This window comes from Parashewanella spongiae (assembly GCF_004358345.1).
Classification (GTDB): Bacteria; Pseudomonadota; Gammaproteobacteria; order Enterobacterales; family Shewanellaceae; genus Parashewanella; species Parashewanella spongiae.
Window position 1 is genome coordinate 5,190,438 of sequence record NZ_CP037952.1, and the last position, 115,343, is coordinate 5,305,780.

101 protein-coding genes and 1 pseudogene (2 of these 102 cut by a window edge) are annotated in these 115,343 nt (G+C 41.0%); 28 read left to right on the forward strand and 74 right to left on the reverse strand.

Going from position 1 to position 115,343, the window contains the following annotated elements; genetic code table 11:
- Positions 1 to 862: the 5' portion of a reverse transcriptase domain-containing protein gene (locus E2I05_RS20590; RefSeq protein WP_133309826.1), read on the reverse strand. The gene continues 125 nt to the left of window position 1, outside the view; 862 of the gene's 987 nt are visible here — the first part of the coding sequence; the start codon lies at positions 860 to 862; the stop codon falls past the left edge of the window.
- A gap of 1,031 nt (positions 863 to 1,893) precedes the next feature.
- Here E2I05_RS20590 and E2I05_RS22710 point away from each other — a divergent pair.
- The 3 genes and pseudogenes from E2I05_RS22710 to E2I05_RS20610 all read left to right on the forward strand — a co-directional run bounded on the left by E2I05_RS22710 (position 1,894) and on the right by E2I05_RS20610 (position 3,678).
- Positions 1,894 to 3,020, forward strand: a pseudogene (locus tag E2I05_RS22710) (ISAzo13 family transposase).
- 26 nt (positions 3,021 to 3,046) lie between these two features.
- Complete coding sequence (locus E2I05_RS20605; protein WP_165905479.1) at positions 3,047 to 3,400, forward strand: hypothetical protein; 354 nt, start codon at positions 3,047 to 3,049, stop codon at positions 3,398 to 3,400.
- Entirely contained in the window at positions 3,400 to 3,678 is a 279-nt protein-coding gene (locus E2I05_RS20610; RefSeq protein WP_121853489.1) for a hypothetical protein, read from the forward strand. Before E2I05_RS20605 ends, E2I05_RS20610 begins: the two co-directional genes overlap by 1 nt.
- Before the next feature lie 993 nt (positions 3,679 to 4,671).
- On the opposite strand, the gene groL is transcribed toward E2I05_RS20610, so the two are convergent.
- Positions 4,672 to 6,321, reverse strand: a complete 1,650-nt coding sequence (gene groL, locus E2I05_RS20615; RefSeq protein ID WP_121853490.1) for a chaperonin GroEL — start codon at positions 6,319 to 6,321, stop codon at positions 4,672 to 4,674.
- 58 nt (positions 6,322 to 6,379) lie between these two features.
- The gene (locus tag E2I05_RS20620; protein ID WP_121853491.1) at positions 6,380 to 6,670 is read right to left on the reverse strand and encodes a co-chaperone GroES; all 291 of its coding nucleotides are present in this window, start codon (positions 6,668 to 6,670) and stop codon (positions 6,380 to 6,382) included.
- Between the two features lie 772 nt (positions 6,671 to 7,442).
- On the opposite strand from E2I05_RS20620, the gene E2I05_RS20625 reads away from it, so the two are divergent.
- A complete protein-coding gene (locus E2I05_RS20625; protein WP_121853492.1) occupies positions 7,443 to 8,780 on the forward strand; it encodes an MATE family efflux transporter in 1,338 nt (445 codons plus the stop codon).
- Positions 8,781 to 9,895: 1,115 nt separating this feature from the next.
- Here E2I05_RS20625 and E2I05_RS20630 read toward each other — a convergent pair.
- The 5 genes from E2I05_RS20630 to pheA all read right to left on the reverse strand — a co-directional run bounded on the left by E2I05_RS20630 (position 9,896) and on the right by pheA (position 19,279).
- Entirely contained in the window at positions 9,896 to 12,304 is a 2,409-nt protein-coding gene (locus tag E2I05_RS20630; RefSeq protein WP_121853494.1) for a zinc-dependent metalloprotease, read from the reverse strand.
- 108 nt (positions 12,305 to 12,412) lie between these two features.
- Positions 12,413 to 16,111: a response regulator gene (locus E2I05_RS20635; RefSeq protein ID WP_121853495.1), complete on the reverse strand. Its 3,699-nt coding sequence runs from the start codon at positions 16,109 to 16,111 to the stop codon at positions 12,413 to 12,415.
- A gap of 221 nt (positions 16,112 to 16,332) precedes the next feature.
- Entirely contained in the window at positions 16,333 to 17,733 is a 1,401-nt protein-coding gene (locus E2I05_RS20640; protein WP_121853496.1) for a PhoH family protein, read from the reverse strand.
- Positions 17,734 to 17,916: 183 nt separating this feature from the next.
- Positions 17,917 to 18,369 (reverse strand): helix-turn-helix domain-containing protein, encoded by a 453-nt coding sequence (locus E2I05_RS20645; protein WP_207805281.1) that lies wholly within the window; start codon positions 18,367 to 18,369, stop codon positions 17,917 to 17,919.
- A 67-nt stretch (positions 18,370 to 18,436) separates the two neighbouring features.
- Positions 18,437 to 19,279, reverse strand: a complete 843-nt coding sequence (gene pheA, locus E2I05_RS20650; protein ID WP_121853498.1) for a prephenate dehydratase — start codon at positions 19,277 to 19,279, stop codon at positions 18,437 to 18,439.
- 339 nt (positions 19,280 to 19,618) lie between these two features.
- Between pheA and rapA the strand changes: the two genes are divergently transcribed.
- The 4 genes from rapA (at position 19,619) to E2I05_RS20670 (ending at position 26,573) form a co-directional block, all read left to right on the forward strand.
- Positions 19,619 to 22,576, forward strand: coding sequence for an RNA polymerase-associated protein RapA (rapA, locus tag E2I05_RS20655; protein WP_121853499.1), 2,958 nt, complete (start codon positions 19,619 to 19,621; stop codon positions 22,574 to 22,576).
- Between the two features lie 1,100 nt (positions 22,577 to 23,676).
- On the forward strand, positions 23,677 to 23,877 hold the full coding sequence (locus E2I05_RS20660; RefSeq protein WP_121853500.1) for a hypothetical protein: 201 nt from the start codon (positions 23,677 to 23,679) through the stop codon (positions 23,875 to 23,877).
- Positions 23,878 to 24,579: 702 nt separating this feature from the next.
- A complete protein-coding gene (locus E2I05_RS20665; RefSeq protein ID WP_121853501.1) occupies positions 24,580 to 25,575 on the forward strand; it encodes a response regulator in 996 nt (331 codons plus the stop codon).
- A gap of 14 nt (positions 25,576 to 25,589) precedes the next feature.
- The gene (locus tag E2I05_RS20670) at positions 25,590 to 26,573 is read left to right on the forward strand and encodes a sensor domain-containing diguanylate cyclase (protein WP_121853502.1); all 984 of its coding nucleotides are present in this window, start codon (positions 25,590 to 25,592) and stop codon (positions 26,571 to 26,573) included.
- A 327-nt stretch (positions 26,574 to 26,900) separates the two neighbouring features.
- On the opposite strand, the gene rraB is transcribed toward E2I05_RS20670, so the two are convergent.
- Positions 26,901 to 27,290, reverse strand: coding sequence for a ribonuclease E inhibitor RraB (rraB, locus tag E2I05_RS20675; protein WP_121853503.1), 390 nt, complete (start codon positions 27,288 to 27,290; stop codon positions 26,901 to 26,903).
- Between the two features lie 757 nt (positions 27,291 to 28,047).
- Positions 28,048 to 28,776, reverse strand: a complete 729-nt coding sequence (locus tag E2I05_RS20680) for a 1-acylglycerol-3-phosphate O-acyltransferase (RefSeq protein WP_121853504.1) — start codon at positions 28,774 to 28,776, stop codon at positions 28,048 to 28,050.
- 431 nt (positions 28,777 to 29,207) lie between these two features.
- Here E2I05_RS20680 and E2I05_RS20685 point away from each other — a divergent pair, with 431 nt between their 5' ends.
- Positions 29,208 to 30,230 (forward strand): hypothetical protein, encoded by a 1,023-nt coding sequence (locus E2I05_RS20685; RefSeq protein WP_121853505.1) that lies wholly within the window; start codon positions 29,208 to 29,210, stop codon positions 30,228 to 30,230.
- 311 nt (positions 30,231 to 30,541) lie between these two features.
- Here the strand turns inward: E2I05_RS20685 and norR are convergent, their stop codons facing one another.
- Positions 30,542 to 32,089, reverse strand: a complete 1,548-nt coding sequence (norR, locus tag E2I05_RS20690; RefSeq protein WP_121853507.1) for a nitric oxide reductase transcriptional regulator NorR — start codon at positions 32,087 to 32,089, stop codon at positions 30,542 to 30,544.
- 191 nt (positions 32,090 to 32,280) lie between these two features.
- Positions 32,281 to 34,539, reverse strand: coding sequence for a nitric-oxide reductase large subunit (locus tag E2I05_RS20695; protein WP_121853508.1), 2,259 nt, complete (start codon positions 34,537 to 34,539; stop codon positions 32,281 to 32,283).
- A gap of 264 nt (positions 34,540 to 34,803) precedes the next feature.
- On the opposite strand from E2I05_RS20695, the gene E2I05_RS20700 reads away from it, so the two are divergent.
- The 3 genes from E2I05_RS20700 (at position 34,804) to E2I05_RS20710 (ending at position 38,066) form a co-directional block, all read left to right on the forward strand.
- Positions 34,804 to 35,124: a PH domain-containing protein gene (locus E2I05_RS20700; RefSeq protein WP_121853506.1), complete on the forward strand. Its 321-nt coding sequence runs from the start codon at positions 34,804 to 34,806 to the stop codon at positions 35,122 to 35,124.
- A 601-nt stretch (positions 35,125 to 35,725) separates the two neighbouring features.
- A complete protein-coding gene (locus tag E2I05_RS20705; protein WP_133309449.1) occupies positions 35,726 to 36,859 on the forward strand; it encodes an IS110 family RNA-guided transposase in 1,134 nt (377 codons plus the stop codon).
- Between the two features lie 697 nt (positions 36,860 to 37,556).
- On the forward strand, positions 37,557 to 38,066 hold the full coding sequence (locus tag E2I05_RS20710; protein WP_121853781.1) for a hypothetical protein: 510 nt from the start codon (positions 37,557 to 37,559) through the stop codon (positions 38,064 to 38,066).
- 163 nt (positions 38,067 to 38,229) lie between these two features.
- Here the strand turns inward: E2I05_RS20710 and E2I05_RS20715 are convergent, their stop codons facing one another.
- From E2I05_RS20715 to E2I05_RS20785, 15 genes are all read right to left on the reverse strand, one after another.
- Positions 38,230 to 38,832: a hypothetical protein gene (locus E2I05_RS20715; protein ID WP_121853782.1), complete on the reverse strand. Its 603-nt coding sequence runs from the start codon at positions 38,830 to 38,832 to the stop codon at positions 38,230 to 38,232.
- A gap of 459 nt (positions 38,833 to 39,291) precedes the next feature.
- The gene (locus E2I05_RS20720) at positions 39,292 to 39,894 is read right to left on the reverse strand and encodes a hypothetical protein (RefSeq protein ID WP_121853783.1); all 603 of its coding nucleotides are present in this window, start codon (positions 39,892 to 39,894) and stop codon (positions 39,292 to 39,294) included.
- A gap of 425 nt (positions 39,895 to 40,319) precedes the next feature.
- Positions 40,320 to 41,696, reverse strand: a complete 1,377-nt coding sequence (gene yegD, locus E2I05_RS20725; protein ID WP_121853784.1) for a molecular chaperone — start codon at positions 41,694 to 41,696, stop codon at positions 40,320 to 40,322.
- Positions 41,697 to 42,116: 420 nt separating this feature from the next.
- The gene (locus E2I05_RS20730; protein ID WP_243641084.1) at positions 42,117 to 43,829 is read right to left on the reverse strand and encodes a GMC family oxidoreductase; all 1,713 of its coding nucleotides are present in this window, start codon (positions 43,827 to 43,829) and stop codon (positions 42,117 to 42,119) included.
- Positions 43,829 to 44,494, reverse strand: coding sequence for a gluconate 2-dehydrogenase subunit 3 family protein (locus E2I05_RS20735; protein ID WP_165905496.1), 666 nt, complete (start codon positions 44,492 to 44,494; stop codon positions 43,829 to 43,831). The genes E2I05_RS20730 and E2I05_RS20735 overlap by 1 nt, the downstream gene beginning before the upstream one ends.
- Positions 44,494 to 44,985: a TlpA family protein disulfide reductase gene (locus E2I05_RS20740; RefSeq protein ID WP_165905497.1), complete on the reverse strand. Its 492-nt coding sequence runs from the start codon at positions 44,983 to 44,985 to the stop codon at positions 44,494 to 44,496. The genes E2I05_RS20735 and E2I05_RS20740 overlap by 1 nt, the downstream gene beginning before the upstream one ends.
- Positions 44,986 to 45,182: 197 nt before the next feature.
- Entirely contained in the window at positions 45,183 to 46,817 is a 1,635-nt protein-coding gene (locus E2I05_RS20745) for a lactonase family protein (protein WP_121853787.1), read from the reverse strand.
- Between the two features lie 798 nt (positions 46,818 to 47,615).
- A complete protein-coding gene (locus E2I05_RS20750; protein WP_133309828.1) occupies positions 47,616 to 49,115 on the reverse strand; it encodes a beta-propeller fold lactonase family protein in 1,500 nt (499 codons plus the stop codon).
- 330 nt (positions 49,116 to 49,445) lie between these two features.
- Positions 49,446 to 50,216 carry a metal ABC transporter permease gene (locus E2I05_RS20755; RefSeq protein ID WP_121853789.1) on the reverse strand — a complete coding sequence of 257 codons (771 nt, stop codon included), beginning with the start codon at positions 50,214 to 50,216 and terminating at the stop codon, positions 49,446 to 49,448.
- Positions 50,213 to 51,115 (reverse strand): metal ABC transporter solute-binding protein, Zn/Mn family, encoded by a 903-nt coding sequence (locus E2I05_RS20760; RefSeq protein WP_165905498.1) that lies wholly within the window; start codon positions 51,113 to 51,115, stop codon positions 50,213 to 50,215. The genes E2I05_RS20755 and E2I05_RS20760 overlap by 4 nt, the downstream gene beginning before the upstream one ends.
- Entirely contained in the window at positions 51,099 to 52,325 is a 1,227-nt protein-coding gene (locus E2I05_RS20765) for a hypothetical protein (protein ID WP_121853790.1), read from the reverse strand. The genes E2I05_RS20760 and E2I05_RS20765 overlap by 17 nt, the downstream gene beginning before the upstream one ends.
- A 250-nt stretch (positions 52,326 to 52,575) precedes the next feature.
- Entirely contained in the window at positions 52,576 to 52,812 is a 237-nt protein-coding gene (locus E2I05_RS22870; RefSeq protein ID WP_243641085.1) for an ABC-type zinc uptake system zinc chaperone, read from the reverse strand.
- A gap of 684 nt (positions 52,813 to 53,496) precedes the next feature.
- On the reverse strand, positions 53,497 to 56,553 hold the full coding sequence (locus E2I05_RS20775) for an efflux RND transporter permease subunit (RefSeq protein WP_121853792.1): 3,057 nt from the start codon (positions 56,551 to 56,553) through the stop codon (positions 53,497 to 53,499).
- Positions 56,554 to 56,555: 2 nt separating this feature from the next.
- Positions 56,556 to 57,677: an efflux RND transporter periplasmic adaptor subunit gene (locus E2I05_RS20780; RefSeq protein ID WP_121853793.1), complete on the reverse strand. Its 1,122-nt coding sequence runs from the start codon at positions 57,675 to 57,677 to the stop codon at positions 56,556 to 56,558.
- Positions 57,678 to 57,763: 86 nt separating this feature from the next.
- Complete coding sequence (locus E2I05_RS20785) at positions 57,764 to 58,483, reverse strand: TetR/AcrR family transcriptional regulator (RefSeq protein ID WP_121853794.1); 720 nt, start codon at positions 58,481 to 58,483, stop codon at positions 57,764 to 57,766.
- 525 nt (positions 58,484 to 59,008) lie between these two features.
- On the opposite strand from E2I05_RS20785, the gene E2I05_RS20790 reads away from it, so the two are divergent.
- A complete protein-coding gene (locus E2I05_RS20790) occupies positions 59,009 to 59,668 on the forward strand; it encodes a DUF3313 domain-containing protein (protein ID WP_170179660.1) in 660 nt (219 codons plus the stop codon).
- Between the two features lie 93 nt (positions 59,669 to 59,761).
- Here the strand turns inward: E2I05_RS20790 and E2I05_RS20795 are convergent, their stop codons facing one another.
- The 9 genes from E2I05_RS20795 to E2I05_RS20825 form a co-directional block, all read right to left on the reverse strand.
- A complete protein-coding gene (locus E2I05_RS20795) occupies positions 59,762 to 60,097 on the reverse strand; it encodes a hypothetical protein (RefSeq protein WP_121853796.1) in 336 nt (111 codons plus the stop codon).
- Between the two features lie 3 nt (positions 60,098 to 60,100).
- Entirely contained in the window at positions 60,101 to 62,368 is a 2,268-nt protein-coding gene (locus E2I05_RS20800) for a YgiQ family radical SAM protein (RefSeq protein ID WP_121853797.1), read from the reverse strand.
- Between the two features lie 478 nt (positions 62,369 to 62,846).
- A complete protein-coding gene (gene mog, locus E2I05_RS20805; RefSeq protein ID WP_121853798.1) occupies positions 62,847 to 63,380 on the reverse strand; it encodes a molybdopterin adenylyltransferase in 534 nt (177 codons plus the stop codon).
- Between the two features lie 102 nt (positions 63,381 to 63,482).
- The gene (locus tag E2I05_RS20810; protein WP_121853799.1) at positions 63,483 to 64,532 is read right to left on the reverse strand and encodes a hypothetical protein; all 1,050 of its coding nucleotides are present in this window, start codon (positions 64,530 to 64,532) and stop codon (positions 63,483 to 63,485) included.
- 160 nt (positions 64,533 to 64,692) lie between these two features.
- On the reverse strand, positions 64,693 to 65,760 hold the full coding sequence (locus E2I05_RS20815; RefSeq protein ID WP_133309863.1) for an IS91 family transposase: 1,068 nt from the start codon (positions 65,758 to 65,760) through the stop codon (positions 64,693 to 64,695).
- Positions 65,760 to 65,984: a tyrosine-type recombinase/integrase gene (locus E2I05_RS22715; protein WP_244935404.1), complete on the reverse strand. Its 225-nt coding sequence runs from the start codon at positions 65,982 to 65,984 to the stop codon at positions 65,760 to 65,762. The genes E2I05_RS20815 and E2I05_RS22715 overlap by 1 nt, the downstream gene beginning before the upstream one ends.
- Entirely contained in the window at positions 65,920 to 66,648 is a 729-nt protein-coding gene (locus tag E2I05_RS20820; protein ID WP_244935405.1) for a site-specific integrase, read from the reverse strand. The genes E2I05_RS22715 and E2I05_RS20820 overlap by 65 nt, the downstream gene beginning before the upstream one ends.
- Positions 66,649 to 66,704: 56 nt before the next feature.
- Positions 66,705 to 66,881: a hypothetical protein gene (locus E2I05_RS22175; protein ID WP_165905582.1), complete on the reverse strand. Its 177-nt coding sequence runs from the start codon at positions 66,879 to 66,881 to the stop codon at positions 66,705 to 66,707.
- 79 nt (positions 66,882 to 66,960) lie between these two features.
- Positions 66,961 to 67,164: a hypothetical protein gene (locus tag E2I05_RS20825; protein WP_121855135.1), complete on the reverse strand. Its 204-nt coding sequence runs from the start codon at positions 67,162 to 67,164 to the stop codon at positions 66,961 to 66,963.
- Between the two features lie 477 nt (positions 67,165 to 67,641).
- On the opposite strand from E2I05_RS20825, the gene E2I05_RS20830 reads away from it, so the two are divergent.
- Positions 67,642 to 68,148 (forward strand): hypothetical protein, encoded by a 507-nt coding sequence (locus tag E2I05_RS20830; RefSeq protein ID WP_121855134.1) that lies wholly within the window; start codon positions 67,642 to 67,644, stop codon positions 68,146 to 68,148.
- 82 nt (positions 68,149 to 68,230) lie between these two features.
- On the opposite strand, the gene rlmF is transcribed toward E2I05_RS20830, so the two are convergent.
- Together rlmF and E2I05_RS20840 are read right to left on the reverse strand one after the other, a co-directional pair.
- The gene (gene rlmF / locus E2I05_RS20835; protein WP_121855133.1) at positions 68,231 to 69,184 is read right to left on the reverse strand and encodes a 23S rRNA (adenine(1618)-N(6))-methyltransferase RlmF; all 954 of its coding nucleotides are present in this window, start codon (positions 69,182 to 69,184) and stop codon (positions 68,231 to 68,233) included.
- 348 nt (positions 69,185 to 69,532) lie between these two features.
- The gene (locus tag E2I05_RS20840) at positions 69,533 to 70,552 is read right to left on the reverse strand and encodes a hypothetical protein (protein ID WP_121855132.1); all 1,020 of its coding nucleotides are present in this window, start codon (positions 70,550 to 70,552) and stop codon (positions 69,533 to 69,535) included.
- A 632-nt stretch (positions 70,553 to 71,184) separates the two neighbouring features.
- Between E2I05_RS20840 and E2I05_RS20845 the strand changes: the two genes are divergently transcribed.
- On the forward strand, positions 71,185 to 72,273 hold the full coding sequence (locus E2I05_RS20845; protein WP_121855131.1) for a death domain-containing protein: 1,089 nt from the start codon (positions 71,185 to 71,187) through the stop codon (positions 72,271 to 72,273).
- Between the two features lie 486 nt (positions 72,274 to 72,759).
- Here the strand turns inward: E2I05_RS20845 and E2I05_RS20850 are convergent, their stop codons facing one another.
- Positions 72,760 to 76,014 (reverse strand): pentatricopeptide repeat-containing protein, encoded by a 3,255-nt coding sequence (locus tag E2I05_RS20850; protein WP_133309829.1) that lies wholly within the window; start codon positions 76,012 to 76,014, stop codon positions 72,760 to 72,762.
- A gap of 294 nt (positions 76,015 to 76,308) precedes the next feature.
- Positions 76,309 to 77,493, reverse strand: coding sequence for a BaiN/RdsA family NAD(P)/FAD-dependent oxidoreductase (locus tag E2I05_RS20855; RefSeq protein ID WP_121854674.1), 1,185 nt, complete (start codon positions 77,491 to 77,493; stop codon positions 76,309 to 76,311).
- Positions 77,494 to 77,595: 102 nt separating this feature from the next.
- Between E2I05_RS20855 and E2I05_RS20860 the strand changes: the two genes are divergently transcribed.
- Positions 77,596 to 80,922, forward strand: coding sequence for a hypothetical protein (locus tag E2I05_RS20860; RefSeq protein WP_121854673.1), 3,327 nt, complete (start codon positions 77,596 to 77,598; stop codon positions 80,920 to 80,922).
- A gap of 49 nt (positions 80,923 to 80,971) precedes the next feature.
- Here the strand turns inward: E2I05_RS20860 and gpsA are convergent, their stop codons facing one another.
- The 3 genes from gpsA to E2I05_RS20875 all read right to left on the reverse strand — a co-directional run bounded on the left by gpsA (position 80,972) and on the right by E2I05_RS20875 (position 83,222).
- Positions 80,972 to 81,985, reverse strand: a complete 1,014-nt coding sequence (gene gpsA / locus E2I05_RS20865; RefSeq protein ID WP_121854672.1) for an NAD(P)H-dependent glycerol-3-phosphate dehydrogenase — start codon at positions 81,983 to 81,985, stop codon at positions 80,972 to 80,974.
- Between the two features lie 3 nt (positions 81,986 to 81,988).
- On the reverse strand, positions 81,989 to 82,489 hold the full coding sequence (gene secB / locus E2I05_RS20870) for a protein-export chaperone SecB (RefSeq protein ID WP_121854671.1): 501 nt from the start codon (positions 82,487 to 82,489) through the stop codon (positions 81,989 to 81,991).
- A 298-nt stretch (positions 82,490 to 82,787) separates the two neighbouring features.
- Entirely contained in the window at positions 82,788 to 83,222 is a 435-nt protein-coding gene (locus E2I05_RS20875; protein WP_121854670.1) for a rhodanese-like domain-containing protein, read from the reverse strand.
- 809 nt (positions 83,223 to 84,031) lie between these two features.
- Between E2I05_RS20875 and gpmM the strand changes: the two genes are divergently transcribed.
- The 4 genes from gpmM (at position 84,032) to E2I05_RS20895 (ending at position 88,779) form a co-directional block, all read left to right on the forward strand.
- Positions 84,032 to 85,564 carry a 2,3-bisphosphoglycerate-independent phosphoglycerate mutase gene (gene gpmM, locus E2I05_RS20880; RefSeq protein WP_121854669.1) on the forward strand — a complete coding sequence of 511 codons (1,533 nt, stop codon included), beginning with the start codon at positions 84,032 to 84,034 and terminating at the stop codon, positions 85,562 to 85,564.
- Positions 85,565 to 85,687: 123 nt separating this feature from the next.
- A complete protein-coding gene (locus tag E2I05_RS20885; RefSeq protein WP_121854675.1) occupies positions 85,688 to 86,827 on the forward strand; it encodes a murein hydrolase activator EnvC family protein in 1,140 nt (379 codons plus the stop codon).
- Between the two features lie 29 nt (positions 86,828 to 86,856).
- Positions 86,857 to 88,032 (forward strand): S41 family peptidase, encoded by a 1,176-nt coding sequence (locus E2I05_RS20890; RefSeq protein ID WP_121854668.1) that lies wholly within the window; start codon positions 86,857 to 86,859, stop codon positions 88,030 to 88,032.
- A gap of 6 nt (positions 88,033 to 88,038) precedes the next feature.
- Complete coding sequence (locus E2I05_RS20895) at positions 88,039 to 88,779, forward strand: divergent polysaccharide deacetylase family protein (protein WP_121854667.1); 741 nt, start codon at positions 88,039 to 88,041, stop codon at positions 88,777 to 88,779.
- A 3-nt stretch (positions 88,780 to 88,782) separates the two neighbouring features.
- On the opposite strand, the gene E2I05_RS20900 is transcribed toward E2I05_RS20895, so the two are convergent.
- A complete protein-coding gene (locus tag E2I05_RS20900) occupies positions 88,783 to 89,034 on the reverse strand; it encodes a YkgJ family cysteine cluster protein (protein WP_121854666.1) in 252 nt (83 codons plus the stop codon).
- A gap of 951 nt (positions 89,035 to 89,985) precedes the next feature.
- Between E2I05_RS20900 and E2I05_RS20905 the strand changes: the two genes are divergently transcribed.
- Entirely contained in the window at positions 89,986 to 91,053 is a 1,068-nt protein-coding gene (locus E2I05_RS20905) for an IS4 family transposase (RefSeq protein WP_133309830.1), read from the forward strand.
- Positions 91,054 to 91,132: 79 nt separating this feature from the next.
- Here E2I05_RS20905 and E2I05_RS20910 read toward each other — a convergent pair whose 3' ends face one another.
- The 4 genes from E2I05_RS20910 to E2I05_RS20925 form a co-directional block, all read right to left on the reverse strand.
- Positions 91,133 to 91,765, reverse strand: coding sequence for a class I SAM-dependent methyltransferase (locus E2I05_RS20910; protein ID WP_121855086.1), 633 nt, complete (start codon positions 91,763 to 91,765; stop codon positions 91,133 to 91,135).
- A gap of 425 nt (positions 91,766 to 92,190) precedes the next feature.
- Positions 92,191 to 92,703: a DUF4124 domain-containing protein gene (locus E2I05_RS20915; RefSeq protein ID WP_165905573.1), complete on the reverse strand. Its 513-nt coding sequence runs from the start codon at positions 92,701 to 92,703 to the stop codon at positions 92,191 to 92,193.
- A gap of 128 nt (positions 92,704 to 92,831) precedes the next feature.
- Positions 92,832 to 93,989, reverse strand: a complete 1,158-nt coding sequence (locus tag E2I05_RS20920; RefSeq protein WP_121855088.1) for an iron-containing alcohol dehydrogenase — start codon at positions 93,987 to 93,989, stop codon at positions 92,832 to 92,834.
- Position 93,990: 1 nt separating this feature from the next.
- Positions 93,991 to 94,707 carry a hypothetical protein gene (locus E2I05_RS20925; RefSeq protein WP_121855089.1) on the reverse strand — a complete coding sequence of 239 codons (717 nt, stop codon included), beginning with the start codon at positions 94,705 to 94,707 and terminating at the stop codon, positions 93,991 to 93,993.
- 556 nt (positions 94,708 to 95,263) lie between these two features.
- On the opposite strand from E2I05_RS20925, the gene E2I05_RS20930 reads away from it, so the two are divergent.
- The gene (locus tag E2I05_RS20930; RefSeq protein ID WP_165905574.1) at positions 95,264 to 95,890 is read left to right on the forward strand and encodes an energy transducer TonB; all 627 of its coding nucleotides are present in this window, start codon (positions 95,264 to 95,266) and stop codon (positions 95,888 to 95,890) included.
- Between the two features lie 168 nt (positions 95,891 to 96,058).
- Here the strand turns inward: E2I05_RS20930 and E2I05_RS20935 are convergent, their stop codons facing one another.
- The gene (locus tag E2I05_RS20935; RefSeq protein WP_121855091.1) at positions 96,059 to 96,400 is read right to left on the reverse strand and encodes a group II intron maturase-specific domain-containing protein; all 342 of its coding nucleotides are present in this window, start codon (positions 96,398 to 96,400) and stop codon (positions 96,059 to 96,061) included.
- A 318-nt stretch (positions 96,401 to 96,718) separates the two neighbouring features.
- On the opposite strand from E2I05_RS20935, the gene E2I05_RS20940 reads away from it, so the two are divergent.
- Complete coding sequence (locus E2I05_RS20940) at positions 96,719 to 97,192, forward strand: IS110 family transposase (protein WP_133309831.1); 474 nt, start codon at positions 96,719 to 96,721, stop codon at positions 97,190 to 97,192.
- A gap of 105 nt (positions 97,193 to 97,297) precedes the next feature.
- Positions 97,298 to 97,909 (forward strand): transposase, encoded by a 612-nt coding sequence (locus E2I05_RS20945; RefSeq protein ID WP_133309832.1) that lies wholly within the window; start codon positions 97,298 to 97,300, stop codon positions 97,907 to 97,909.
- Positions 97,910 to 98,377: 468 nt separating this feature from the next.
- Here E2I05_RS20945 and E2I05_RS20950 read toward each other — a convergent pair whose 3' ends face one another.
- Positions 98,378 to 99,304, reverse strand: a complete 927-nt coding sequence (locus E2I05_RS20950; protein WP_121855178.1) for a hypothetical protein — start codon at positions 99,302 to 99,304, stop codon at positions 98,378 to 98,380.
- A gap of 339 nt (positions 99,305 to 99,643) precedes the next feature.
- Here E2I05_RS20950 and E2I05_RS20955 point away from each other — a divergent pair, with 339 nt between their 5' ends.
- The 4 genes from E2I05_RS20955 (at position 99,644) to E2I05_RS20965 (ending at position 103,819) form a co-directional block, all read left to right on the forward strand.
- Positions 99,644 to 102,064, forward strand: a complete 2,421-nt coding sequence (locus E2I05_RS20955; protein WP_121855177.1) for a penicillin acylase family protein — start codon at positions 99,644 to 99,646, stop codon at positions 102,062 to 102,064.
- 557 nt (positions 102,065 to 102,621) lie between these two features.
- The gene (locus tag E2I05_RS22815; protein ID WP_279387048.1) at positions 102,622 to 102,750 is read left to right on the forward strand and encodes a hypothetical protein; all 129 of its coding nucleotides are present in this window, start codon (positions 102,622 to 102,624) and stop codon (positions 102,748 to 102,750) included.
- On the forward strand, positions 102,747 to 103,448 hold the full coding sequence (locus E2I05_RS20960) for an IS110 family transposase (RefSeq protein WP_170179661.1): 702 nt from the start codon (positions 102,747 to 102,749) through the stop codon (positions 103,446 to 103,448). Before E2I05_RS22815 ends, E2I05_RS20960 begins: the two co-directional genes overlap by 4 nt.
- Positions 103,379 to 103,819, forward strand: coding sequence for a transposase (locus tag E2I05_RS20965; RefSeq protein WP_170179662.1), 441 nt, complete (start codon positions 103,379 to 103,381; stop codon positions 103,817 to 103,819). The genes E2I05_RS20960 and E2I05_RS20965 overlap by 70 nt, the downstream gene beginning before the upstream one ends.
- Positions 103,820 to 104,243: 424 nt before the next feature.
- Here E2I05_RS20965 and rplQ read toward each other — a convergent pair whose 3' ends face one another.
- The 24 genes from rplQ to rplB form a co-directional block, all read right to left on the reverse strand.
- Positions 104,244 to 104,639, reverse strand: coding sequence for a 50S ribosomal protein L17 (rplQ, locus tag E2I05_RS20970; protein WP_121853359.1), 396 nt, complete (start codon positions 104,637 to 104,639; stop codon positions 104,244 to 104,246).
- Between the two features lie 42 nt (positions 104,640 to 104,681).
- On the reverse strand, positions 104,682 to 105,671 hold the full coding sequence (locus E2I05_RS20975) for a DNA-directed RNA polymerase subunit alpha (protein WP_121853358.1): 990 nt from the start codon (positions 105,669 to 105,671) through the stop codon (positions 104,682 to 104,684).
- A 24-nt stretch (positions 105,672 to 105,695) separates the two neighbouring features.
- Positions 105,696 to 106,316 (reverse strand): 30S ribosomal protein S4, encoded by a 621-nt coding sequence (rpsD, locus tag E2I05_RS20980; protein ID WP_121853357.1) that lies wholly within the window; start codon positions 106,314 to 106,316, stop codon positions 105,696 to 105,698.
- Between the two features lie 32 nt (positions 106,317 to 106,348).
- A complete protein-coding gene (rpsK, locus tag E2I05_RS20985; protein ID WP_025823496.1) occupies positions 106,349 to 106,741 on the reverse strand; it encodes a 30S ribosomal protein S11 in 393 nt (130 codons plus the stop codon).
- 15 nt (positions 106,742 to 106,756) lie between these two features.
- Positions 106,757 to 107,113 (reverse strand): 30S ribosomal protein S13, encoded by a 357-nt coding sequence (gene rpsM / locus E2I05_RS20990; protein WP_121853356.1) that lies wholly within the window; start codon positions 107,111 to 107,113, stop codon positions 106,757 to 106,759.
- A gap of 125 nt (positions 107,114 to 107,238) precedes the next feature.
- Positions 107,239 to 107,352, reverse strand: a complete 114-nt coding sequence (gene rpmJ / locus E2I05_RS20995) for a 50S ribosomal protein L36 (protein WP_006083579.1) — start codon at positions 107,350 to 107,352, stop codon at positions 107,239 to 107,241.
- A 21-nt stretch (positions 107,353 to 107,373) separates the two neighbouring features.
- Positions 107,374 to 108,714: a preprotein translocase subunit SecY gene (gene secY / locus E2I05_RS21000; protein ID WP_121853355.1), complete on the reverse strand. Its 1,341-nt coding sequence runs from the start codon at positions 108,712 to 108,714 to the stop codon at positions 107,374 to 107,376.
- Positions 108,715 to 108,721: 7 nt separating this feature from the next.
- The gene (rplO, locus tag E2I05_RS21005) at positions 108,722 to 109,156 is read right to left on the reverse strand and encodes a 50S ribosomal protein L15 (protein WP_121853354.1); all 435 of its coding nucleotides are present in this window, start codon (positions 109,154 to 109,156) and stop codon (positions 108,722 to 108,724) included.
- Position 109,157: 1 nt separating this feature from the next.
- Positions 109,158 to 109,340: a 50S ribosomal protein L30 gene (rpmD, locus tag E2I05_RS21010; protein WP_121853353.1), complete on the reverse strand. Its 183-nt coding sequence runs from the start codon at positions 109,338 to 109,340 to the stop codon at positions 109,158 to 109,160.
- Between the two features lie 6 nt (positions 109,341 to 109,346).
- The gene (rpsE, locus tag E2I05_RS21015; protein WP_121853352.1) at positions 109,347 to 109,850 is read right to left on the reverse strand and encodes a 30S ribosomal protein S5; all 504 of its coding nucleotides are present in this window, start codon (positions 109,848 to 109,850) and stop codon (positions 109,347 to 109,349) included.
- Between the two features lie 13 nt (positions 109,851 to 109,863).
- Positions 109,864 to 110,214: a 50S ribosomal protein L18 gene (rplR, locus tag E2I05_RS21020; RefSeq protein ID WP_121853351.1), complete on the reverse strand. Its 351-nt coding sequence runs from the start codon at positions 110,212 to 110,214 to the stop codon at positions 109,864 to 109,866.
- A gap of 10 nt (positions 110,215 to 110,224) precedes the next feature.
- Positions 110,225 to 110,758 carry a 50S ribosomal protein L6 gene (rplF, locus tag E2I05_RS21025; RefSeq protein ID WP_121853350.1) on the reverse strand — a complete coding sequence of 178 codons (534 nt, stop codon included), beginning with the start codon at positions 110,756 to 110,758 and terminating at the stop codon, positions 110,225 to 110,227.
- A 10-nt stretch (positions 110,759 to 110,768) separates the two neighbouring features.
- Positions 110,769 to 111,161, reverse strand: a complete 393-nt coding sequence (gene rpsH / locus E2I05_RS21030) for a 30S ribosomal protein S8 (RefSeq protein WP_121853349.1) — start codon at positions 111,159 to 111,161, stop codon at positions 110,769 to 110,771.
- Between the two features lie 24 nt (positions 111,162 to 111,185).
- Positions 111,186 to 111,491: a 30S ribosomal protein S14 gene (rpsN, locus tag E2I05_RS21035; protein ID WP_121853348.1), complete on the reverse strand. Its 306-nt coding sequence runs from the start codon at positions 111,489 to 111,491 to the stop codon at positions 111,186 to 111,188.
- 10 nt (positions 111,492 to 111,501) lie between these two features.
- Positions 111,502 to 112,041 carry a 50S ribosomal protein L5 gene (gene rplE / locus E2I05_RS21040; protein ID WP_121853347.1) on the reverse strand — a complete coding sequence of 180 codons (540 nt, stop codon included), beginning with the start codon at positions 112,039 to 112,041 and terminating at the stop codon, positions 111,502 to 111,504.
- Positions 112,042 to 112,053: 12 nt separating this feature from the next.
- The gene (gene rplX, locus E2I05_RS21045; protein ID WP_121853346.1) at positions 112,054 to 112,368 is read right to left on the reverse strand and encodes a 50S ribosomal protein L24; all 315 of its coding nucleotides are present in this window, start codon (positions 112,366 to 112,368) and stop codon (positions 112,054 to 112,056) included.
- Positions 112,369 to 112,379: 11 nt separating this feature from the next.
- Positions 112,380 to 112,748, reverse strand: a complete 369-nt coding sequence (rplN, locus tag E2I05_RS21050; protein ID WP_121853345.1) for a 50S ribosomal protein L14 — start codon at positions 112,746 to 112,748, stop codon at positions 112,380 to 112,382.
- A 178-nt stretch (positions 112,749 to 112,926) separates the two neighbouring features.
- A complete protein-coding gene (gene rpsQ / locus E2I05_RS21055) occupies positions 112,927 to 113,175 on the reverse strand; it encodes a 30S ribosomal protein S17 (protein WP_121853344.1) in 249 nt (82 codons plus the stop codon).
- Entirely contained in the window at positions 113,175 to 113,366 is a 192-nt protein-coding gene (rpmC, locus tag E2I05_RS21060; protein WP_121853343.1) for a 50S ribosomal protein L29, read from the reverse strand. The genes rpsQ and rpmC overlap by 1 nt, the downstream gene beginning before the upstream one ends.
- Entirely contained in the window at positions 113,366 to 113,776 is a 411-nt protein-coding gene (gene rplP, locus E2I05_RS21065; protein WP_121853342.1) for a 50S ribosomal protein L16, read from the reverse strand. Before rplP ends, rpmC begins: the two co-directional genes overlap by 1 nt.
- Before the next feature lie 11 nt (positions 113,777 to 113,787).
- Entirely contained in the window at positions 113,788 to 114,477 is a 690-nt protein-coding gene (gene rpsC / locus E2I05_RS21070; RefSeq protein WP_121853341.1) for a 30S ribosomal protein S3, read from the reverse strand.
- A gap of 9 nt (positions 114,478 to 114,486) precedes the next feature.
- Positions 114,487 to 114,819, reverse strand: coding sequence for a 50S ribosomal protein L22 (rplV, locus tag E2I05_RS21075; RefSeq protein ID WP_121853340.1), 333 nt, complete (start codon positions 114,817 to 114,819; stop codon positions 114,487 to 114,489).
- 15 nt (positions 114,820 to 114,834) lie between these two features.
- A complete protein-coding gene (rpsS, locus tag E2I05_RS21080; RefSeq protein WP_025011962.1) occupies positions 114,835 to 115,113 on the reverse strand; it encodes a 30S ribosomal protein S19 in 279 nt (92 codons plus the stop codon).
- A gap of 14 nt (positions 115,114 to 115,127) precedes the next feature.
- On the reverse strand, positions 115,128 to 115,343 hold the 3' portion of the coding sequence (gene rplB / locus E2I05_RS21085) for a 50S ribosomal protein L2 (RefSeq protein WP_121853339.1). It continues 609 nt past the right edge of the window; only the last 216 of its 825 coding nucleotides appear in the window; its start codon lies off the right edge, out of view; the stop codon is at positions 115,128 to 115,130.

Here is a 115,343-nt window from a genome sequence, read left to right on the forward strand (position 1 = left end):
TTAGCTTCAGACCTTCATCACTTAATTGCTGTGTTATCCAGTCCAGTTGCTCTTGTGTGTAGGTTTGCTTATGAAGTACAACAAAATCATCTGCATAGGTAACAATTTTACACAGTGTTTTTTCGTGTATTTTCAAACAGAAATCGTTGAGATAGATGTTAGCCAGTAGTGGAGAGATAACTCCGCCTTGTGGAGTGCCACATCGGCTTGCTTCTATTCGCCATTTTCTGTTGACCGTCTCTACGCTGATGGGCGCTTTGATAAAGCTTTTCAGTAAACTCAGAAAGCTGCTGTCGCTTATTCGCCTTTCTACTTTTGCCATCAACTTAGCGTGCGGGATGGTATCGAAATAGGCACTCAAGTCAGCATCGAGTACGTGCTGGTAGCCTTGTTTTAGGCTCATTTCAATGACTTTTACCGCTTGCTGGGCGCTTCGACATGGACGGTAGCCATAACTGTGTTCATGTAAATGAGGTTCGTAGACGGGTTGCATCACTATTGTCATCGCCATTTGCACAATTCTGTCACTGATTATCGGGATCCCAAGTTTCCGCGTTTTGCCGTTGTCTTTGAGTATTTCTACTCGTTTGACTGGGCTAGGTCGATAGTTTTTCTGTTGTAATTGAGTTTGAATTTCTTTTAACAGCGCAACGACTTTCTTTTGCTGCTCTAGATAACTGAATGTGATGCCATCAATTCCTGCTCCGCCTTTATTGGCTTTGCATCGTCGATAGGCTTCTTCGAGTATATCTAGGCGACTGAGTTTATCGTACAAGCTGTAAAATCGAAGCTCCGAGTTAAGCTTTGAGCGTAAGTAAAGTTTTCGCTGTAATATTCTGATATTTACTGGAGTGTTAGCCATATGGCAATTTCACCTCAAAAGTTACGTTAAAAAACGGGTGTAACACTGAGCCCCTTCCCTGATGTAAAGTTATGTTGTCTTCACGGTTAACGGTACTATGGGCTCATCCGACTGCCTGAGCGCCCTATCTGAAATTTCGGTTTACCTTATATTCGGATAGTGCAAGTCACTACCTTCCAACACTCAGGCTCTCCCACGTTCACTTTATTTCCTTCAATACATGCCACTTCATATTACGCCGGAAGATCAAACAGATGCATTTACCAGTTGCTTCTCTGTTTGTGTCAGGGTTCGTCAACTAGGAAAGACTCCCCATCTTCATTTTTTGATTTACGACGCTTAACTGAATTCGCTTGATGCTGCGGCCTACATTGCATCTCAACCTTTATTCAAGGCCTTTGTCACAGGGCTTCATGTCATAGCGGTTACCCATTATGCATGCCCGTCAGATTTCGGGATGAACTGGTAATTATCCCGTCAGGTACGTTTCAACCTGATGGACTTATTATAAATAATAACGTTGCTGTCTCTGGTTTATGGCCATGTAATCGCTTGGCTGCGTATACGTTGAGACAAATCCCGCAACAGAATAAAGCGCTTCGTGGCGCTCCCTAGAAAAATCAGTTGGTGGCGTTCTTAAACGCAGAGAAAATTTTCGATGACAAGGCGTGACTTGAAGTAAGTAGTGGTTCTACTTATAAAAGTTAACAACGCAGCAAGCGGTAATTTTAGCCAGTTTACGAACGTCAAGCATTCACTCAATGGATGAATACACTTTATGGCTTTTATGGTTGAACTTGAGTTAGTTATCTTACTTCTATGCGTCCAACTGATTTTTCTAGGTTTATCTGTTCAAGGCGTAAGCCGTGAAGCTTAGGGATGCTGTGACTTAGGTTATACCGACGTATAATCCAAACAGAGTAATTTACGGTTGCAGCCAAATGTCTACTTCAATTTACCTTTCAAGTGAGTCCAAAAGGATAATTAAACTTGCATCCAGTAAACTTCATGGGATGGAGAAAAGAGTTTTTATGGCCGAAGTATCCAAAACCTTCTGCTGTGGGAGTCCACGCTTAACTGAAACAGAATTTGGCTGGTGTCGAAAGGCTGTTGCGCTTGGGCTTCATGAACAAGAAACGGGCTTCGAGTGTTTCGGACACTATGACGGAAAACCTCGAAGTGAAGTGAGTCAGCCTCAATTAGAAATAGATATTAGAGCGTTAGTAGATCCTGAATCGCAAGCCGACCCGAAGTTTAAAAATACGTTTGTGTATACCCGAATTACAGCGAAAGGCGTCAGAAAAAAGTTAATTGAAGAAAAAGGCTGGCTACCTGAAGAATTACCTAAAGAAAGAACCATTAACGACATATTAAATCGACTGGGATACAGACTTCGACGAGTCCAAAAAACTAAACCCCAAAAAAAATTCCTCAAACAGACGCTATCTTTGAAAACGTAAACAAAATCAATAAAGAAACAACCGGTAATAAAAAAGTCATCCGTATTAGTATCGACTGTAAAGCGACAGTTAATGTTGGTGAGTATTCCCGTTACGGTAAATCTCGTAGTGCTGATGCTGTTCAAGCGTTGGATCATGATATGGAAATAAAAAAGAAAATGATCCCGTTCGGAATTCTTAACCTCGACAATGATCAACTTCATGTTTTTTATGGCAACTCAAATAAAACAAGTGACTTCATTTGTGACGCACTTGAATGGTGGTGGGATTCAGTTAAAAGTGAAAATCTAGAAGTGGAAGAACTCATTATTTTTTCAGATAATGGTCCTGAAAATAGTGGCTGTCGTACTCAATACCTGTTTAGATTAGTAGCGTTTAGTGAACAATCGAAACTCAAGATTCGAAACGTCTACTACCCGCCATACCACAGTAAGTACAACCCGATAGAACGAGTCTGGTCATCGTTAGAGAGACATTGGAATGGCACATTACTTAGTACAGCCAAAACGGTAATAGAATGGACAAAAACAATGACATGGAAAGCGATGAGCCCAGTAGTCAATTTAATTGATAAAATTTACTCAAAAGGAGTCAAGCTCAATAACAAAGAAAAAGAAGAGCTGGAAAGTAAAATAGTCAGAAATAGTGAATTACCAAAGTGGGATCTTACAATCACTCCAATTGCGGTAGATTTTTAAATGCTAGATCCCTAATAGCACCTCATTTGTCATTAAAGGCCAATCAAATCACCTGCCTGAATTTGCTGACAGCCTGTGCTGAAATGGAGCGTTATGCCGAAGCCAAATCATTGGTATTGAACGATACAGATACAGACAGTTTAATGCAACAATGGGGCATCAAGCCTAATGTTGCCATTTACAATGCCTTTATTAAAGTATGTATAAAGGCTAAGAAATTTGACACTGAAATATGGTATTTAGAAAAAATAATGAACGAATGTAACATGAGTACTCCTTCACAAGTACATGCTCAACTTGCGCCGCTTGAAAAAGATAATTTCGCAAACATGATTGGTAAAGGGATAACACAAGGAATATATAAAAAAATGTTGGTTTAATGAATCATTGTATAGATTTACATATGGATAAAATCTTCGAAGGACATTCAGGCGATGGTACACATATTCGAGGTGTTCCATTAGCTTTCGCAAGATTATTATTTTGTTACCACAAAAAAAACAATGAACCCAAGATAACATCGATCATAACTGGATACCATGGCAATAATACGTTAAAAAATGGAATGATAAGTTTTCTCAAAGATGAATTTAGACTTGAGTTTATCGAGGATAAATTCAACTCAGGAATGATAGTATTGAGCGAGTATAGCCATTAACTTGATACTCGCGAGCACACTTTTTAGTATGATCGCATCATAGAACAACGACAATATTATAATGTTAACTGCATTTTTATTTAACCTGAATAAATCGGTTGGGAGCGTTCATATACGCAGAAAAAATTACTGATAGCAAAGCATGAATAGCAGCAAGTAGTGGTTACCGACATACAAAACTGTCGTTATTACATTGCTACGTTGAGATAATTTTGTGAAGTATTCTTTATAAACCAAAGTTTGTGCATACAAGCTCCCGAAGGGCAAGGCTAAAGGTTTCCATTACTGCGTTGCACGTTCTTGAATTATCCCGCCAAAAGACTAAGTGCGTTGAACGCCAGTTTTGTATGGCGGCCGTAGGGAATATAGTACTTCGAACATGCGCCTTGTACTGAAAACCTTTATTTCTTGCTGAGTGAGAGATTAACCTAAACGTTCATGATAGGCATAGATGTCATATGCGATTACTTTGGCTACTATTTTTCTATCACCCTACACCATGAAAATTGTATTCGCTGAGATTTGAAGATTATTTCCAACCTAAAGCTAAAAACGAAGTAATTTTTAGCTTTTATGCTTTCACTAACAGGCTTGGGAATAGGTGTTAGCGGCTATTTTCACGGTAAAACATCAGTTGAACGCTGAGTATATGAGTAACTGTTTGAGTCAATAAGATGACTTTATCATCATGGCTTTCACCCAATGAGTGAAGTGCTCTACGCTCACAAGCTTGCTAAAATGGCTGCTATCTGCGTTGTAACTTTTGCAAGTAGAATAACTACTTGCTGCAAGCTACGCCTTACTATCAGCCACTTTTTCTACGCTTGAGAACGCAGTCAACTGATGTTTTTAGGATTAATTACTGTAATTGGTATTAGATATCCATTTTCGCAGATGTCACGAGAAATCATGTTTATCCGTAACAAAAGAAAAACCGCAATCATAGACTACGGCTTTTCTTTTGAAACAGTAAACTAGGTTAGTTTAGGCCTATCACATCATGCCGCCCATTCCGCCCATTCCGCCCATTCCACTCATATCAGGTGCGCCGCCGGCTGGAGCTTCTTGCTCTTCTTCAGTTACCATCGCTTCTGTTGTGATCATAAGACCAGCAATTGATGAAGCAAACTGTAACGCACTACGAGTCACTTTAGTTGGGTCAAGAATACCCATTTCTAGCATATCGCCGTATGTGTCGTTGCCCGCATTGTAACCATAGTTACCACTGCCGTTCTTCACATTGTTGGCAACCACTGACGCTTCTTCACCAGCGTTATCCGCAATTTGGCGAAGTGGCGCTTCCATTGCACGTAGTGCGATTTCAACACCGTGTCTTTGATCTTCGTTCGAAACGTCGACGTTGCCAATCTTAGACGCCACACGAATAAGCGCGACACCACCACCAGAAACCACACCCTCTTCAACCGCTGCACGAGTCGCGTGAAGTGCATCTTCTACTAGTGCTTTCTTCTCTTTCATCTCGATTTCAGTAGCTGCGCCTACTTTAATTACTGCAACTCCACCAGCCAATTTCGCCATACGCTCTTGCAATTTTTCTTTGTCGTAATCAGAAGTTGACTCTTCAACTTGTTGCTTGATTTGTGTAACGCGAGCATTGATTTGCGCTTCTTCTCCTGTACCATCAATAATGGTTGTATTGTCTTTCGTGATAACTACACGCTTAGCTGTACCAAGATCTTCTAGAGTTGCTTTTTCAAGCTCCATACCAACTTCTTCAGCGATTACCGTACCGCCAGTAAGAATTGCGATGTCTTGCAGCATGGCTTTACGACGATCACCAAAACCAGGTGCTTTAACAGCAGCCACTTTAACGATGCCGCGCATGTTGTTGACTACTAGTGTTGCTAGTGCTTCACCTTCAACATCTTCAGCAATAATAAGTAGTGGCTTACCCGTTTTAGCTAGACCTTCTAGTAAAGGCAGTAATTCACGGATATTAGAGATCTTTTTATCAACCAAAAGGATGAATGGTGATTCTAGTTCAACGCTACCTGTTTCTTGTTTGTTTACGAAGTAAGGTGATAGATAACCGCGGTCAAACTGCATACCTTCCACTACATCAAGTTCGTTTTCCAGTGCTTGGCCTTCTTCAACCGTAATAACGCCTTCTTTGCCTACACGCGCCATAGCGTTTGCGATGATCTCACCAACGGTTTCGTCAGAGTTTGCTGAGATAGTACCCACTTGAGCAATCGCTTTTTCATCGCTGCACTCTTCAGATAAATCTTTTAATTCAACAACGGCCGCTTTAACGGCTTTTTCAATGCCGCGTTTAAGATCCATTGGGTTCATGCCAGCAGCAACCGCTTTAAGACCTTCCGTTACGATAGCTTGTGCTAAAACCGTCGCGGTAGTTGTACCGTCACCTGCTGCATCATTGGCTTTTGATGCAACTTCTTTCACCATTTGAGCGCCCATGTTTTCGAACTTGTCTTTTAGTTCGATTTCTTTTGCAACTGAAACACCATCTTTAGTGATCAGTGGAGCGCCAAAGCTTTTGTCTAATACAACGTTACGTCCTTTTGGACCTAAAGTAACTTTTACCGCGTTAGCAAGCACATTAACGCCTTTAAGCATTTTTACGCGCGCGTCATTTCCGAATAAGACTTCTTTTGCAGCCATGTGAATATATCCTCTGAATTTGGTTTAAATGAAAAAGAATCGTTTATTACGTTACTCGTTACGCAACAACAGCAAGAATGTCTGCTTCAGACATGATTAATACTTCTTTGCCATCTACTTTTTCTTTCTTAACGCCATAACCTTCGTTGAAGATAACAACGTCGCCGACTTGTACGTCCAATGCTTGAACCGTACCGTTTTCTAGAATGCGACCTTTACCAGTAGCCAAAACTTTGCCACGTGACGACTTTTCAGCAGCGCTGCCAGTCAATACAATACCGCCCGCTGATTTTGACTCTACTTCAAGCGGCTCAACAATAACGCGATCATGTAATGGACGAATATTCATTTATGGATTCTCCTGACGATTAATAGCCTATAGTTACAGGCAACTTATACTATGTTCTTAGCCTTAAACACCTTGGTTTATCTTATAAAATAAGAATAGGCTGACTTGATGATTGAGATATGGGGCCTGCCGTAAAAATACCAAGGGCTTGAAAATAAAAAAATTGGAAAATCAGCCCATAAAGGCTTTCCGTTTATTTTGATTCAAGCCATTGTGATGAAAACTTGTTAGAATTCTATTTATCATTACCTGACTAATACCAATTATGCTCAGCCAAAGTTACTGTAGGCTAGTTTAGCGCATTGAACAATATAGTTACTATATCGTCATTACAGATAGTTACTATATCGTCATACCAGCGTAGGCTGGTATCCAGTGGCTTTTCCAAGAAAAGAAAAAACACTAGGGGCTGTTTATCTTTCGTGATTATTTTTGCAGCGATAAATTGGTCGTTTTATACAAGACAGAGCTTGTGCGGTTTGGTATTCCAAATAAGCAAGCGATAACGCAGTAGAAATGACCAATTTACGCTGTCTTAGATGCTTTTGAGCGTTCACTGTTCTGTGTTGTAACCCGTTCACTTAGATGACTAAGCTTCACAGCTTACGCCTTGAACAGATAAACGCTCAAATAGCACAAAATTTAATCCTGAAAGATAAACAGCCCCTGGACTCCAGCCTACGCTGAAGTGACAGCAAAGTTAGCTGAGCTTTGTAGGTGATCAGGTATCCTTATGAGTCGTATTTTATGGAACTTTAACCGATAGTCACTTATGAAAGATAAACACGGATTGCTCAGTGCCCCTATCGGTCAAGTCTTGCTAAAACTAAGCCTACCTAATTTATTAGGTATTTTTACTGTGTTTGCATTTAATTTAGTGGATACGTTTTTCATCAGTCGCTTAGGGACTGTGCCACTGGCCGCCATCAGTTTTACTTTTCCTGTCACCCTCATCGTGATCAGTATCGCTATTGGAGTAGGTGCTGCTGTATCCACTAATTTAGGCCGCTTAATTGGCTCTGGCCAAGCCCCACATGCCCGAGTTTTTTTACATGATGCATTATTACTCAGCTTTCTAGTCGCCACTGGGCTTTGTTTGATCGGCAGCGCATCAATGCATTGGCTGTTTACTTTGATGGGCGCCAATGCCGAAAGCCTACCTTTAGTGAATGATTATTTGTTCATTTGGTATCTCGGCGCACCATTACTGGTTCTGCTCATGGTCGGAAACCAAGGACTAAGGGCCACTGGGGACACTCGCTCTCCTGCCATGATCATGACCATCAGCGCACTAATAAATTTAGTATTAGATCCATTGCTCATTTTTGGCATAGGCCCTTTTCCGCGCTTAGAAATGCAAGGCGCTGCTATTGCTAGCGTTATTTCTTGGATAGTGGCGATTGGTTTTTCAGGCCATTTGCTGATATTTAAACGAAAATTGGTTATTTTTGCTGAACATGACCGAGTGAGACTCAAGCAGAATTGGCAAAAGCTGGCTCACATTGCTCGTCCCGCTGCATTAATGTACCTCATTAATCCTTTAGCTAATGCTGTGCTAATGATGATGCTCGCTCGAATCGATCATTCTTCGGTGGCCGCTTTTGGTGCTGGTACTCGCATTGAATCATTAGCCTTGATTGTTGTGATGGCCGTATCATCAAGTTTAGTGCCTTTTATTGCACAAAACTTGGGAGCTGGGCAACAGGAAAGAGCATCACAAGCTTTGCAGTTTTCTCTTAAATTTATTTTGCTATTTCAATGTATTCTTTATATTCCTCTGTTTATTTTTTCGATGCCACTCGCGCAGCTGTTTAGCTCCGATCCACAAGTCCTTAAATGGCTGAATTTTTATATTATCGCCTTGCCTTGCGCTTATGGTCCATTAGGTGTGGTGATGATTTTTGCTGCATCATTAAATGCTTACCACAAGCCCTTAAGCTCGTTAGTGATTAACTTAAGCCGTCTTTTATTGCTGATGCTTCCACTGGCATTGCTGGGTTCGTACTTGGACGGGGTAAAAGGTTTACTATTGGCATTGCCAGTAACAAACCTATTAATGGGAGGAGCATGCTTTGTGTTATCGAAACGGATTGAAGTTACAACTCAGTAACAGCGTTATCATCACTCCGGCGAAGGGTGGAAACGAAGTAACGACAGTTTTTTATGTCGGTAACCTAGCGCCTTTTTCTTGTTTAGTGAAAGTAGCTGGTATGACAAAACACAAACCTTTTGTGTTAGTTCGCCCCAAGGGGCGAGGAATTAAACCCGAAGTGATTAACCTAAAAACACCAGTTGAACGCTGAGTATACGAGTAACTGTTTGAGCAATACGATGCTTTTATCATCATGGCTTTCATCCAATGAGTGAAATGCTCTACGCTCACAAGCTTGCTAAAATGACTGCTATCTGCGTTGTAACTTTTGCAAGTAGAATAACTACTTGCTGCAAGCTACGCCTAACTATCAGCCTTTTTTTCTACGCTTGAGAACGCAGTCAACTGATGTTTCTAGGTTTAATGCTTGTGAGCGCTCACGTAGATGACATAAGCTTCAATGCTCACTTCATAAACAAATAAACGCTCAAATAGCACAAAATTCAATCCTGAAAGCTCAACACCCTAGCCTTTTGAACTCACAGTTATACCAATTACAGTAATTAATCTCTCACTCAGCAAGAGATAAAGGTTTTCAGTAAAAGGCGCATATTCGAAGTACTATATTCCCTACGGCCGCCATACAAAACTGGCGTTCAACGCACTTAGGAACTGTCCCAAAATAACTTCCCTGTTTTGCTGTCGTTTATTTTTGAGCTTATACAAGGCGAAGAAAGTGTGGTGTAGTTACTCTACATAAGCTTTCGACAACATAGTAGAAGCCAAAAATAAACACAGCCCAAAGGGTTACGCTTAAAATTGCCACTCTCTGCGTTACTCATTTTTCATTTAGAATAACTAAACTTCATTCTTCGTGCCTTGATATTGACAATTTTAAGCAGTAACAAATCGGTAAGTTATTTTGAGACAGTTCCTTAGTACTTTTGTCAGGATAATTCAAGAACGTGCAACGCAGTAATGGAAACCTTTAGCCTTGCCCTTCGGGAGCTTGTATGCGCAAAAAATACTTCACAAAATTATCTCAACGTAGATAACTATGTTTTCACCAATTTCGTTTGTACTTTGTGCGCATACATAGCTCTGAGTTGAGCATTTAATTACTGTAATTGGTATTATATCGGTGAACCAGGTGGCATAGGTAATGGTTCGTTGATCAAATGAAACTCAGCATCGGTAAGTCCCTTATTAATACTATTTGCCAACCATTGAAAATGCGCGGCTTGATAATCATCGGCACGTTTTGCCTTACGCTCTAATTGACTCACGGCGTATTGCAATCGTTCACTGAGTAGAGCTTGAATTTCTGGGGCGGTCTGTGGATCACGAACTGCTTGCAACAGAGCATCAACCACAACCGCGTTAACTCGCATCCAAATACCTGTTTGAGTACCGGTTTTACGACGTTTTAGCAAAGTAGTATCGAGTAACTCATTGATTAACTCCGAGACAGAAAGCTGCTCTCTATCTGCAATGTAAGCTTGGTTGACCCGATTCAGCCTTCTTGGCATCAATAGATTCGTCACGGTATGTCGACTTAATACTTCCGCCATGCCTAATTGATCTGGTAACACACCTAACCCTGACGCAAAGCTTTCCCTTGTCGCCCGATAATTACCAGATTTAGGAACTAGGTATTGAAGCACACTCACTGGCACTTCTAAAGACGAGGGCATAATTGTATTCAGCAGTGCATTGAGTGCAGCTTTTTGCTGCTCTGGCGCAACAAAATGCCAACTCGATGTTTTGTCTTGAACAAAACTGTAATTAGAACCACCAATTAATTTTGCAGCCGCATTGATTTGAAAACGTGTCAGCAGATAAATCGGCACAAAAGCATCGGATAATTCACCTAGCGGCTGATCACCTAATAAAGCCCGATGATTAAAGCCTTCTATCGCCACTTTTCTCACTTGGCCTAAACGTATTAATTCAGCAACCGCGTCACTGCCATTATCCCATAGGCTCGCATAAATTTGGCTTGCATCCTTTGCCCGCGAATCAGACTCGCCGATATAACTTAATCCTTGCTTTAATGCTGACTCAATTTGAAGCTGTTGCTGCTTAGCTGGATTTTGTCCGGCATCATATTCACCATAGCCATACTGAATTGTAAAATTATCCCACTCGCCAACACCCACACTATAAGGTTGAGAAATATCAATTTTTCCTTGCTTTAAGGATATATATGGATGCGGATAATCCATCACCGACGCATTATCATTACTCGACGATGCAAAATTGTGATCAAGTCCGAGGGTGTGCCCTATTTCGTGTGCTGAAAGCTGACGAATACGTGCTAACGCTAAATCCATTGCAGCTTTATCTGCGGCCGTTCTATCATTCCAACCCGCTGTTAACCCACGTGCTATTAGATGATCTTGTCTTACTCGTAAACTCCCTAAAGTCACATGACCTTTTAAAATTTCACCTGTACGAGGATCTGTGATAACCGAGCCATAAGACCAACCCCTTGTGGCTCGATGCACCCACTGAATCACGTTATATCGCATATCCTGAGGATCGGCACCTTCAGGGAGCATTTCCACTTGAAAGCCATTAATAAAACCTGCTTTTTCAAAGGCTTTTGACCACCAACGAGCGCCATCAAGTAAAGCTGATCGTATTGGCTCAGGCGCACCTGAATCGAGATAGTAAACTATGGGTTCGATGACCTCTGAAGGCGCCGATCCCGGATTAATTTTTTTCAAGCGATGTCGCAGCAAGTGCCACTGTTGAACGCTGTTTGTTATTGGTTGGGCATAATCGAGATAGCTATCAGACAAATAACCACTCATTGGATGATAGGTTCTTGGCGTATACCCAAGCTCTGGTAACGCAATGAACGAGTATCGCATCTTAATCGAGATAAAATTGGCGTCAGGTGTCACTTGTTTTGCATATTGCCCAGCTTGATTACCATTAAACGTCAATAAAACATCTACGTCTGAGTTTTTTTCGAAGGATTTCACTCCCTCAGGAATGATAAGTGACTTGTTTTTATCAAGTTGATAACTGCCTTGCTCAGTGTATTTAAGCGTGTCAATTACACCGTGTAAATCGTTAATGACTAAATCATTCATCATCACCAGTGTTTTTTTGCCGCTGAGTATTTTACTTCGCCAGAGTATTGATTCAGCAAATGCGTCTTTTACAGCCTCTTTTTCTGCGGTATTTTGAGTGTTAGCCCGATAGTTTGGGTTAAGCTGTCTAAGAATAGTGTAAGGCCCAAGGCGTTCAAATTGCACCAGCCTTGAGTTCCCCAGTTGACCACGATCTAAACCGATGTCATTTGAGCCAACCCCTTGGGGTAAACTTGTGACGAGTAAAAAAGGCTGATTGAGTTGTTTCACTTCCATGAATAACTGACCAGAACTTTTGTCATAAACCCAGTCCATAAAACCATGAGCTTGCTGACTCGATACTATAATACTTGCAGTTTGATCAGTTTCAACTGTAGCTGCTTGGCTCATTATTGGATTCATCAATAATGAGAATGTCAGCGCAATACCGTAGGATTTCATCCTATCTCCTTGTTCGAGCCGATAAAGTCTCAACGCATGATTATTCATTTTCATGCGTTGTGTTCAATAAACCACCAGCATAGGGGGTTCAATCGACAAGTACAAGACTCAAGGTTTTGTTTTCTTTATCCAATAAGCTAACGTTTCAAACAATTCAGGCAATACAATGGGTTTGGTGATGTGCGCGTTCATGCCTGCTGACAAACTTTTTTCTCTATCGCCAGACATGGCGTGGGCGGTCATGGCAATAATAGGTAAACGTTCACTATCATATTGCTCTCGTAATGCTTTCGCTGCTGTGAGACCATCCATGACGGGCATCTGAATGTCCATAAGCACAGCATCATATTCACGGTTACTCACCATATCTAACGCTATTTGACCATTATCTGCGACATCAACGTCGTAATCTGCACTCCTTAATAACTCCGAAGCCACTTGCTGGTTAATTAAATTATCTTCAACCAGTAAAATCAAGCCCTTATCTTCACGGCGTTCGACAACGGATTCAGGTAAAGTGATTAAAGTTTGTGGTTCGTCCGCGAATGCCGAAATAATTTCATCAAATAATGCAGAGGCTTTAAAAGGTTTTTGCAAGAAGGCATAAACTTTTATTGTATCAACTTCATCTTGAAGCGGCTCTGCGGCATAAGCTGTCATCATGATGATCACAGGCATTTTATCAATACGACCTTCACTGAGCATTTTTTCCATTTCAGTGATCACCTGACCACCATGCATTTCAGGCATCATCCAATCTAGCAACAGTAAATCAACGGGGTCTTGAGTCAACTTATACAGAGCTTCAACACCGCTTTCGGCGGTTTCAACTTCAAAATGAAAATCGCGCATCAAGGTCGAGTAAATTTGCAAGGCCGTTGGGTTATCATCCACCACTAATGTTTTTAAATTATTGAGTTTTTCTGGAACTAAAAATGGTGGCGCTTGGTGTTCTTCTTCTATTTCAAAGCTCAAAGTAAAGCTGAAAGTACTGCCTGAGTTTTGTTCACTCTGCACTTCCATCTTACCGCCCATCATAGAAACTAGATGCTGACTGATGGATAAACCAAGTCCAGTGCCGCCATATTTTCGGGTTGTAGAACCATCGGCTTGGGCAAACGCATCAAATAACTTCGATTGTTGTTCTTCATCAATACCAATACCAGTATCGCGCACCCAAAACTGCAACGTGATTCGGTGATCACGCTCACCTACGTCTTCGCAGCCTAATTCAATTTCGCCGCTTTGCGTAAATTTCACCGCATTGGAAAGCAAGTTAATCAATATTTGCCCTAACCGCAGTGGATCGCCTTTTAACATTAATCCGGCTGTGACTGGCGCATACAACAGCATTTCTACGCCTTTTTCTTGTGCTTTTATCACATTTAGATCCAGCGCATGATCGAGCACTTTATCAAGCGCAAACGGCACCTTTTCAAGTTCAAGCTTACCGGCTTCGATTTTTGAGAAATCGAGAATGTCGTTAATGATTCGAAGCAATGACTGGGCTGAGAATCCCGCTTTAGATAAGTAATCTTGTTGCTGAACCGTAAGTTTGGTTCGTTTCGCCAATTCCAGCATACCAATTACCGCATTCATTGGAGTACGAATTTCATGGCTCATATTCGCCAAAAATTCACTTTTATATAAATTCGCTGATTCAGCATCTTGCTTCGCTTCAAGCAGCGCCACTTCGTTGTATTTCTGACGACTGATGTCTTTATGAGTACCAACCATTCGTCGCGGCTGATTATTGGCCGTAAACTCAACAACTCGTCCACGAGATAAAACCCAGTAATACTGATCGCCACTGCCCAACATTCTAAATTCAATTTCGTACACAGAGTCAGGCTGTGCGAGGTAGTTTCCGCGATATTCTTGCACACGCTGACGATCATCAGCATGGATCATGTCATCAATGGTTGAAAGTAAGGCTGGGAATTCATTTGGCTCATAGCCAAGCATGGTGTAGTAAGCGGAATTACAGATAATCTGTTCGGAATCTAGATACCAATCCCATAAACCATCCTCTACCGCATCCATGGCTAGATGATATCGCTCTTCTGATAAACGTAATTGCTCAGCCGATTCATATTCACGCGTCACATCGCGCCATACCGCAATTAAACCAAGCAATTCACCACGACGATTATAAAATGGTAATTTAAGGGTATCGAGTAATACCGATTTACCCGCGAGTTGAACTTTTTCTTGATAACGCAGTGGCACTTTATCTTCAAGAATTTGCTCGTCCTCGGCGCGAATCCGCTCTCCCAGTTCCGGATTTGTCATGGTATCAAGCGTCTGCCCAATCAACTCGCTTTCGGTATAACCCAACATGCGCTCAGCGGCTTTATTGCAGCCTAAATATTTACCTTCTTTATCTTTAAAAATAATGGCTTCTGGAATTGAATCAATTAACGAGCGTAATAAGGCGTATTCACGTTCGCGTCGCTCAGTTGTTTCTTTTAGTTTTTCAGTTCGTAATGCCACTAATTTGTCTAAGCGTTTATTTTGCTCGGCAAGATGATGCGTGTACTGCTGATTTTCTTCAAAAATCCGACTCACCAACTGAAACCACGGCTCCCAACCTTGAGTCATTTTTGTAGGGACTTTCAGTGGCTGTTGTGAGCAGCCTTCTAAATGAGACAATAACTGCGATGCGGGATTCACAAAGGAGCGACGTGTTTGCCAATGCACAATGGTCACGAGCACCGACAGCGCCAATACCACCAAAATGAAAGTTAGCTGTAATTTGTTCCATAAGTCACCGAACAACTCATCAGTACGTTGTAAATACAGCAATCGCCACGGAGTATTTTGTAAGGCAACGGAATGAATGTAGTAGCCATTTCGTATAAAACCTTCATGTGCCTCAAACAGTTCGGACTCTGATAAAGAATGCAGTTCAGCAGGAATACGCTGGCTGATGTGATATACCCGATTCAAGTCTGTTGAATCAATATCACTGTGGGACAGTACATTGTTATTTTGATCGAGCAAAATAACCGTACCCGGCATTTTGAAGTAAAGACGGATCTGTTTTGCTAATGACGCTAGTGTCATGTCTAAATTAATGGAGCCAATGAATTCGTCTTCTGAGTAGATGGGCGCACCCACTGTGGTCAACAAGCCTTTATCGGTTGAGTCGACATAAGCGGGGCTCCAAAACACACTGCGCTGCGGGTTCATAACTGGGCCCGCCAATTGAAATTGTTTTTTATTGAGCAGTTCTTCTCGAAAATGCTGCTCGTCTGATGGCCACGGGTAATAGGACATCATTTTTCGTTTTGATATGTAATAAATGGCTGACGTTTTTGGAGCCGCGTCTTTGGCGACAGGGAATGATAACGATAACTCAAACAGCATTTCTAATTCTTGATAGAATGTATCGCTGCGCTTCTTTAACGTACCAGCCCCAGTAATACGTCCCATGTTAGTAAAAGGCTGGTCGCTTTTGGCATTGTCGGGCTCAAGGGTAAAAAATTGGCCACTTTCATTGAATTTCTCGTACTGTGGCAAATGATCTTTCCGTAATTGTTCACCACGTTGTAAGTGCCCAACGGCGACATTACGAAGGCTTTTCACCGCACGTATGCTGGACTCTAGCAATAAATCTACTTGTAAGACATGTCGTTCGACCTGCTGATCTCGCATCTCCATTTTTTCAATTTTTTGCTTATCATAAGCAAGCCATGCAATTAACAACGCCATGACTATCACACCTATGTAGGTGTAAAACACGGCTAAATTATAGTTTTTCTGTATCGGTGATTTTAATTGCTGCACTGGTTCACTTGGGTTCATGCAATAGCCATGCTTAATAAAAAATATTGCTTATGAGTCAATTATACTCATCACACGGTCGCTGTCACATTTGATAGACAAATAACCATTTGATCGTAAATAACTTTGGTACGGTGTAAATTTTATGAAAAGGACACAGAGAAGATATTAACCAAAAACGCCCTTAGTGATTACCAAGAGCGCTTTTTATTGATAAGCCTATTAAGACTCGGTCATTTCGCTTACAAATGTTCCTCAGCAAACTCTGCCAAGCGAGATCGAACCACGCCATTGAGATAAATATTCGCACTGCCGTCAAAGTCTTTAAAACGTTCGACGATATAGGTGAGCCCTGAAGTGACTGGAGTGAGATAGTTCGAGTCGATTTGAGCTAGGTTACCGCAACAAACCAGTTTGGTGCCTTCTCCCATCCGTGTGATCATGGTTTTCAATTGCGATGCGGTAAGGTTTTGACATTCATCCAGTAATACCACAGAGTTTTGGATGGAACGACCTCGCATGAAGTTAATTGATTTATACTGGATATTGGCTTTCTCCATAATGTAATTCATGCTTCCCGTGGGATTGACATCATTTTTATGTAACACTTCCAAAGTATCGGTTATTCCCGCCAGCCAAGGCCCCATTTTCTCTTCTTCCGTACCCGGTAAAAAACCAATCGATTCGGCAATTTCAGGGGTATTACGAGTGACAATAATTTTGTCATATTTATTGCGCTCGACCACTAATTCTAGTGCTGCAGCCATAGCTAACAAGGTTTTACCACAACCTGCTGGGCCGGTAAGAATCACCAAGTCGATATCGGGATCTAACAAGGCTTGCAATGCCATCCCTTGATAAACGCTTTTAGGCCTTATTCCCCACGCTTCTTGAGTCATAAGTCGTTCACGATTGAGATCTTGAATGGTTAAGTGATCGCTGTCTTTGGCAATCACCCTACCACAAAATTCCGTCTCTTCATCGAGTAAAAATTGATTCACGTATAGCGCTTCGGCCTCAACTTCAACTTCGCCCAGTGGAATTTGATGAACGGTTTTTCTGCCTTGGCGCTCGGTATCAATTTTATCAACGCCTTTCCAAAATGTGCCTGAAAATTGATGAAACCCTTTAGTCAAAAAACGCACATCATCAATGATTTGATCTCTGCGATAATCTTCAACCAATTCAATCCCAGCACCTTTTGCCTTTAAGCGCATATTGATGTCTTTGGTGACCAATACCACAGATCGTGGTGCATGTAATTGTTGTAAGTGTAAGGTGGAGTTAATGATCAAATTGTCGTTATTATCCCCAGATAAGCTGCCAATAGTGAAATCGATTTGGTGATCAGGGAAAATGGACAAGCGACCAATGGCGTCTTCATGCCCAGGTCTAACGGGCAGTTCGACCCCTTGTACAAGTTGTTCAGGAGTGATATTGCCGCCGAGGGTATCTTCTAAAGTTCGAATGGCGACTCTTGCATCGCGACTGACATCGCGTTTTCTATCTTTAATGCTGTCGAGTTCTTCTAGTACCGTCATTGGCACGACAACATCGTGTTCTTTGAATGAATAAATGGCTAACGGTTCATGCAGTAATACATTTGTGTCCAGTACGAAAAGCTTAGTGTGGTCTCGTTCCATGGCGCCTCCATAAATGCAATTATGACTGTTTTAATCGGTGGTTCTCTCACTCCTATATTTGAGTGTGGTGAATTTTGTTGTCCGTTTTATGACAACGCTTAGATGGTAATCATCTATTCCATCCATCTTACTCTCAGTAAAGCTTACCCATTATAAAAAAGATATAAGTAATTTGATTAATTTTTAAGTGAATCCAAACCACCAACAAGCACCTAAAAACACAGAAACTATCGAAATCATATTAAGGACGTAGTAGCTAAACATTTTAACTTTATACTGGTAGAGCATTGATAATGTAAAAGAATAAAGTGTAATGAATTCATGTGTACTAAAAGGCAGCTGAAGCGTCATCACTTTCGTTTTAATATCTTTGATACCTTCAATGGTGTCATTCTCCTCATTCAGTACTTTTAATCTGTCGACTGCTATGCCAAAAACAGCAGACAAGGCCGCAACAGTTTCTGAAGAAGTAATGCCACTTTTTTCTATTCTTTGTATGGTTCTCAAACTGATACCACATAGTTCAGCAAGATGCTGTTGCGTCCAATTTTTACCAACTCTAAGTGCTTTAATTTGTTCACTATCGATTTTAATATCCATATAATTCTCAATCACTCTACTCTTTAAAACACTCATGATATGACTCATATCTATTTTCTATGACGCCATATTTATGATGTCATATGACTTTATAGCGACGTCATCATACACATGTGTAACTTCCTAACACTTTTACCTGATGATCTTGTTCAATTTTTGAAATAGCGTCTGAAATATTCACGTTATTAATCGCACCTTCAAGATCAATAAAAAACCAGTAATCACCGAATGATTCACAAGTTGGCCTCGAAATAATGGACAATAAATTAACCGAGTGTTCAGCAAAGCTATTCAAAATTTGACTAAGAGCCCCTGGAGAGTCGTTACCACTGGAAATGACAAGGCTGGTTTTATAACCATCTCTATTGGCTTTTGTTGTTAATTCATTTACATGAAAATGTTTATCTGCGCTTAACACCACAAAGCGCGTTTGATTATTGGGGTAATCACCCACATCCGTAACTTTCGAAGAAAACTCTTTCGTCATTACCGCATTGCTGGGTACAATTGCAGCGCTATTTTTGAGATTATTTTGTAACTGTTGTAACGATGCCATGTTGCTTTGTGTTTGCACCATACCAAGGTGTTCAAACTGGCTCAAAAACTTACTGCACTGATTTTTTGCAACAAATTGTACATAAATCTGTTTTATTGCATCAAAATCAGCTTCATTGCTGACAAAAGAAAATTGAATCGGCAATAAAATTTCGGCAACGATATGCAATTGTGCTTGAGCTAAGGCATCTAAAACTGGTGATACAAACCCTTCTGAGAAATTTTCAATCGGCACCACACCCAATTGACACCCTTTGCCAACCGCGTCAATAACTTTCAACAAAGAAGAAAAATACTGAATTTCATGTTGCAAAGCTTGTCCATGAATAAATTGAATTGTGGCCTGTTCAGTATACGTGCCACTAGGGCCTAACGTTGCGATGGTCTGCATAATCTCCGCTTGATATAGCCGCAGTACATATCAATAAACTAACGGTTCTATAAAAAATAAGAAAGTAAATATTTTCCTCTCGAAGTAGCGTTGTTTTTAAACAAACACAGGTATAGGCTTAGAGCCTTTGTTCATCGACTGACATGAGCGCTCTGCTTTAAGGCCGTTATTTTAGCCCGTTATTTGAACCACCAAATACCTGACGCTTTGGCTGATAAGTAAATTTTTTCAATGTCGCTGACTCTATTTGCGCAGAACCTCTATTGAGTAATTTTATTCTTAATAGCGATAGTATAAGATACGCGCCTTTTGTGAGTCAGTCTGGAGTATAGGTAGAAGATGCCATTCGCATTAGGTCAACGCTGGATCAGTGATACAGAATCCGATCTTGGTTTAGGTACCGTAGTACAAGTCGAAGGTCGTATGGTAACTGTATTGTTTCCTGCTACTGGAGACAACCGTATGTTTTCTCGTGAAGATGCCCCATTAACTCGGGTCATTTTTAATCCCGGCGACGTAGTTGAGAGCCATGAAGAATGGAAGCTCACTATCAGCGAAGTCAAAGAGCAAGGCAGTATTGTTGCCTATGTAGGTACTCGCAGTGATACCGATGAAGTCGTTGAGTTAAGAGAGACACTCCTTAACCACAATGTTCGTTTCAACAAACCTCAAGATCGCCTGTTTGCAGGACAAATAGATAGACTCGACCGTTTTGGTGTGCGCTATCGTTCGCAATTGCTGCGTCATAAATTAGCGACTTCTGATATTTTAGGTTTGCAAGGTCCTCGAGTCGGCTTGATCCCTCATCAACAGTGGATTGCTCATGAAGTGGGGCAACGTTTTGCACCCAGAGTTTTATTAGCCGATGAAGTCGGGCTGGGTAAAACTATTGAAGCTGGACTCATTATTCATCAACAATTACTGACTGGTCGTGCTGAGCGGATCTTGATCATCGTTCCTGATTCCTTGCGTCATCAGTGGTTAGTTGAAATGCTTCGCCGTTTTAACCTCAAATTCTCCGTATTTGATGAAGAGCGCTGTGTTGAAGCCTACGCCGATAATGACAATCCGTTTTATACGGAACAACTTGTCATTTGCTCTATGGATTTGCTGCGACAGAAAAAACGTCTTGATCAAGCCGTTGATGCCGATTGGGATCTCATGGTCGTTGATGAAGCGCATCACCTTGAATGGTCAGAAGAGGCGCCAAGTCGTGCTTATCGAATTGTTGAAGCCCTCAGTGACGAAATACCAGGAGTATTACTGCTTACGGCTACACCAGATCAATTAGGTCATCAAAGCCATTTTGCTCGATTGCGTCTATTAGATCCTGATCGTTTTTATGACTACGATGCATTCATTAAAGAAGAAGCAAGTTATCGTGATGTGGCCTTAGCCGCTGATGCACTCATCTCTCATCAAGAGTTCAGTAATCAACAATTGTCTACTGAAGCCATTAATAGCTTAACTGAGCTGTTATCTGAAAAAGATATTTCTTCAAGCATAAAGCAGATCCAAGCCGACGATATTCCAGACGAAGTTAAGCAAACTGCGCGTGAAGAAATGCTGCAAGAACTGCTTGATCGTCATGGTACTGGCCGAGTGCTTTACCGCAACAGCCGCGCTTCAGTAAAAGGGTTCCCGAAACGAATCTTTAATGCTTACCCTCATGCCATGCCAGAGCAATATGTTACTGCGGCACGGGTCAACGCCATGATGTCGACCAGTCGCCCGAGTACTGGCATTGCTCAGTTAGAGCTGAAAGTAAAACAAGCATTGAGCCCTGAAAAGATCTACCAAGCCTTCGACTCTGACAATGCGGCTTGGTGGAAATTCGATCCACGAGTTGAGTGGTTAATTGAATTTTTAAAAGAGCATCGCCGCGAAAAAGTGCTTATTATCGCAAGCCAAGCGGAAACAGCACTCAGCCTTGAAGAAGCACTGCGTACTCGTGAAGGTATTCAAGCGACGGTATTCCACGAAGGGATGTCGATTATTGAGCGTGATAAAGCTGGCGCTTATTTTGCTCAAGAGATTGCGGGTGCACAGGCACTGATCTGCTCAGAAATTGGTTCTGAAGGCCGTAACTTCCAGTTTGCCAGCCATTTGGTGTTGTTTGATTTACCATTAAACCCTGATCTATTAGAGCAGCGTATTGGTCGACTGGATCGGATTGGGCAAGAGAATGATGTCCAAATTCATTTACCATATCTTACAAATACGGCTCAAGAAAAATTGATGGCTTGGTATCACCAAGGCTTAAATGCTTTTGAACTGACTTGCCCAAGTGGTCATGTACTGTATAAAACATTCGCGGCTGAGTTATTAAGCTTACTTACGGCAGCAGATCTCAACTCCGAAGAAAATACCGAAGTGTTATCTCAACTGCTCAGTGACACTCAGGATAAGTACAAGGCGTTGAAGCAAGCCATGGAGCAAGGCCGCGATAAGTTACTCGAAATTAACTCCCATGGCGGTGACAAAGCCAAAGAGTTAGTAAAACGATTAGCGGCTCGTGACGAAGATACCGATCTTATCAGCTCAGTGATCCGCTTGTGGGACATTATTGGTGTTGATCAAGAAGATAATGGTGAAAACTCAATTATCCTAAAGCCAACCGAGCACATGCTTTATCCAAGCTACCCAGGGTTACCAGAAGACGGCATTACGGTGACCTTCGATCGTGAAACCGCCTTGTCTCGTGACGATATTGCCTTGATCACCCAAGAACACCCTATCGTTCAAACTGCACTCGACTTAGTAACGAGTTCAGAAACTGGCACCACCAGTGTAGCAATATTGAAAAATAAATCTCTGCCTGCTGGCACTCTGTTTCTAGAGCTGATTTATATGGCTGACGCCTCTGCACCAAAATCAAGTCAGTTGTATCGCTATTTGCCACCAACGCCAATTCGGGTGTTATTGGATAAAAATGGCAACAACTTGTCAGAAAAAGTCGATTACGACAGTTTTGATAAACAACTGAGTGCGGTAAATCGTCATATAGGCAGTAAACTGGTCAATGCCTCTCAGGCAATCATCCACCCATTATTGCCAAAAGCACAGGCTGTTGCTGAAGTAGAATTACAAAAGCTTGTCGATACGGCCCGTGAAGAGATGACAACTCAGCTCACCGCAGAGTTATCAAGATTAGAAGCCTTGAAAGCGATTAACCCTAATATTCGTGAAGACGAGCTCGATTATTTACGGGATCAAATGCAAGACTTACGTGGCTATATCGATGATTGTCCTTTGCAATTAGACTCCATAAGACTCGTGCTTGTAAGTCACGCGTAATATCTTTGTACCCATAGGGATCTAGCGATTTAGAAAGTACTAATTTTTGTCGTACCAGCGAAGGCTGGTATCCAGTGGCTTTTATAGAAAAAGCAAAGACACTAGACTACCGACATACAAAACTGTCGTTACTTCGTTTCCAGCCTGCGCTGAAGTGACGAGAGCTCGTCGGTATACTTTTTCCGCAACTTTCCTTAATCGATGTAGTGTCATTACCTATTTTCAGGTTGTGACACTGCCCATCCATTCCAATCCTATGAACAACTTCCAATTAAAGCCAACCACAACCATGTATTAACTTGAATACAGGAACAAATAAAAAGCAGATCTCTCATTACATTCCACTTTCTACCCTTACCTCTAATAAATTGAATGGTAATACCATTAATTACAGTAATTAAATGCTCAACTCAAAGCTATGTATGTGCTCAAAGTGCAATCGAAATTGATGAAGACACAGTTGCTCTACGTCAAGACAATTTTGAGAAGTAATTTTAGCACATACATGCTCCCGAAGGGCAAGGCTAAAGGGTTCCATTACTGTGTTACAAGCACTTCAATTATTCCGACAAAAGCACGAAGTGCGTTGAACGCCAGCTTTGTATGGCGGCCGTAGGGAATATAGTACTCGAGCTTGTGCCTTGCACTGAAACCCTTTAGCTCTTGTTGAGTGAGAGATTAATTACTGTAATTGGTATAACACTAGGGTCTGTTGATCTTTCAGGATTAAATTTTGTGCTATTTGAGCATTTATCTGTTCAAGGCGTGAGCAGTGATGCTTAGCCATCTAAGTGAGCTGGTCACAACACAGAACGGTGAATGCTCAAAAGCATCGAAAAAAGAGAGAGCGTAAATTGGTCGCTCTTTCTAAATAAAAGGTGCTGCGTTATCGTTTTCTTATTTGGAAACGAAGTAACGACAGTTTTGTATGTCGATAATAACCAAACCTCACAAACTCTGCCTTGCAAAAAATAACCAATTTATCGTTGCAAAAACAATCACGAAAGATCAACAGACCCTAGAATAATGAACAAAATTTCACGGATAAACCTTCAATAGATTGTTAATATGCTCATTAGAATTTAACTTGGAGATAAATAATGTCACAAAAGATAGCTGGAGCTACATTTTCGGGCCGTGCACTTAAACCTAATGAAAGCTACCAAAATTCAAATCCATCTTCCACAAGTCAACTGGTTCAGCTAGGAAAAAAGTCTTATCAAGCACAACCCACTCACTCGGATAAAAGTACCGATAAAGCAAACGGCTTCATGCGACAACATAAAAGTTATGGCACATAATAATCATCTGTTATTTGTAGCAAATTTTGATATAACTCATTCAATATCGTAAACAAATATCATTCATTATTGATAAATAAAGTCCTTTATCACTTACTGCAACTAAATACCTAGCAATAAAATTTTTAAAAAACATACCACCGGTTAATTTTTCACCTACCAAACCGCTAAACTATTAACAAATTTAGAATATATGACTATTTCACATAACATTCGTGATAATATTGACGCTCGCCAAAAATATACTGATTACAAATTATGTAGTTACAATAGAGTATTTATCTGACCTATTTATACTCTAGGTGCAGTCAAAAATAATCCTGATTACCAATTAAACTCAGTCTAAGTTAGAGTTAATTAGGGTATCTCATTGAACTGTCTAGTTAGTATGTCGTCATACCAGCGTAGGCTGGTATCCTGCGCCTTTTCTTGGAGCGAGAGAAAGGCGCTAGACTCCAGCCTGCGCTGGAGTGACAACAAAACTAGCTGAACTTTGTAGGTGATCAGGAAAATAATTCGAATATACTCTGCATTAACCTAAAAACATCAGTTGAACGCTGAGTATATGAGTAACTGTTTGAGCAATACGATGATTTTATTATCATGTTTTTCACCCAATGAGTGAAATGCTCTACGCTTGAGAACGCAGTCAACTGATGTTTCTAGGATTAAAGTGATGAATAACAAGGACTCACACCACTTATGACCACTAAAGTACTCATCTGTGATGATTCAAGTATGGCTCGTAAACAAATGGCTCGTGTGTTGCCCAAGGATTGGGATGTGTCTCTTACTTTTGCAAACAACGGTCTTGAAGGCCTAGAAGCTATTAAAGACGGTAAAGGAGAGGTCGTTTTTTTAGATCTCACCATGCCTGTGATGGATGGTTATCAGGTACTGGCAACGGTGCAAAAACTCGATTTGCCATCATTGATTATTGTGGTCTCTGGCGATATTCAACTGCAAGCCTTTCAAAGAGTAAAATCCCTTGGTGCACTCGACTTCATTCAAAAACCCATTAGTTCTGACACGCTAAACAATACTCTTCAAGAGTATGGAATTTTTACCAGTTCGGCTGTGGGTGAACTCAGTGATACACCCATGCTTAAAGTTGACCTTCGAGATGCTTGCCAAGAAATCGCCAACGTCGCCATGGGACGAGCCGCAGACTTACTCGCCAAACTGCTGGATGTATATGTATTGCTGCCCATCCCCACTGTTAATGTACTAGAAGTCAGTGAGCTAACTATGGCGTTAAAAGCCACAGAAGAAAACCAGCAAGTGTCGGCGTTGTGCCAAGGGTTTATTGGCGCAGGAATAGCAGGTGAAGCCCTGTTACTGTTTCATGATTCTAGCTTTGAAGACATGGCCAAACTCATGGGGATCAAAAACCCAGATTCGAGCCAAGCAGAAATTGAAGTACTCATCGATACCGGTAATGTACTGATTGGCGCCTTTTTAAATGGTATTTCTGCACAACTTGATATGCCCTTTAATCAGAGCCACCCTGTGGTGCTTGGTCGCCATTGTACCGTCAACGAGCTCATCCATGATAATGCCGAAAAGTGGCAACGCACGCTGGCGATGGAGATCAATTATCGGATTAAAGATCACAACATTCAATGTGATCTATTAATGCTGTTTACTGAAGAATCAATGCCAACTTTAACAAATAAAATAAGCTACTTAATTGACTGACCGAGCAACTGCCAATGTCTGATAACACTCATCATTTAAGCGAATTCCACTGGCTGATTGAAATGGTTCAAACCATTGAAGTCGGTATCGTGGTGCTGGATCGCAATTATAATATAAAACTGTGGAATGGTTTCATGGAAAACCACAGTGGCGTTTCGCCCAATATTTTAAAAGACCAAAATTTATTTCAACATTTTGCTGATTTAGATACCGAATGGCTGAAGAAAAAAATGGAATCGGTTTTTTTACTCAAAAACCGTGCTTTCATCAGTTGGGAGCAGCGACCTTTTGTATTTTGCTTTAAAAATTATCGCCCAATCACTGGTCGCGCCGCGCATATGTACCAGAATGTCACTTTGCAACCTTTGGTATCTTTAACCGGTGAAGTCAGCCACATTAGCATGATCATTTATGATGTCACCGATATTGCAATGAATAAATTGCAGCTCAATAATGTTAACCAAACGCTCGAACATTTATCCCAAACCGATGAACTCACTCAGCTAAATAACCGTCGCCATTGGCAACATTGTATGGAACGTGAGTATGAGCGGTTCAGCCGCTACAACACAGCTTCCAGCTTAGTGATGTTAGACATCGATCATTTTAAGAGTATTAATGATCGTTTTGGCCATCAGATCGGTGATGTCGTGATTCAGCGCGTCGCCCATATGTTAAGCCAATCATTGCGCGAAACCGATTGCGCGGGGCGTTACGGTGGCGAAGAATTTGCAGTGGTATTAGCTAATACCAACAGCAAAGACGCGATAAGTTTTACTGAACGATTAAGAAAACGAGTTGAACAGGTTGAGTTTATGGCTGACGACGATGTGTTTCGTGTCACCGTTAGCTTTGGTATCTGTGACTTAAACGATGATATTAAAGACAGTATTAGTTGGCTCTCATTCGCCGATAAAGCGCTTTATCGAGCCAAACTTAATGGCCGAAATCGCAGTGTGATATACCGCGATATCAGCGGAGATGAAAAGTTACATTAAGGGGTGTTGTCTTAGGGTCTGTTGATCTTTCAGGATTAAATTTTGTGCTATTTGAGCATTTATCTGTTCAAGGCGTGAGCAGTGATGCTTAGCCATCTAAGTGAGCTGGTCACAACACAGAACAGTGAATGCTCAAAAGCATCGAAAAAAGAGAGAGCGTAAATTGGTCGCTCTTTCTAAATAAAAGGTGCTGCGTTATCGTTTTCTTATTTGGAAACGAAGTAACGACAGTTTTGTATGTCGATAATAACCAAACCTCACAAACTCTACCTTGCATAAAATAACCAATTTATCGCTGCAAAAACAATCACGAAAGATCAACAGACCCTAATGTAATGTTTCTTTTTGTTCGGCTTCAACATCGTCACCAATAAAGTAAGTACCCCAACCTTCATATTCTACTTTTTGTTTTGTGGCTAGCTGCAACAGTTGCTCGCACGCTTTGTCGAGCAACTCAAGATCTAATCTATGATTTGAAACGGCATCAAAACAATAAACAACACGACCATCTTCTAATTCAAGTTCTTCAGCATCATTCACTTCATAACCCAATTTAAACGCTTCAACCGCGACCTTTTCAAGGCGATCAAAATTATGAGATACAAAGTGGTGTTCAATAATATACTCAGCATCAGGCTCAGAGCCATCGGCCAATAATTCACTCACAATCAAGCGATTCTCTTCGCGTTGCTCTTGTATCTGTTGCTCAATAGACATGGGTTACACTCCATTTAAAATTCGAAGTTGATTTTACACTAAAATAATGGGCAATTAAGCCAAATGCCAAAAATTATCTGTGGGTAGTTTTAGGCTCATATTCAGTTAATACCAATTACAGTAATTAATCTCTCACTCAGTAAGAGCTAAGGGTTTTCAGTACAAGGCTGTATTTCGAAGTACTATCTGAATAACTCAAGAGCATGCAACGCAGTAATGGAAGCCTTTAGCCTTGCCCTTAGGGAGCTTGTATGCCCTCACTTTGATTTATAAAGAATACTTCACAAAATTTTCTCAACGTAGCAATGTAATAACGACAGTTTTGTATGTCGGTAATAACTATGTTTTCACCAATTTCGTTAGTAATTTGTGCGCATACATAGCTCTGAGTTGAGTATTTAATTACTGTAATTGGTATAACTTGTCATACAAGCGATTGATGCGTCATTAATAGCAATCCCTTTGGGTAAAATATTAGTTTGTCTTTGATTCAGCTTGCAATGACAAATGCAAAATAATAATGAGTAAGTGATCTAGCAATTTAGAAAGTACCAATCTTTGTCATATCAGCGAAGGCTGGTATTCAGTGGTTTTGTAGAAAAAGCAAAGGCACTAGACTACCGACATACAAAACTGTCGTTACTTCGTTTCCAGTCTGCGCTGGAGTGACGAGAACTCATCGGTATACTTTCTTTCGCAACTTTCCTAAAAATCCATAAACAACATAAAAGCTCAACAGCCTTTATTTAGCATTATTTTAACGTTTATTTGAAGATAACTTATCGGCTTCTACATTTAAATCATTCAATTTTACTTTCATGATTTCGAAAACGTTATCGGCCAATGTTCTCGCATCAGACTTGGTTAAGGATTGAGTCTCAATCGGCGCCAGCATTTCAATTATGACCGTACCGTTATTCCAACGGTTCAAGTTAATATTATTTTGTGAACTGGCTACGACTGGAATGACCGGCGCATTGGCGGCGATTGCGGTATGAAATGCACCTGATTTTAATGGCAATAAACCTCGCCCACGTGAGCGCGTACCTTCAGGGAAAATCCATACCGATAAACGATTTTTTTTCATTTTTTCAGCAACCGCGGCCATAGTACTGACTGCACGGTGACGATTACTTCGATTAATTAAAATATTTCCAGAAAGCCAATAGATCTGTCCAAAAAGCGGCATCCAGGCTAAGCTTTTTTTCCCAAGGCTTACAGTCCCTTTTGGTACAGCGGCAGTATGGGTAAAAATATCATAATTATTCTGATGGTTGGCCACATAAACATTTGGCCCTTCGTAATGCTTTTTAGGCAGGCGTAGCACCAGTTTTATCCCGAGGATGGGACAAACCTTAGAAAATATCTGCGCTAAAACGTGAACATTATCTCGATGCCTAGGTCGCACCACACAAAAAACCATGCTAAAGACAAACAACAAAGCCAGCAATACTGCCAATATTAAACAACGAATAACTAATAACACAAACTGACTCCAATAAAAAACCGACGCCAGTATACTGCAATTGATCCACGGCATCAGTAAAAAACACTTTGGTAGTTAAACCTAAATAAATCGGTTGAACGCACAATTTAACTTTAATCTATTGAAGTTAAATACAAAGTTAAACAACCCGAATTCACCCATCAGGTAAGTGCTGAACATTCATATACTTACCAAAATCACCGCTAGCTGCGTTATAAGTTTTGCAAGTAGAAACGAAGTAACGACTGTTTTGTATGTCGGTAACCATTACTTGCTGCTATTCATGCCTTGCTATCAGTAATTTTTCTGCGTATATGAACGCTCCCAACCGATTTATTTAGGTTAAATCAAAATTAACCTTCATTTTCTTGCTTAGCCTCTAACGCAAGAATACTCTTACACAAATATCAAAACCAATTAATGAAATTGTCATGTCAAATGAAATCAGCTTGCTTTCTTATCAAGAGGTTAAAGCCACTTATTTGCAAAGAATTCAAGAACAAGGTATCGAAGCGACGCTAGGTAACATGACAGTAAATGGCAAACATTATGCTGTTATCAAATGCTCACCAAACCTTGATGTGTTTGAAAGCCAATTGAAGGCTGTTGACTATGATCACACTTCAATTGCCAATGTTTTAGCTAAGTGGTGCAAAATAATTTTCGGAAACGAAGATCCAAGGATTAAAACTCAGCTATCAGTTTTTTTTAACCTCCCAGAAATAAAGTCAGAAGCACGGCTGAAAGAAGCTGAATATCAGGCTCGAATTGCTGTACAACAGCGAACCACAAGCACTCTTTACGTCGAAATGATAGACGTACCCGCAGTTGAATTTTCAAATGAAGAATTAAATCATACCATTGACCTCGAATCATTAGGAATAACATCAAGCACACTCTCAGAAGAGGAGTTAACTGAAGATGATGAGTTAACTGTAGATGAGGATGAAATAAATTTTAGTGCTTTTCCTATTTATCAATTACCTGCTTTATTAACAATGTTGGACGATTTGCCGTTGTTTGTCTTCAAGATACTGCGGACTTTATCCCCAAAAGAAAAAGAAGCATTAGATACTATAGTTAATCTAAGTGATATTGAAGAACAAGTGAGAACCCTGATTGCTGATCCACAAACGGCAGCGCAAAGGCAAGTGAGCAATCATTATATCAGTATCTTGGTAAAAGCCATCGATGAACTCCCCTTACCTAAGTCAGAGTATTCAGCGGCTTTTCCAAATTGCCCAATCAGCTTTGAGTCACTCACATTAGAAAACGCTATGGAATTGAATTGTCGAGGTGTTTGGAAACCCATATCACGAGACAGCATAAAAAGCGTGATAACTAAAAAACCAATCAACCCACTCAACAATGATCTATTAGATACAAGCGACTTTCGCCAATTCAGTTCACCCTATCAATCAGACAGCAACGAGACTCATACCACCAGCACTTAGTCATTGAATCTAAATAAATCGGTTGAACGCACAATTTAACTGACACTGCGCACATAGAATAGTTATGAGTTTAAGGTTAAATAAGAAATCACTTTTTATCTATGCTTTACTTAAAATTAACCGATATGAACATTTTTACAACGCGAAAATGAGTAACCATTCATTAATTTTGGGTTTTTAATAGATGTGCTCAATGTCAGATTTAACTTTAATCTTTGAAGTTAAATACTAAATTAAACAACCCGAATTCACCCATCAGGTGAGTACTGAACATTTATATACTTGCCAATTTACTTAGGTTGAAAATACGATTACTTTAGCCCAAGTCGTTTTGCCAAGCGATGCAAATTACCAGGATCCAATTTAAGATCTCGTGCTGTGGCGGCCCAATTATTTTTATTACCTGTTAACACTTGGTGAATATAATCGGATTGAAACTCATCCACAGCTTGCTTTAAACTCAACCCTTTCACAATTTTTGTAGAAGCTTGTGTAGTACCGACTTGCTGCGAGTTGTCAGTAACAGATTCACTGAAATCAAAATGTTGCGCTTTAATGGTGCAGAGTTCACTTTCTGATTGAGCTCGAGCAATAATTCCGGCGCGATGAATTGCATGATCGAGTTCGCGTACATTTCCTGGCCAGCCATATTGATTAATGAGCATTAATGCACTGGAGCTTAACTTCAGGTGCTTTAGACCCAATTTCTGACGGTAGCGTTCAACAAAAAAGCCTGACAATAAGGTGATGTCACCATTTCGTTCACGCAGCGGCGGCACCAATATAGGAAACACACTTAACCTATGATACAAATCGGCACGAAAACGGCCTTCCATCACTTCTGTTTTCAGCTCTTTATTGGTCGCGGCAATAATGCGAACATCCACTTGTTGACTACGATCGTCACCAATTTTTTGAATATCGCCATATTGCAATACTCGCAATAACTTGGCTTGTAGCGATAATGGTAACTCACCTATTTCGTCAAGAAATAAGGTGCCGTTATCGGCCATCTCAAACTTGCCTTTTCGATGACTGATGGCTCCTGTAAATGCGCCTTTAACATGACCAAACAACTCGCTTTCGGCGACACTTTCAGGCAGTGCCGCACAATTTAGGTACACTAACAGCTGCCCGCTACGGCGTGACTTTTTATGTACCGCTCGGGCGACTAACTCTTTGCCAGTTCCCGTCTCACCCGTGATCAAGACATTCAAATCACTATTCGCTACTACTGCGACTTCTTGATTCAAGCTGAGCATGGCTCGCGACTGACCGACCATTTCAGAATCTGCTTCATGATCTACGTGCTCATCATCATTAGCATTACCAGCGTGATCTTGCACAGCTCGTTGCTCTAATCGTTCAATCATTAAGGCATTATTCAGTGACACGGCTGCAATTGCGCTTAAACTACGTAACTCAAAATCACTGAATTGATCGAACTGCTCAGGATCAAAGCCATCAATGGTTACCGCACCAATTAATCGTTCATTGGCAAACAAAGGCAAACCAATACAAGCGTGAACTTTAAGCTCCTCACCTTGATTAGGGATTAACCCGTCATAAGGATCGTCTAAATCGCTGTCTGCCGGAAAACGAACCACATCACCAGCACGAGCGATTGCTTCTAACCTTGGATGTTCAGCCAAGACAAATCGACGTCCAATGACATCATCATGTAAACCATTTATAGCTAAAGGTGTAAAAAATTGCCCGTGATAAGACAAAAGTGCGGCCGCATCGCAATGGAGATTTTGCCTAATGGTGTCCAGTAAACGTGAAAATCGATCACGATTCGCCAGTCCAGAGGTGATGTCTAACGCAATACGAGTGAGATCAGATTGACTCAGTGCCATCGTAGCTTCCTCATTGGTATGAGACGGTGTGAACATAAAACAAATTCTCCTAAATACCGCGATGATCGCAGTGTCACTTGAACAAGAGTCACTTTAACACTCTGAGAATTTGTAAAATTTGATCCACATTAAAAAAGGAGCCCATAAGGGCTCCTAAATATTCCTAACGTCTATCGATAAAAGTAATCGTTTTAAGCCGTTTTAGGAGCAGTGATTGCTTTTTTGATTAAATCAAACAAGAACACACCAATGAACAAACCACCTGCTGCAAATATCACATCACCAACAGTACGTAACCATACTAAGTTTTCAACAGCCGCGCTGTGAATAACTTCTGGTGAACGCGCAAACCAGTAACCATTTTCAATTACTGCGAAGAACTGGATCAGACCCATTGGTAGCAATGACATGAATACCATAGCCGCTAGACCAATGTTCAAACTCCAGAATGCTTTCTTCAGCAAACCGTCATTCCAAAGTAAATTACCTGTTAGGCCACGGATACAGAATAACATCAAGCCGATACCTAACATGCCATATACACCCATGAATGCTGCGTGACCATGAGTAGCCGTCAAGTTAAGACCTTGAACAAAATATAATGAGATTGGTGGATTAATAAGGAAACCTAACATACCGGCACCCACTAAGTTCCAGAACGCTGTTGCCACGAAGAACATAATCGCCCAGTGATAACGCTCCATCCACGGACTTGCTTTACGCATACGATATGTTTCAACCGCTTCGAAACCAATTAGAGCTAAAGGTACCACTTCAAGTGCTGAGAACATCGCGCCCCACGCAATCACTGATGTTGGTGCACCAGTAAAATAAAGGTGATGCAAAGTACCAATCAAACCGCCAGTTAAGAAAATGACCGTAGCGAATAACACGGCACTATTGGCACTACGTCCACGGATAAGACCAAGACGCACAAGCATTAAGGCAATTACCGAAGTAGCAAACGTTTCAAAGAAACCTTCTACCCATAAGTGAACCACCCACCAGCGCCAGTATTCAGCAATCGCTAAGTTGGTGTGCTTGCCCATGAACAGACCTGCACCATAGAACAGACCGATAGCCACACAAGAAGCGTATAGGATCCAGATAACAGGACGCATTTCGCCTTGCTCTTTTAATGCCGGACGAATCGATGCAGTAACTAATGCCAACCAAATTAACAGTCCACCTAGAAGCAATACCTGCCATACGCGACCTAAGTCTATGTATTCATAACCCTGATGACCAAATAGGAAGTTCATGTCTAGGTCAAAGTACTGTTGTACCCCTAACCATTCACCAGCCATAGATCCCAGTACTACAACAACCAATGCAACCCATAACACATTCACACCAATGCGTTGGAATTTCGGTTCATAACCAGACAAGGCCGGAGCAATGTAAAGACCTGTTCCTAACCACGCCGTTGCAATCCAGAATACCGCAAGCTGGGTATGCCAAGTACGAGTGACTGAATACGGTAGAATTTCTGCTAATGGGAAGCCATAAAAATCTTGTCCTTCGACAGCGTAGTGAGCGGTGATACTGCCCAAGAAAATCTGCAGTAAAAATAGGCCAATCGCAGTGACAAAATACTTATACACCGCTTTTTGTGATTTCGTTGGCTTATTTTTAAATAAAGGATCTTGTTTAGCAGGAGTTGGTAATTCGTCGTGCTTACAACTGGCGTGATGCCAAATTAATGCACCCACACCTGCAATTAAAAATACAATACTGAGCACTGACCATACGACGTTATCTGAAGTTGGTTTGTTACCTAACTGTGGATCAAACGGCCAGTTGTTGGTGAAAGTGTAATCTTCACCTTCGCGTTCAGTAATCGCCGCCCATGCACCCCAAAATAAGAATGCATTTAATTGTTCACGACGAGCAAGATCAGGCACAGTGCCTTCTTTCATTGCATATTGCTCACGTAAGCTCGAAAGTTTAGGGTCGCTACCAAACAATGACAAATAATGATCTGAAACCACTTTAATCGCGGCTACGCGAGTTTCCGAAAGTGCCACATGGATAGTGCCATCACTGTTTTCTGTGATGGTATTCTTACGAATATCTTCACGTAACAGTTGTTCTAAACCAGCTTGTTTTTCAGTGGTTATCTTTGCAAATTCAACGCCATATTGCTGCTGTGCAACAATGTCTAGCCAAGCTTGCGCTTCACGATGTAGCCAGTCAGCTGTCCAATCTGGTGCCACGTATGAACCGTGTCCCCACACTGAGCCTAATTGATGTCCACCCATTGAACGCCAAACAAGTTGACCTTGCTCAACGTCTTTACCGCTGAACACAACATCACCATTGGTGCTGGCGTATTGCGTCGCGATAGGCGGTTTAGTTTGATAAATCTCACTACCCAAACTGAGTAGTACCGTAAATGATGCCACTAACACCATAAGCAGTGCGATGGCGGTAATTTTCTGTTTGCTCATACAAGCCCCTTGCGTCACAGTTTCCCAAAAGCGATTACCGCCACTATTGCGGCTTTCGTGCCAACATTGTAACCAGCTGTTTTTCAATGTAATTGACATTGATCAAGTGAATACAATTGTCTGTATGACAATCACAATAAAAGTGTTAAAAACACAGCGTTGTTAATTGCACAATCATGGTTATTTTTTTGTATTTAAAATTGTTAACCTAAACTAAATAACATACGGTATATAAAATAGGCTTGACGTGGGATAAGAGGAAACATGAAAGTCTTTAAGTCGAAAATTGATGCTTGGCTACTCATCATTTTCTTATTGATAATGACAATAAGCCTAGTTGCGGCTGTAATGATGATTGTGGAAAAACCAATATCACAGACTTATTTACTCTCTGCATTGTCTGTCGTTATTGGTGTCTTTTTGCCATTGTGGTTACTGTGTGGAACACGTTATATTGTCGATGATCCCGCTCACACCCTCATGATTAAAAACGGCCCATTTAAGTGGAAAGTCGTGATTGATTCCATTACCTCGGTACCCATCAGAAAATTATGGTTTCACCTAAAGAAAAACATGAATTTTTAGTAGCGTTGGCTCGATAGTTGAGCCAGTTAGGAACTGTCCCAAAATAACTTCCCTGTTTTGCTGTCGTTTATTTTTGAGCTTATACAAGGCGAAGAAAGTGTGGTGTAGTTACTCTACATAAGCTTTCGACAACACAGTAGAAGCCAAAAATAAACACAGCCCAAAGGGTTACGCTTAAAATTGCCACTCTCTGCGTTACTCATCTTTCATTTAGAATAACTAAACTTCATTCTTCGCGCCTTGATACTGGCAATTTTAAGCAGTAACAAATCGGGAAGTTATTTAGGGACAGTTCCTTAAAAGTAGTTGGGTAACTTTCTAGAAACTCATTTTGGGACAAAAATGTGTTACTCAGGAGAGAAAAAACAGCACATTAAGTTGTTGTGTTTGCAATTATAAAGTACTCAGTATGATTCTTTACAAAGTGCTCAACCAAACAAAATTAAGAAATATTCATGTTTTTGAAAGCACTTACCAGAGTATATTGAGCTTATGTTTCATATGGCTCAAAGATTTCAAAAAATACTTTGAGCCACTTCTAGAAACTATGAAGGACAGTAACTCAACTACCCTTTAGTTACCACAACACAAGGGGAATATTATGAGCACCGTCCTTCAAGTAAAAGATAACGCAAAATTTGTTAATTTGTACATTGCTTTTGAACTTAGCAGTAAAACTTGGAAGCTTGGCTTTTCAAATGGTGAAAAAAAGAGAGTCAAAACGATTGATTCCCGAGACTGGAAAGCCCTACATCATGAAATAGCCTTAGCAAAAGAAAAGCTATTCTGCGTTGAAAACTGCAAAGTCATTAGCTGTTACGAAGCAGGTAGAGACGGATTCTGGATACACAGAGCGTTAATTAAAGACGGCATCGAAAATCATGTGATTGACTCAGCCAGTATTGAAGTCAGCCGAAAACAGAAGAAAGTCAAAACCGATAGAGTTGATGTGATTGCTTTGCTCCGCTTACTGATGCGTTATCACTCTGGAGAGCAAGAAGCTTTAAATATCATCAATGTTCCAAATGTAGAAGCTGAAGATAAGCGACGAATTAACCGAGAGCGAGAACGATTAGTAAAAGAGCGTGGCAGTCACAGCGCACGAATTAAGTCACTTCTGTGTTTGCATGGTATCAGCGTGGAAAATATCTCTAAACTAAAGGGGAAAGTTAATCAACTTAAGACGGCGGTTCTCAATAAGCCTTTACCGACAGATTTAGTGACGGAAATAGAGCGAGAACTTGATAGGCATGAAATTGTCGACAAGCAAATTAAAGCAATTGAGAAATTACAAAAACAACGTGTTCTTGATGACTGTGATGACGCATCGCAAAAAATTAATCAGCTCATGCAGCTTAAAGGCGTAGGCTGGCAATCGAGCTGGGTATTAGTAACAGAGTTTTTCCATTGGCGAGAATTTAAAAACGCTAAACAAGTGGGAGCTTGTGCAGGAATGACACCAACGCCTTACGATAGTGGTGACAGTCAAAGAGAGCAAGGCATTTGCAAGTCAGGTAATCGACGAATACGAAAGATTATGGTTGAACTCAGTTGGTTTTGGTTACGGTATCAACCCAAATCAGAATTGAGTTTATGGTTCGAACAGCGTTTCGCTCATGGCAGTAAACGAATGAGACGCATCGGCATTGTTGCTATGGCACGTAAACTTCTTATCAAACTGTGGAAGTATTTAGAGCATGGAGAAGTGCCATCAGGTGCAACGATGTCACTTTAATCAAAATAACCAAGTAAAGAGTAAAATGTAGTAAAGCGTTGTTCGATGCTAACTGTACAGCCCCTTGATAAGCAAGGCTAAATCGTTTTTCTAGAAGAGTTAGTATCATTATTCAGGTTAGGCGTGATAATGCGCATGCAATTTAAGGTGACTGACTAAAGTCAGAACGGATAGAAGGTGGTTAGCCATTAAGCTGACACAACAAAACCTGAGCAACACTTTTAACCAGAGAAACTGAATGAAATAAATTAAAAACTGAAGGGCTTGACAAAGATGTCCTCATAGAAGGGTCTGTTGATCTTTCGTGATTGTTTTTGCAGCGATAAATTGGTTATTTTATGCAAGGCTGAGTTTGTGAGGTTTGGTTATTATCGACATACAAAACTGTCGTTACTTCGTTTCCAAATAAGAAAACGATAACGCAGCACCTTTTATTTAGAAAGAGCGACCAATTTACGCTCTCTCTTTTTTCGATGCTTTTGAGCATTCACTGTTCTGTGTTGTGACCAGCTCACTTAGATGGCTAAGCATCACTGCTCACGCCTTGAACAGATAAATGCTCAAATAGCACAAAATTTAATCCTGAAAGATCAACAGACCCTAAGTATTTTTGTATTTTTAACAGCTAGAAAGCTATTTAAAGGAGGTAGTAATGACATTCATTTAAATTTTTATTGACTTTTTTGAGGTAATTACAATGAGAACTTTAGCTCTAACATTATTATTGCTTTCGGTAAACGTGCATGCTTCTCTACTTAATCAAGCTTTGCATGACAATCAATTTGATACGCCTGTTGGTGATTGGATGATAGGCCAAAATAATCAAGCTAAATACGGATATGCTCGTAGTGGAGAGTACATATTTCTGGTTACCTGTTTAAAAGGCCAATCAGAATGTGCAGCTTTATTTTCTCAACAGGGGGGATGTCTTGATGGAACCATAGCAAACTTTAATATTACAGATGGCAATGGACAACAATTATCAGCTTCGTCTCCTTGCATAGAAAATCAAGTATTTGGTTGGGACACTGGTTTGGGTAACGTAGATACAAAAAACGTAAATTTCCTTTTTAACTCGTTGGATCAAGTAGATTCTGAGAGTAAGAAATTTTTATCAGTTGTTGCTACAATCCCACCAAACGATTTGAAATACTCTGCCACATTTAGCTTGATAGGTGGTAAGCAGGTTATTCAGTTCGTTAAGTAAACCTCTTCAAGACTGAGTATTTGTGAGCCAAGGAAGGCTAAGATGATACGTTTTGGGGCAGAAAATTGCCAGCTTGGTGGCTGGCAAGAGTTTGGACAAAAGCTTGCCAGCAGCAGTTTCCTGAAGCCTTATGTTCAATTATAATATTTTCAGTATCTTACAGTTATTTTTTAGCAACAAAGTTTTCAACTATAGATTTATCTGAATACGTGGCGATAATAGGATAGTCAAACTCTTTTAATGTCATTGGACATTGCTTTATTCGCTCCAAAATAACTTTATTAGTATCTGTTTTCTGCCCACTAAAAAAATTAAGGAGAATTTCAATTAATCCCCATTGAGTATGCTCATCAACTTCAAAATGCCAGTGAGTTTCCAAAGCATGCCCATCAGGTATGAACTTGTGAATAGTTGGTTTATGTCTACTATCACAGCCATGATTAAAAATTTTGTTTCCAGCTATTGGAATACTACCTATATTGTCCTTATTAATACAACCAAAATCACTAACGTAAGCTGTAACAAAAGCTGATGTTACTGACTTTCTTTCAAAAGGAACTCCAGTAAGCCCTTGGTATTCTGATTCAGAAAATGTGAGAGCGTGTAATATACTATTTGAAGGAGAAAGATGGTAAGTGAAGCACTTTGATCTAATGGTTACTTTTTCTCTAGATACATCAGCTGGTTGTATAGAACAGGGAGCGATTGATCTTAAACCTGAATCTACAGTGCTATTTTTAAAGTTACATAACAAAGAGCAAGCCATACTTTTCCTACTTTTGTACTCTAAAATTCATCAATGAGGATGTAAGCCATTAATACTGTATTGCTTCATCACCGTATAAAAAATGAGATAAAATTGATTTAATTTAAATTTCCATTATTTTTTTATTCAAATCAACTTTATTGTGTTTTTATTCAGTTTGCATACAGCATACTATTTAAATTATTTCAAATGAAACTCTCCCAACTTACACCACTTAATTGAAGTTACTACGGAATTTAAAAGTCGCAAACGGCGCGCCAACTAACGCTAGTTTCGCTTAATCATCACCGACATTCTCGTTGGAAAATTCATAGTCTCTGGATACCTGCCTTCGCGAGTATGACAATAAAACTTCAATTTCGCGGGGTGGTAGAGAGAGAGCCAAGAGAGGGTTTGCTGTAGAGCTCTCTTTTGTTTTTTTGACGGAAAGCCCACGACGTTAATAAATTTCGAAGAAGATTAGTCTAACATCACAATGTGATCCGTTTTAGAATCAACAAAGCCAACAAGAGAGAGCCAAACGATGCCCACTCCTAAATTCACTATTTGTTGTTCGGTTAAAAATGGGCGACTTTGTTGATATCGTTTCAAGATATCTTGCTGCAAACTGCTCACATCATTAATCGTGGCTACGCAGTGGTTAAAATCTAATTCATCCATAGTGGCTAGCTCAGTAACTTGAGCATAACTGACGTTATTCATAACCTTAACGGCACGATAAATCATTGCATGTTCAGTAGACAATATTGGTGCTACATATGCTTGCTCGGGCAAATCGACCCCAGACTTGATGATTGGTAACACTAAGTAATGTTTGTTCATTTCAGCGGCTTTATTTTTTTCTAAGGTAAAGCGAATAAACATACGTGCTTTGGCAGAAAGCTGATGAGCAAGATGAGTTTTTACTGACAGCAATTGTGGAATGGTATCAAACTCATTTTTAGGGATGCGGTTGATCCCCGACACCTTAAAACGCTGCAAAAAATCAGATAAAGGCTCTCTTTTAATTACAGAGCCTTCTCTCACATCGATGTTATCTGCTGAGGCTGGTAATCGCGGCATACACATTAGTCTTGTTAAATAGGCATAAGATAACTTTAGTTGAACTCTTTATGAATTATACCAATTACAGTAATTAACTTCCCACTCAGTAAGAGCTAAAGGATTTCAGTACAAGGCGTAAGTTTGAAGTACTATATTCCCTACGGCCGCCATACAAAGCTAGCGTTCAACGCACTTCGTGCTTTTGTCGGGATAATTCAAAAACTTGTAACCTAGTAATGGAATCCTTTAGCCTTGCCCTTCGGGAGCTTGTATGTGTTCAAATTACTACACAAAATTGTCTCAACGTAGCAATGTAATAACGACAGTTTTGTATGTCGGTAATAACTATGTCTTCATCAATTTCACTTGTACTTTGAAAACATACATAGCTCTGAGCTGGGAATTTAATTACTGTAATTGATATTACCTGCCAACACACAAAATCACTTGTCCACATGAGACGAAAATAGCCGCTGTGACCATCTCGCTAAGCCAGCCGTGACTGAGCCAAAATGATCACCGACCACCACTTCAACATTTGGATAAACTTGGCTAATTTTTTCATAAATAGCGGGGCTACGCGCTGTGCCTCCAGTAACATAAATCACTTCAGGCAGAACGCCAGCTTGCTCAACCGCTTGCTGCATTAATGCTTCAACTCGGGCGATAGGAAATTCAATGGCTTGCTTAAAGTCCGTCTGGGTTAAATCGATAGCAAGTTGACCATCAACAAATGGCAACTTAACACTCAATTGTGCTTGATCTGATAAGGCAATTTTGGTGCTTTCAGCGGTTTTGACAACTTGGTAGCTCAGTTGTTGTTGCTGAACGGTTTGCAACCGAGACAACATCTCTGGAGCCACCGAATCTTGTTTTAGTTCAGTTAATAATGTCTTGGTCGCCAAGGATGCAAATTCTCGCTGGGCGTTGATGTCATTCACAGCAACGGCATTCCAAAATACCTGTTGCGGCATCGGCCGACCAGTAACCAAATTGCTGCCAAGTCCAAATTCTGGCATAAAGCCATTCATTGCTAGGGCGATGTCCAAATCGTTTCCACCTACACGCTGACCACTGTGACCTAAGCAATCAGCTTTACGATCCAGTTGCTCCATTCTTTCAGGGTTCATTCTTACCATCGAGCAGTCGGTGGTACCACCACCCACATCAACGACTAACACCATTTGCTCTTTATTTAAGGTCGCTTCGAAATCCATACCCGCCGCTAACGGCTCAAATAAAAAGGCTATATCGGCAAAACCAGCCCGTTTTGCGGCAATGCGTAAAATAGATTCCGCTTGCTTGTTGCTTTCTTCTCCGCCAATGGCTTGAAAGTTCACTGGCCGACCTATCACGGCATGAGTAATCTTCCTTCCCAACTGAGTTTGCGCTTTTTGCTTCACCTCTTGCATCATTAAAGTGACAATGTCTTCAAACAACGCCATTTGTGAGACTTGTAGTCCAGTCGCCCCTAAAAATGATTTCGGCGAGCGTACATAAAAGCCTTCTTCAGGCATTTCCATGTAAGCATCAAATGCCGCTTTGCCAATGAATACCGCTTGCTCGCTGGGGAGTAAGTCGAGCTCATAACGTGCTTGGCGAGCTTGGCTTAACTGTGCAGAGCGTTTTTTGGCATAATCATTTTTTTGTTCAACTGGTATATTTTGGTAAACGGCTTCAGCAATTAAGGCTTTGTCCATTGCATACAAAGTGGACATCATGTAGTGACTATTGTCCCCCAACGGCAACATCTCTACTTTATCTTCTGTCATTACTCCCACAGAACAATTCGCACTACCGTAATCAAAACCAATGAACATGACATTCCTCAATACACACACTTGTAATCGATAGAAATAGCCTATTTCAGCAATTTTCTAACCAGAGTACAAAGCTTAACCAATGAAAAGCCGCGTAGGATACACCAGATATTGTTCAGGGAATACTGTTGATTTGTTAGCGTTGAAACGCTGACAAGGTTTCAACTCATTTAACCTAAAAACATTAATTGAACGTTGAGTATACGAGTAACGGTTTGAGCAATACGATGATTTTATTATCATGGTTTTCACCCAATAAGTGAAGTGCTCTACGCTCACAAGCTTGCTAAAATGGCTGCTATCTGCGTTGTAACTTTTGCTAGTAGAGTAACTACTTGCTGCAAGCTACGCCTTACTATCAGCCATTTTTTCTACGCTTGAGAACGCAGTCAACTGATGTTTCTAGGTTTAAAGAAATCATCAAGAAACCAAGCTGGCTTTTATCTTATCCGCCACTCGAAATGCATTGGCATAAATGGTTAATGTCGGTGTCACGCTTCCACCATTAGGCATGAAACTGCCATCAGTGACATACACATTGTCGCAGTCATGTACTTGACAATTGGCATTCAATACTGAGGTTTTAGGATCATTCCCAAAGCGACATCCACCAGCCATTAAGTTTGACGTCGGCGATGTCCATACATTGCCATAAGCTTCATCGGCTCCCATAGCTTTCATCACCTCAACGCCTTTATCAACCAAGTATTGCGCTACTTTGACATCATGTGGATGAAAGCCAGCCGTCACTTTAGCAACTGGGATGCCCCACGCATCTTTTTCATCCATCGCTAAGCTGACGTAACATTCATCATGGGTGAGCCAGTCACAAAATACTTCGAATTTAAAATCTTTGCTTTGGGTAAAATGCGCTTTGATTTTTTGTTTCAAAGGACTGCCCCATAATAATTCGCCGTTGGACTGCCATTTTAAGCCACTAATATCAGAGGTCGGTGACGGTGGATCAAACACAAAATCAAGAGTACCGCCTTTAATGGGTTTGGCCGATACCGCTTTATCATCGATTTGATACCAGTCTTGTAAAAAACGATTGAAAAACGGGCCGCGTATTTTCATCGCCTTTGCGAATTTATCATCTCGCTCAGTCAAATTAAAAATGCCGTGCCCTGTACCGCCTGCACAACAATGCAGATTTTTACCAACCTGACTGTGATTATTCCCCAACCCTTTTGGGTGTTTCTCCCCCACACTGGTCAATAGCAATCGTGCACTTTCAATGGAATAACACGCCACTACAAACCGACTCGCGGTGATTGATTTGCTGCGACCTTTCGCATCAAAGTAATCTACAGAGGTCGCTTGACCTGTTTTATCCGAATTTAGCCGATAAGCCTTCGACTGCGTCAATAAGGTGAAGTTTGATTTGTCTTTAATACTGTCAAGCAAAGCGGCCCTTGAGCTGGCTTTAGCGCCTGAATGGCAGCCGTAACTGCCACAGTAACCCGAATATTCACAACTATTGCGCCCATTCATTGGCTTCGTCAAAATGCCTCGTGCCATGGGCAGCGGGGTAAACTTAAGTGTTTTGCAAGCGCGGTCAAACAACTTGACAATGGGATGCTCTGCAGTCGGCCGCATAGGGTAATTTTCGCTAGACCGAGGCTCTAAAAATTGATGCTTGAGCGCATTCCCTGACACACCAATGATCTTTTCAACTTTATCGTAATAAGGTTCAAGTTGTTGATAACTGATGGGCCAATCGGCAACTGTCGCACCTTCTATGGCTCCATAGGTAGATAATAAACGAAAATCAGTCGGCTTTAAGCGATGAAAATAAGCGCTCATGAAATTACTGGCACCGCCCACCACATTACCGCCCCAAAACTGCCCTGTGGTATCACGACTCCATCCACCATCACCGTCAGGCTCCTCAAGCACATGGCGCTCTTTATCAAATTGAGACTTAAAAATTCGATGACGAGCGAGTTGTTCATCTTTTTTAAAATGACGTTCGTCGTACCATTTGCCTTTTTCAAGCATAACCACATTAAAACCCGCGTTCACGAGTTCGAATGCCACAGGGCCAGCGCCTGCACCACTGCCAATAATGCACACATCGTAATCAGCTTTAACCGTACCTAATAACTTTTCTCTCACTGGCATTGGGTTCATTAACTATCTTCCTCAAAAACTTGATAGTGAGTTTGACGCGTTGGCTGCGGGAAACCCGGCTGATGCTCGATCCACTGCCAACCGACTCCATTGTGGTTTCCACCATATAAAGGATCGAGCGTCACGGACTCAAGCAGATAATAAAGCAAGAGTGATAACCAGTTTTCACCCGTTTGACTGCGATTTACACGCTCAAGTAATGCTTGCTGATCTTGTTCTGACAACTCAATAAATGCATTTTGGTAATGTTTATTGGCCGAATCTTCCAGCCAACCTAGCCCTTTTATAATAAAAGCTTTATCACCATCGTCTTGATTACTGGGTTCGGCCAGCGCCCACTCTAAGTAATTAAAAGCGTCTAAATCGGCGGCCGAAGGGCCATTGCCATCATCAGGAAATAACAGCAATTGCACTTGTTTAATCACGCGAGTTTGCTCTGCGCTAAACGATACTTTAGCTGCCTTAAAATTGTTCGCGAGGAGTTCAATCTCCGAACTACTTGAGACTTGCTCAGTAGCCAAAGAGGGCTTTGTTAGCCCAACACTGGCAAGCAATGTTAACGCAGAGGTGCTTTGCAAAAACTGACGGCGACTCAGTCCTTTTGCAAACATAGGCGTTGCAGGCTCAAGTGATGCTGATTTTACTTTAAAGTGAAATAAGCTCATTAGCACACCTCTTGCTGACATGATGTTTTTTGCCAGCGGGCAATGTGTGTATCAAACGCATCGGGAATATTATCTCGGTGCACAACAACGCCATTGATATCAATAATAAATTCAGTCGGTGCGCCCCAAACATGGTAGCTTTTAGTTATCACAGCCTCATCATCAAAGGCCATTGGGTAATCCGTTTGATGCTCGGTTTGAAATTCGCTGATGGCACCGAGATTATCACTCCATGATGTGTTAATGGCTAATATTTCAATATCTTGTCTATATTGCCTAGCGATGGCATTAATTTTAGGAATTTTCTTTATACAGTAGCCACACCAAGTATTCCAAAAAATTAAATACACCGGCTTTTTGCCTTTGTAGTCCGCTAATGAAAATTGGCTGCCATTAAGGCGTTGTATAACAAACTGAGGTGCAACGTCACCTACTGCCAAAAATTTTTTAGACTGAGACGAAATTTCTGTTGCTGCAACTTGCGTCGTCATCAAGCAGCCAAAAATAAATAGCCATTTTACTATCATGTTTCTCATCATCATCCTGTGATCGTTTGAGATAATCTTAGTAGTAGAGAAAGGTGAGTTGAAGGTTTTCATTCAAACTCTTTTTGTTAGCGACACAAATTATGATCTAAAACAAAAAAAGCCAGAGACTAGGCTCTGGCGAGAAGGTCTATCAGTGAACATTATTCTGTCGTGCTCGCAAGATCAAAACCTGCAAGCCCTAGGAAGTTGTATCTACCACGGTAATCTTCAGGTGTTTCATTTTCATTAGGTTTAGTTTCATCGAAAATATACTGGCTCTTGTATTCCAAGCCGCTTTCTGTGATCTCAAAAGTATTCATAGAGAATGATTCAAATGCACCAATGCTGTACAGATATTTATTATCCGGAGTAATGTACATGTCTTTGGTATCTCCTGCAGGCGCTGTATCCCTGCGGCGGGTGAAAGATATTAAATCATCAATGACATCATTGCTTTTTATTTTGTAAAAACTGATCACATTTGTACCAAAGCTGGATACGTACAAACGACTGCCGTCGGGACTTACTGCAGTCCAACATGCTTCATCGATATCATCATCTGGTGCTGTTGGAAAATGCCCTCCAAATTTAGGATTTTTCAATGAAATGCCATCACTATCATCAAATACGGTTAACCCCCAATCCTTTCTCAAATCTTTTGATAGATTGAAATTGCTTGCATAGATGATATCACTGCTTTCGTGCCCCCAACTGATGCCTATTGTGCCTGCGATACCTTCTATTCCCTTCTCCCTCCGATTGTTTAATATAGCACCGGTCATTGCATCAAAATCATAAACATAGATTTTGCTCTCTCTTTGCTCTCTTTCTCCTGTTACCGAATTCGTTCTAGCTCTTGGATTATTAGTATAAAAATGTGCAATTCCCCAAGTTGACACGGCTAGCTTTTTTCCATTTTCAGAAAATGTAACGGTAGTGGGACCACCGTACTTCCGATTATAAGTATCAAGAACTTTACCTCTAGGCAGTTCATCGTTTTCTTCGACTCCTGTTAGTTGTCCATTGCTGGTATCAAAACTAAAGAGTGTTATATTACGAAAATTATCTGAATTGTCTTCTTCTGACAAGTCCTTACGATTTCCAATTCCATCAAAAAAGAAATCGTTACTTGGGTAACGTTCGAGATCCCCCTCACTATTACCTTCTTTATCGATACCACCTTTTTGTACGTTCGGGTTCCCCCATTGGTTACCGACTACCACCCAATATTCATTGTCAATTATTTGTCCATCAGTGTGTTTTTTAGGTGTATAAGTAATACTTACTGGTCGAGTACCTCCTGAATTAACAGGCGTACCTATTAATGCCAAGTCACCATTCGTTTTATCTACTGAAAATACGCTAATGCTTCCATGACTATTATCGGCACTCATTGCACCAGCATTTACCACCAACATATAGCGATTTTCAGTACCATCAATGATTTGAATTGCACCTTGAGAATCAAAATCGCCACGAGCGTCACCACCAGCATGAATATCTCCCCTATTGTTATTCGCTCCACCCGTGCCGCCCGTTGGAAAACTTAATTCATTGGCTAAGCTACCATCGTCATAGCGTGTTAGCCTAAGTACGGCATTGGTTGCGCCTTCACTGGTTTGAGAATTTGTTGTGGTATAGATAAACCCTAATGCTTTTGCTGTTGGGTCTGTGGGGTTAGTTGTACTGCTTTTATTGCTAGAGCCACACGCACTTAACAACACGGTTAAGCAGCCAAAAAATAGAATCTTCCATCCATGAGAAAACAACTTATTACTTTGTGTCACTTTTTGCATAATAATTGTCTCACTTGTAAATAGTTACGAGCTTTAATGAGCATCAGATCGGGTTGAATAATTCAACCTAAAAACATCAGTTGAACGCTGAGTATACGAGTAACTGCTTGAGCAATAAGATGATTTTATCATCATGACTTTCATCCAATGAGTGAAGTGCTCTACGTTCACAAGCTTGCTAAAATGACTGTTATCTGCGTTGTAACTTTTGCAAGTAGAACAACTACTTGCTGCAAGTTACGCCTTGCTTTCAACCATTATTTCTACGCTTGAGAACGCAGTCAACTGAATGTTTCTAGGTTCAATGGAAACTGCACTAGGACGCCAGATGATTCCACTTTAGTAGAGTTAATGTTGTGATCTGCAGCACACAAAGCAGAACCGACAATGTGACATTAAACGAACAAAAGGTTTGAACCTAAATATATCAGTTGAACGCACAATTTAACTTTAATCTATTAAAGTTAAATACAAGATTAAACAACCCGAATTCACCCATCAGGTGAGTGCTTAACATTCATATACTTGCCAAAATCACCACTAGCTGCGTTATAAATTTTGCAAGTAGAAACGAAGTAACGACAGTCTTGTATGTCGGTAACCACTACTTGCTGCTATTCATGCCTTGCTATCAATAATTTTTTCTGCGTATATGAACGCTCCCAACCGATTTATTTAGGTTGAAGATAGTGACGCTGTGTGGGTATTCAAGGCATAAAAAAACCAGAGCAAGAAACTCTGGTTTTTTGTTATTTTGCCGCTAATTAGTTTGGTTTGACACTCATTGTCGATACCAAATCAGTTAGCAGACTGAACATCAAATCCAGCAAGACCAAGGAAGTTATATGCCCCTGCGTTACCTTGCTCGTCTTTTGTTTCATTAAATTGATATTGTGACTTGTACGTTAAACCAGTATCCGTGATTTCAAACGTGTTCATTGAGAAAGTGTTAAATGCACCTAGGTTATAGAGATACTTGTTATCAGAAGTAATGTACATGTCTTTAGAATCACCCGCTGGTACCGCATCTCCTCGTAATTCGACAGCCAGATTTTGTTTGACGCTACCGTCACTGTTTAAGCTAAATGCTGTTATCGAGTTAGAACCAAAGCTTGAAACGTACAAACGAGAGCCTTCTGGATTCAATACCGTCCAGCAAGCTTCATCAACCACATTTTCTGGTCCTGTTTTAAAGTTTTGTGCTTTATAAACCACATTACCCGCATCTTTTAATACAGTAAGGCCATTATTTTTCATATCATTAGTTAGATTGAAATTACTGGCGTATACAATTGAGTCATTACTGCGCGCCCAATTAATCCCAATCGTACCTGAAATACCAGACTGATCGAACTGGCGCCTATGTGCAGTTTTCCCCGTCGATTTATTAAAGTTATACACATAAACACGGCTACGGCGTTGATATTTCATATTGCCAGATTCATTCGTAAGCAAAGGTGTTGCAGTATGTAAATGTGCAATCCCCCACGTGGATACCGCAAGTTTGGTGCCGTCATCAGAAAAAGTGATCGACGCAGGGCCACCATGCTCCCGGCGGTATTTATCAAGTACACGCTCTTCGGTAAGTTTGCCTTCTGACGCATCGAAGCTAAATAATGTGATATTACGCTCTTCATCAGTAGAATGAATGGCAATTAAATTGTGTAGAGGAGAGAAAAATTCGGGACTTGGATAAAACTCAGCAGATGTTTCTCCATCGCCACCCTTTTGAACATTAGGGTTATCCCATTGGTTGGCAACAACCACCCAGTATTTATCCGCTTCTCCACTTTTCTTAACCGCAGCAATACTAACTGGACGTTGACCACCAGAAGATACGTTGTTGCCCATGATGGTCAAATCGCCGTTGCTTTTATCAATCGAAAAAACTGAAATAGAATCATCGCCAGCATTCACAGCCAGTAAATAATCACCCACAATTTGCACCGCACCTTGTGAGTCGAAATCACCATGAGCATCACCACCTGCACCACGGTTCGCGTCACCGATACCATTAGTTTCATATTTGGTTTCGTCTGTTAGGCTTCCATCTTCATGTCGAGTGAGTCGTAACACGAGATTATCCGCTTCACCATTTGTTGTGGTATATAAATAACCACTGATTGGAGAGCCATTGTTACCATTGTTACTATTTTCACTACCACCACCTGGCTTGGTTGGGTTTGTTGGGCTCACAGTATTTGAGTTACCAGATCCGCAAGCCGTAACAAGCAGGGCTAAACATCCTAAAATTAATACCTTCCATCCCTGAGAAACATGTTCAGTTCGATTCTTCATAATTCTCTCACTAGCGACGTTGATAGGTGCTTCTATGGTCACTGAGTGATCCACTTAGAAACAGTTAATGTGGGGCAGTGATTATTATGTTTCTCTCATCAGTTAAAACGTCCGTCCACTTCGTATATTTCATGAGGAACACGAACTTTTGATGTAAATCCTGCCTCCATAGTGTTGTTCTATAAGATGAAATCGAGCTAAGAACAGAGCACAACCGAAGGCGATACTCCCATCACGCTTTAGTTAATGTTGTGACACAGATCACACAAACATTGTGCGGTAAAAAATAGAAAGCAGCCATTAAGGCTGCATTCAGTCTTGGAAGGTAAGTTATGAATTTTTTAGTGATTTTTTAGCGGATAGCACCCGAAATGCAATCGTCACCATACTGAGGCAAACGACAATCATTGCGCCACTGGGTAAATCAAATGTCATTGACAATAACAACCCCAGTAAATAGCCCATCATACCAACCCCATAGGCCCACCATATAGCACTAAGATTCATCATTTTATTTACCGCCAGAGCAGGCAAAATTAAACTGCTAAACACTAAATACACGCCAACTAACTCGACAGATAAAGTAATAACCAATGCAAAGAGCAAATAAAAGCCTCTGCCATGCATCAAGGATGGACGCATTATCAAAGTCAGCAAAATTACGCCATACACAATGCTAGGCAGCAACAATTGCTCCCAACTTACCCATAAAATTTGCCCAGACATTAGTTGCTTGAGCAGCTCTGCACCATGTGCATCTTTGGCCAAAATCAGCATACCAAACACGGCGGCCAGTACATATAAGCTGCCGATCATGGCTTCAAGCTCGTCAGCAAAGTATTTAGCTAATTGAGCAATCAACAAGGCACCGACTACTGCGCATACCGCAGGCAACCAAACTTGAACAAACGGCAACATCGTTAAATCATGCTGTGTTCGTGCAAAAATAGCTCCCAAAGCCGCAATTTGCGCAATGGCTAAATCGATGAAAATAATGCCCCGCTTGAGCACTTGTCGTCCAAACAACACGTGAGTTGAAAGCACCAATATTCCGGTAATCAAAGCTGGAACTAAAAGCAGCAACATATCAAAATCCATCATTGCCCACTCTCTAGCAACAAATTAATCACGCTGTCATAGAGACTAAAAAGATCTTGACTGTCATCATTACCACCGATGGACATAGGCAATACAACCATTGGGATCTTTGCTCGCTTGGATAGCCACTCTCCGCCCCGAGTATCTTGATAAGAAGTCAATATCACTGCTGTCACACGCTGGTTGTTCGCTGATTTCAGCAATTGTGCCAAATGACTTGTGGTTGGAGCCAGCCCAGGCTTTGGCTCCAAATCATCCACCTGGTTGATTTGTAACCATTTAAACAAATAACGAAAACTGCTGTGGTAAGCAATAACATTTTTGCCTTGCAGAGCTATCGCTTTTTGTTGCCAACGTGTTATGGCTTGTTGCCATTTATGCTCAAACACCTCGTATTGTTGATGATAATGGACTGATTGACTTGGATCGACATGGCTCAGTCGTTTCATCAGTGCTTTCGCGATGAGCAATAACCGATTAGGATCGAAGTGTACGTGTGGATTTCCTTTTTCATGAACATCTCCCATACTCCGATCGACCTTGTCCAGTTTGTCTAAGGTCTCAACTTGCTCAGTAGCAAAAAACAAGCCTTTGCTTTTGTCACGAACTCTGGCGTTGGCCGCTTTCATTTGCAATACAGGTAACCAGCCAATTTCAAGATCCGCGCCCGCACAAACCACTAAATCAGCCCGTCTCATCTTGGCAATTAAACTAGGTCTAGCTTGAATATGATGCGGATCTTGCAACGCAGTCGTTGCCGAATATACCTTAGCATCCGGTGCAAGTTCTTTAACTAAAGCTGCATATTCTGGCTCACAAGCAAACACATTTAGGGCTGCATGGGTCATTTGACTCAGCCCAAGCAGGGCTGTTGCCAAGAGTAGTTTAGAATTGATGTGCACTGTGAGCTCCTAGTGTCATGATAAATTGCAAAGTAATGCTATTTTCATTCGTTGGTAAGAACATTTCAGTACCGTCTTGATGAGTGTATTGCAAACGGATCGTCGAAAAATGGCTATGATGATAGGAAAGTTGCAGCTCAGTCTCTTTCAAGCTGGCGCTTTCTAACACTTCTTCATGTAAATGATAAGTATCAATACGGCCATATCGTACACCTGTCGACCACTGAGGTGAAAATTGGTAAACACCACTGATATACCAAGCTTGATGATCTTTATCCAATTCCGATTGGTGCTCGATTTCTTCAGCAAGGAAAATGTCGGTCAAACGGAAATACTCACCACTTAATGTTAAGTGCTGATACTTATAATTACCCTGTGGCGCCCATTTATAAACAACGTCTGCACTAAATAAGTTTTTACCAGTAAAAGAGGCTCCATGGTTATGCCCTGCTTGCTCTTCGTGGTCATGTTCACCTTCATGCTCATCATTATGATGATCTTCGTGCTCGTCATGATCTGCTTCATCATCATGATGCTCAGCGGCGAATGCTTGGCCGTTTTCATTTCGTAAATAACTTAGCCCTAACTGCCACGAACTGCTATTACCTATATCACCACCAAATTTATTGTAAAAGGTATAAGCTCCTACTGATTTAGCCTCACCTTTTAGTTCTTCAGCTTGCAGTTTTTGACCTTTAAAGGCCTCAATCCCTATGGCCCAATAAATATCTGTTGGTGCGATGTAATCAATGCGAACACCGTCATCAAAATAATGACTGCCTAAGAAAGCTCGATAGGCAGCAGGTCTATCGACAAAAGCGTCTGTATGTAAATGCTGATTATTCAAATAACCGATGTCTGACATAAAACGGCCAGCACGCACCGAAAAACCATTTGGTAAAGCCTGAGTTTGGATAAAGGCTTCTTCTATTTCAAATTCGGTATCACCATCAGCCGATTCAATAACACTGGTCAGTTTGCCGTAAAAAGCATTATCAACCGCACCACTTAATGCCAATTCTGTCTCACCCAGTCCAAAACCCTCAGCCTTTTCTGAAAGCACTTTCTCAGAATTTTGGTAGTAACCATTGAGCACACCGCTAATATTCAAACCTGAATCTTGTGGATTTTTCGCTTGTACATTAGCCACAAAAGCAATAGGCAAAACAGTGAACAAACCTAATTTTGAAACGTTAATTTTAGCTGTCATAACTCTTCCTTATCGGCAGCGTAAAACCGCCACCGACGTATTGCTCTGCCAAAAATACAAGATTGAGTATTCTGAGTTCAAGACTCGCAAACCACACTATTCATACAAGTAACCGTGTGAAATAGTATTACGCTCAATGAACTATCTTTATGGCAGAAGCTTTAATCAATATTCATAAGCAACAACGCGCTTTCCAATAAATGGATTAAGCCCGCTATCGCAAGAAAACACTTTAATTTGTGAATAAAAACTAGAGCAGGAAACTTGGAGGAGCACGGCTGGAATAAGCCGTTGTGGTGAAAGAAAAATAAGGTTGTAACTCGAACTGCTGACGCTCATATCCTTGAGGAATAAAAGGTAAGGATAAGCTTGAACTTTTTACAGCATTACTGAGCTGATGCTGATGAAAACACAGCGTACAATGACCATTAATGCCATCATTAATGTGACTCACTGAGTGCGCTGAAGCCGCAAACGACAGCAGCATCAATATAGCACTTAGCCATATTGCCCACGTTCGTTGACTTCGAAGAGAAAATCGCACTAAACTATCCGCTAATCACAATAACATTCTCGTTAGTGTAAACGAAGCTGTAAATATCAATCAATAACTCTGCGCAGAAAAATCAAAGTTATGACTTTTAACCCACATTCCGCACCTTTTAAATCAAATAAAAACATTAAAATTTCAACAGGTTAATAACCAACTTCAAATATCAATAACTTACGATTTATTAAAATTCCTATTTATTTTCAAATAGTTGAAATTTGTATTTTATATAGAATGAAGTTCCATTTGCTTTATCCATTTAAATTTAATTATTTTTCAATCGAATACAGGTGCGGAACGTAGGTTTTAAGGAAGGTTGCGAAAGAAAGTATACCGATGAGTTCTCGTCACTCCAGCGCAGGCTGGCAACGAAGTAACGACAGTTTTGTATGTCGATAATAACCAAACCTCACAAACTCTGCCTTGCATAAAATAACCAATTTATCGCTGCAAAAATAATCACGAAAGATCAACAGACCCTAGTGCCTTTGCTTTTTTGTATACAAAGTCAATGTCGCTAGGCTCCTGCCTTCGCAGGAGCGACGATAATTGGCTCTAGATTTATCTTAACTAACCAGCATTACGCATTCACGGGCTTTTGCTTTACTTTGGTTACTACGACTACTCATGAACTTCTGACTTATGCTCTTGGGCTATATATGAGTAAATTACTGGCAATACAAACAAGGTAAAGAAAGTGCCTATCAGCATACCAGCCACCAAAATTAAACCAATACTGTTACGTGCTGCCGCACCTGCTCCGGTCACAAGTACCAGTGGGAAATGGCCCAATACCGTTGCCGCCGTAGTCATCAGTACTGGTCGTAAACGCGCCCCAGCCGCTTCAATCACAGCGTCCGAACGGCTTTTACCTTCCATTTGTAAGTGTCGTGCAAATTCAACAATCAAAATACCATTTTTCGCCACCAGCCCCACTAAAGTAATCAAACCAATCTGTGAGTATATGTTGATGGTAGTAAAGTTAGTGAATGACAGTAATAGTGCGCCAGACAAAGCCAGCGGCACTGACCCCAACAACACCACTAATGGATCTCTAAAGCTGTTGAACTGAATCGCCAACACAAAGAATACAAACACTAATGCTACACCTAACACGCCGACTAAAGTGTTACCTTCGCTGCGGATCTGACGAGATTCACCGACATAATCGATACTGTAACTTGCTGGTAAAATTTGGGCCGCAGCTTTTTCTAATGACGCTAATGCTTGCTCTTTGGTACTTCCGCCATTAATACCACCGTAAATCCTAAATGAATTACGTTGGCCAAACTTCGTCAGTTTACGTGGCGCCGCTTTCGAGCTTACCGTAGCAATACTCGATAAAGGTATTAAATCGCCACTTGGCGTGGTCAATTGCAGCTGTAAAATACCTTGTTGATCATTACGAAAACGCTCTTCAACCTGCGGGATAACTTTATATGCTTTACCGTCTAAGTTGAATCGATTGACGTAATTGTCTGACAACAAGAAAGACAGCTGTTCATTTACATCACTGATGGTCATGTCTAAGTCAGCAATTTTAGCTTTATCAAACTGAAAACCAATTTGCGGTAAATCTACTTTTAAATCCGTATCAGCAAACAAAAAATTACCACTTTGGAACGCTGCATAAACCAATTGTTGCGCATAGCCGGCCATTTCTGGTTGTGGTACCGACGAGGTCACAACCATCTCAACATCAAATTGCCCTGAAGTAGGCAATGCTGCCGGTAAAATTGGAAACGCGGTGACTTGTGGGAATTGGCTCAGTAAACCGAACAACTGCCCTTGTAATTGCTGAATGTTTTGTTGTCTTTCATCAACGGGCACAAAATTCAGCCCACCAAATCCTGATGTACCAAACACCAAATGCCACATGCCCACACTGTTTGGAGTTTGTATTGCAGAAGCCACAATGGTCTTCATTTGTTCACTGGTGTACTCCAAGGTCGACTCTGGTGGTGTCTCAATGAACATTTGTACGCTCGATTGATCTTCCACTGGCGCGAGCTCTGACTTGGAGAACAAATAAAACGGAATGATCAACGACGTAATAAAAATAGCCAGCACAATCACTTGAGGACGAGATTGGAATACTCGCTGCAGCAATGCACGGTAAGCGGTCTCTAAACGAGTGAATTGAGCATTAATTTTACGAGTGATTTTCCCTTCTTTTCCCCCTTCAGGAGACACTTTAGCACTCATAATTGGTGACAAGGTTAAAGCCACTAGACCTGACATCAATACCGCGGTAGCTAAAGTAAATACAAACTCTTTGAATAACACGCCCGTAAGGCCAGACAAGAAACCAATAGGCGCATAAACTGCCGCTAAGGTAATTGTCATACCGATAATCGGAGTAAACAGCTGACGTGAGCTAAGCAGTGCGGCTTTGGGCCCACTCATACCATTTCGCATGTGCCTGGCGACATTTTCCACCACCACAATCGCATCATCCACGACCAAACCAACTGATAATACAATCGCGAGTAAGGTCAACAGATTAAGCGAGAAGCCCATCATGGTCATTGCGGCAATTGCACCAAGGATTGAAATCGGAATCGTAATAAGTGGCACTAATGCCGTGCGGAAAGACCCCATCATCACCAAAATAACAATACCGACAAGTACAATCGTTTCAATCAAGGTCGTGAACACTTCTTTAATTGATTCGCGCATGTACTTGGTCGCGTCATAAGCGACTTTCAGCTTTAAATCTTTTGGCAATGCCTTGTTTATTGTCTCTAGACGTTCATACAATTTATCCCCAATGGCGATTTCATTGGCACCGGGCTGAGTGAAAATAGATACATAAACCGAATTTGTTAAGTTATACCCTGCTTCAGCGGCGGCTTGTTCAGATCCTAATTCTACTCGCGATATATCCGATAACTTGATGCTTCGATCGCCTACTTCTTTAATGGTGATTTGTTCAAAACTGGCTTTATCTTTTAATAACGTATTCGCCACTAAGTCAATACGCTGAGCAGGGTTTCTTGTACGTCCAATGGTCGCTGCTACGTTGTTTCGGGCTAAGGCTTGCTGAATATCATTACTGCTGACATTAAGCTCCGCCATTTTAGTGGGGTTGAGCCAAATGCGCATAGCGGGCGAGCGACCACCTTCTAGTCCAACCCTTTGCACGTCGGGAAGCGCATTCAGCAATGGGTTCACTTGACGTACAAGGTAGTCACTCAATTCAGCACGGCTGAATTCTTTGGTATCGGCGTATAAATAAAAGGAAGCAAATGGACGGTCAGCACGAGTCACTGTCACACTGGGATCTTGCGATTGTGATGGCAACTCAAACCGAATTTGGCTTAACCGAGTATTAATTTCGGCCAGCGCCTTTGTACTGTCAGCATTTAATTCGAGCTGAACAGTAACTTTGCTTGCGCCAGATGTGGATTCTGAGCTGATATAATCCACACCAGAAATGGTCGCGGCGGCTTTTTCAATTGGATCTGTGACAAACCCTTGGATTTCTTCCGCTGAAGCACCAACATATACCGTATCAATGATTAACGAAGAACTTTCAATTTGCGGGTATTGCAGCACCGGTAATTTCATGGCCGAAATGCTGCCAATAATCACTAAAGTCAATGATAAAATAACCGCTAAAATAGGCCGATTCACGAAAATATCAGTGATCCGTGAGGTAAACTTAGAATCTGACATGCTTATCCCTTAACGTTAGCGTCTGCTTGCGTCACTTGAGTTTGACGAATATTAACCAGTTTATTGGGGTACAACTTAAATGCCCCGTTGGTGACCACTTGTTCACCTTCTTTTAAACCTGATTGAATAAAACTGTCTGTCGCATTCTCTTGAAACAAGGTAATGTCACGACGTTGCACTCGATATTGACCTGCTTTTCCAGCCTCTGGAACTAAAACATACACATATCGTGTGCCTTGTTGTCTCAATACCGCTTGCTTAGGAAGCTCAATCATAGGCACAGCGTGGCCTTGCTTAATAACAACTTCAATAAACTCACCAGGGGTTAAGTTTGCTTTGGTATCTAAAACTAATTTTGCTCTGTGTTTCAAACTTCGAGAGCGTGATTCAATGATAGGCTCTTTAGCGATAACCTCGGCGTACAATGGCTGGACTTGGCCATTTATCGCCAATTGAAGCGTATCGTCACTGAGTAAACGAGCTTGAGTTTGCGACAAATTGACGTCAATCCATACGTGACCACGATTTGCGACTAAGCTAGTAATTTCACTGTTTGTCGCGAGGTATTCCCCAACCGATAAATTGTGCAGCCCTAGCACACCATCAAACGGGGCTTTAACGGTCTTTTTACTAATAATTGCTTTTATCCGATCCACTTCGGCTTGATTGATTTTGATGTCTGCGATTTTTTGATCTAATTCATTCACAGAAGCCAATTGCTGCTTACTTAGGGCTTTGGTTCGTTTCAACTCAGCTCTGGCTAAGTCAACTCGTGCTTGCGCCGTTTTTAAGCTGGCTTGTTCTTCACTGATGTCCAGTTGCAGTAACAGTTCACCTTTTTTGACTGTTTTGCCGTTTTCTAGATTCATCACGATGACTTTGCCTGCAAGCTCACTAGTGAGCATGACAGCATCTGGTGCAACGACTTCGGCAGGGACTTTTATTAATTCTTTATAATCAACAAACTTCGCCATCATGGCATCAACGGGCTCAGGAAACTCTGGCTGAACTTGCGCCGACATAGCCTCAATTTCAGACGATTTATAGTGGTACAAACCGTAACTCATCGCTGCAATTGCGACTAAAGTTAAACTCCAATTACGAAGCGACTTTACATTGGACATAACACGTTCCTTTTCATACAGCCGAACACGTTCGACCTCAATACTAATAATAATTTTTTCATTGATTCAGTAAGCATGGTAATGAATTAACATAATCCGAGCTTACTGAGAGATATTTTCGTTTCTTCAATTGCTGATTCAGTTAACGGATACTTCCAAGGGTAGGCATTTAAATAATGCATCATGGCTTTGATACTATGCTCGCTCAGTTGACAAATTACACTTTCTTTACCCAATTGGCAGTGCTCGTTCATAAAACCTTGGTGATTACGAATTTGTTTGAAGCCCATCGACATCGCCCAATTTCCTACACTCAATTCTTGGATTTCTGTCTCATCCTCACCTAAATATTCTCCAGACTCGAAACACTCACGGGTTTTACTTTGACAAAGACTTTCCATTTTGTCTTCAAACGCTAACATCTGAGTTTTCCACCTTGATGATGAGCGCCTAAGCACAGGTTCGCTGGTGGCTAAAATTTCTAAATCGAGATCAAATGAGTATTTTTGCGATTTTTCAGGTACCAACAACATGAACGACATCATTTTTTGGGGCATGGTCAGTGGTTGCTGATATATTTGTGTCGCCACACCATGAAAATGCTCAAACATGTCACAAGCCAGTGCCATGATCACATCTTCTTTGGTTTGGACATATTTATAAAGCGAACCCACTGATAAGCCTGCTTCTTTGGCTATTGCCGTCATTTTAAAATCCAATAAAGAGCTTTTTTCGATGACGCTAACTGCAGCCCGATTGATCATCTCAGCTTGCTGTTCAAGGGAGTATTTAGGGGCTGGACACATAACCACAATCTCATTCGAATGATATTCGAATGAGATTGTGGTGGCTACAAAGGTGAATTGCAAGAGCAAATTATTGTAATTATCAAACAATAATTAGAACTGTTGCCTTGAGCACTTATTTAATTTCGAACTTTATCCAAAACACCGATTCTAATTAACCTAAAAACATCAGTTGACTGCGTTCTCAAGCGTAGAAAAAATGGCTAATAGTAAGGCGTAGCTTGCAGCAAACAGTTATTTTACTTGCAAAAGTTACAACGCAGATAATAGTCTTTTTAGCAAGCTTGTGAGCGTAGAGCACTTCACTCATTGGGTGAAAGCCATTATGATAAAGTCATCTTATTGCTCAAACAGTTACTCATATACTCAGCGTTCAGCTGATGTTTTTAGGATTAACACTCCTATTCCTGCATTTGATTTCTTTTGGGGCTCAAATGCACTTGTTGTACATAACTATTAAGAGGTAAGTTGATCATGAAGTTCTGCCAAAATTTACAATATTCTTTTATTTTTTTGTTACTCGCAATGACTGCAGCATGTAGTTCAAAGCCTGACTTTTCAAAAGTTGAAAATGGTTTTTTACCTAATTATCAAAACCTCACTGAGATTAAAAATGATAATGATGTGACTCAGTATTACTGGGCTTCTCATAAGTTAAATCGTGTTTTTAAGCCTATTGAGCCTGAAAATATCTACATCAACCCAGTGATTTACTATCCAAAGCTGGCTATGCACAGCCAAATCACTCAGGAAAATGCTGATAAAATCAAAGCCTTTATTGACCAAAAAATTAACATGACGGTGAGCCGTTACTTTCCTGTCACAGATACTATTGATGAGCGAACTTTTGTACTGAGTCCCGCTATTACTCAAATCATCATATCTCCTGAAGGCATCTCGCCTTTAGAAGTTCTCCCTGTTGGTGCAGCAATTGGCACATTAAAATATTTAACTGGGATCCGTGATGAAGATGTTGAAATACGGTTTGAGACCAAAGTCACCTTAGCCAATACCAATACATTACTCGCCACAACAGTTTTTAATGACGAAGCTGAGCAACTAGAAAATGATACCGAGCAATTATCCAACACTCATACCATGACTATCATTGACAGTTGGATGAAGCAGCTTGATAGCCAACTATCCAACTACAAAGCGCTCATTGACAAGCGCCACCAACAATAGGTTTTAAGCAAACTCCTTGTGGGTGCCAAGTTTGTCTATCTGGATATATCTAGATATGGTGCCCTAACACTTCGATTTGTTGAGGGGCAATTATCATCGATATTTACGTAATTCGTCACTGTTATCTTTTTGCTCAGGCGCTTCAACAGTAAAGAGGTGATCCATAAAGTGACTCACCAATAGTGTCATTCCGGCTAAAATAGCACCAATGATACTTAGAGTACGATATTCCTCCCAGCTGTAACCCAAAACAGCAAGCGCAACGACAAGGTAAAAACTGATCATTTTTACTTTTGCTACTCGGGCACTTTTGCCAAGCCACGCTTCACAATGATAACAACGAATTTGCGCTGCCAATCCTTCACCGCGATGTTGCTCCACTTTGGTGACTCGAATACTTTTACTGCAATGTGAACACACTAAACTCATGATCTATCTCGCTGTTGCACGTTGACTGGAGGCTTTACTGGCTTTAGTACCAAACTTAGGTTTAGGCCCACGGCCGCTACCCTTCCCGCCTTTTGAGGCTCCAGCAGTGCCACCACTTTTGCCACCACTCGACTTTCTATCACTAAACTGGTTATCGCTAAACCGAGTTAAGCCTTGCTTACCTTTTTCAGCTTTTTGCCCACGCTGATTTTTAATCGCATTACGTTCATGTCGTCCTTCAGCTGGCACTAGCTGATGCGGACTATTACCGATTAAATCTTCACGCCCCATATTGATTAAAGCTTCACGGATCAGCGGCCAACCTGCTGGATCATGATACCGTAATAAGGCTTTATGCAACTTACGCTGACGACCTTTTTTGGGCACAGACACGATTTCACTGTCTTTCTTAATGTTTTTGAGTGAATTCAACTCAGTGTGATAAATCGTAGTGGCGTTTGCCATCGGTGATGGATAAAAATTCTGCACTTGATCCAGCTTGAATTTACGCTGTTTTAACCATAAGGCTAAATTCAACATATCTTCATCATTGGTTCCCGGATGCGCTGAAATAAAGTACGGAATAAGGTATTGCTCTTTACCCGCTTGTTTGGAGTATTTATCAAACAGTTCTTTAAACTTGTCATAAGTGCCCATACCCGGTTTCATCATCTTAGATAATGGCCCCTCTTCGGTATGTTCTGGCGCAATTTTGAGGTAACCACCCACATGATGCTGGGCCAATTCTTTTACGTATCTAGGATCTTCTGTCGCCAAGTCATAACGTACACCCGATGCAATCATCACCTTTTTGATACCCGGAATGTTGCGCGCTGCACGGTAAAGATCAATGGTGTGTTTGTGATCTGTGTTCAAGTGCCCACAAATTGATGGAAACACGCAAGATAATCGACGACAAGTGGTTTCAGCTTTCTCGCTGGAGCAGCCTAAACGATACATGTTGGCAGTAGGCCCGCCTAAGTCAGAGATCACCCCAGTAAAACCAGGCACCTTCTCTTGAATGTCTTTAATTTCTTTGACAATGGATGCTTGGGAGCGACTTTGAATGATCCGTCCTTCGTGCTCAGTAATGGAGCAAAATGAGCAACCGCCAAAACAACCACGCATGATATTAATGGAGGTTTTTATCATGTCATAAGCAGGGATTTTCGCTTTCCCATAAACAGGATGTGGAACCCGCTTATAAGGCAAATCAAATACTGCATCCATCTCGTCAGTATTGAGCGGCCATGCTGGAGGGTTAACCCACACACCGCGATCACCATGAGGCTGAAATAATGCTCGACCACAGCCGGGATTTTGCTCTTGATGCAAAATACGTGAGGCATGTGCATACAAAAATTTATCTTCTGAGACTTTTTTGAAACTAGGGAGCAGTACGTAGGTTTTTTCCCAAGGTTTAGGTCGTGACGGCTGCACGGTTATCGCTTTAGGCGCATCATTATCAAATATTTTTTTGTCTGTCGGCCCTGAAAGTTTTTCACAACCGACATCGTCAGCACCGTATGGATTGGGGATAGGATCAATTTTATTTAGCTTATCAAATTCCCGAGAATCCATGCCCTTCCATTCCGGTAATGCTTCTTTGCGGATCACCGCTGTGCCACGAATATCTTGCATTTGCGCAACAGTTTGTCCTGCTGCAAATCGATGTGCGACTTCAGCAAGAGGGCGCTCGGCATTGCCATAAATAAGAATGTCAGCTTTCGCGTTAAAAATCACACTTTGACGAACCTTGTCTGACCAATAATCATAATGTGCAATTCGGCGTAAGCTGGCTTCGATGCCGCCAATCACAACAGGTACATCTTTGTAAGCTTCTTTACAACGCTGTGTATATACCGTTACCGCACGATCTGGCCGTTTACCGCCTTCATCGTTCGGCGTGTACGCATCGTCGGTACGAATTCGTCGATCCGCCGTATAGCGATTGATCATCGAATCCATATTTCCAGCGGTCACCCCAAAAAATAAGTTGGGTTTACCCAGCTTCATAAAGCCGTCTTTGCTTTTCCAGTCAGGCTGTGAGATTACCCCTACTCGAAACCCTTGAGCTTCAAGCATTCGACCAATGACAGCCATTCCGAAACTTGGATGATCGACGTAAGCATCCCCAGAGACAATAATAATGTCACAACTGTCCCAGCCGAGTTTATCCATTTCCTTTTTAGTCATTGGCAAAAATGGTGCAGTGCCAAAACACTCTGCCCAGTACTTTTTATAAGAAAATAATGTGGATTCGACTTGCATGGATAACCTAACGCCTTGTGTAACATTCACCTTTTATAATGATGGTGATTGCGACACTGATTGTGATAATAACAAAGCTCAGTAGTATACCAGAAAGGTCAAGTATAGAGACAATGATAATAACTCACTCTTCAGAGTGTGAACTTTGGACTCATTGCTGTTAGGGATCTAGCGATTTAGAAAGTACCAATCTTTGTCATACCCGCGAAGGCTGTTATCCAGTGACTTTTATAGAAAAAAGCAAAGGCACCAGACTACCGACATACAAACTGTCGTTACTTCGTTTCCAGCCTGCGTTGGAGTGACGAGAACTCATCGGTATACTTTCTTCCGCAACTTTCCTTAGGTTTTGGCACTCAAAGCACCAAAGACTGCAACGTATTCAAGAAAGAAACAGCAGCCTCTGATGAGTAGATAAAAGACAAATATAAAATAAGATGAAACAAATAACTCAAGGGTTTTAAAATTTACTCAATGGCTACTTGGCTTTCGGCCTAAACGGTTTAATTACTGAAGCATCACACTCTAAAAACGGACCATTCATTAAGTCAATACAATAAGGAATGGCAGGAAAAACCGCATCTAAACATTCACGGATGGATTTTGGTTTACCCGGCAAGTTCACAATTAACGAGGTGCCACGTAATCCTGCCGTTTGACGAGATAGAATGGCTGTAGGCACAAATTTCAATGACTCAGCTCGCATTAACTCACCAAAACCCGGCATCATCCTATCGCACACGGCTTCCGTCGCTTCAGGCGTCACATCGCGCTTTGCAGGCCCAGTGCCACCTGTGGTGACCACTAAAGCGCAGTACTCATTATCCACCATATCCATTAAGGTCGCTTCAATCATATCTTGCTCGTCTGGGATGACTTGATACACAGGCTCCCACTCAGACTTGAGGTAATCATTTAATGTATCGATAATGGCTTGGCCAGATAAATCTTCATATTCACCACGGCTGGCTCTATCACTTACGGTCACAATGCCAATTTTTGCTACAGACATAATATTGTTAACCTACTGCTTTTATTCATTTGCTGTAGAATAATCCTGTTTGTAGAAGTGTTGCAATATTTAGTTAAGCTGGTTTGATTTAAAACAAATTTGTTAGAGCAACCTTTGCTGCCCATTATCTTCAAACTCTTCAATTTCTTTTTGAGAAACTTTTAGGTGTTCTACTTTTAAGAGTTTATTTGAGATAGCTGGTTGAAAGAAGTCAAATACTCTTTCACTTCTATCAGGGCGCTTAGACTCTTCATCCAGTTCTTCTATGTCGACAATGATAAGCAATAAATCTGCATTTATTTTTTTGGCTTCACGATAGAAATGGATTTTGTTCAACATGACATACAAACGGTCATAATACATAAAACTAGCGTTTGTATTTGGAATTACCTCAATAAACCTTTCATTGGTTACTGACTTAAGATAGCCATCAAATACGACCCTTCTATTCATTATTGGATCTATTTCGTCGAATGAGCCTGAGAATTCTACTCTTTGAATTAGTTCACTCTGAGGTATTGATGATTGGGTGAAATATTTATTTAGTGCAACTTGCTCCGCTTTTCTTCTATTTTGACTTCGCTCTCTCGATTTTTCACGAGATCGCTCTCTCTCAGCAAGATGCTGAACAGCACGTTTTATCTCATCTTGATCTTCTTGTTCATCTTGCTCGTCTTCGGGAGAATCTTCAGATTTTACAACGCCAAGAGCTTTAAGCCACTCGTCAGATGGGGCGTTATACGTATTATTAACTTGTGATTGCTGGATATTTGAAACTATTTTAAATAGTTCTTGGCGTAATTCTTTGTTTTCTGTTTTTACTGTTTCTTTTTCGGTATCTTTCTTTTTAACTTCATTACTTAAAGTTAGTATTTTTCCAATACTTAAATTATTGAAAGACTCTGACAGTATTAGAACTACAACAATGGCTATAAGGGTAATTATACCCGTTGTAATTTGATATTTAGGCTCAGCAAGGAAAAAGCTTAGAAAAGCCATAATTGATATTGCAAGAGCTACAATAGCAATTAACCAACGAACAAATAAGGATAGGCGTAGCGAAGCCTGCGCCTTATCCAGTTGTTGAACAAGCCCGGCGCCACTTATATATGCAAATATCTCTGATATGTTTTTAAGGTGGGAGTGAGCCATTTCTCGACTCACTTTTTAAAAGGTGTGACTCATCCTTGATGGCGATCTTGCGATTCTTGTTACCATCAATACCTTGTTTCGTTTGATTGTCGGTTTTGCTTATTTATGCCCTCTGAAATTAGCCATTACATTATCCTTATTATTCGTTTCAATCGTGTTTTCAGCCATAGCCGAACGGTCTGGTAATGCCTAAAAAGTTCATCGGCTGCTGACAACAACGGCACAGGCATTGTGCTTTTTTCCGAGCGACTGGCTTTATAATGCTTAAATCCAACTTGTGCGCCATTATTAAACACAGCTGAATTTTCTTGAGCGTCTTGCTTGCTCCGCCATGCAGTAATCCATAATCTCTGACTCGCCGAAATCCTTTAGGGATGACGTGTTGCAGTATTTGCCACAAGAACTTAAGTGTCGGCAATGTCTTAATCTGTGTTTGTTTGGTTTCACTGTCGATGTAGCGAAAGCTAACGGTATCATCGGCTACCTTAACGATATCTCTGTCGGGTAATACACCACGGTAAAGGTATCGAGACAGATACTTAAGCGCAGGCAAACCTTTACCCACATGGCGACAATTCACGACCCATTTTTTAGGGATTTTACTGGGCAGCTTAAGCTTGAGTTGATGGTTCAAGGCTTCGAGCATTCTTGCTCGCCAAACCTTGGCAAGGCTATCCGTATTAAACAGATAATCTCCTTTATTTTTGCGCCATTCATTACGGCCTTTATGGTAGCCGCCAGCGGGTATTATCACGTGTATGTGTGGATGAAATTGTCGCTGGCGACCATGGGTGTGCAACACGCAGGTGAAACCGATATCGGCCTGCCAGCTTTTTTTATTGCGGCCAAAGTCTTTCAAAATACTGGCTACTACTGCGAACATGGCATCAAACACGGCTTGCTGATGTTGAAATGTCAACGCTCGCAACTGTGATGGCAAAGTGAACGTATCCATATAGTAATCGACAGGCAACAATTTCATTTGCTGACGGTTAAGCCAATCTTGAGTCGTATTGTGTTGGCATAAATTACAGCTGCGATGACCGCAGGACAGTGGCAAGTCTTGATAACGATGACAGTCATCGCATTGCCATTGGCTGCAACCTTTATTGAAGGTCTTGCAACTGAGCATGGCATTCATGGCCTGATGGTGTTCATTGGTGAGCTTATGCTGATATTCAAGTTTAAAGGCGTCAAGGTGCTCAGATAATATGTCTACGAAGTGCATCACTTATCCCTCCAAGTGAGAGGAAGTGAGTCGGTTAAGTCATTAATGGTGTCTCTTGTAGATTGTGATTTAACTTCGGTCAGCTTGGTATAAATGAGTGTGGTGTTGAGGCTTTTGTGACCGAGCGCCACTTGAATGCTGCGTAGGTCAACGCCTCGCTCAAGAAGATGGGTTGCATAGCAATGGCGTAAAGAGTGGGGACTGATTTTTTTTAAAAATGCCACATTCAGTGACAATTTTTCTCATGGCTTTTTGTACTCCGCCCTTATCCATGGGTTGGCTGGAGTGGCTATGTTTACTGGGGAATAACCAATTGGGATGTCGATGTGTTTGCCAATAAGCTCGAAGTGCTGCAAGCGTTCTTCGAGGAAGTGGAACCAATCGGTCTTGACCACCTTTGCCGTCACGCACATGGACTTGCATACTGGCCTTGTCGATGTCACCGATTTGTAAATGAATGCCTTCATTGAGTCGAAGTCCTAGGCTGTAAAGTGTCAACAAGAACACTTGATATCTAAGCTGCTCGGTACGACTTATTATCAAAGCAACTTCATCAACGGATAACGTATCAGGTAACCGTTTTACCTGCTGAGGTTTAACAATATCGAGCCATTGCCACTTCTTATTGAGGGTGAACGCATAAAAGAATTGCAAGCCGTTACGGTCAACCTTGACGGTGCTCCATGAGTGCGAAAGTATTAATGCATTAAAATAATCTTTGAGTTCTTGGGCACAAAGGTTATCAGGACACCGACCGAAATGGTTGGCAATGCGCCTCACGGCACGACTGTAACTGTCAATCGTTGCCTTGCGCTTGCCTTGCAGTCGTAAGTTGGTAATATGTTGTTTATATAGAAAATCAAAACGTTGTTGTTCGTAGGGTGTCATAAAATACTCCTCAAGTTATCCAGCCACATGGCGGTAAGAGAAGTATTACTCAGAGCTTATAATGATATGATTAATTGTTGTTTAACCGCTGTTTCTGCCGCACAGCGGCTTCGTTCAACAAAATAATTTACTTTACTTTCCAATTTACACTCCATTGCTACGAGTTGCTCTAACGCCGCATTAAGCTGCAAATAGTGGTTGGTTAAATATTGGAACGCAGTGACAAAAGCCAACCAGTATTTGTCAGATTGAATGCCTTGTTTTAAATGGCAGACGCTTAAAGCTACTGCATACCTTTTGACACTAATTTACTTATTTTTCTAATTTTTTAAAGATAAATTTGCTGATAAGAATAAGAAGAACAATGTAAATAATTTGGATGTCTAAGTAACTGACTCCAATACCTGATACCTTGTTAATAAACTCGATTATATATTCAGCTGGCCAAAGAATTAAAAGCCCAAGCAAAAATGCGATGACAACTCCACAAGCAACTTTTCGCAAACCTTTATCCATAACCTCAATCCTTTGAGTAGGTAAGTTAACCTAATTCTCATTTAGCCATTTAACGCCCAAATCAGGTGCGCCGTAGGCGTCACCTGGAAATTATTGATATCTGTAAACAATAAAAGTCATGATGAGAAAAAGGCACATTGAACCGCTGGAATGAACAATCATATTGAACATCACTGCGCTATTTTGGTTGGTATACCACTTAACGCGTATAAATTAAGCGTTAGGTTTCAAGGAAAATAAAAATATTTAAAAAACTTTGAATATAAAACCAGCCTTGTAAGGTCTCTTTAATTGTTCGTTATGTGACATTATTAATGTTCGTTTTTCATCGTTGTCCCTTTTTATAGCAAGCTAATTAGCTTGCTATTTTTTTGTCTTAAAATGGTTAACCGCTATTTCATATAGGTATCTCATCTATAGGCCAGCCAAGTAGGTACGTTAAAGTTAAGCCTTGAGTATTTCTTGCTGGAGTTTTTTATGCGTACTATAAAATTGGCTCTTTTCGCACTCTCAATTATCTGCCAGCCCAGTCAAGCTTCAAGCACACCTTGTGGTGAAGGGGCATTTATTGAAGTCAGTAGTTCCCAAGGCACTTGGCATTCTCAAGTTCAGCATTTAAACGGTGGTCATGGCAACGTGATGAATGTGGATGACAACTGCTCGGCCATAAACGGATCGAATGGCAACTCTAAGCACTTTCCGCAATTGGTATTTTCATTTGTTGTTAGCGCTGGGCAGCCCACAATGTTAAATCACGTGGCGGATGAGCAAGCATCGTCTAAATCTGCAATACTTGTTTCGATGGTGCAACAAAGGCAGCCAGATCAAATGTATTCATATGCTCCAAAAGCTTGCCTGTTTTACATACCCAATGAGCAGCATTTATATACTCAAGTACAAACAGTATCGCTTAACAATGCTGAGTGCTTTTATTTTTTCGACGCGCTAGATGTAAACCCGGTTCATAAGCTTAAGGCTAAATGATTTCAACCCCATGGAATGATATGTAATGGCAAGCTGGACTACGAAATAGATTCAATCATTTTTGAACAATAAATCTGTCTGACTATTTTTTATCAAAACTCCAGCAGATCATTCGACTTATTTTTTGTCCTTGGCTCATGTTAATGATTTTTTGATCCTTCACATTCGCTTTTTTTAAAGCTTTTTTGATGGCTGATAGATTGTCTTTTTTCGCCACTAGAGAGGTAAACCAGCCACATTGCTGACGATACTGCTTACTTTCAGCTATCATGCGGCAAATAAAAGCCGACTCTCCTCCCTCGCACCAAAGTTCGTTATGCTGACCTGCAAAGTTCAACCCACCAACAGAAAGCCCTGTTAATCTTGCGCCTCGTTGCTGACTATTCACTTTTAAATTGGTTTGCTTACGTTGCGTCCCGGTATTGGCCTCTTCTGCGCTACGGTGAAATGGCGGGTTGCACATAGTAAAGTCGTAATATTCATTAGGCTGAATGATGTTGTTAAAAATGCTTTTTAGCTCAGGTTGCCATCGGCATTCAATCTCATCGTTCAATGCATTGCTTTCAATTAAGTGGTTTGCGGCTTGGATAGACGGCTGGTTAATGTCTGAAGCAACAAACTGCCAACCATAAACACTGTTACCTAGCAGAGGATATATAAGATTAGCGCCACAGCCGATATCCAGCCCTTTGATGTTGCAGTGTTTAAGCTTTTTAACTGGCACCTTCAACGTCGCTGCCAAAAGATCAGCAATATAATGCAATGAGTCGACTCGGCCAGGAATGGGAGGACACAAAAAACCATCCGCTAGTTGCCAATGCTTTATTCCATAATATTGATGCAGCAGAGCCTTATTGAGTAACTTTACCGCCACGGGGTTTGAAAAATTTATCGAGGTTTCACCGCGCGGAGTAGTGACGAGATAATTGGTTAATTCAGGACAAACCACGATCAGTTTATCAAAATCATAGCCTTGATTGTGGAGGTTCCGAGGGTGCATCTTACTTTTAGAGGCAAACTTTACAGCTAATGACATACGGAATTGGCTACCTGACACAATGAGAGTAATATGCCCAAATTATAAAGGGTTTCACGTGATAGCCAAAGCTGGGTAAACGCATGAATGTTTTTCAAGTAAAAAACGTAGGCTTTATAATCCGTCATTCCCGTGAAAACGGGAATGACGATATTGCCACATGGAGTTGCGCATATATCACTCACTCATGCGGTTGCCCTAATAGCCAAAGTCATTAAAAACACTGGTTTATTCTCTATATTTTATGGTTGCTTTTAATCGTATAAGTCGTGAGTACACATAGGAATTGAATTACAAACAGGGAGTTTGATTTTCTCGCTGATTTTTTGAATGAATTAGTATGCTTAACTAATTTTGGATGTACTTCGCAGATATTTTATTGCGATAACTTGTTACTTCGTCCGATGACATATTGAAACACAATAGCTCTACACCGTGATTTTCAATCAATTGAAAATAATCAGTGATAGTTAATTGAATGCACGAAACACAATCGTAACAGAGTAATAGCTCCCTGAATTTCTGCCCAATATTTAGAATACAGCACTTTATTTCATTATCTCTGAGATAGAACAAGAGTTCTTTAAAACACTCATATGTGGGCGACTCAATCAAGTACAGTGCACTACTTCCATAAGTATTAATAACTTTTGATGAAGGTTGAATAAAAATGCGCTGATGTTCAGCCCAAGCATTACAACTTGTAATGCTAAAACATCTACCCATTCTTGCATTAACTTGTTTTAGAGACGAGAACAATAAGCCCTGTCTTGTATTAACTTCTACAAAAGGCTTATCTAATATTAAAAAGCAGTTTTTAAGCTCTTTAGCAAAATGTAGTGTGAAAAGGTGATTGATTTTAGCGAAAGCTATGCCTTGAATGTAAACTTTAAAGAATAGTTTTATCTCTGCATCGCATTTACTTCGCGATGAAATAATTGAGACTTTATCACCATGAGTTGATGTAAACTTCAGCTGAAAGGTTTTTTCTATATTGTTAAAACCCCGTAGAGATTCTGGAATTTCTTGCTGACAATAAGTATCAAGATGATCCGTTAACAACAGCAGGCCTTTTTTATGAAATAGTGTTATCTCATCTACCGTTTGTATTACGGATACCATCTTTTTCAACCCTCTCAGATAAATGAGTAACTGCTTTAATTCATCCTCATTATTATTTAATTTTTTTTCAGTTAGAAGGTTAATAGCCAATGCTTTTAGCTCAAGATATCTCTCCAAACGCTTCCCTGTGAATGCTTGCCCTTGTAGGTCGTGTCCTTGAGGAAGATCTATTTCTTCTAATGTATCAGTCAGCTCTTCTTGACCAAAAATTACTTTAAACGGGCACTGACATGGCGTCTCGATCATATATTTATCACTATAAGAAGTTGCAATTGTTAATACTCGTGACTGAAATAGCAAATTGCTTATAAAACGGAACTCTAATTGAAACAATGCCATTTACCAAATGAATAAAAGTTAATTGTTTTTGTTTAGGTTATCGAATCAAGTTATAAACTTGCAGGCTTCAGGAAGTCACAGCTAATTGCACCAAAGAACCGTTACTCGAAACAAAGCGATGTCGATGGAGTGTCAATAGAAATCCGCAAGATCTGTTGTAACTAATCTGAATAATCACTTACAAGAAATTACTTATTGAGTTTATTTAATTGCTTTGAAAGATTTAAATAATTTATGTTGAGGTAATTATCTAACTAGGGACTGTTTATCTTTCGTGATTATTTTTGCAGCGATAAATTGGTCGTTTTATACAAGACAGAACTTGTGCGGTTTGGTATTCCAAATAAGCAAGCGATAACGCAGTAGAAATGACCAATTTACGCTGTCTTAGATACTTTTGAGCGTTCTCTGTCCTGTGTTGTAACCCATTTACTTAGATGACTAAGCTTCACTGCTTACGCCTTGAACAGATAAACGCTCAAATAGCACAAAATTTAATCCTGAAAGATAAACAGCACCTAAATTGCTGAGGAACTTTTATGTCTGCTAGTCAAATTGCTCCCAATACGAGCTCAGGGTTCACTTTTAATGTTCATGTTGACCAAACAGATTCAGCAACATTCACTAAGGGAGGAATAGATTACGAGGTACATCAAGTGCGGTGCAGTCAATGTGAGAAATTTTTAGATATAAAAAGTTTACGACATCATGCTCAAAAAGTTCACCCATCTAGCCAAAATGCGACTCAATATATTCGTTCTGAAGCGAGTCCCCTCCCGAAGACTGATGATCAAAAAAAAGCTCGAAGAGCTGAAATCGCTGCAGAGATTATTCAGTGTTTAAAAAGTTATTCGTATAAGTGGATGGATATAGGGAGAGGTCTTGATATGTCACTTGAAGTGAATAACATAAAAGGAAATAATTCTCTTTTTAATAATTCACCAGTATCCTATTTAAGTGAACTTATTGATCAGTGGCTAGCAAAAAATAATGACGCTATAGGAGATACAAAGGCTGAACAGCAATGCTATATTACGCTTAAATCGGCACTGTCAAAGGCTAACTTGGGGTCCGTTGCAAATCAAGCTACTTGGCCAGGATTACAAAATATAAGCTTAGTGGATATAGCAGAACGAAAGAATAGTGGTAAGCAACGCCAGCCAACAGCTCATAATTCTGTTTCCTCTAATGGTTCGCGGTTAGTTCAACAGCTTGGCTATCTTCCATCACATATCCAATCGCCCTCTTCGCACCATCAAGCAGGCAGTGTTCATCATCCATCTCGCACAAAAGAAACACGTCAACCAGCACCATCTAAACGCTTAACTTATCATGATTTTGCTAAAATAAAGAATTTGCTTTCAACGGATGTAGTTGCACGCTGGGAAACACTAGCAGTACAATTAGGATTTAAAGGTAATGAGGTAAGTATTATTAAAGGAAATCCAATGAATATAATTTCAGGTCCTCATTCCTATTTTTTTAATGTGATCGATGATTGGTCACAGTGGTCTCCAGGGGATGGTAGAGGGTCGAAAGAACGCGCTAATATTGATGCCCTTAAAAAAGCGTTAGAGCGAATGGGTATTTCTGCTGATATTATTGCAAAACTCGATAGCATTAAATAATTTCCTATAAAGTTTGCCCGTAAGAGTGAAATGAGACAATTTAGTTTGCCCGTAACAACGCACATTTGGCTCATAAAAAAATTTACTGAGCAATTTAGAAATAAATAACTTTCTATAATGCTAACAAGGTCTTGCCCCAAAATCATTTAGAACATTAAACCTAAAAACATCTGTTGAACGCTGAGTATACGAGTAACTGCTTGAGCAATATGATGATTTTATTATCATGTTTTTCATCCAATGAGTGAAATGCTCTACGTTCACAAGCTTGCTAAAATGACTGCTATCTGCGTTGTAACTTTTGCAAGTAGAATAACTACTTGCTGCAAGCTACGCCTTACTATCAGCCATTTTTTCTACGCTTGAGAACGCAGTCAACTGATGTTTCTAGGTTAAAACAAAAATGCAATTAACATTTTAATATTGTCGTTGTTCTATGATATTCATTTTATGATGCGATCATACTAAAAAGTGTGCTCGCGAGTATCAAGTTATATGGACAGACTTGCTCAATACTATCATTCCTGAGTTGAATCTATCCTCGATAAACTCAAGTTCAAATTCATCTTTGAGAAAACTTATCATTCCACTTTTTAACGTATTATTACCATGATATCCAGTTATGATCGATGTTATGTTGTTTTCATTGTTTTTTTTGTGGTAACAAAATAATAGTTTTGCGAAAGCTAATGGAACACCTCGAATATGTGTACCATTGCCTGAATGTCCTTCGAAGATTTTATCCATATGCAAATCGATACAATGATTCATTAAGCCAACATTTTTTTTATATATTCCTTCTGTTATCCCTTTATCAATCATGCTTGCAAAATTATCTTTTTCAAGCGGCGCAAGTTGAGCATGTATTTGTGAAGGAGTACTCATGTCACATTTGTTCATTATTTTTTCTAAATACCATATTTCAGCGTCAAATTCCTTAGCCTTAATACATACTTTAATAAAGGCATTGTAAATGGCAACATTAGGCTCAATGCCCCATTGTTGCATTAAGCTGGCTGTACCATCATCGCCCAACACCAATGATTTGGCTTCTGCATAACGCCCTGTTTCAGCGCAGGCAGCCAGCAAATTCAGGCAAGTGATTGAATCAGCCTTTAGTGGTAGATGAGGAGCCATCACAGGCTTATCACCACACACCAGTTGCCAAGCACTATCAAACTGGCCAGTTTTAGCGCATACCGTGATAAAAGCATTGTAAATGGCAATATTAGGCTTGATGCCCCACTGTTGCATTAAGCTAGCTGAATCGCCATCGCCCAACACCAATGATTTGGCATCGGCATAACGCCCCGCTTCAGCGCAGGCCATCAGCAAATTCATGCAGGTGATTTGACAGGCCTTTAATGACAAATGAGGTGCCATCACGGGCTTATCTCCGCACACCAGTTGCCAAGCACTATCAAAGTAGTCAGTTTTAGCGCATACCGTGATAAAGGCATTGTAAATGGCAACGTTAGGCTTGATGTCCCACTGTTGCATTAAGCTGGCTGTAACTGTGTCGCCCAACACCAATGATTTGGCTTCGGCATAATGCCCCGTTTCAGCGCAGGCCGTCAGCAAATTTATGCAGGTGATTGAATCAGCCTTTAGTGGTAGATGAGGTGCCATCACGGGCTTATCACCACACACCAGTTGCCAAGCACTATCAAACTGGCCCGTTTTAGCGCATACCGTGATAAAGGTGCTGTATACGGCAACATCAGGTTTGATGCACCACTGTTTCATTAAGCTGGGTGTATCGCCATCGTCATCGCCCAACACCAATGACTTGGCTTCGACATAACGTCCCGCTTCAGCGCAGGCCGTCAGCAAATTTAGGCAGGTGATTGAATCTGCCTTTAGTGGTAGATAAGGTGCCATCACAGGCTTATCACCACACACCAGTTGCCAAGCACTCTCAAACTGGCCCGTTTTAGCGCATACCGTAATAAAGGCACTGTAAACGACAACATTAGGTTTGATGTCCCATTGTTGCATTAAACTGGCTGTAGCTGTATCGCCCAACACCAATGATTTGGCTTCGGCATAACGCCCCGTTTCAGCGCAGGCAGCCAGCAAATTCGTGCAGGTGATTTGATTGGCTTTTAATGGCAAATGAGGTGCCATCACGGGCTTATCACCACACACCAGTTGCCAAGCACTCTCAAACTGGCCAGTTTTAGTGCATACCGTGATAAAAGCACTGTAAATAGCAACATCAGGCTTGATGTCCCACTGCTGCATTAAGCTGGGAGTAGCTGTATCGCCATCGCCCAACACCAATGATTTGGCTTCGGCATAACGCCCCGTTTCAGCGCAGGCCATCAGCAAATTCATGCAGTTGATTTTATTGGTCTTTAATGACAAATTAGGTGCCATCACGGGCTTATTACCACACGCCAGTTGCCAAGCACTATCAAATTGGCCCGTTTTAGCGCATACCGTGATAAAGGCGCTGTAAATGGCAGCATCAAGTTTGATGCCCCATTGTTGCATTAAGCTGGCTTTAACTGTAGACGTTTCGCCCAACACCAATGATTTAGCTTCTGTAAAACGCTCCATTTTAGCGCAGGCCGTCAGCAAATTCATGCAGGTGATTGAATCTGCCTTTAGTGGTAGATGAGATGCGATCACGGGCTTATCAGCACACACCAGTTGCCAAGCACTATCAAACTGACCCGTTTTAGCGCATACCGTGATAAAGGCATTGTAAATGGCAATATTAGGCTTGACGCCCCATTGTTGCATTAAGCTGGCTGTAGCTGTATCGCCCAACACCAATGATTTGGCTTCTGTAAAACGCTCCATTTCAGCGCAAGCAATGAGCAGGTTCATGCAGGTGATTTGATTAGCTTTTAATGGCAAATGAGGTGCCATCACGGGCTTATCATCACACACCAGTTGCCAAGCACTATCAAACTGGCCAGTCTTAGCGCATACCGTGATAAAGGCATTGTAGATGGCAACATCAAGCTCAACGCCCCATTGTTGTATTAAGCTGGCTTCAGCTGCATTGCTTAGCACCAACCTTTTGGCATCTGAATAATTTAAATTTAACTTAATTAATTTCAATAATAGTGTGCATGTTTTCGATTCATAGGACGATTTAAATCGTGTTATGTCACTAAAAATGCCGTCGAAATTAGATGAATGGCTGTCAGAAAACTCGGCCGCTTTGTGTAACAGTTTATGGATTAACCTTATGTCCCATGATGTTTCCATGACCTGTTTGTCGCTTTTTAGGCTGTGAATGATTTCAATAAGCTGCGAAAGTTTAGTGCAACCACCAATTAATACATTTAACTCAATACCCAGTTGATTCTTGGTTTTCTGTTTAAGTTTCCAAGAGTGGATGAGCGCACTAGTCTGAGCAAAAAAGGAATTAGGTGAGGAAGGTGGTTGCTGTATTTGCTTGGTATATCGAGTGCTCGATTTAGGAGTAATGGAGCGGGGCTCAGTTGCAAAACGTTGGCGAACATTACTTGGCTTCTTACAATAATGAGTCTCTCGTGTGCGAGAGTTAGAGCGAGTCGACGATGACTTATTGTTGAAAAAATCATACAGCTTTTGTCTATCGGTTTTGTTTAATCTTTGATAACCCTGTTGTAAGTTTTCATCACCATCAAACCTTGAAACCTCAAAGTTAAGATAGGATAGAGCTTCGCTAGGGTATTCTTGGAGGCTTTTGAGCATGAATCTATATATTGATCCATGCTCAGCAGAAGTGTGCACTGTCGCCATCACATTACTCAATAAGTGAGTGAATTAACAAGCTAAGAAATAACGCACTGAAATGATAAATACAAAAATATTCAGCTTTAAGGCATTCTATAAATGTATAACAGAAAATTATCCACCATACAGGGAGCCGTTTGGTAGCTCATAGCTGTATCTCAGACTCAAAAAATAATGAAATTGTGCGTAAATTGGTTCTGTCCGTTTCCTTGTTAGATTCAGAAAGACCGTCCCTGATTTTTAATGACACTACGGGCAAACTTTAGTTGTTACAGGCAACTTTATTGTCTCTACACATCATTAACAAGCCTGCCCGCAGGCTACACCGCTACTCCATGAAAATTGAAAATTAAATCCACCGAGCCAACCACTTACATCGATAACCTCACCAATAAAATATAAACCTGAAACTTTTTTTGACTCGAACGTTTTTGAAGATAATTCATTGGTATCAACCCCGCCAAGTGTCACTTCCGCCGTTCGGTAACCTTCAGTATTATTCATCAGTAATTGCCAGCTATGAATTTGCTGACAAACTTGCTCTATTTCAGCATGAATAAGCTGATTGAGTGATTTTGCTAGTAGAACTTCATCAAATAAGGCTTCTAGTAGACGCTTAGGTAACCTCTTTGCTAATGCATTTTTTAAACTTTGCTTTGGTGAGCTTTGTAATTGCTTTTCCATTAACTCAGCTAAATCATCATTCGGTAGCAAGTTAATCCCAATCGCTTCACCCGATTGCCAATAATTTGAGATTTGTAAAATCGCAGGGCCAGATAACCCTCGATGGGTAAACAATAATGCTTCACTAAACTGTGTGCCATCTTGTGCCGTGATCGTGCTAGGAACCGCAATACCTGAAAGTGTCTCAAATTGCTGTTTGGCGTCGCTGTGCCAGGTAAAAGGCACTAAACCTGCGCGAGTAGGTAATACTTGTAAGCCGAATTGCTCAGCCAGTTTATAACCAAATGGCGTTGCGCCGAGTTTTGGCATCGACAAACCGCCTGTGGCAATAACTAAACTGTTACAACGAAAATCACCGTTAGAGGTCGTTACCGTAAAGCCGTCATCATCATTCTTCTCGACCGATAGTATTTCTGTACGCAGTTGCACATTGACACCAGCCCATTCACATTCTGTCATCAGCATATTAACGATTTCTTTCGCTGAATCATTACAAAATAGTTGGCCATGATCGCGCTGGTGATATTCAATCCCATGACGCTCTACCAGTTCAATAAACTGCTGCGATGGGTAACGTGCAAGTGCTGACTTCACAAAGTGAGGATTGCTACAAATATAGTTAGCTGGTTCAACTTTTACATTGGTGAAATTACAACGTCCACCACCGCTGATGAGAATTTTTTTGCCGGCTTGCTTTGCGTGATCCAGCACTAGTACGTTGCGACCTCGATAACCTGCGGTAGCCGCACACATTAACCCTGCGGCACCTGCACCAATAATGATCACATCGTAATTTTGCACTGATAACTAACTCTACTTTATTGGAAAAAGTTAATGATTATACCAGCATTCTGTTAATGGTAACTTGCTACCATTAATTAAACCTCAACAAAATTTAGATTCATGATTACATTTAGACTTGAAAGTGAGCATAAGTCAGTAGAACTTATCTGCCACCAGCTTAATAGGAGTGAATATCTTATTGATCTCAAAGAGTCTTACGGAAAAATAATTAGGTATAAAGTTCACAACTTTGGGAATGAAACTCGCATTATCCATTTCCATCGTTTTGTACCGGATTCTATCTGTGGTCTACAGAAAGTTAATCCACTTCATCAAAGTTATATTGAAACATTCCTCATTCACAAAAAACAAGAACAAGTAACACCACATTCAAATAATTATAATGATTGGTGTATTGATACAGAAAAATCTCAATCGTCAGGCAAATCATTATCTAATACTGTTGACAGTCCCCCCTCTAAAAATAGCGATCTCGACACATCTCATTGTAGAACTCTGAGTACTTTTCAACCTAATCCACTTCTTTCAAGTAAAGAGGTTCCTAAAGCACCTCGCTATGACTTTGAAACAATGAGTGAGACAAAAACAGCATTAGAGCACTTAGCTAAAAGCAACAAAGACCATGCTCACATTGACGTACCAGACTTAAATCGTTTACTCGATTTTTATGGCATATACCATGTTAGCAAATTACCTCAAGAACTTTTTTCTTTTACCGCATCTAGGCAATTACAGTATTTACAAACAAAAGAAGCCGAATCAATGCCTAAAGTTGATGCTAGCGAAGAAGCATCATTAAAAAAACTCCTACTAAAGAACCAAATCAACTTCGATGCTTTACCCTCAAAGTTCCAGAGAAGTAGAGAGTTTAGAATTATTGCTTGTAATAATGATTGGCAGACGTTAAAAAGCATCCCTGTGACCGAAGTCGACCCTCAGTTATGCAAGATTGCCGTACAGCAAAATTCAGAAGCCTTCAAGTTTATTAAAGAAAAGTGGCCACAACATATTGATTTAAAAATGTGTCTGTTGCTATTAAAAAAAGACAGTTCAAATCTTAATCTCATCCCAAATGAAATATTAGAAAAAGATAATAACCATCAATTATATCAGTGCCTTTGCTTAAACCATAAAAACGTTATTCATCTTATTCCTGATAAAGTGAAAACCTATGATTTTTTCTATAAGCTGGTTTTTCAACAAGGTAATTTGCTCAATATATGCCCTAATGATTATAAAGATGAAACCATGTGTCTTTGTGCATGCAAGAGTGGACTCTCATCTACGAGTTATCTACCAGATGAATTAGTAAGAGGTGAGCAGTTTTTAATAAAAGCGATAACTTGTCGTCCTTATCTTCTCCACACTCTATCGAATGAACTAAAAACTGAGCCTATTTGTAAAGCTGCATGTATGTCACCTTCAGGTACTATTTTTGAAGATGTTCCTATAAAATTTAGAAATAACTGGTCACGCGAAGACTACACCGCATTTATCAAATCAAATGATTTTACATTTATAAGTCACATTCCAGAAAACAAAGTAACGACAGAGCATTATAAGCTCGCATGCGAACATTTTTCTGAGGAATTAAAATCAGTTCCACCCGATGAAAGAACACCAGAGTTATGTCAGATAAGTTTAAGGCATCCAGCACGATTAAAAATGCTTCCAGAATGCCCAGAGAAAGTATTAACTCCTGATTTTATCGAACAAAATATTAATTATATAAGAGAAGATGAACTTGATCTTATTTCCCCCATTCTGGAAAAATCAGGAAGGAGTGCTCGAATATTAAGTCCTATACTATTAAGGTCTTCAAGTTCTCAATTGCACCTTTTATCTTCTACTCTCTTATCATCACAAACTAAACTCGAACTTGCTGGTTTTATTCTCAAGCCAGAATGTTCTACACTACAGGTACCAAATACTTTACTCTATGAAGCTGTTTCACCACTTGAACAGCCTAGAAGTTATGGGGGTATTTCCAACCCATTTCTATCAGAGCTTCTTTCAACGGCAAACTCTTGTGCTCATGTATCTCCCATAAATCTCAATCTAGGGCAAAAACTATCTGAGTATACTTCTCTTCAAAAATCTGCCATGTTTTCCTCTAATCCACCTGAAACTCTAATAACAGGAAAATTACCTGAAGTTTGTGGGGGTAGGGCCTTTAGGTTCAAAGACGAAGTTAGCGAAAACTACCACTATTTTAAATTTAAAAAGAAAAGCGAAACCGAAGAGGAATTCTTAACCGAAGGTCTCACTTATCAATATATAGAGCGGTCAAGTGAAATATCACAACACCTGAAAAGTACACTTCCAAAACCCATGAATGTAAGCAAAATCAAACTCAGTATTCTCAATAGCTCTCTGAAGCAGATGATTGAGCAGTTTGATGATGAAGTGGAAATAGAAGCGCTAGGTGGCGAGCAATATGTAAAGGTATTTCATTATAGTGCACCAAAAGGCTATACCTATTATGCTCATACGGCATTAAAAAATGATGACACGACCATTGATTATTCCGCCCCTAAACAAGGCCTTTATTTGGCGTCACATGATATTGGTGTATTAGCAAGTATGGGGCTTTCTTTAACCAGCTTACTACCCGTTTGGCATTCTACATCTCAAAGTCGCCGTTGGATGATCTTTCATTCCTTCTTCAGTGATCTAGACTTTCTACAAACGGGTGTATTCGATAAATGGCTCAGCTCAGGAACCGATAGAGCTGATATAGGTTTATGTGGCATTAGAGATGTCGGGGATCATATCCTTTTCGGCCGACTTAGAAATAACTTCGTATGTAATAATCATAACCCTTATATTCACAATAAACATACGCAAGAATGGTTAATTCATGCTAATTTCTTAGGAGAAGGTCTATTAGCAACTCATTTACTCGCCGCCAGATTACTACGTAACAAAGACTATTATCATTATAAAAATGAAGCTGCAATAGCTGAGATAAAAGAATTAATCGAAATGAACTTCAGTGAATTAATTTTAGGCTACTTTGCTCATTCAACAAGACCTGCACCATCTCTACAAAAAATTATGAATGTAAATAATGAGGAGCTTCAAAATTGGTTAACTCGCACGGCTCAAGAAATATTATACTGGACAGCCAAACAACCTCACGAAGAAGAGCTATTAACAAATCCTACGCAAACTAAACCTGAAAACTATCAAAATCATGATGCTTATGCCTCACATCTAGAAAACGACCATATTTCTTTAGAATTATATCCTGAACAAAGCAGCTATAATTTCCGCTTCCCAGCAAGCTTTACCGCCCAAGATGAGCTTATGCTGGGTACGAGAAATAGCAATCTTGTATTAATATCGCTGATCCGAGGAATAACAAGGTGCGTTACAGGAATAATAGAGCACAACAGAAAGTCACAAACGCTTGAAAACAGCTAAAAAAAAGGCGCTATTTCAGCACCTTTCTCATGAATATTTTGCACCAATACTACAGTAAAGATTCGCTTTTGCGATCGCGTCCGAGTAATTCTTTTGCTACCGCTTTTGCATCTTTACCTTGGTAGAGCACTTGGTAAAGTTGCTCGGTTATGGGCATTTCCACACCTAAACGCTTAGCTAAAGTAAAAACTTCTTTGGTATTGCGATATCCTTCAACCACTTGACCGATTTCGGTTTGCGCACCTGTGATATCCTTACCTTGACCTATGGCTAAACCAAAACGTCGATTACGGGATTGGTTGTCTGTACAGGTCAGAACTAAATCGCCAAGCCCAGCCATTCCCATAAAGGTGTTAGATTGCGCACCTACCGCTTCGCCTAAACGAGTGAGTTCAACCAAGCCGCGGGTGATTAATGCGGTACGTGCATTAGCACCAAAGCCAATACCGTCAGACATGCCTGCGCCAATCGCAATTACATTTTTTACTGCCCCGCCCAATTGCAAGCCAATAAAATCAGGATTTGCATATACACGTAAGCGTGATGGGCAATGCAATAGCTCGACTAATTCGTTGGTGAATTCATCGCAAGTGCCAGCCACAGAAATTGCCGTTGGCATCCCCGCGGCGAGTTCTTTAGCAAACGTAGGACCAGATAATACCGCTAATGGAATATCTTCGCCCAATTGCTCTCTGGCGACATCTTTAAGCAAACGACCCGTTTCTGGCTCTAACCCTTTGGTAGCCCAAACCACACGCGCATCATGTCGCAGTAGTGGTTTAATTTGCCCAAGCACAGAACCAAATACGTGACTTGGTACTACAACCAATACATTACGACTGGCTGCAAGAGCTAAAGCTAAGTCCGCTTCGATTTGCAAAGAGTCAGGAAATTCGATGCCCGGTAAAAATTGATCGTTACTACGCTGTTGTACTAAACGCCCCATATGTGCAGCATTGTGGCCCCACAACATAGTCTGATGACCACCACGGGCTAAAGAAATGGCAAGGGCGGTGCCGTAAGAGCCCGCCCCTAATACCGTTATATCAGCGTGATTAGTCATGAATTATGCAGGAGTTTCTTCTGCTTTATCTTCAACTTGACCAGCGGCTTGTGCTTCTTCTTGACGCTTTTGTACATACTGAGCAAATAGCGCATCAAAGTTAACTGGAGCAAGGTTAAGTTGTGGGAATGTACCACGACCTACTAAGCTACCAACCGTTTCACGTGCATATGGGAACAAGATATTTGGGCAGTATGCACCTAAAGAATGAGCCAATTGTGGTTCAGTTAAACCGGCAATCGAGAAGATACCTGCTTGTTGCACTTCACAAAGGAAAGCAGTTTCTTCACCAACTTTAGCGGTAACCGTTAAAGAAAGGATAACTTCGTACACATCATCAGCAAGTTTGTTGCTCTTTGTATCAAGATCAAGCTTTACTTCTGGATTCCATTCTTTTTGGAAAATTGCTGGGCTATTTGGTGTTTCGAAAGACAAGTCTTTCGTAAAAACACGTTGGATATTGAATTGTGGAGCTTGTTGTTCGTTCGTTGCTTCTTCAGCCATATTCTTTTACCTATCAAAGTGTTGTTATTCGACTTTTCTTTGAAAGCCATCATTCAGGGCTTGTGTTACTCGACCTGTATAGATCTCAGTACCATCCCGGGTTATTTTCCCGACTACATCGGGTTAGATCTAATCAGTCATACAAGGCTTTTTGTCAAAATTTAGACGGTAAACCATTATCGACCGCAGGATCAGCTTGCCAGTTTTTTATGACACTTTGACGCTCACGTCAACCTTTGAATGAAAAACGCTTCAAAACATTGGGTTTGCACATTGTGAAAAACTAACTGACATTTCCTTATCTTTTGCTTTTCGAAACAGGCATGTTTGCTGCCTGCCACTCACCCATACCACCTTTCAAGTTATGCACATTTTCAAAACCTTGCGTAACTAAAAGCTGAGCAGCTTGAGACGAGGTCATGCCAGCCTTACATACTAATATAATGGGACTGCTTTTAAGCTTTTCAAGGGCTGGTGCCTGATTATTTTTAATTTCGGATAATGGGACATTCAGCGCATCGACAATATGACCTTTTCGGAATTCATCCTTCGAACGCACATCAATGACTTTGGCATCTTCACGATTGATCAATGTTGTTAGTTCTTGAGCGTTAACATTTTTATACTTTAGGGTCGCCGTTTTGATCATTGAGAAGATCACTCCAAAAAACAAACCCACCCAGGCTAAGCACAAAATGGGGTTAGCTTGAAAAAACTCAATATATTGTTGCATCCGGAAATTTCACTATTCAATTTAAAAATATAATTGAGAGTATACCGATAGTTGGCTGATAGTTCACTGAGATTTGAGTAATACCGATTACAGTAATTAAATGCTCAACTCAGAGCTATGTATGTGCTCAAAGTGCAATCGAAATTGATGAAGACATAATTGTTCTACGTCAAGACAATTTTGAGAAGTAATTTGAGCACATACAAGCTCCCAAAGGGCAAGGCTAAAGGGTTCCATTACTGCGTTACAAGCATTTGAATTATCCCGACAAAAGCACGAATTGCGTTGAACCTAAAAAAATCAGTTGAACGCTGAGTATACGAGTAACTGTTTGAGCAATACGATGATTTTATTATCATGTTTTTCATCCAATGAGTGAAATGCTCTACGCTCACAAGCTTGCTAAAATGACTGCTATCTGCGTTGTAACTTTTGCAAGTAGAATAACTACTTGCTGCAAGCTACGCCTTACTATCAGCCATTTTTTCTACGCTTGAGAACGCAGTCAACTGATGTTTCTAGGTTGAACGCCAGCTTTGTATGGCGGCCGTAGGGAATATAGTATTTCTAGCTTGTGCCTTGCACTGAAACCCTATAGCTCTTGCTGAGTGAGAGATTAATTACTGTAATTGGTATAATATCGAAAAGGTCGTGATCACGCATTTTAATCCACTGACTTTTGCCAAAGTTGCATATCGAGTACACTTCTAACATTCTCACATTATACCTTTGTTACTTTGCCTTGTTTTTAATTTCTACACAGGTGGCAAAGGTATGATTTCTTTTTTTTTATTTTTTAAGGTAACACCATGACAACTTCTAAACGCCCGTTGGCATTATTAATTTTAGATGGATGGGGCAATCGAGAAGATACCCACATGAATGCCATTTATCATGCAAAAACGCCTGTTTTGGATAATCTTTACGCTCAATATCCAACCAGCCTCATTTCAGGTTCGGGCACGGATGTTGGTCTACCCTACGGCCAAATGGGTAACTCTGAAGTTGGCCACATCAATTTAGGCTCAGGACGCATTGTCTATCAAGAACTCACTCGCATTAGTAAGGCCATTGAAGATAAAGAGTTTAATCAAAACCAGTCATTGGTGACAGCGATTGACAACGCCATTGCTGCCAACGGTGCCGTGCATATCATGGGATTATTATCTGCAGGCGGGGTGCACAGTCACGAAGAACACATTGAAGCCATGTGTAAAATGGCCGTTGAACGAGGCGCTAAGCAAATTTATTTGCACGCTTTTTTAGACGGCAGAGACACGCCACCTCGCAGTGCAATGGACAGCTTAGTACATTTTAACGCACTGTTTGAACGCCTTGGTCATGGACGCATTGCTTCAATTATCGGTCGTTACTATGCCATGGATCGTGATAATCGTTGGGATCGTGTCGATCAAGCTTACCACCTGATCACTCAAGGCCAGTCGGCTCATTGCTATGATAATGCAGCACAAGCATTACAAGCCGCCTATGATCGTGATGAAGATGACGAGTTTGTTGCTGCTTCGCGTATTGGTGATGACTATCAGCTCAGTGACAATGATGCACTGATTTTTATGAATTTCCGTGCGGATCGTGCCCGCCAAATTACCCGCAGTTTTGTCAATGCCGATTTCGATGGCTTTGCTCGCAAAACCACACCTAAAACTCACTTCGTCATGCTCACACAATATGCGACGGATATTGATGCCAACGTCGCCTTCCCATCAACAGATCTTGCAAATACCTTTGGTGAAGTGCTTCAAAACCGTAACAAAACACAATTACGAATTTCTGAAACCGAAAAATATGCCCACGTCACTTTCTTCTTCAATGGTGGCAAAGAGCAACCTTTTGAAGGTGAAGATCGTATTCTCATTCAGTCGCCTGATGTGGCAACCTATGATTTACAACCTGAAATGAGTTCTACAGAGCTAACTGACAAATTGGTAGCGGCGATTGAGTCCGGTAAATACGACGCCATTATATGTAATTACCCTAATGGTGATATGGTCGGTCATACAGGTAATTTTGATGCCGCGGTTAAGGCCTGTGAAGCCGTTGATACTTGTATTGGCCGCGTAGTATCGGCTCTAAAAAAAGTCGATGGTGAGTGTTTAATCACAGCAGATCATGGCAATGCAGAACAAATGACTGATGAACAAACTGGCCAAGCTCACACCGCACATACCAGTGAATTAGTACCGCTTACTTATGTGGGCCGCAAAGGAAAAATTCAAGAAGGAGGTCGCCTAAGTGATTTGGCACCGACTATGCTGAACTTAATGGGTGAGTCAATCCCACAAGAAATGACTGGACAGTCAATAATAACCATTGAAGAATAAGAGTATTTCGTTATTTCAATCATAAATTATGCCACATTATCGCGGCATAATTTTTAATCTCAGTTTAAAAGGTAGATAATGAAGTTAATCTTAACTCGTCTAAACACAGTCAATAGTAAGGCTATGTGTGATTTTGTAAGGCGATTACTTGTGTTGATGTTCACCTTCTACCTGTTGCCTTTTTCTACCAGTTTGGCCGAAACCCTCGAAAATCGCCAAACCCAACTCAAAATCATTCAGCAACAAATTGATAATAAAAACTCTGATCTCAATCAGACTCGAAAACAACGCCAGAAACTGCTTGTATTACTCAAACAAGATGATCAGGCCATCAGTGATGCTGCTGCTAAAGTGAATCGTTCAGAAAAGCGCATTAAAGACTTGAGTGCGAATTTATCCACACTCGCAGACAAACATAAAAAATTAGAACATCTTAAAGACAATCAGCAACGCACACTAGCCAAGCAGCTAGAAAGTGCTTATTTATCTGGAAACCATGATTACGCCAAAATGTTACTGAATCAACAAGATGCATCCAGCATCGAGCGCTTAGTCACTTATTATCAGTATCTCAACAAAGCGCGCATTAAAGCCATCGAACAGCTCAAGATTACCCTTAATGAATTAAATGACACCGAGCAAGAGTTACGCGTACAGCAATCAGAATTAACCGAAATCGTTGAAAATCAACGTCAACAAGCGAATAAATTGACTAAAGAAAAAACTCAACGCCAACTCACGTTGACGCAATTACAGCGTACGTTAAGTAGTAAATCCGAACAATTAGAGCAACTACAAATTGAAGAAGCCAGCCTCAAACAAGTTATTCAACAAGCTATCCATGAGGCCAAACAATATGATCAATTTGCTGGGCTCGCACGACAGCGTGGTAAGTTAAAGTGGCCCACCAGAGGCGTATTATCAGAAAAATTTGGCGATCTTAGAGGAGGCCAAGTACGTTGGAAAGGTGTCTTGCTCACTGCTCCAGAGGGGAGAAACATTCAAGCCATTGCGTCAGGAAAGATCATTTATGCTGATTGGCTAAAAGGATTCGGATTATTGATTGTAGTTGACCACGGTAAAGGCTATATGAGTTTATATGGCCATGCCCAAGCCTTGCTGAAAACACGAGGAGATCAAGTTTCTCAAGGAGAAACACTGGCTCTTGTAGGTCGTTCAGGTGGACAATCAAAAGCTGGCCTATACTTTGAAATACGTCACAAGGGGAAAGCCGTTAATCCCGCGCTATATTGCAAAGGGTAAAACCTGATCTCCACGTATTAGGAGACAGTATGCGCAAAATATTACGCCACTTTTCACTTTTATTTATCGGTTTAATCATTGGTATTTCGATTAGCATAGCTAGCCGAGAAAGTACAAATCATGATCCCTACAATTTTCCATTAATGTATGATGTTATCGATAGTGTCGAAAGATTTTACGTTGAACCCATAGCACGAGAACGCTTAGTCCAAGCCGCCATTCAAGGAATTTTTACTGAACTCGATAGCCATTCAAAATTTTTAACTCCAGAACAATTATCCGATCAACACACTCAAACTGCCGGGCAATATAAAGGGTTTGGCTTTGAAGTAGAGCCCTTTCCTAACAAGATTCAAATCACTAATGTATTTCAATCATCACCAGCTGAAAGTGCTGGGTTAAAAATAGGTGATCAAATTACCCACATTAACGCACTCACGGTGAACGAAAACTATGAAGAGGTGCTTAAGCAAATTCGTAATTCAGCCAGAAACGAGCAGCCAATTTTACTCAAGATACTAAAAACATCCAATCACCCCACAGAGATAACACTCACACCAGCGGTAATTCAAATACATTCAGTGAAAGCTCAATTATTCAAACAGGATATTGCCTATATTCAGATCAGTAGTTTTCAGGATTCTACATACCTACAAGTCAACTCCGTACTCGCACAGTGGCAAAACAAAGCCTTAAAAGGCATTATCATTGATCTCAGAAACAATCCCGGAGGCTTATTACAACAAGCCATCAAAGTTGCTGACTTATTCATTGAGAAAGGTACCATAACTTCAACTACGGGCCGTTTTAGCGGTGCAATCTCTGAGTATAACGCGACACCTCTAAGTATACTTAACGACTTACCCATGTTGATATTAATAGACGAAAATACAGCATCCGCAGCCGAAGTACTCGCAGGGGCATTGCAGCAAAATGATCGTGCAATAGTTATGGGGCAAAACAGTTACGGTAAAAACAGCATTCAAAGTTTTATCCCAACGATCAACCAGCACACAAGCATCAAGCTCACCGTTGCCAGATACTTAACACCTAACGGTGAAAACATTCACCAAAAAGGTATATCTCCTGATATAAAAATAAGCTTACCTACTGGCAAAAAAACCAACAATCACACTATAATCAAAGCCCAACAAGATGATTATGCACTGGATCGTGCCTTAGTTTGGATTAAGGAGCAAAGTTAACCATTCATGAAACTCATACGGAACGTGATATTTTTTGTCTTTGTATTGTCGAGTCACAATGCATTTTCGGCTCAAATTGCAATAATTATTGATGATGTTGGCTATCAGCAATCTGATAGAAAAGTACTTTCTTTACCATCACAAATAACCTTGTCCATATTACCTTTTACCCCGTTAGCTAATGAATTAGCAGATGCCGCTCATCAGAAAGGTCATGAGATAATGCTTCATTTTCCGATGCAATCACTTAATGGCAAACGGCTAGGCTTAGGTGGAATTGATAGCAGTATGAACAAGCAGCAGATCAATAAAACGATTGAACAAGCCATATTGAGCATTCCTCAGGCAAAAGGACTCAATAATCATATGGGTAGTTTATTAACTCAATTAGAATTACCTATGTCATGGGTAATGGAAACACTGAATCGACACAAGCTTTACTTCATTGACAGCAGTACTACGCGCTATACCAGAGCAAGAATTGTCGCCGATCGCTTTGATGTTCCCAACTTAAAAAGAGAAATTTTTTTAGATAACGATCTCAGCCAGCAAGGACTGGAAAAGCAGTTTAAGCTTCTGTTCACTTCCGCCAAAAATAAACAAAAAGTTGTCGTAATTGCTCATCCTCATAAACAAACCATCAATTTTCTTAATGCGAATTTGCATCGTTTAACTCAAGAGGGGATTAAGATTGTCCCTGCATCAACGCTTTTTGAGCCGCAGTTATTAACAAAAAACACTGAATAAAACTTAACTGGTCTCGATTTCTAAAGCAGATATCAACCACAAAGCTTCTTTATCTGAGTGTCCACAAACATCAGCTGTAGCCTCAAAAAGCCCGCACACAACAGGACGATTATCTTGACCAAAAAGTTTACATAAATTGTCATCCGATAATTGCACGCAGCGTTCACCGGGCAATTTACCTTTGGGCATGCCAGGTATCGGACTTGAGATAGAAGGTGCGATACAACAGGCCCCACAAGCTAAACGACATTCCATAATTTACTCCAGAGGTTAACGTCTAACTGGTCAACGCTTTTTAATATAACGACTAGAAACCTAAATATATCAGTTGAACGCACAATTTAACTTTAATCTATTGAAGTTAAATACAAGATTAAACAACCCAAATTCACCCATCAGGTGAGTGCTGAACATTCATATACTTGCCAAAATCACCGCTAGCTGCGTTATAAATTTTACAAGTAGAAACGAAGTAACGACAGTTTTGTATGTCGGTAACCACTACTTGCTGCTATTCATGCCTTGCTATCAATAATTTTTTCTGCATATATGAACGCTCCCAACCGGTTTATTTAGGGTAAAGCAGATTATGAACAAATACTGAAATGCTAAAATTAAGATTTTTAATACACATCGAGTAGGGTGAGGCGTTAGTGCCCCATCCCTCACACAGAACCGTACGTACAGGTCTCGTATACGGCTCCTGCTTAATTTTATTCAATTACTTTGTACTGAGCACATAGCCCGTTCGTACTTCTTCAAGATTGTATAGCCCCATCTCTGCAAACCATTTATTCGGCATTGCATAATGAGAGAGTGGACTACTTGCGTTCTTCCACTTCATCATTTGAATGAACTTAAACCTAAAAACATCAGTTGAACGCTGAGTATACGAGTAACTGTTTGAGCAATACGATGATTTTATTATCATGTTTTTCATCCAATGAGTGAAATGCTCTACGCTCACAAGCTTGCTAAAATGACTGCTATCTGCGTTGTAACTTTTGCAAGTAGAATAACTACTTGCTGCAAACTACGCCTTACTATCAGCCATTTTTTCTACGCTTGATAACGCAGTCAACTGATGTTTCTAGGTTAAATGGTGGCTTATAACCCAATGGCACTAACTTAAGATTTAGCTGAAGGTTTACTAATTGAACAATAGAGAGTAAATCATACAGATTAAGGTTTTTCTAGTGTCACGCCATGAATACTACAACTCGCCAATTCTTCAATGATGCCCCAGAATTGTTACGTCGCTTTGCTCAAACGGAAGAGGATGAACTTTCTTCAATTCTCACTCTGCAAGATTTAGAAGATTTTCAAAAAGATAATACTCAAAGAGTACGCAAATATCCCGCTTGCCACACTCTTTCGCTTTTCATGAAGCAAGTTGCCAGTGAAAACAAGTCTTGTCGTTGCACACTAATCAGTGACGCTAGAGATCAAATTGCTATAGGTCGAGAGAAAAACAGCACAATTACAGGTCCCTACTGCAAAGCAAGAAAACGGTTATCTCCAGAGTCAATTAAATCGCTATTGAAGAAATCAGGAAAAAACTTAGATGAAGCGATTCAAGGGAAATACTTGTGGCATGGCCGTAGAGTGCTATTAACTGACGGATCAACACTATCTATGCCTGATACGGACGAGAACCAAGCCCAATTCCCTCAACCTAAATCACAAAAAGAAGGGCTGGGCTTTCCTCAGCTGCGGATTTTAGTGTTAATTTCTTTGGGAAGCGGTGCAGTCATTGACTCGGCTGTTTCACCTTGTAAAGGGAAAGGTACTGGCGAGCAGGCACTATTAAGAAGTATGCAGTCAGACTTGAAACAAGGTGACATTGTGCTGGGAGATGCTAATTTCGAAAACTACTTTGTTCTTGTAGGACTAATGGGGTTAGGCGTTGATGCTGTTTTCGAAAAAAACGGAGCCAGAAATGTCGATTTCAGAACCTGTGAAGAAAAGCTGGGTAAGCGAGATGGTTTATTTAAGCTAATTCGTCCATCCTGTCCAGAATGGATGACCCCAGAGGATTACGCTCAAGTGCCAGAAGAGCTTATCGTCAGAATGGTAGGAACAAAGAAACGTATCATTGTTACCACCCTCACGGTTAAAGAAGTCTATCCGAAGCAAGATATTATTGATTTATACGTTTCACGATGGCATATCGAGTTGGATTTTAGGTCAATCAAGACCATGATGAAAATGGATATTTTAAGGTGTGGTAGTCCAGATATGGTGCGTAAGGAAATTGATGTTCATTTGTTGTAACTTTGGCTGAGCTAAATGGGTGATCAAGTAAAGGTTTGGTTTTACTAATATCTGACAATTATTATTTGCATTACTCAGACTACATCGCTTTGGCATAAATAAACATATCCGTCGTCGGAATTTCTGCACCGCTCGGAAATGCCTTTCGAGTTACCTCTAGCACTTCAAAATTATTCTTTTCTAGCAACTTTTTGAAATGCTCACCTTGGTGATAATGAGTATAAACTTTATCGCCAGAGCTTGATGTTTGATAGCCAGATCGAGCGTCTATATCTTCCATTGTACTGATGTACAAGATCCCTGATTTTTTTAATAAACCACGGACGTTGTTGATCAAATGTTCAACATCCTTTTTAGATAGGTACGGCGTACAGAAACCACAAATGACGGCATCATATTCATTTTTAAGCTGAATGATGGAACGAATATCCATCACATCAAAACTAGCAGAAGGATTATTTAGTATGGCTAACTCAATCATTTTAGGTGCCAAGTCAATGCCGTGTATTCGATAATCAGCGCGTTTTTTTAATAAATATTTGGCAATATTTCCCGGTCCGCAACCAATATCAAGAATATGCGCCTTCACCTTGGGAACTAACTCACAAAACCTGTCGTAAGTATCAAGATAAAAATCAAAATCCATATATTTGTCTTGATACTGCTTCGCCCGCTTATTAAATGTTGAAACCGTTACCGTATATTTATCCATTTTTAATCCTTTACCCTAAATAAATCGGTTGAACGCACAATTTAACTTTAATTTATTGAAGTTAAATACAAAATTAAACAACCAAAATTCACCCATCAGGTGAGTGCTGAACATTCATATACTTACCAAAATCACCGCTAGCTGAGTTATAAATTTTTCAAGTACAACCACTACTTGCTGCTGTTAATGCCTTGCTATCAGTAATTTTTTCTGCGCATATGAACACTCCCAACTGATTTATTTAGGTTTACTTATAGAGTTTGAGCTATGGTGGCTTCTGAGTTCAATCCGAAATAAAGGCATAAAAAAACCTGCTGATTCCCCTCAAAGGTTTTTATTGTATGTACAAGACTGATCATTGAGCCTTCGCTGTGCTCATTGATGAGAACACAAACAGTTGAAACAATAATACTATCTAAATCAAACTAGTTTGTTTTAAACAGTTTTGAAAACCGATGTACATAAACGGTAGTCGGCTGGCTTTGCACAAGTACTTTACCTTCAGCACTCAACAGTTGAACGACAATAACATGTTCACCGCGATCGACATTTGTCAGTGAAAAATAGCCGTGACGCTGAGGTTCACCGTACCTAGTACCATCTACAGTCAATTGCAGGGTTTGCGAATCTGACAATTTAGGACTGACTCTTGCATTAACATCAAAGTCACCGTTATTGACGCGTAAAGCAGCTTGATCCTGCGGTGAGACAATGTGTACTTGATAACTCGTCTGATTGACTTTTGGTGTTATAGACGGCGTTGGAGAAACTTTAGAGCGATTGATCTTATTCAAGGTGTTTTCTGCTGGTGTGACAACTTCAGCCCCATCTATTGGCGTGTCACTGTAATGCACCTTGCCATTTTTGTCCGTCCACTTGTATATAGCTGCATCTGCAATCGCAGTGAGCAGCAACAAACCTAAGATAACAAGGCGCATAATCATATCCTTATGTAATGCCTTTCATACTCATTAACTCTGTTAGACATTGAACATTCTCTTTGCGAATATTCTCAAAGCCAACACAACTAATCAGTACGAATGGCATAATTTCAGTTTGAGTTGGTTTACAAGGCTCCAACCAAAATTTCACGACTTTTCACTAAGTCGATGTTCTGATGCTCACCAAGCGCCACCATACCGTGGGTATTAAGCTGCTCTACAAGTGCATCAATGTGTGTGTCATTCAATTGATAGTCACGCAAACGAGTCTTGATCCCTAACTCTTCAAAAAAATCTTGGGTTTTATCAATGGCGGCATCAATTCGCTCATCATCATTGCCTGAGTTAATGCCCCAAACTCGCTCTGCGTATTGCAGCAGTTTCTCTTTTTTCGCTACTTTAGTATGACGCAAAAGTGAAGGCAATACGATAGCGAGTGTTCTAGCGTGATCAATATCATGCAGTGCTGTCAATTCATGGCCAATCATATGCGTTGCCCAATCTTGAGGTACTCCCGCGCCAATGGTGCCATTAAGTGCTGATGTCGCCGCCCACATTAAGTTAGCGCGTACATCATAATCCATTGGCTTCTCAAGTGCTTTAGGGCCTTGTTCAATAAGCGTCAGCAAAATCCCTTCTGCAAATCTATCTTGAATTGCCGCATCCACTGGATACGTCAAGTATTGTTCAGTCGTATGTACAAAGGCATCCACAACACCGTTTGCAATTTGTCGTTCAGGCAAAGTATAAGTCTTCACTGGATCTAAAACCGAAAACTGCGGGAATACGTGAGGGCTCATGAATGGCAGTTTTGCTTTTATTGATTTTTTTGTGACCACACTGCCACTGTTCATCTCTGAACCTGTCGCAGGCAGTGTTAACACACTCCCAAATGGCATTGCACTTTCAACCTTAGCCCCAAAGCTGGTCATAATGTCCCACGCATCACCTTCATATTTTGCGGCTGCTGCGACAAATTTGGTGCCATCGATGACACTGCCACCGCCAACCGCAAGTAAGAAATCAATTTTGTGTGCTTTTACTTCAGCCACAGCGTCCATCAAGGTTTCGAAGGTTGGGTTTGGCTCAATGCCATTAAACTCAACGTATTCTCTCTCGCCTAGTGCTGTAATGACTTCACTTAATGTGCCGTTTGCACGTGCACTATTGCCACCGAGTAAAATTAACACTTTTGCATTTTGAGGTACCAGATCATTCAATTTACTGATCTGCCCTTCACCGAAACAAATTCGGGTTGGATTATAAAAATCGAAATTTTGCATTTTATTTACTCTCTTCATTTTGAATCGGGCGGTTAATCATATATAAGCGGAACAACGCAATATTGACAAAAAGCCCAACGAACGCGACCAATGTTTCGACCACAAGTTGTACAGGCAACCCTAGATTACTCGCCAGTTGTGACAAGCTGCCTCCAACAAGCGAAATAGGAATGTACAACCCAACAATGGCAAGGGTTTTAAGTACAATGGGGCCGCTCATTTTAAAACTGGCTTTAATCGCTTCAAGCGGTGTAAGCCTTTCTGTAATAACCATAAAATTAACGTAGGATAATCTAGCGAAAATATACAAGCTGATACCAAATCCAATCACCCCAAAAGGGCCGAACGCTGCAAGTATCATCACCGGAGCCAAAATAGCTAACGCCGAGAATACTCCTGCTAATAGTAATGGAGGAACAAAAGCAATACTGGCTTTCATAACTTGCCCTGTTGTTGGCTCATGTCCTTGAGATCGAACATCCAGATATAACGTCAGCGACGCGATCAACAGTGAAAAAATAAGTAATAACACCATCATCACCACAAAGTGACTAGCGGCAAACTCTGGTTTTTCTAAATTCATCGCACTGAACTCTGTGCCTAACCATAATTGCATACCCACTTGGACAAGTAGTAGTGGCATCATCAACATCGCTAATTGACGAATATGGTTGCGGAAAAAATGAAACGCTTCTGTAAGTATTGCTGACAAAGACATGGAGTTTCCAATGACGAGATTATTCAAAATATTGAGCCGCTAAGGATAACTAAATTTTCACCGCAATGCACCGCTGAGTTAGATGTTCGTTCAGTGATACCGCTAACAAAACGGTAATTATTTGTATAAATATGCAGTGGTTTTTACAAATAATCTCAACGTCGACATATAACAAAATGTTTCTTTTGTGATAAATAGATGATAATTATTAATAATAATAATACCAATTACAGTAATTAACTTCCCACTCAGCAAGAGCTAAAGGATTTCAGTACAAGGCGCAAGTTTGAAGTACTATCCGGGATAATTCAAAAACTTGTAACCTAGTAATGGAATCCTTTAGCCTTGCCCTTCGGGAGCTTGTATGTGTTCAAATTACTACGCAAAATTGTCTCAACGTAGCAATGTAATAACGACAGTTTTGTATGTCGGTAATAACTATGTCTTCATCAATTTCACTTGTACTTTGAACACATACATAGCCCTGAGCTGGGAATTTAATTACTGTAATTGGTATAAGTCATCCGATTCTCTATCAACAACAAGGAAATGCATTATGGAGAAAAGTACCGTATTTGGCAAAACCACAGTGATAGTCAGTGCCGTGGTGATTACCTTAGCTTTATTCTATTTCATGACTCTATTAATCGATAAACAGCCCGTAACAGACCCTAGTTCGTCGACACCGACTATCGGTGCGGCACCAAGTGAGAAAGAACCCAAAGCGAAAGATAAGATCCGTCAGATTGAAAAGAAGCCCAAACCAGAAACGCCGACAAAAGCTAAATTTGTCCGAGAAGGCACTGAACCAGTGGTTAAGTTACCAGAAGCCCCTACCAATCCGACCATGCCAATTTTGACTCATACATCGTCAAAAGTGACTGAATTTGTTCCAATGAAAACCACCGATGGTGCTGCAACCGCTTTGGTAAAAATCGCTCCACTCTACCCTGCGGATGCGGCCCGTGATGGGAAAGAAGGCTGGGTGGTATTAGGCTTTGATATCAGCACAGACGGTAAAGTGATCAACGCTGAAGTTCTAGATTCTGATCCCAAAAAAATATTCGATAAAGCGGCGAAAAAAGCGCTTAAAAACTGGCGCTATCAACCAAAAGTTGAGGACGGTGTAGCTATTGTACAGGAAAACCAACGGGTTCAATTGGATTTTGAATTGGATAAATAATTTTCACTCAATAAATCACCCCGCCCCAGAGTGGAGAGGTATCGTTTAAGTAGAGTAGGCTACTGGCTTCGCTATCGTTTATCCAGCAGCCCCTCTTCGATTCCGTGCATGAAATTTCCCTCACACGGCTCTGTTGTTACACTTCTCTCAGCTCCTTCACTTTGCTTATCATCTTGTAGTGGGTAAATATTCAAGACCTGCTTGGCGTAATTTTTCGTAAGCACCTCGTGATAGATACTTGCTCCGACGTTGACTTAAGCGGCGATGCCATCGATTGAATCGGTTTACTACAAATCCATTTATTCTGAAAAATATCGCTCTGGGATAACCTATCCCACCAAAATAGTGTTTCCACCCTCTCAGAACTTGATTTACTTTACTTATCAGTACACCAAGCCTATTTGAAGTTCGGTGTTTCACTATGGCTCTGAGTTTATTTTTCAGCTTTGTTTGGCTCTTCTTAGACGCTTGTATCTTAATATAACTGGTTCCTTTGATGAGGCCTCTGATACGTTGAACCTAAACGTTCATGATAGGCATAGATGTCATGAGCGTTTACTTTAATTTCGATTTTTCTATCACCCTACACCATGAAAATTCTTTCTGTTTTATTCTAACTATTAGCAGAGCTTAAATCGTGGTCGCATTTTTTTTTAGTTTTCATAACTGAACCTAAACTGATCTGGATATGGTTGCTCGTACCCTCGGCTATTTCAGCTTTTACGCATTGAATGAACGGTAAAATGACCAGTTCTCGTTAGAGTTCTTGGCAATCCAACCTATCCACTAGGCTCTGCTACTCACTTTAATTCAGTGGAGTAGTATTTTATGGAACCTATTGTAAAAAGTTGTGCAGGATTAGATGTCCACAAGATGATGGTCACTATCCGCAAGGAGACAGAGCAGGGAATTGAAGAAATCACCCAATCCTTTGGTACTTTAAAAAAAGAACGCTTGAAATTATGCCATTTTCTCAAGCAGCATCATATTGAGCTAGCTGTAATTGAAAGTACAGGTGTTTACTGGAAAAGCATCTACCTTTCACTTGTTACTACTGGCATAAAAACGCAGGTCGTTAATGCAAGACATGTCAAGAATGTTCCCGGTCGAAAGACAGATGTCATTAACAGTCAATGGCTCGCTTCACTCGGTCACTATGGACTCGTTCGGTCAAGTTTCGTTCCAGCGCCACAGCAGGAGCAACTCAGATTACTGACTCGCAGAAGAGACAAACAAAAAAAGGAATTGAGTAATGAGAAAAATCTATTACATAAAACCTTAGGGATGTCGCAGTTCAAATAATACCACTTTAAATTTCAACGCTTAATTTGTCATACCTGCGAACGCAGGTATCCAGCGACTTGTGCCCAAATTAACCAAAGACTCTGGACTCCTGCGTTCGCAGGAGTGACGATAAAATTGGTATACATTCTTCCGCCACGTCCCTTAGATGATGCTGGTATTCGTCTGGGCGGGTTTATTAGCGACATTAACGGGAAATCAGGGCAAATACTCGTGAACGGTCTGATTGAAGGAAAGCCATTGTGTGACTTGATAAAAATGGTCGACCCAAGACTGAAAGCCGATAGAAGTGAACTTATGGCGAGTATGGACGAAACTCTTACTCCGTCACACCTTTATATCTTGCGTAATATCAAAAGTCACATTGAGTTTCTAGAGAAGCAGCTTGCTGAGCTAGAAACCTTAATTATTGAAACGATAAAACCGTGGAATGAGGCTCTGGAACTTTTGCAAACGATACCGAGCACTAGTGTTATCAGTGCAGCTTGTCTTATTGGTGAAATCGGTGACGACATGAGTTGCTTCGATGGAATGAAGGGTATCAGCTCATGGGCAGGTTTATGTCCGGGAAATAATGAAAGTGCAGGAAAAAGAAAAAGTGGGCGAATGCGTAAAGGAAACAAAATGGTCAAAACACTCTTGTGTGAAGTAGCTAATGCTGCCGTTAAGACGAAAAGTCAATTCAAAGGCAAGTACCAAGGTTTGGTCATCCGTTGAGGACACAAGAGAAGTATCATTGCTATCGCCCACAAACTTTTACGTATTATCTACACAGTATTAAGCCGAAGGAAAGCCTATTTTGACCCAGATATTAACTACGAGGAGTTAATGGTCAGGAGAAATAGTCCCCGATGGCTTCAAATGATGGTTAAATACAATATGGTATAAACAGTTAAGCAAAAAGCTTAACTGACAGCCAGACTTATTTTTATCCCTTCAATAATTGCGGGGAGGACTATGTTGCGTCTAATACTATTAATTTTCACGGTAATTTATAACGCAGCTAGCGGTGATTTGGGCAAGTATATGAATGTTCAGCACTCACCTGATAGGTGAATTATGATTATTTAATTTTTCATTTAATTTCAATAGATTAGACTTGAACCGTGCGTTCAACCGATTTATCCCGGTTAACAAGAGCGGAAGAATTCCGCTCTGTTAGATTCATACAAGGTTGAATAAACACTACCAGTTTGAATAACGTTGTCTTTCCTCTAAATCAGACAAGGTAAATCGATTCTTTTCTTGCTCTCTCTGATGTAAATCTTCATTGTCTAAAGTATCTAAAATGAGCGCCGTCAGGTCATTTTCATTAAAAGTCATTCCAAACTCTAAAGCAACTTCAGCACCTTTTTTTATACAAGCTAAATCATTACCATCATAAACGACCCAATAATTTCTCTTATATTTGAGCTGACCTGTCTTATCCTCAGTCGGCATATTCATCACAGAAACTTTAAATCTCACTCTGGTATCAATGCATTCTTGTCTTAATTCAAATAACGTTTTATCTGCCGCCTCAATATCTTCATCATTGGCTAATCGGATCAGTAAATTCAGTCCTCTTTGATCACTAGAAAAACAACCACTTATACGGTTCATGACTTGATAAGGTGTACTCTGGGTAACCATTTTTGCATGTTCTTTTTTAGCTATCAATTCTCGTACTGACTTTGCCACTTTCTCCGATGCAGCGGCTCTCACACGTCCAAGTTCAATTAGTTCCATTTTCCCAGCTGAATTACGAAGTTGTATTTCAAAAATGTGAACCTTTCGTCCTTCATTAGCATGATCATCTTCAAGTCGTTCATAGATTTTAGGACCGTCATCTCCCTTAATCGCAGTACGCTTTAAGCCATTAAAGTGTTCCATTGCTGATCGGCAAGCATGTAATCCTGCTCCTTTGTGATTGTAATCAGTGCGTGCATTCATTAAAACGACTAGCGGAAGTGTATATTGTTTAGAGTCAACGCCACGAAACCAATTAATGATCCGTTGCAAAAGACTTTCTACATTCGTGCAGCCTAACCCTTGGGACTTTGCTTGCCTAACTTTATTAACAAATTCAGTATCAAGCTTTCTTCCAGAACATCCCCATGAACCAGATATCATAATGCCTCCTTTATCATTAGTAACGATCACTAATGCCTTCTTGTAAACTCAGGTGACGATGAATTTAAACGGTTAAAAAATGACAACTTTTTGTTCAAAGAATAATTCAAACTTTTGAGAAAAGTATAAAAAACGTAACCGTTCTATAAATTCGATAACATTATAAAGATGAAGTTCCCAAAAAGTAGAATAATGAATGATGTTTAATTTGCCTGATCGCATTGAATTAATCTGACAACAGACGAGATAATATTCGACAACATATGCACTTTGAAGTAAAAACGATTTTAAATAGTCAATAATCTCCACAACAACATTATTAATTAAGGTAACAAGCCCATGTTATATTTTAAAAAGATTTTGCTAAGCCTTTTTGTGCTCTTAATTAGTGCTGTGTCTATTGCTTATCTCATATTGATTTTTAGCTTACCCACGCTTCAAGGCCAAATACAGCTTCCTCAGATAGAACTGCCAATATCCATAAGCCGCGATAAATCGGGAGTTCCTACCATCATTGGAGCCTCAAGAGCTGATGTTGCATTTGCCACGGGCTTTTTACACGCACAAGATCGATTTTTTCAAATGGATCTATCTAGACGAAACTCTGCCGGTGAACTATCTGAAATTTTTGGCTCAAGAGCCCTTAGCTATGACAAAAAACAGAGGAAGCACCGCTTTAGAAAAATTGCCATGGAAGCGTTTAGCTTACTTCCAAGCCAAGACAAACAAATACTGTCTATGTATGCTAAAGGAGTGAATGAAGGGCTTAATGCTTTAGCGGTCAAGCCATTTGAATATTGGTTACTCGGTGTAACCCCTAAAGCTTGGAAAGAAGAAGATAGTTTTCTTACTATTTTTAGCATGTATTTCGATTTAAACGACTCAAACGGAATACTCGATAGTACCAAAGGCTTCATTCTTAAAACCACAACACCAGAAGTATTGTCTTTTTTATCGCCCCAAAACACACGTTGGGATTCACCATTACAGCATGAACCAGCTTACACCAAACCAACTATCCCAAACAAAGAGCAAATAAACTTACGGGAAAGAGATTCTAATTTTTATACTCATTTAACTGGTAAATTGGTACCTGACGGTTTTATTGGTAGTAATAACTGGGCTGTATCAGGAAATATCACAAGCAACCACTCGGCTATTGTAGAAAACGACATGCACTTAGGCCTGCGAGTACCAACCACTTGGTACAGAGCTCAACTTATTTACCCTCAAGCTTCTGCAACTAGCACACAAAAACAAAACATAAAAATAACCGGCGTTACTTTACCTGGGCTCCCAAATATTGTGATAGGAAGTAATGGTCATATCGCATGGGGGTTTACCAATAGCTATGGTGATTGGACCGATCTGATCGAGCTTGAAATCAATAATAATCAATATTTGACTAACCAAGGAAAAACTCAAATCAAAACTTGGTACGACACTATTGAAGTTAAAGATGAACCTTCTGTCGAAGTCAGTTACCAGACGACACATTGGGGTCCGATCATTACCTCTCCATTATGCAAATGTAAGTTTGCACTGACATGGACAGCACATAAACCAAGCGCAACTAATCTGAATTTACTCAAACTTGAAACTGCACACACTGTCAAACAAGCCATCGAGATTGCAACCACAGCAGGAATTCCACCACAGAACTTTACCGTTGGAGACAGTAAAGGCAATATTGGTTGGACAATTGCCGGAAGAATTCCAAAAAGAAACCTCAATGATCCCAGCACTCCAATAAATTGGTCTAAAGCAGACACACATTGGCGCCAGTGGCTAGCATCAGAAGAATATCCAAGACTCATTAACCCTTCCAACAACCGAATATGGACTGCAAATGCCCGCGTTGTATCTGGAACCAATAAAATGATAATCGGCGATGGTGGTTACGCCTTAGGCGCAAGACAACAACAAATAGAGAATAAACTACTGGAATTAAACCAAGCTACTGAGTCAAAATTGTTAAACATTGCACTGGATAATGAAGCAATATATCTCAACAATTGGCGGCAATTAATACTCAGTTCGCTTACAACAGAAAAACGAATACATCACCCAGAGCGAGAAGTGTTTTATCAGTATGTGAACAATTGGTCAGCAGCTGCATCAACTGAAGATATAGGCTACCGATTGGTAAGAGAATTCTACGATAATTTAAATTTAGAGGTTCTCCAAAGCATCGGAAAGTATTTGCTGAGCAAGTCTAGCGATAAGCACTTGGATGTAAATGATACGTGGTTGCAAAAAGTAAATCACGAAGAAGAAATGCTGCTCAGGCTGTATCAAGATCAACCTATGAACTGGTTGAGTCCAAAGTATGATAGTTGGGATCAACTATTCACGTCTGTCGTGGACAATACAATAAACCGTTTAGCTGTTCAATATAATACAAACCCCATATCAGCTATTAAAATGGCAACATGGGGAGATAAAAATAGAGCACGTATATACCACCCCTTATCGGAGGCGATACCTTATCTGGGACACCACTTGAACATGTCTAGTGTGAAATTAGCCGGTGATTCTTGGATGCCGAATGTACAAAGGCCCACTGCCGGAGTATCCGAGCGAATGATCGTATCACCTGGAAATGAAGAATACGGCATTTTTCATATGCCGGGAGGCCAAAGTGGCCACCCTTTATCTGAATATTATTCGATGGGATATAATGATTGGGCAACTGGATCCGCCAGTGCTTTTTTACCACAGCAAGCAAAATATACACTCACTTTAACTCCAAAAAAATAATGAAAACTCAACCTAAATAAATCGGTTGGGAGCGTTCATATACGCAGAAAAAATAACTAATAGCAAGGCATAAATAGCAGCAAGCAGTGGTTTTACCTACAAAATTTATAACGCAGCTAGCGGTTATTTTGGCAAGTATATGAATGTTGAGCACTCACCTGATGGGCGAATTTGGGTTGTTTAATTTTGTATTTAACTTCATTAGATTAAAGTTAAATTGTGCGTTCAACCAATTTATTTAGGTTCAACCTAAACGTTCATGATAGGCATAGATGTCATGAGCGTTTACTTTAATTTCGATTTTTCTATCACCCTACACCATGAAAATTCTTTCTGTTTTATTCTAACTATTAGCAGAGCTTAAATCGTGGTCGCATTTTTTTTAGTTTTCATAACTGAACCTAAATTGATCTGGATATGGTTGCTCGCACCCTCGGCTATTTCAGCTTTTACGCATTGAATGAACGGTAAAATGACCAGTTCTCGTTAGAGTTCTTGGCAATCCAATCTATCCACTAGGCTCTGCTACTCACTTTAATTCAGTGGAGTAGTATTTTATGGAGCCTATTGTAAAAAGTTGTGCAGGATTAGATGTCCACAAGATGATGGTCACTATCCGCAAGGAGACAGAGCAGGGAATTGAAGAAATCACCCAATCCTTTGGTACTTTAAAAAAAAACGCTTGAAATTATGCCATTTTCTCAAGCAGCATCATATTGAGCTAGCTGTAATTGAAAGTACAGGTGTTTACTGGAAAAGCATCTACCTTTCACTTGTTACTACTGGCATAAAAACGCAGGTCGTTAATGCAAGACATGTCAAGAATGTTCCCGGTCGAAAGACAGATGTCATTAACAGTCAATGGCTCGCTTCACTCGGTCACTATGGACTCGTTCGGTCAAGTTTCGTTCCAGCGCCACAGCAGAAGCAACTCAGATTACTGACTCGCAGAAGAGACAAACAAAAAAAGGAGTTGAGTAATGAGAAAAATCGATTACATAAAACCTTAGATGATGCTGGTATTCGTCTGGGCGGGTTTATTAGCGACATTAACGGGAAATCAGGGCAAATACTCGTGAACGGTCTGATTGAAGGAAAGCCATTGTGTGACTTGATAAAAATGGTCGACCCAAGACTGAAAGCCGATAGAAGTGAACTTATGGCGAGTATGGACGAAACTCTTACTACGTCACACTTTTATATCTTGCGTAATATCAAAAATCACATTGAGTTTCTAGAGAAGCAGCTTGCTGAGCTAGAGACCTTAATTATTGAAACGATAAAACCGTGGAATGAGATGAGGCTCTGGAACTTTTGCAAACGATACCGGGCACTAGTGTTATCAGTGCAGCTTATCTTATTGGTGAAATCGGTGACGACATGAGTTGCTTCGATGGAATGAAGGGTATCAGCTCATGGGCAGGTTTATGTCCGGGAAATAATGAAAGTGCAGGAAAAAGAAAAAGTGGGCGAATGCGTAAAGGAAACAAAATGGTCAAAACACTCTTGTGTGAAGTAGCTAATGCTGCCGTTAAGACGAAAAGCCAATTCAAAGGCAAGTACCAAGGTTTGGTCATCCGTCGAGGACACAAGAGAAGTATCATTGCTATCGCCCACAAACTTTTACGTATTATCTACACAGTATTAAGCCGAAGGAAAGCCTATTTTGACCCAGATATTAACTACGAGGAGTTAATGGTCAGGAGAAATAGTCCCCGATGGCTTCAAATGATGGTTAAATACAATATGGTATAAACAGTTAAGCAAAAAGCTTAACAGACAGCCAGACTTATTTTTATCCCTTCAATAATTGCGGGGAGGACTATGTTGCGTCTAATACTATTAATTTTCACGGTAACATCAGTTGAACGCTAAGTATATGAGTAACTGTTTGAGCGCAATACGATGATTTTATCATCATGGCTTTCACCCAATGAGTGAAGTGCTCTACGCTCACAAGCTTACGAAAATGACTGCTATTTGCGTTGTAACTTTTGCAAGTAGAATAACTACTTGCTGCAAGCTACGCCTTACTATCAGCCATTTTTTCTATGCTTGAGAACGCAGTCAACTGATGTTTCTAGGTTCAATACTAAACAAGTTGTGAATTTACCTGAACACCAAAAAACAAGCATAAAAAAACCGAGTAATCATACTCGGCTTTTTTACAATTTCGTATTTACTCTGCAGCGTCTACTTCGACAGCTTCAGCAGCTTCAGGACGGCCTACTAGTTCAATATACGCCATAGGCGCTTTATCACCAGTACGAAGACCGCACTTAAGAATACGGGTATAACCACCAGGGCGTTCCTGGAAGCGTGGACCCAATTCAGTAAATAACTTACCTACAACTTCAGCGTCGCGGGTACGAGCAAATGCTAAACGACGATTTGCAACACTGTCACTTTTAGCAAGTGTAATTAGGGGTTCAACTACGCGGCGCAGTTCTTTCGCTTTAACGGTAGTCGTCTTGATGATCTCATGACGAACTAGCGATACTGCCATGTTACGAAACATGGCAGAACGATGACTGCTATTGCGGTTAAGTTGACGTCCACTCTTACGATGGCGCATGACTTAATCCTTATAACCTAAAATCTGTACAAAACCTGGGACTTATAGGTCGTCTGCTAAACTAGCCGGAGGCCAATTTTCCAGACGCATACCTAACGACAGTCCGCGAGATGCTAAAACGTCTTTAATTTCAGTAAGTGATTTCTTACCTAAATTTGGCGTTTTCAGTAGCTCAACTTCAGTGCGTTGTACCAGATCTCCGATGTAATGAATCGCTTCGGCTTTCAAACAGTTAGCCGAACGTACAGTTAACTCTAGATCGTCGACAGGACGCAATAGAATCGGATCGAACTCTGGCTTCTCTTCTTTCAGCTCTGGCTCAGTTACGTCACGTAATTCAACAAACGCATCTAGCTGTTCGGCTAAAATAGTTGCTGAACGACGAATCGCTTCTTCTGGCTCGATAGTACCATTAGTGGTCATATCAATCACAAGCTTATCTAAGTCAGTACGCTGTTCAACACGCGCTGCTTCAACATTGTAAGCAATACGTGCAACAGGTGAGAAAGAAGCATCCACTAACAAGCGACCAATAGGGCGCTCGTCATCTTCAGTTTGTGCACGAGCAGAAGCCGGTACGTATCCACGTCCACGCTCTACTCGAATACGCATGCTGATGTCACTGCTACCTGTCAAATGACAGATTACATGATCCGGGTTCATGACAGCGACATCGCCATCATGAGTAATATCTGCTGCAGTAACAGGGCCTGCGCCAGACTTACTCAAAGTAAGCATGGCTTCATCTTTACCCTCGACGTTTACTGCTAAACCCTTTAAATTTAACAATATTTCAAGGATATCTTCTTGAACGCCTTCCTTGCTGCTGTATTCATGCAGTACGCCGTCGATCTCGACCTCGGTAACCGCACAGCCGGGCATAGACGACAATAGGATGCGACGCAACGCGTTACCTAATGTATGACCAAAACCACGTTCTAATGGCTCCAAAGTCACTTTGGCACGTGTTGTGTTAACCTGCTCGATATCAACGAGACGCGGCTTAAGAAATTCTTTAACAGAACCCTGCATTGTGTCCTCTCTTGTTTATTAGCTTTACTTAGAGTAAAGCTCGACGATCAGCTGTTCATTAATGTCCGCAGACAAGTCGCTACGCTCAGGAACGCGCTTGAAAGCACCTTCCATTTTAGCGCTGTCGACTTCAACCCATGTAGGCTTTTCGCGTTGTGCCGACACTTCCAATGCTGCTTTAATGCGAGCTTGAACGCGTGACTTCTCACGAATACTTACCACGTCATTCGCAGACACTTTGAATGAAGGGATGTTGACAACACGACCGTTAACCATAATTGATTTATGGCTGACTAGCTGACGTGATTCTGCGCGTGTAGAGCCAAAGCCCATTCGATAAACAACGTTATCTAGGCGAGTTTCTAGCAACTGAAGAAGGTTTTCACCTGTGTTGCCTTTAACGCGTGCAGCATCTTTGTAGTAGTTACGGAATTGCTTTTCTAACACACCGTAAGTACGACGAACTTTTTGTTTCTCACGTAACTGTAAGCCATATTCAGATAAACGCGGCTTTCGTGCACCGTGTTGACCTGGAGCTTGTTCCAGTTTACATTTCGAATCGATTGCTCTCACACCGCTTTTTAGGAAAAGGTCTGTACCTTCTCTGCGGCTGAGCTTGAGCTTGGGACCCAAGTATCTTGCCATGATCTTTCTCCAACTATCCTAAGGTAACGACGTTATACACGACGCTTTTTAGGAGGACGACAACCGTTATGAGGAATAGGCGTCACATCGGTAATGTTGGTAATTTTATAACCAACAGCGTTCAGCGCACGAATGGCTGACTCACGACCTGGACCTGGACCCTTTACGAAAACTTCAAGATTTTTAACACCATAATCCTGAGCTGCATTACCTGCACGCTCAGCAGCAACCTGTGCAGCGAATGGAGTTGATTTACGTGAACCACGGAAACCACTGCCACCTGCAGTTGCCCAAGATAAAGCATTACCTTGACGATCTGTAATCGTAACAATTGTATTGTTGAAAGAAGCATGGATATGAGCCATGCCATCTGCAACCTGTTTACGTACGCGCTTACGCGGAGAACGTGACGGTACTTTAGCCATTGCTTGTCCTTCCCGTTACTTTCTAATTGGTTTACGTGGACCTTTACGCGTACGCGCATTGGTCTTGGTACGTTGCCCACGAAGAGGCAGGCTACGACGATGGCGGAGACCACGATTACAACCAAGATCCATTAGGCGCTTGATGTTCATTGAAATCTCACGACGTAAGTCACCTTCTACTTCATACTTGGCAACTTCTTCGCGTAGAGTATCTATTTGAGCTTCGCTCAATTCCTTGATCTTAGCAGATTCAGCAATTGAGGTAGCCGCGCAGATTGCTCTTGCGCGAGTACGGCCAATGCCGAAAATAGCAGTCAATGCAATGACTGTATGCTTTTGATCAGGAATGTTAATGCCAGCGATACGGGCCACTATGCACTCCTTAAGTTAAAGGTCATCTGCGAAAAGCCCGAAAGGATACTCGACAGACAACGGTTTTGCAAATAATTTTTAGCCAACTTGAACAATTTTTTATTCAAGTTGGCTAAAATGCTTTTTTAGCCTTGACGCTGTTTGTGTTTAGGTTCAACACAGATAACGCGTACAACACCACTACGCTTGACGATCTTGCAGTTACGGCAGATCTTCTTCACGGAAGCTCGAACTTTCATTTCATCACTCCGTTAAGCGTCTTATCGACCAAATCGTTCAAGATTCGACTTGTTGACAAGATTCGCTTTCTTCATAACAGACTCATATTGATGAGACATCATATGGGTCTGAACCTGAGCCATGAAGTCCATGATTACAACTACCATAATCAGTAGTGAAGTACCGCCAAAATAGAACTGTACTTTCCATGCAATTAACATGAACTCCGGAATTAAGCAGATAAAGGTAATGTATAACGCACCGGCTAATGTAAGACGGGTCATTACTTTATCAATATAACGCGAAGTCTGTTCTCCAGGACGTATCCCAGGAATGAATGCACCGCTCTTCTTTAAGTTATCCGCTGTTTCACGTGGGTTGAATACCAACGCCGTGTAGAAGAAACAAAAGAAGATAATTGCTGTTGCGTACAATAATGAATACAGCGGTTGTCCAGGCGATACAGCGAGTGCAAAATCACTCAACCACGACATAGACTCATTTTGTCCGAACCACTGAGCCAGTGTGCCCGGGAACAAAATAATGCTGGATGCAAAAATTGGTGGTATTACACCTGCCATATTAATTTTTAATGGTAGATGGGTACTTTGCGCCGCAAAAACTTTTCGTCCTTGCTGACGTTTCGCATAGTTTACCACAATTCTTCGCTGACCACGTTCAACAAATACCACAAAATATGTGACTGCAAACACAATCAGAGCAAGAAGCAACAACACTAATACACTCAAATCACCTTGACGCGCCTGCTCGGCCGTTTGACCGATAGCAGAAGGTAAACCAGCTACAATGCCTGCAAAAATCAGAATTGAAATACCGTTACCGATCCCACGCTCAGTTATTTGCTCACCGAGCCACATCAAGAACATGGTTCCTGACACTAAACTCACGACCGCAACAAAGTAAAATCCGAGACCTAAATTAACAACTAGGCCAGGAACTAAACTCGGCAATCCAGTAGCAATACCAATCGCTTGGAATGTTGCCAACACTAACGTACCGTATCTTGTATATTGACTGATTTTTTTACGTCCAGACTCGCCTTCTTTTTTCAATTCAGCAAGTGCAGGATGCACAACAGTCAATAACTGCATGATGATCGACGCCGAAATATACGGCATGATACCCAATGCAAAGATAGAAGCACGTTCAAGAGCACCACCGGAAAACATGTTAAACATGCCTAAGATGGTGCCTTTTTGTTGTGCAAACAAATCTGCTAGCACAGCTGCGTCAATACCAGGAATTGGTACAAACGAACCCGTCCTAAAGACGATAATTGCACCAATCACGAACAGGAGGCGAGCTTTCAGTTCTGAAAGCCCACCTTTCGCGCTTTTTAAATCAAGTCCTGGTTTTGCCATCGACGTATTATTCCTCGATCTTTCCGCCGGCAGCTTCAATAGCTGCACGAGCACCTTTAGTTACCTTAAGACCTTTTACAGTCACTTGGCGGTCAATGGTACCTGAAAGAACGATTTTCGCAAACTGAATGTTGCGACTAATTACATTCGCATCTTTCAACGAATGCAAGTCGATAACATCACCGTTAACTTTTGCCAGTTCGCTAATGCGAACCTCAGCCGTTACCTTAGCTAAGCGCGAGGTAAAACCAAATTTAGGCAATCGGATTTTAAGTGGCATTTGACCGCCCTCAAAACCAACGCGTACGCCGCCGCCACTACGTGACTTTTGGCCTTTATGACCGCGACCAGCTGTTTTACCTAATCCAGAACCAATACCACGGCCTACGCGCTTCGGTGCAGATTTAGAACCTGCTGCTGGAGATAAAGTGTTTAAACGCATTTTAATCCTCCACCGATACCATGTAGTAGACCTTATTAACCATACCGCGAACAGAAGGAGTATCTTCCAATTCAACAGTGTGATTAATACGACGCAGACCTAAACCTGTTAGGGTTGCACGGTGCTTTGGCAAACGACCAATTGCACTTTTAGTCTGAGTTACTTTAATTGTTTTCTTAGCCATGGTGTCTTACCCCTGAATCTCTTCAACGCTCAGACCACGTTTAGCCGCAACTTGAGCTGGTGACTTCATATGTACCAGCGCGTCAACGGTCGCACGAACGATGTTGATTGGGTTAGTAGAACCGTAAGCCTTAGACAGTACGTTATGTACGCCTGCAACTTCCAGTACTGCACGCATCGCACCACCGGCGATTACACCAGTACCAACACTAGCAGGCTGCATGTAAACACGAGAACCTGAGTGACGCCCCTTAATAGGGTGATGCAAAGTACCTTCGTTCAATTGAACAGTTACGATATTACGACGAGCTTTTTCCATCGCTTTTTGAATCGCAGCTGGTACTTCACGCGCTTTACCGTAGCCGAAACCAACTTTACCATTACCATCACCAACGACTGTTAGTGCTGTAAAACTAAAGATGCGACCACCTTTTACCACTTTAGAAACACGATTTACTGCAATCAATTTTTCTTGCAGATCGTCTTTTTGCTGAGTTTCTAATTTAGCCATATTTTATAACCCCTTAGAACTTCAGGCCAGCTTCACGAGCAGCGTCTGCTAGTGCAGCAACACGACCGTGATACTTGAAACCAGAACGGTCGAACGCAACTGAAGTTACGCCTTTTTCAACCGCACGCTCAGCAATTGCTTTACCAATTGCTTTTGCTGCGTCAACATTACCAGTGCCTTTAAGTTGCTCTTTAACTGCTTTTTCGGCAGTTGAAGCAGCAGCCAACACTTGAGCTTCAGCATTAATCACCTGAGCATAAATGTGACGTGGCGTACGATGCACAACCAGACGGTTTACGCCTAATTCTAGGATCTTCTTACGAGCGCGAGTAGCGCGGCGTAAGCGAGATGTTTTCTTATCCATATCGCGTTACCTACTTCTTCTTAGCCTCTTTACGGCGTACATTTTCATCAGCGTAACGAACACCTTTGCCTTTATAAGGCTCTGGTGGTCGGTAGCCGCGAATTTCAGCTGCAACTTGACCAATTAACTGCTTATCGATACCGCTAAGTACGATTTCAGTTTGACTTGGACATTCAGCTTTTACGCCGTCTGGAAGTTCATGAACCAAAGGATGTGAAAAACCTAAAGTTAAATCAACGCCTTTACCAGCAACTTTCGCACGGTAACCAACACCAATTAACTGAAGTTTCTTTTGAAATCCTTCGGTAACACCAACAACCATATTATTAATCAATGCACGAGCAGTGCCCGCTTGTGCCCAAGCGTTAGTAACGCCTTCAACTGGACCAAACGTAACTTGGCTCGCTTCGATAGTTACTACTACTGCAGCATTGATCACTCGAGTTAGACTACCCTTACTGCCTTTAACAGTAATAGTCTGACCGTTTGCCGTTACCTCTACACCAGCAGGGATTGCAACGGGTGCTTTTGCGACACGAGACATTGCTTACTCCTTATGCTACGTAGCAGATAACCTCACCACCCATGCCATTTTGGCGGGCAGCACGATCAGTCATCAAGCCTTTTGAAGTGGACACAATTGCGATACCCAGACCACCCATCACTTTAGGAAGTTCGTTTTTACCTTTGTAAATACGAAGCCCTGGACGGCTGACACGCTGGATAGTCTCAACGACTGGTTTGCCTTGGAAATACTTTAAAGTAACTTCCAGTTCAGGCTTGGCTTCATCTGCTACGGCGTAGTCAGTAATGTAACCTTCTTCTTTAAGCAATTTCGCTAAAGCGATTTTTAACTTAGCAGAAGGCATAGCAACTGATACTTTGTTAGCAGCTTGGCCGTTACGAATACGGGTTAACATATCCGCAATAGGATCTTGCATGCTCATATTAGCTTACTCCGTGACAAGTACTTACCAGCTGGCCTTACGTAGACCAGGAACTTCACCACGCATAGTGGCTTCACGTAATTTAATACGGCTTAGGCCGAATTTACGTAAATAACCATGTGGGCGACCAGTTTGATTACAACGATTACGCTGACGCGAACTGCTGGAATCACGTGGTAGACTTTGCAGCTTAAGTACAGCATCCCAACGGTCGTTATCAGACGTTGCTGGGCTTGCGATCAATACTTTAAGTGCTGCACGTTTTTCAGCATATTTTGCTACGAGCTTTGCACGTTTATCTTCACGTGCCTTCATAGAACTTTTTGCCATTACGCTACCCTTATTTCTTAAATGGGAAGTTGAATGCGTCCAATAGAGCACGACCTTCTTCGTCATCTTTCGCAGTCGTCGTAATAACGATGTCCAAACCGCGAATTTTATCGATTTTATCATAATCGATTTCTGGGAAGATAATCTGCTCACGTACGCCCATTGCATAGTTACCACGACCATCAAACGATTTCGCGCTCATTCCGCGGAAATCACGGATACGTGGGATTGCAATGTCAACTAAACGCTCTAAGAATTCCCACATACGCTCACCGCGCAGGGTAACTTTACAGCCTATAGGGTAGCCTTCACGGATTTTAAAACCAGCAACTGATTTACGAGCTACAGTTACAACTGGCTTTTGGCCTGCGATAGCTGTCATGTCACGAAGCGCATGCTCCATAACTTTCTTATCTGCTACGGCTTCACCAACACCCATATTAAGGGTGATTTTTTCGATCCGTGGGACTTGCATGACACTGCTGTAACCAAACTTTTTAGCAAGTTCAGAGATAACAGTCTCTTTATATTTATCATGCAGTTTCGCCATCGTTTACTCCAATTACTTAACGAGTTCACTATTCGATTTGAAGAAACGAACTTTTTTGCCGTCTTCAATTCGGAAACCAACACGATCAGCCTTGCTAGTTGCAGGGTTTACGATCGCTACATTTGATGCTTGAAGAGCAGCTTCTTGCTCAATTACACCACCAGTTACGCCCAATTGTGGGTTTGGCTTTTGATGCTTTTTAACAAGGTTGATGCCTTCAACAAATAATTTACCGTCAGTAAGAACGCGGGTCACTTTACCAGTTTTCCCTTTATCCTTGCCTGCAAGTACAATTACTTCGTCATTCTGACGTATTTTTGCTGCCATTTTGAAGCTCCTTACAGTACTTCTGGGGCCAGCGAGACAATTTTCATGAATTGGTCATTACGCAATTCACGTGTCACTGGGCCAAAGATACGAGTACCAATCGGTGCAAGGTTTGCATTAAGCAAAACTGCTGCGTTCCGATCGAAGCGAATGACAGATCCGTCTGGACGACGTACGCCTTTCTTAGTTCGGACTACCACCGCGTTATACACATCACCTTTCTTCGCTTTAGCGCGAGGAATAGCTTCTTTTACAGAAACTTTGATGATGTCGCCGATCCCGGCATAACGACGATGAGAGCCACCCAAGACCTTAATACACTGAACTCTACGCGCGCCGCTATTGTCGGCCACTTCAAGCTGCGATTGCATTTGGATCATTTCAAGTGCTCCGCTATCGTTACTACACAATCCCCAAATACGGGGAATTCACATACCATTATTGCTAACAATTTAGTCAAAAATGGCGCGCAAGTATAACACCATAAATTTGGAATAGGTAGTAATTAAAATAAAAACGGCCCCAAAAGCTGGAGCCGTTTACCAAAAGTCCTAAATATTAGGCCTTTGTCACTACTTCAACTAAAGTCCATGCTTTAGTTTTAGAAAGTGGACGACACTCACGAATCGTCACTACATCACCTTCATTACACTGATTTACTTCATCATGTGCATGAATCTTGGTAGTACGTTTGATGTACTTACCATAGATAGGGTGTTTTACCTGACGCTCAACAGCAACAGTAATAGACTTGTCCATTTTGTTACTAGTTACACGACCAAGCAATGTACGGATCTTATCAGACATTATGCACCCGCCTTAGAAGTAATAATGGTCTTAACGCGCGCTATGCTACGACGCACTATTTTCAGTTGATGAGTTTGGCTCAACTGACCAGTAGCATTTTGCATACGCAAGTTAAACTGCTCACGCAGCAGACCAAGTAGTTCAGCGTTAAGTTCTTCAACGCTCTTTTCTCTTAGTTCGCTCGCTTTCATTACATCACCGTCTTAGTTACGAAGGTAGTCTTAATTGGAAGCTTGGCTGCAGCAAGTTCAAACGCTTCACGCGCTAGCTCAGCTGAAACACCATTCATCTCATAAAGAACCTTACCAGGTTGAATCTGACATACCCAGTATTCAACGTTACCTTTACCTTTACCCATACGCACTTCAAGAGGCTTAGAGGTAATAGGCTTGTCAGGGAAAACTCGAATCCAGATTTTACCTTGACGTTTAATGTGACGTGTCATAGCACGACGCGCAGATTCAATTTGACGAGCAGTTAGACGACCACGTCCAACGGCTTTCAAACCAAACTCTCCGAAGCTCACTTCAGTACCGTTCGCTACACCGCGGTTGCGGCCTTTGAACATCTTGCGGAACTTCATACGTTTAGGTTGCAACATTGAAGGCTCTCCTATTTACCGCGTGGCTTACGCTTAGGTTGCTGCTTCGGCTCTTCTAACTGCGGTAATATTCCGTCTAGAACTTCGCCTTTGAAGATCCAAACTTTAACACCGATCACACCATACTGAGTGTGACCTTCTGCAGTAGCATAGTCGATATCAGCACGTAAAGTATGCAAAGGTACACGACCTTCACGATACCACTCAGAACGTGCGATTTCAGCGCCGCCTAAACGACCGCTAACTTGAACCTTGATACCTAATGCGCCAATGCGCATTGCATTTTGTACCGCACGCTTCATAGCACGACGGAACATAACACGACGCTCTAACTGCTGAGCAATTGAGTCAGCAACTAATTTAGCATCAAGCTCAGGCTTACGGATCTCAGCGATGTTGATTTGTGCTGTAGTGCCAGTGATCTTAGACACGGCCTTACGCAATACTTCAACGTCTTCACCTTTCTTACCAATCACAACGCCTGGGCGGGCTGTGTGAATCGTAACGCGGATGCTTTTCGCTGGACGCTCGATAACAACCTTAGATACTGATGCTGCTTTCAGTTTCTTAAATAAGAACTGACGCACTTCCCAGTCACTGTCTAGGTTTGCTGCATAGTCACCCTTGTCAGCGTACCAGGTAGAGATCCAAGGTTTTGTGATACCCAGACGGATACCATTTGGATGTACTTTCTGTCCCATTACTCTCTCCTAGCGATCTGATACAACCACAGTGATGTGGCTGGTACGCTTGATGATACGATCAGCACGGCCTTTAGCACGTGGCATAATACGCTTCATGGTTGGGGCTTCGTCAACGAATACCTTACCGACGATTAGCTCATCGATGTCAGCGCCTTCGTTGTGCTCTGCATTCGCAATAGCTGAATCTAAAACTTTCTTAACCAGTACGGCCGCTTTTTTAGAGCTGAATGTCAAAACTTCCAGTGCCTTAGCAACAGGTAAGCCTCGAACTTGATCAGCAACTAAGCGAGCTTTTTGAGGCGACGTACGGGCAAAACGATGTTTAGCTAAAACTTCCATCTTATTTCTCCCGTATTAACGCTTCTTCGCTTTCTTATCTGCAGCATGGCCGCGATAAGTGCGAGTTGGTGAAAATTCACCAAGTTTGTGGCCGATCATTTCATCAGTTACGAAAACAGGTACGTGCTGACGACCATTATGGACAGCGATGGTCAATCCAATCATATTTGGAATGATCATAGAGCGGCGAGACCAAGTCTTAATAGGCTTTTTGTCACCGGCTTCCACCGCTTTCTCTACCTTCTTCAGCAAGTGCAGGTCAATGAAGGGACCTTTCTTGAGAGAACGTGGCATGGCGAATCCTCTTACTATTTATTACGACGACGTACAATGTACTTGTCAGTGCGTTTATTGCTACGAGTTTTGTAACCCTTAGTAGGCATACCCCATGGAGACACAGGATGACGACCACCAGAAGTACGACCTTCACCACCACCATGTGGGTGATCAACTGGGTTCATGGCAACACCACGAACAGTTGGGCGTACACCTCTCCAGCGCTTCGCACCAGCTTTACCTAATTG

Bases quoted from the DNA above. Each gene is read 5' to 3' on its own strand.
- E2I05_RS20640 (WP_121853496.1), bottom strand. From the start codon at position 17,733: ATGGAACGAGACCACACTAAGCTTTTCGTACTGGACACAAATGTATTA.
- pheA (WP_121853498.1), bottom strand. From the start codon at position 19,279: ATGCAGACCATCGCAACGTTAGGCCCTAGTGGCACGTATACTGAACAG.
- rplP (WP_121853342.1), bottom strand. From the start codon at position 113,776: ATGTTGCAACCTAAACGTATGAAGTTCCGCAAGATGTTCAAAGGCCGC.
- E2I05_RS20910 (WP_121855086.1), bottom strand. From the start codon at position 91,765: ATGGATAAATATACGGTAACGGTTTCAACATTTAATAAGCGGGCGAAG.
- E2I05_RS20820 (WP_244935405.1), bottom strand. From the start codon at position 66,648: ATGACACCCTACGAACAACAACGTTTTGATTTTCTATATAAACAACAT.
- E2I05_RS20765 (WP_121853790.1), bottom strand. From the start codon at position 52,325: ATGACAGCTAAAATTAACGTTTCAAAATTAGGTTTGTTCACTGTTTTG.
- E2I05_RS20790 (WP_170179660.1), top strand. From the start codon at position 59,009: ATGACTGCAGCATGTAGTTCAAAGCCTGACTTTTCAAAAGTTGAAAAT.
- E2I05_RS20850 (WP_133309829.1), bottom strand. From the start codon at position 76,014: ATGGCGACAGTGCACACTTCTGCTGAGCATGGATCAATATATAGATTC.
- E2I05_RS20740 (WP_165905497.1), bottom strand. From the start codon at position 44,985: ATGACGACGCAAGTTGCAGCAACAGAAATTTCGTCTCAGTCTAAAAAA.
- E2I05_RS20745 (WP_121853787.1), bottom strand. From the start codon at position 46,817: ATGCAAAAAGTGACACAAAGTAATAAGTTGTTTTCTCATGGATGGAAG.
- E2I05_RS20885 (WP_121854675.1), top strand. From the start codon at position 85,688: ATGTGTGATTTTGTAAGGCGATTACTTGTGTTGATGTTCACCTTCTAC.
- E2I05_RS20695 (WP_121853508.1), bottom strand. From the start codon at position 34,539: ATGAGCAAACAGAAAATTACCGCCATCGCACTGCTTATGGTGTTAGTG.
- rplX (WP_121853346.1), bottom strand. From the start codon at position 112,368: ATGGCAGCAAAAATACGTCAGAATGACGAAGTAATTGTACTTGCAGGC.
- rpsN (WP_121853348.1), bottom strand. From the start codon at position 111,491: ATGGCAAAAAGTTCTATGAAGGCACGTGAAGATAAACGTGCAAAGCTC.
- E2I05_RS20845 (WP_121855131.1), top strand. From the start codon at position 71,185: ATGTCTGCTAGTCAAATTGCTCCCAATACGAGCTCAGGGTTCACTTTT.
- rplV (WP_121853340.1), bottom strand. From the start codon at position 114,819: ATGGAAGTTTTAGCTAAACATCGTTTTGCCCGTACGTCGCCTCAAAAA.
- E2I05_RS20810 (WP_121853799.1), bottom strand. From the start codon at position 64,532: ATGGCTCACTCCCACCTTAAAAACATATCAGAGATATTTGCATATATA.
- E2I05_RS20825 (WP_121855135.1), bottom strand. From the start codon at position 67,164: ATGGATAAAGGTTTGCGAAAAGTTGCTTGTGGAGTTGTCATCGCATTT.
- E2I05_RS20905 (WP_133309830.1), top strand. From the start codon at position 89,986: ATGAATACTACAACTCGCCAATTCTTCAATGATGCCCCAGAATTGTTA.
- E2I05_RS20875 (WP_121854670.1), bottom strand. From the start codon at position 83,222: ATGCAACAATATATTGAGTTTTTTCAAGCTAACCCCATTTTGTGCTTA.
- E2I05_RS20815 (WP_133309863.1), bottom strand. From the start codon at position 65,760: ATGCACTTCGTAGACATATTATCTGAGCACCTTGACGCCTTTAAACTT.
- mog (WP_121853798.1), bottom strand. From the start codon at position 63,380: ATGTCTGTAGCAAAAATTGGCATTGTGACCGTAAGTGATAGAGCCAGC.
- E2I05_RS20700 (WP_121853506.1), top strand. From the start codon at position 34,804: ATGAAAGTCTTTAAGTCGAAAATTGATGCTTGGCTACTCATCATTTTC.
- E2I05_RS20755 (WP_121853789.1), bottom strand. From the start codon at position 50,216: ATGATGGATTTTGATATGTTGCTGCTTTTAGTTCCAGCTTTGATTACC.
- rplQ (WP_121853359.1), bottom strand. From the start codon at position 104,639: ATGCGCCATCGTAAGAGTGGACGTCAACTTAACCGCAATAGCAGTCAT.
- E2I05_RS20890 (WP_121854668.1), top strand. From the start codon at position 86,857: ATGCGCAAAATATTACGCCACTTTTCACTTTTATTTATCGGTTTAATC.
- rpsE (WP_121853352.1), bottom strand. From the start codon at position 109,850: ATGGCTAAATTAGAAACTCAGCAAAAAGACGATCTGCAAGAAAAATTG.
- E2I05_RS22870 (WP_243641085.1), bottom strand. From the start codon at position 52,812: ATGCTGCTGTCGTTTGCGGCTTCAGCGCACTCAGTGAGTCACATTAAT.
- E2I05_RS22815 (WP_279387048.1), top strand. From the start codon at position 102,622: ATGGAGCCTATTGTAAAAAGTTGTGCAGGATTAGATGTCCACAAGATG.
- E2I05_RS20895 (WP_121854667.1), top strand. From the start codon at position 88,039: ATGAAACTCATACGGAACGTGATATTTTTTGTCTTTGTATTGTCGAGT.
- E2I05_RS20840 (WP_121855132.1), bottom strand. From the start codon at position 70,552: ATGATCGAGACGCCATGTCAGTGCCCGTTTAAAGTAATTTTTGGTCAA.
- secB (WP_121854671.1), bottom strand. From the start codon at position 82,489: ATGGCTGAAGAAGCAACGAACGAACAACAAGCTCCACAATTCAATATC.
- E2I05_RS20920 (WP_121855088.1), bottom strand. From the start codon at position 93,989: ATGCAAAATTTCGATTTTTATAATCCAACCCGAATTTGTTTCGGTGAA.
- E2I05_RS20660 (WP_121853500.1), top strand. From the start codon at position 23,677: ATGTCACAAAAGATAGCTGGAGCTACATTTTCGGGCCGTGCACTTAAA.
- E2I05_RS20610 (WP_121853489.1), top strand. From the start codon at position 3,400: ATGAATCATTGTATAGATTTACATATGGATAAAATCTTCGAAGGACAT.
- E2I05_RS20975 (WP_121853358.1), bottom strand. From the start codon at position 105,671: ATGCAGGGTTCTGTTAAAGAATTTCTTAAGCCGCGTCTCGTTGATATC.
- rpmJ (WP_006083579.1), bottom strand. From the start codon at position 107,352: ATGAAAGTTCGAGCTTCCGTGAAGAAGATCTGCCGTAACTGCAAGATC.
- rraB (WP_121853503.1), bottom strand. From the start codon at position 27,290: ATGTCTATTGAGCAACAGATACAAGAGCAACGCGAAGAGAATCGCTTG.
- E2I05_RS20735 (WP_165905496.1), bottom strand. From the start codon at position 44,494: ATGAGCTTATTTCACTTTAAAGTAAAATCAGCATCACTTGAGCCTGCA.
- norR (WP_121853507.1), bottom strand. From the start codon at position 32,089: ATGGCACTGAGTCAATCTGATCTCACTCGTATTGCGTTAGACATCACC.
- E2I05_RS20620 (WP_121853491.1), bottom strand. From the start codon at position 6,670: ATGAATATTCGTCCATTACATGATCGCGTTATTGTTGAGCCGCTTGAA.
- E2I05_RS20785 (WP_121853794.1), bottom strand. From the start codon at position 58,483: ATGTGTCCAGCCCCTAAATACTCCCTTGAACAGCAAGCTGAGATGATC.
- E2I05_RS20925 (WP_121855089.1), bottom strand. From the start codon at position 94,707: ATGTCTTTGTCAGCAATACTTACAGAAGCGTTTCATTTTTTCCGCAAC.
- E2I05_RS20900 (WP_121854666.1), bottom strand. From the start codon at position 89,034: ATGGAATGTCGTTTAGCTTGTGGGGCCTGTTGTATCGCACCTTCTATC.
- E2I05_RS20625 (WP_121853492.1), top strand. From the start codon at position 7,443: ATGAAAGATAAACACGGATTGCTCAGTGCCCCTATCGGTCAAGTCTTG.
- rpsH (WP_121853349.1), bottom strand. From the start codon at position 111,161: ATGAGCATGCAAGATCCTATTGCGGATATGTTAACCCGTATTCGTAAC.
- rplF (WP_121853350.1), bottom strand. From the start codon at position 110,758: ATGTCTCGTGTCGCAAAAGCACCCGTTGCAATCCCTGCTGGTGTAGAG.
- rplN (WP_121853345.1), bottom strand. From the start codon at position 112,748: ATGATCCAAATGCAATCGCAGCTTGAAGTGGCCGACAATAGCGGCGCG.
- E2I05_RS20780 (WP_121853793.1), bottom strand. From the start codon at position 57,677: ATGTCCAATGTAAAGTCGCTTCGTAATTGGAGTTTAACTTTAGTCGCA.
- E2I05_RS20940 (WP_133309831.1), top strand. From the start codon at position 96,719: ATGGAACCTATTGTAAAAAGTTGTGCAGGATTAGATGTCCACAAGATG.
- E2I05_RS20670 (WP_121853502.1), top strand. From the start codon at position 25,590: ATGTCTGATAACACTCATCATTTAAGCGAATTCCACTGGCTGATTGAA.
- E2I05_RS20705 (WP_133309449.1), top strand. From the start codon at position 35,726: ATGAGCACCGTCCTTCAAGTAAAAGATAACGCAAAATTTGTTAATTTG.
- secY (WP_121853355.1), bottom strand. From the start codon at position 108,714: ATGGCAAAACCAGGACTTGATTTAAAAAGCGCGAAAGGTGGGCTTTCA.
- groL (WP_121853490.1), bottom strand. From the start codon at position 6,321: ATGGCTGCAAAAGAAGTCTTATTCGGAAATGACGCGCGCGTAAAAATG.
- E2I05_RS20930 (WP_165905574.1), top strand. From the start codon at position 95,264: ATGGAGAAAAGTACCGTATTTGGCAAAACCACAGTGATAGTCAGTGCC.
- E2I05_RS20635 (WP_121853495.1), bottom strand. From the start codon at position 16,111: ATGAACCCAAGTGAACCAGTGCAGCAATTAAAATCACCGATACAGAAA.
- rpsS (WP_025011962.1), bottom strand. From the start codon at position 115,113: ATGCCACGTTCTCTCAAGAAAGGTCCCTTCATTGACCTGCACTTGCTG.
- rpmC (WP_121853343.1), bottom strand. From the start codon at position 113,366: ATGAAAGCGAGCGAACTAAGAGAAAAGAGCGTTGAAGAACTTAACGCT.
- rpsK (WP_025823496.1), bottom strand. From the start codon at position 106,741: ATGGCTAAAGTACCGTCACGTTCTCCGCGTAAGCGCGTACGTAAACAG.
- rplE (WP_121853347.1), bottom strand. From the start codon at position 112,041: ATGGCGAAACTGCATGATAAATATAAAGAGACTGTTATCTCTGAACTT.
- E2I05_RS20630 (WP_121853494.1), bottom strand. From the start codon at position 12,304: ATGAAATCCTACGGTATTGCGCTGACATTCTCATTATTGATGAATCCA.
- gpmM (WP_121854669.1), top strand. From the start codon at position 84,032: ATGACAACTTCTAAACGCCCGTTGGCATTATTAATTTTAGATGGATGG.
- E2I05_RS20645 (WP_207805281.1), bottom strand. From the start codon at position 18,369: ATGAGTGTTTTAAAGAGTAGAGTGATTGAGAATTATATGGATATTAAA.
- rplO (WP_121853354.1), bottom strand. From the start codon at position 109,156: ATGCGTTTAAACACTTTATCTCCAGCAGCAGGTTCTAAATCTGCACCG.
- yegD (WP_121853784.1), bottom strand. From the start codon at position 41,696: ATGTTCATTGGTTTTGATTACGGTAGTGCGAATTGTTCTGTGGGAGTA.
- rpsC (WP_121853341.1), bottom strand. From the start codon at position 114,477: ATGGGACAGAAAGTACATCCAAATGGTATCCGTCTGGGTATCACAAAA.
- E2I05_RS20665 (WP_121853501.1), top strand. From the start codon at position 24,580: ATGACCACTAAAGTACTCATCTGTGATGATTCAAGTATGGCTCGTAAA.
- E2I05_RS20775 (WP_121853792.1), bottom strand. From the start codon at position 56,553: ATGTCAGATTCTAAGTTTACCTCACGGATCACTGATATTTTCGTGAAT.
- E2I05_RS20710 (WP_121853781.1), top strand. From the start codon at position 37,557: ATGAGAACTTTAGCTCTAACATTATTATTGCTTTCGGTAAACGTGCAT.
- E2I05_RS20720 (WP_121853783.1), bottom strand. From the start codon at position 39,894: ATGCCGCGATTACCAGCCTCAGCAGATAACATCGATGTGAGAGAAGGC.
- E2I05_RS20750 (WP_133309828.1), bottom strand. From the start codon at position 49,115: ATGAAGAATCGAACTGAACATGTTTCTCAGGGATGGAAGGTATTAATT.
- E2I05_RS20830 (WP_121855134.1), top strand. From the start codon at position 67,642: ATGCGTACTATAAAATTGGCTCTTTTCGCACTCTCAATTATCTGCCAG.
- rpsD (WP_121853357.1), bottom strand. From the start codon at position 106,316: ATGGCAAGATACTTGGGTCCCAAGCTCAAGCTCAGCCGCAGAGAAGGT.
- rpsQ (WP_121853344.1), bottom strand. From the start codon at position 113,175: ATGTCTGATAAGATCCGTACATTGCTTGGTCGTGTAACTAGTAACAAA.
- E2I05_RS20955 (WP_121855177.1), top strand. From the start codon at position 99,644: ATGTTATATTTTAAAAAGATTTTGCTAAGCCTTTTTGTGCTCTTAATT.
- gpsA (WP_121854672.1), bottom strand. From the start codon at position 81,985: ATGACTAATCACGCTGATATAACGGTATTAGGGGCGGGCTCTTACGGC.
- E2I05_RS20730 (WP_243641084.1), bottom strand. From the start codon at position 43,829: ATGAACCCAATGCCAGTGAGAGAAAAGTTATTAGGTACGGTTAAAGCT.
- E2I05_RS20950 (WP_121855178.1), bottom strand. From the start codon at position 99,304: ATGATATCTGGTTCATGGGGATGTTCTGGAAGAAAGCTTGATACTGAA.
- E2I05_RS20685 (WP_121853505.1), top strand. From the start codon at position 29,208: ATGTCAAATGAAATCAGCTTGCTTTCTTATCAAGAGGTTAAAGCCACT.
- E2I05_RS20715 (WP_121853782.1), bottom strand. From the start codon at position 38,832: ATGGCTTGCTCTTTGTTATGTAACTTTAAAAATAGCACTGTAGATTCA.
- rpmD (WP_121853353.1), bottom strand. From the start codon at position 109,340: ATGGCTAAGAAAACAATTAAAGTAACTCAGACTAAAAGTGCAATTGGT.
- rlmF (WP_121855133.1), bottom strand. From the start codon at position 69,184: ATGTCATTAGCTGTAAAGTTTGCCTCTAAAAGTAAGATGCACCCTCGG.
- E2I05_RS20915 (WP_165905573.1), bottom strand. From the start codon at position 92,703: ATGCGCCTTGTTATCTTAGGTTTGTTGCTGCTCACTGCGATTGCAGAT.
- E2I05_RS20800 (WP_121853797.1), bottom strand. From the start codon at position 62,368: ATGCAAGTCGAATCCACATTATTTTCTTATAAAAAGTACTGGGCAGAG.
- rplR (WP_121853351.1), bottom strand. From the start codon at position 110,214: ATGGATAAGAAAACATCTCGCTTACGCCGCGCTACTCGCGCTCGTAAG.
- rapA (WP_121853499.1), top strand. From the start codon at position 19,619: ATGCCATTCGCATTAGGTCAACGCTGGATCAGTGATACAGAATCCGAT.
- E2I05_RS20795 (WP_121853796.1), bottom strand. From the start codon at position 60,097: ATGAGTTTAGTGTGTTCACATTGCAGTAAAAGTATTCGAGTCACCAAA.
- E2I05_RS20860 (WP_121854673.1), top strand. From the start codon at position 77,596: ATGATTACATTTAGACTTGAAAGTGAGCATAAGTCAGTAGAACTTATC.